This window comes from Sinorhizobium fredii (genome assembly GCF_002944405.1).
Classification (GTDB): domain Bacteria; phylum Pseudomonadota; class Alphaproteobacteria; order Rhizobiales; family Rhizobiaceae; genus Sinorhizobium; species Sinorhizobium fredii_C.
The window spans coordinates 196,698-306,745 of record NZ_CP024307.1 but is presented as its reverse complement, the minus strand read 5'-3'; the positions used below and the strand labels follow the sequence as shown (position 1 = coordinate 306,745).

Annotated in this window: 111 protein-coding genes, 3 tRNA genes, 1 other RNA gene and 2 pseudogenes (2 of these 117 cut by a window edge); 51 read left to right on the top strand and 66 right to left on the bottom strand. The window is 64.1% G+C overall.

What is annotated here, in order from left to right; translation table 11 throughout:
* The 4 genes from tatA to ybaK all read left to right on the top strand — a co-directional run.
* On the top strand, window positions 1-337 hold the 3' end of the coding sequence (gene tatA / locus NXT3_RS01480; RefSeq protein WP_097525659.1) for a tyrosine aminotransferase. 833 nt of this gene lie to the left of the window's left edge; only the last 337 of its 1,170 coding nucleotides appear in the window; its start codon lies off the left edge, out of view; its stop codon occupies window positions 335-337.
* Between the two features lie 13 nt (window positions 338-350).
* Window positions 351-980: a YitT family protein gene (locus tag NXT3_RS01475; RefSeq protein ID WP_097537699.1), complete on the top strand. Its 630-nt coding sequence runs from the start codon at window positions 351-353 to the stop codon at window positions 978-980.
* Window positions 981-1,059: 79 nt separating this feature from the next.
* Window positions 1,060-1,410: an ArsC family reductase gene (locus tag NXT3_RS01470; RefSeq protein WP_037421007.1), complete on the top strand. Its 351-nt coding sequence runs from the start codon at window positions 1,060-1,062 to the stop codon at window positions 1,408-1,410.
* A gap of 5 nt (window positions 1,411-1,415) precedes the next feature.
* Window positions 1,416-1,889 (top strand): Cys-tRNA(Pro) deacylase, encoded by a 474-nt coding sequence (ybaK, locus tag NXT3_RS01465; protein ID WP_097525484.1) that lies wholly within the window; start codon window positions 1,416-1,418, stop codon window positions 1,887-1,889.
* Between the two features lie 5 nt (window positions 1,890-1,894).
* Here the strand turns inward: ybaK and NXT3_RS01460 are convergent, their stop codons facing one another.
* Window positions 1,895-2,335: a MarR family winged helix-turn-helix transcriptional regulator gene (locus NXT3_RS01460; protein ID WP_179864732.1), complete on the bottom strand. Its 441-nt coding sequence runs from the start codon at window positions 2,333-2,335 to the stop codon at window positions 1,895-1,897.
* Between the two features lie 84 nt (window positions 2,336-2,419).
* Here NXT3_RS01460 and NXT3_RS01455 point away from each other — a divergent pair, with 84 nt between their 5' ends.
* Together NXT3_RS01455 and NXT3_RS01450 are read left to right on the top strand one after the other, a co-directional pair.
* A complete protein-coding gene (locus NXT3_RS01455) occupies window positions 2,420-3,106 on the top strand; it encodes a glutathione S-transferase family protein (RefSeq protein WP_097525483.1) in 687 nt (228 codons plus the stop codon).
* Between the two features lie 82 nt (window positions 3,107-3,188).
* Complete coding sequence (locus tag NXT3_RS01450) at window positions 3,189-4,445, top strand: aminopeptidase (RefSeq protein ID WP_097525482.1); 1,257 nt, start codon at window positions 3,189-3,191, stop codon at window positions 4,443-4,445.
* Between the two features lie 145 nt (window positions 4,446-4,590).
* Here the strand turns inward: NXT3_RS01450 and NXT3_RS01445 are convergent, their stop codons facing one another.
* Window positions 4,591-5,463 carry an EamA family transporter gene (locus NXT3_RS01445; RefSeq protein ID WP_097525481.1) on the bottom strand — a complete coding sequence of 291 codons (873 nt, stop codon included), beginning with the start codon at window positions 5,461-5,463 and terminating at the stop codon, window positions 4,591-4,593.
* 127 nt (window positions 5,464-5,590) lie between these two features.
* On the opposite strand from NXT3_RS01445, the gene NXT3_RS01440 reads away from it, so the two are divergent.
* A complete protein-coding gene (locus NXT3_RS01440; protein ID WP_097525658.1) occupies window positions 5,591-6,088 on the top strand; it encodes a MarR family winged helix-turn-helix transcriptional regulator in 498 nt (165 codons plus the stop codon).
* A gap of 5 nt (window positions 6,089-6,093) precedes the next feature.
* Here NXT3_RS01440 and NXT3_RS01435 read toward each other — a convergent pair whose 3' ends face one another.
* The 3 genes from NXT3_RS01435 to NXT3_RS01425 are packed head-to-tail and all read right to left on the bottom strand — an operon-like array spanning window position 6,094 to window position 9,125.
* On the bottom strand, window positions 6,094-6,684 hold the full coding sequence (locus NXT3_RS01435) for an NAD(P)H-dependent oxidoreductase (RefSeq protein ID WP_097525480.1): 591 nt from the start codon (window positions 6,682-6,684) through the stop codon (window positions 6,094-6,096).
* Window positions 6,685-6,694: 10 nt separating this feature from the next.
* On the bottom strand, window positions 6,695-8,278 hold the full coding sequence (xseA, locus tag NXT3_RS01430) for an exodeoxyribonuclease VII large subunit (RefSeq protein WP_097525479.1): 1,584 nt from the start codon (window positions 8,276-8,278) through the stop codon (window positions 6,695-6,697).
* A 52-nt stretch (window positions 8,279-8,330) separates the two neighbouring features.
* Window positions 8,331-9,125 carry a helix-turn-helix domain-containing protein gene (locus tag NXT3_RS01425; protein WP_037421031.1) on the bottom strand — a complete coding sequence of 265 codons (795 nt, stop codon included), beginning with the start codon at window positions 9,123-9,125 and terminating at the stop codon, window positions 8,331-8,333.
* 125 nt (window positions 9,126-9,250) lie between these two features.
* Here NXT3_RS01425 and NXT3_RS01420 point away from each other — a divergent pair, with 125 nt between their 5' ends.
* Window positions 9,251-9,661 carry a hypothetical protein gene (locus NXT3_RS01420; RefSeq protein ID WP_104838682.1) on the top strand — a complete coding sequence of 137 codons (411 nt, stop codon included), beginning with the start codon at window positions 9,251-9,253 and terminating at the stop codon, window positions 9,659-9,661.
* A gap of 56 nt (window positions 9,662-9,717) precedes the next feature.
* Here NXT3_RS01420 and NXT3_RS01415 read toward each other — a convergent pair whose 3' ends face one another.
* Window positions 9,718-10,704, bottom strand: coding sequence for a Gfo/Idh/MocA family protein (locus NXT3_RS01415; RefSeq protein ID WP_104838681.1), 987 nt, complete (start codon window positions 10,702-10,704; stop codon window positions 9,718-9,720).
* 309 nt (window positions 10,705-11,013) lie between these two features.
* Here NXT3_RS01415 and NXT3_RS01410 point away from each other — a divergent pair, with 309 nt between their 5' ends.
* A complete protein-coding gene (locus NXT3_RS01410; protein WP_104838680.1) occupies window positions 11,014-11,964 on the top strand; it encodes an aldo/keto reductase in 951 nt (316 codons plus the stop codon).
* Between the two features lie 60 nt (window positions 11,965-12,024).
* Here NXT3_RS01410 and NXT3_RS01405 read toward each other — a convergent pair whose 3' ends face one another.
* Complete coding sequence (locus NXT3_RS01405; protein ID WP_104838679.1) at window positions 12,025-12,648, bottom strand: hypothetical protein; 624 nt, start codon at window positions 12,646-12,648, stop codon at window positions 12,025-12,027.
* A 95-nt stretch (window positions 12,649-12,743) separates the two neighbouring features.
* Window positions 12,744-13,438, bottom strand: a pseudogene (locus tag NXT3_RS01400) (SDR family oxidoreductase); the annotation flags it as partial.
* 219 nt (window positions 13,439-13,657) lie between these two features.
* Between NXT3_RS01400 and NXT3_RS01395 the strand changes: the two are divergent.
* On the top strand, window positions 13,658-14,149 hold the full coding sequence (locus tag NXT3_RS01395) for a YciE/YciF ferroxidase family protein (protein WP_037377882.1): 492 nt from the start codon (window positions 13,658-13,660) through the stop codon (window positions 14,147-14,149).
* A 271-nt stretch (window positions 14,150-14,420) separates the two neighbouring features.
* A complete protein-coding gene (locus NXT3_RS01390; protein WP_097525475.1) occupies window positions 14,421-14,780 on the top strand; it encodes a nuclear transport factor 2 family protein in 360 nt (119 codons plus the stop codon).
* Between the two features lie 59 nt (window positions 14,781-14,839).
* On the opposite strand, the gene pheT is transcribed toward NXT3_RS01390, so the two are convergent.
* From pheT to infC, 9 genes are all read right to left on the bottom strand, one after another.
* Window positions 14,840-17,266 carry a phenylalanine--tRNA ligase subunit beta gene (gene pheT, locus NXT3_RS01385; protein WP_104838678.1) on the bottom strand — a complete coding sequence of 809 codons (2,427 nt, stop codon included), beginning with the start codon at window positions 17,264-17,266 and terminating at the stop codon, window positions 14,840-14,842.
* 33 nt (window positions 17,267-17,299) lie between these two features.
* Window positions 17,300-18,382: a phenylalanine--tRNA ligase subunit alpha gene (pheS, locus tag NXT3_RS01380; protein WP_037421051.1), complete on the bottom strand. Its 1,083-nt coding sequence runs from the start codon at window positions 18,380-18,382 to the stop codon at window positions 17,300-17,302.
* Between the two features lie 154 nt (window positions 18,383-18,536).
* Window positions 18,537-18,941 carry a 50S ribosomal protein L20 gene (gene rplT, locus NXT3_RS01375; RefSeq protein WP_012710091.1) on the bottom strand — a complete coding sequence of 135 codons (405 nt, stop codon included), beginning with the start codon at window positions 18,939-18,941 and terminating at the stop codon, window positions 18,537-18,539.
* 38 nt (window positions 18,942-18,979) lie between these two features.
* Complete coding sequence (rpmI, locus tag NXT3_RS01370; protein WP_012710090.1) at window positions 18,980-19,183, bottom strand: 50S ribosomal protein L35; 204 nt, start codon at window positions 19,181-19,183, stop codon at window positions 18,980-18,982.
* A gap of 160 nt (window positions 19,184-19,343) precedes the next feature.
* Complete coding sequence (locus NXT3_RS01365) at window positions 19,344-20,714, bottom strand: sensor histidine kinase (RefSeq protein WP_095678036.1); 1,371 nt, start codon at window positions 20,712-20,714, stop codon at window positions 19,344-19,346.
* Entirely contained in the window at window positions 20,711-21,376 is a 666-nt protein-coding gene (locus NXT3_RS01360; protein WP_037421100.1) for a response regulator transcription factor, read from the bottom strand. Before NXT3_RS01360 ends, NXT3_RS01365 begins: the two co-directional genes overlap by 4 nt.
* A 7-nt stretch (window positions 21,377-21,383) precedes the next feature.
* On the bottom strand, window positions 21,384-21,854 hold the full coding sequence (locus NXT3_RS01355) for a PepSY domain-containing protein (RefSeq protein ID WP_097525473.1): 471 nt from the start codon (window positions 21,852-21,854) through the stop codon (window positions 21,384-21,386).
* 186 nt (window positions 21,855-22,040) lie between these two features.
* Complete coding sequence (locus tag NXT3_RS01350) at window positions 22,041-22,586, bottom strand: hypothetical protein (protein WP_104838677.1); 546 nt, start codon at window positions 22,584-22,586, stop codon at window positions 22,041-22,043.
* A gap of 272 nt (window positions 22,587-22,858) precedes the next feature.
* Window positions 22,859-23,395 (bottom strand): translation initiation factor IF-3, encoded by a 537-nt coding sequence (gene infC, locus NXT3_RS01345; protein WP_083854172.1) that lies wholly within the window; start codon window positions 23,393-23,395, stop codon window positions 22,859-22,861.
* Between the two features lie 218 nt (window positions 23,396-23,613).
* On the opposite strand from infC, the gene NXT3_RS01340 reads away from it, so the two are divergent.
* On the top strand, window positions 23,614-24,420 hold the full coding sequence (locus NXT3_RS01340) for an alpha/beta hydrolase (protein WP_037422304.1): 807 nt from the start codon (window positions 23,614-23,616) through the stop codon (window positions 24,418-24,420).
* 253 nt (window positions 24,421-24,673) lie between these two features.
* Window positions 24,674-25,294: a transglutaminase-like cysteine peptidase gene (locus NXT3_RS01335; RefSeq protein WP_037422307.1), complete on the top strand. Its 621-nt coding sequence runs from the start codon at window positions 24,674-24,676 to the stop codon at window positions 25,292-25,294.
* Between the two features lie 87 nt (window positions 25,295-25,381).
* On the opposite strand, the gene mbfA is transcribed toward NXT3_RS01335, so the two are convergent.
* From mbfA to fabA, 4 genes are all read right to left on the bottom strand, one after another.
* Window positions 25,382-26,365: an iron exporter MbfA gene (gene mbfA, locus NXT3_RS01330; protein ID WP_097525471.1), complete on the bottom strand. Its 984-nt coding sequence runs from the start codon at window positions 26,363-26,365 to the stop codon at window positions 25,382-25,384.
* Window positions 26,366-26,523: 158 nt separating this feature from the next.
* Window positions 26,524-27,330, bottom strand: a complete 807-nt coding sequence (gene fabI, locus NXT3_RS01325) for an enoyl-ACP reductase FabI (protein ID WP_037422312.1) — start codon at window positions 27,328-27,330, stop codon at window positions 26,524-26,526.
* Window positions 27,331-27,334: 4 nt separating this feature from the next.
* Complete coding sequence (gene fabB / locus NXT3_RS01320; RefSeq protein ID WP_037422315.1) at window positions 27,335-28,555, bottom strand: beta-ketoacyl-ACP synthase I; 1,221 nt, start codon at window positions 28,553-28,555, stop codon at window positions 27,335-27,337.
* 50 nt (window positions 28,556-28,605) lie between these two features.
* Window positions 28,606-29,121, bottom strand: a complete 516-nt coding sequence (gene fabA / locus NXT3_RS01315; RefSeq protein ID WP_037422317.1) for a 3-hydroxyacyl-[acyl-carrier-protein] dehydratase FabA — start codon at window positions 29,119-29,121, stop codon at window positions 28,606-28,608.
* A gap of 376 nt (window positions 29,122-29,497) precedes the next feature.
* Between fabA and irrA the strand changes: the two genes are divergently transcribed.
* Window positions 29,498-29,920, top strand: coding sequence for an iron response transcriptional regulator IrrA (gene irrA, locus NXT3_RS01310; RefSeq protein ID WP_097537686.1), 423 nt, complete (start codon window positions 29,498-29,500; stop codon window positions 29,918-29,920).
* Between the two features lie 2 nt (window positions 29,921-29,922).
* On the opposite strand, the gene NXT3_RS01305 is transcribed toward irrA, so the two are convergent.
* Window positions 29,923-30,558, bottom strand: a complete 636-nt coding sequence (locus tag NXT3_RS01305) for a trimeric intracellular cation channel family protein (RefSeq protein ID WP_037422322.1) — start codon at window positions 30,556-30,558, stop codon at window positions 29,923-29,925.
* Between the two features lie 114 nt (window positions 30,559-30,672).
* The gene (locus NXT3_RS01300) at window positions 30,673-31,461 is read right to left on the bottom strand and encodes a YdcF family protein (protein WP_104838676.1); all 789 of its coding nucleotides are present in this window, start codon (window positions 31,459-31,461) and stop codon (window positions 30,673-30,675) included.
* A 163-nt stretch (window positions 31,462-31,624) separates the two neighbouring features.
* On the opposite strand from NXT3_RS01300, the gene NXT3_RS01295 reads away from it, so the two are divergent.
* A complete protein-coding gene (locus NXT3_RS01295) occupies window positions 31,625-32,746 on the top strand; it encodes a PAN domain-containing protein (protein ID WP_158665311.1) in 1,122 nt (373 codons plus the stop codon).
* 18 nt (window positions 32,747-32,764) lie between these two features.
* Here NXT3_RS01295 and NXT3_RS01290 read toward each other — a convergent pair.
* Window positions 32,765-32,840, bottom strand: a tRNA-Ala gene (locus tag NXT3_RS01290).
* Window positions 32,841-33,038: 198 nt separating this feature from the next.
* Complete coding sequence (locus tag NXT3_RS01285) at window positions 33,039-33,428, bottom strand: TIGR02300 family protein (RefSeq protein ID WP_037422328.1); 390 nt, start codon at window positions 33,426-33,428, stop codon at window positions 33,039-33,041.
* Window positions 33,429-33,711: 283 nt separating this feature from the next.
* Here NXT3_RS01285 and aroA point away from each other — a divergent pair, with 283 nt between their 5' ends.
* The 3 genes from aroA to rpsA all read left to right on the top strand — a co-directional run bounded on the left by aroA (window position 33,712) and on the right by rpsA (window position 38,356).
* A complete protein-coding gene (aroA, locus tag NXT3_RS01280; RefSeq protein WP_104838674.1) occupies window positions 33,712-35,058 on the top strand; it encodes a 3-phosphoshikimate 1-carboxyvinyltransferase in 1,347 nt (448 codons plus the stop codon).
* Window positions 35,059-35,847: 789 nt separating this feature from the next.
* Window positions 35,848-36,483, top strand: a complete 636-nt coding sequence (gene cmk, locus NXT3_RS01270) for a (d)CMP kinase (protein ID WP_104838673.1) — start codon at window positions 35,848-35,850, stop codon at window positions 36,481-36,483.
* A gap of 166 nt (window positions 36,484-36,649) precedes the next feature.
* Complete coding sequence (gene rpsA / locus NXT3_RS01265) at window positions 36,650-38,356, top strand: 30S ribosomal protein S1 (RefSeq protein WP_037422333.1); 1,707 nt, start codon at window positions 36,650-36,652, stop codon at window positions 38,354-38,356.
* An 84-nt stretch (window positions 38,357-38,440) separates the two neighbouring features.
* On the opposite strand, the gene NXT3_RS01260 is transcribed toward rpsA, so the two are convergent.
* Window positions 38,441-40,000, bottom strand: a complete 1,560-nt coding sequence (locus tag NXT3_RS01260; RefSeq protein WP_104838672.1) for a hypothetical protein — start codon at window positions 39,998-40,000, stop codon at window positions 38,441-38,443.
* Window positions 40,001-40,309: 309 nt separating this feature from the next.
* Here NXT3_RS01260 and NXT3_RS01255 point away from each other — a divergent pair, with 309 nt between their 5' ends.
* Window positions 40,310-40,639 carry a DUF6665 family protein gene (locus NXT3_RS01255; RefSeq protein WP_097525657.1) on the top strand — a complete coding sequence of 110 codons (330 nt, stop codon included), beginning with the start codon at window positions 40,310-40,312 and terminating at the stop codon, window positions 40,637-40,639.
* A gap of 105 nt (window positions 40,640-40,744) precedes the next feature.
* On the opposite strand, the gene NXT3_RS01250 is transcribed toward NXT3_RS01255, so the two are convergent.
* A complete protein-coding gene (locus NXT3_RS01250; protein WP_037422335.1) occupies window positions 40,745-41,173 on the bottom strand; it encodes a hypothetical protein in 429 nt (142 codons plus the stop codon).
* A gap of 334 nt (window positions 41,174-41,507) precedes the next feature.
* On the opposite strand from NXT3_RS01250, the gene NXT3_RS01245 reads away from it, so the two are divergent.
* Window positions 41,508-41,592, top strand: a tRNA-Leu gene (locus tag NXT3_RS01245).
* 85 nt (window positions 41,593-41,677) lie between these two features.
* Here the strand turns inward: NXT3_RS01245 and NXT3_RS01240 are convergent.
* The 3 genes from NXT3_RS01240 to NXT3_RS01230 all read right to left on the bottom strand — a co-directional run bounded on the left by NXT3_RS01240 (window position 41,678) and on the right by NXT3_RS01230 (window position 45,143).
* Window positions 41,678-43,636 (bottom strand): adenylate/guanylate cyclase domain-containing protein, encoded by a 1,959-nt coding sequence (locus NXT3_RS01240; RefSeq protein WP_104838671.1) that lies wholly within the window; start codon window positions 43,634-43,636, stop codon window positions 41,678-41,680.
* A 107-nt stretch (window positions 43,637-43,743) separates the two neighbouring features.
* Window positions 43,744-44,775: a hydroxyacid dehydrogenase gene (locus NXT3_RS01235; protein WP_104838670.1), complete on the bottom strand. Its 1,032-nt coding sequence runs from the start codon at window positions 44,773-44,775 to the stop codon at window positions 43,744-43,746.
* Between the two features lie 38 nt (window positions 44,776-44,813).
* Window positions 44,814-45,143, bottom strand: coding sequence for a hypothetical protein (locus NXT3_RS01230; RefSeq protein ID WP_037422339.1), 330 nt, complete (start codon window positions 45,141-45,143; stop codon window positions 44,814-44,816).
* Window positions 45,144-45,347: 204 nt separating this feature from the next.
* Here NXT3_RS01230 and NXT3_RS01225 point away from each other — a divergent pair, with 204 nt between their 5' ends.
* Window positions 45,348-45,974, top strand: coding sequence for a ribonuclease D (locus tag NXT3_RS01225; protein ID WP_097525656.1), 627 nt, complete (start codon window positions 45,348-45,350; stop codon window positions 45,972-45,974).
* A gap of 287 nt (window positions 45,975-46,261) precedes the next feature.
* Here NXT3_RS01225 and NXT3_RS01220 read toward each other — a convergent pair whose 3' ends face one another.
* Window positions 46,262-46,606 carry a YqaA family protein gene (locus NXT3_RS01220; RefSeq protein ID WP_104839910.1) on the bottom strand — a complete coding sequence of 115 codons (345 nt, stop codon included), beginning with the start codon at window positions 46,604-46,606 and terminating at the stop codon, window positions 46,262-46,264.
* Between the two features lie 85 nt (window positions 46,607-46,691).
* On the bottom strand, window positions 46,692-46,973 hold the full coding sequence (locus NXT3_RS01215) for an Rdx family protein (RefSeq protein ID WP_026622927.1): 282 nt from the start codon (window positions 46,971-46,973) through the stop codon (window positions 46,692-46,694).
* Between the two features lie 178 nt (window positions 46,974-47,151).
* Here NXT3_RS01215 and NXT3_RS01210 point away from each other — a divergent pair, with 178 nt between their 5' ends.
* The 4 genes from NXT3_RS01210 to NXT3_RS01195 all read left to right on the top strand — a co-directional run bounded on the left by NXT3_RS01210 (window position 47,152) and on the right by NXT3_RS01195 (window position 49,257).
* A complete protein-coding gene (locus NXT3_RS01210) occupies window positions 47,152-47,601 on the top strand; it encodes a DoxX family protein (protein WP_104838669.1) in 450 nt (149 codons plus the stop codon).
* Window positions 47,602-47,699: 98 nt separating this feature from the next.
* A complete protein-coding gene (locus NXT3_RS01205; protein WP_097537676.1) occupies window positions 47,700-48,191 on the top strand; it encodes a GFA family protein in 492 nt (163 codons plus the stop codon).
* A complete protein-coding gene (locus NXT3_RS01200) occupies window positions 48,188-48,739 on the top strand; it encodes a sugar O-acetyltransferase (RefSeq protein WP_097525463.1) in 552 nt (183 codons plus the stop codon). Before NXT3_RS01205 ends, NXT3_RS01200 begins: the two co-directional genes overlap by 4 nt.
* Before the next feature lie 20 nt (window positions 48,740-48,759).
* Window positions 48,760-49,257: a GNAT family N-acetyltransferase gene (locus tag NXT3_RS01195; RefSeq protein ID WP_037422355.1), complete on the top strand. Its 498-nt coding sequence runs from the start codon at window positions 48,760-48,762 to the stop codon at window positions 49,255-49,257.
* A 210-nt stretch (window positions 49,258-49,467) separates the two neighbouring features.
* Here the strand turns inward: NXT3_RS01195 and NXT3_RS01190 are convergent, their stop codons facing one another.
* The 3 genes from NXT3_RS01190 to NXT3_RS01180 all read right to left on the bottom strand — a co-directional run bounded on the left by NXT3_RS01190 (window position 49,468) and on the right by NXT3_RS01180 (window position 53,256).
* Window positions 49,468-49,752, bottom strand: coding sequence for a GIY-YIG nuclease family protein (locus tag NXT3_RS01190; RefSeq protein WP_097525461.1), 285 nt, complete (start codon window positions 49,750-49,752; stop codon window positions 49,468-49,470).
* A 354-nt stretch (window positions 49,753-50,106) separates the two neighbouring features.
* Window positions 50,107-51,942: a translation elongation factor 4 gene (gene lepA, locus NXT3_RS01185; RefSeq protein ID WP_037422371.1), complete on the bottom strand. Its 1,836-nt coding sequence runs from the start codon at window positions 51,940-51,942 to the stop codon at window positions 50,107-50,109.
* Window positions 51,943-52,014: 72 nt separating this feature from the next.
* Window positions 52,015-53,256, bottom strand: a complete 1,242-nt coding sequence (locus NXT3_RS01180) for an MFS transporter (RefSeq protein ID WP_097537673.1) — start codon at window positions 53,254-53,256, stop codon at window positions 52,015-52,017.
* A gap of 145 nt (window positions 53,257-53,401) precedes the next feature.
* Here NXT3_RS01180 and NXT3_RS01175 point away from each other — a divergent pair, with 145 nt between their 5' ends.
* The 3 genes from NXT3_RS01175 (at window position 53,402) to NXT3_RS01165 (ending at window position 55,620) form a co-directional block, all read left to right on the top strand.
* Window positions 53,402-53,980, top strand: a complete 579-nt coding sequence (locus NXT3_RS01175; RefSeq protein ID WP_172900182.1) for a helix-turn-helix domain-containing protein — start codon at window positions 53,402-53,404, stop codon at window positions 53,978-53,980.
* A gap of 2 nt (window positions 53,981-53,982) precedes the next feature.
* The gene (locus NXT3_RS01170) at window positions 53,983-54,510 is read left to right on the top strand and encodes a GNAT family N-acetyltransferase (protein WP_097525459.1); all 528 of its coding nucleotides are present in this window, start codon (window positions 53,983-53,985) and stop codon (window positions 54,508-54,510) included.
* Window positions 54,511-54,594: 84 nt separating this feature from the next.
* Window positions 54,595-55,620, top strand: coding sequence for a histone deacetylase family protein (locus NXT3_RS01165; RefSeq protein WP_104838668.1), 1,026 nt, complete (start codon window positions 54,595-54,597; stop codon window positions 55,618-55,620).
* A gap of 14 nt (window positions 55,621-55,634) precedes the next feature.
* On the opposite strand, the gene NXT3_RS01160 is transcribed toward NXT3_RS01165, so the two are convergent.
* Window positions 55,635-56,273: an exopolysaccharide biosynthesis protein gene (locus tag NXT3_RS01160; protein WP_037422385.1), complete on the bottom strand. Its 639-nt coding sequence runs from the start codon at window positions 56,271-56,273 to the stop codon at window positions 55,635-55,637.
* 228 nt (window positions 56,274-56,501) lie between these two features.
* Between NXT3_RS01160 and NXT3_RS01155 the strand changes: the two genes are divergently transcribed.
* On the top strand, window positions 56,502-57,167 hold the full coding sequence (locus tag NXT3_RS01155) for a YiaD family glycine zipper/OmpA-like lipoprotein (protein WP_037422450.1): 666 nt from the start codon (window positions 56,502-56,504) through the stop codon (window positions 57,165-57,167).
* A 220-nt stretch (window positions 57,168-57,387) separates the two neighbouring features.
* Here the strand turns inward: NXT3_RS01155 and NXT3_RS01150 are convergent, their stop codons facing one another.
* Window positions 57,388-58,440: a lysine-2,3-aminomutase-like protein gene (locus tag NXT3_RS01150; RefSeq protein ID WP_104838667.1), complete on the bottom strand. Its 1,053-nt coding sequence runs from the start codon at window positions 58,438-58,440 to the stop codon at window positions 57,388-57,390.
* The gene (epmA, locus tag NXT3_RS01145) at window positions 58,437-59,489 is read right to left on the bottom strand and encodes an EF-P lysine aminoacylase EpmA (protein WP_097525456.1); all 1,053 of its coding nucleotides are present in this window, start codon (window positions 59,487-59,489) and stop codon (window positions 58,437-58,439) included. The genes NXT3_RS01150 and epmA overlap by 4 nt, the downstream gene beginning before the upstream one ends.
* 158 nt (window positions 59,490-59,647) lie before the next feature.
* Here epmA and efp point away from each other — a divergent pair, with 158 nt between their 5' ends.
* Window positions 59,648-60,217, top strand: coding sequence for an elongation factor P (gene efp, locus NXT3_RS01140; protein ID WP_037377751.1), 570 nt, complete (start codon window positions 59,648-59,650; stop codon window positions 60,215-60,217).
* Between the two features lie 384 nt (window positions 60,218-60,601).
* Window positions 60,602-61,843, top strand: a complete 1,242-nt coding sequence (gene cfa1 / locus NXT3_RS01135) for a cyclopropane-fatty-acyl-phospholipid synthase (RefSeq protein WP_037422389.1) — start codon at window positions 60,602-60,604, stop codon at window positions 61,841-61,843.
* A 39-nt stretch (window positions 61,844-61,882) separates the two neighbouring features.
* On the opposite strand, the gene NXT3_RS01130 is transcribed toward cfa1, so the two are convergent.
* From NXT3_RS01130 to rimP, 10 genes are all read right to left on the bottom strand, one after another.
* A complete protein-coding gene (locus NXT3_RS01130) occupies window positions 61,883-62,899 on the bottom strand; it encodes a class I SAM-dependent methyltransferase (RefSeq protein WP_097525455.1) in 1,017 nt (338 codons plus the stop codon).
* 130 nt (window positions 62,900-63,029) lie between these two features.
* Window positions 63,030-65,192 (bottom strand): polyribonucleotide nucleotidyltransferase, encoded by a 2,163-nt coding sequence (gene pnp, locus NXT3_RS01125; protein WP_037422393.1) that lies wholly within the window; start codon window positions 65,190-65,192, stop codon window positions 63,030-63,032.
* A gap of 386 nt (window positions 65,193-65,578) precedes the next feature.
* The gene (rpsO, locus tag NXT3_RS01120; protein WP_104838666.1) at window positions 65,579-65,848 is read right to left on the bottom strand and encodes a 30S ribosomal protein S15; all 270 of its coding nucleotides are present in this window, start codon (window positions 65,846-65,848) and stop codon (window positions 65,579-65,581) included.
* Window positions 65,849-66,069: 221 nt separating this feature from the next.
* Window positions 66,070-67,782, bottom strand: a complete 1,713-nt coding sequence (locus tag NXT3_RS01115; protein ID WP_097537665.1) for a sensor histidine kinase — start codon at window positions 67,780-67,782, stop codon at window positions 66,070-66,072.
* Between the two features lie 94 nt (window positions 67,783-67,876).
* Window positions 67,877-68,812 carry a tRNA pseudouridine(55) synthase TruB gene (gene truB / locus NXT3_RS01110; protein WP_037422401.1) on the bottom strand — a complete coding sequence of 312 codons (936 nt, stop codon included), beginning with the start codon at window positions 68,810-68,812 and terminating at the stop codon, window positions 67,877-67,879.
* A gap of 7 nt (window positions 68,813-68,819) precedes the next feature.
* The gene (rbfA, locus tag NXT3_RS01105; RefSeq protein ID WP_037422404.1) at window positions 68,820-69,227 is read right to left on the bottom strand and encodes a 30S ribosome-binding factor RbfA; all 408 of its coding nucleotides are present in this window, start codon (window positions 69,225-69,227) and stop codon (window positions 68,820-68,822) included.
* Between the two features lie 175 nt (window positions 69,228-69,402).
* On the bottom strand, window positions 69,403-72,066 hold the full coding sequence (gene infB, locus NXT3_RS01100; protein ID WP_037422407.1) for a translation initiation factor IF-2: 2,664 nt from the start codon (window positions 72,064-72,066) through the stop codon (window positions 69,403-69,405).
* Between the two features lie 105 nt (window positions 72,067-72,171).
* On the bottom strand, window positions 72,172-72,873 hold the full coding sequence (locus tag NXT3_RS01095; protein WP_097525452.1) for an RNA-binding protein: 702 nt from the start codon (window positions 72,871-72,873) through the stop codon (window positions 72,172-72,174).
* 6 nt (window positions 72,874-72,879) lie between these two features.
* Window positions 72,880-74,490 carry a transcription termination factor NusA gene (gene nusA, locus NXT3_RS01090; RefSeq protein WP_037422421.1) on the bottom strand — a complete coding sequence of 537 codons (1,611 nt, stop codon included), beginning with the start codon at window positions 74,488-74,490 and terminating at the stop codon, window positions 72,880-72,882.
* A gap of 46 nt (window positions 74,491-74,536) precedes the next feature.
* Entirely contained in the window at window positions 74,537-75,154 is a 618-nt protein-coding gene (gene rimP / locus NXT3_RS01085; RefSeq protein WP_104838665.1) for a ribosome maturation factor RimP, read from the bottom strand.
* Window positions 75,155-75,402: 248 nt separating this feature from the next.
* On the opposite strand from rimP, the gene NXT3_RS01075 reads away from it, so the two are divergent.
* Window positions 75,403-77,031, top strand: coding sequence for an MFS transporter (locus tag NXT3_RS01075; RefSeq protein ID WP_037422427.1), 1,629 nt, complete (start codon window positions 75,403-75,405; stop codon window positions 77,029-77,031).
* 203 nt (window positions 77,032-77,234) lie between these two features.
* On the opposite strand, the gene NXT3_RS01070 is transcribed toward NXT3_RS01075, so the two are convergent.
* The 6 genes from NXT3_RS01070 to ffs form a co-directional block, all read right to left on the bottom strand.
* Complete coding sequence (locus NXT3_RS01070) at window positions 77,235-77,597, bottom strand: YybH family protein (protein ID WP_234828073.1); 363 nt, start codon at window positions 77,595-77,597, stop codon at window positions 77,235-77,237.
* A gap of 464 nt (window positions 77,598-78,061) precedes the next feature.
* On the bottom strand, window positions 78,062-79,330 hold the full coding sequence (locus tag NXT3_RS01065; RefSeq protein WP_234828072.1) for a lytic murein transglycosylase: 1,269 nt from the start codon (window positions 79,328-79,330) through the stop codon (window positions 78,062-78,064).
* Window positions 79,331-79,541: 211 nt separating this feature from the next.
* Window positions 79,542-80,147, bottom strand: coding sequence for a recombination mediator RecR (recR, locus tag NXT3_RS01060; protein WP_104838664.1), 606 nt, complete (start codon window positions 80,145-80,147; stop codon window positions 79,542-79,544).
* A 60-nt stretch (window positions 80,148-80,207) separates the two neighbouring features.
* Complete coding sequence (locus NXT3_RS01055) at window positions 80,208-80,531, bottom strand: YbaB/EbfC family nucleoid-associated protein (protein ID WP_037390630.1); 324 nt, start codon at window positions 80,529-80,531, stop codon at window positions 80,208-80,210.
* Between the two features lie 60 nt (window positions 80,532-80,591).
* Window positions 80,592-82,472, bottom strand: coding sequence for a DNA polymerase III subunit gamma/tau (locus NXT3_RS01050; protein WP_104838663.1), 1,881 nt, complete (start codon window positions 82,470-82,472; stop codon window positions 80,592-80,594).
* Window positions 82,473-82,517: 45 nt separating this feature from the next.
* Window positions 82,518-82,615, bottom strand: an RNA gene (gene ffs / locus NXT3_RS01045) — signal recognition particle sRNA small type.
* A 107-nt stretch (window positions 82,616-82,722) separates the two neighbouring features.
* Between ffs and NXT3_RS01040 the strand changes: the two genes are divergently transcribed.
* From NXT3_RS01040 to NXT3_RS01025, 4 genes and pseudogenes are all read left to right on the top strand, one after another.
* Window positions 82,723-83,127 carry an HIT domain-containing protein gene (locus NXT3_RS01040; RefSeq protein ID WP_037422456.1) on the top strand — a complete coding sequence of 135 codons (405 nt, stop codon included), beginning with the start codon at window positions 82,723-82,725 and terminating at the stop codon, window positions 83,125-83,127.
* Between the two features lies 1 nt (window position 83,128).
* Complete coding sequence (gene nudC, locus NXT3_RS01035; protein WP_097537661.1) at window positions 83,129-84,109, top strand: NAD(+) diphosphatase; 981 nt, start codon at window positions 83,129-83,131, stop codon at window positions 84,107-84,109.
* A gap of 20 nt (window positions 84,110-84,129) precedes the next feature.
* Window positions 84,130-84,822 (top strand): helix-turn-helix transcriptional regulator, encoded by a 693-nt coding sequence (locus NXT3_RS01030; protein WP_097537660.1) that lies wholly within the window; start codon window positions 84,130-84,132, stop codon window positions 84,820-84,822.
* Window positions 84,823-84,919: 97 nt separating this feature from the next.
* Window positions 84,920-85,288, top strand: a pseudogene (locus NXT3_RS01025) (VOC family protein).
* Between the two features lie 102 nt (window positions 85,289-85,390).
* Here the strand turns inward: NXT3_RS01025 and NXT3_RS01020 are convergent.
* From NXT3_RS01020 to NXT3_RS01010, 3 genes are all read right to left on the bottom strand, one after another.
* A complete protein-coding gene (locus NXT3_RS01020) occupies window positions 85,391-85,528 on the bottom strand; it encodes a DUF1127 domain-containing protein (RefSeq protein WP_012710021.1) in 138 nt (45 codons plus the stop codon).
* Window positions 85,529-86,040: 512 nt separating this feature from the next.
* Window positions 86,041-86,895, bottom strand: coding sequence for a prephenate dehydratase (locus NXT3_RS01015; RefSeq protein ID WP_037422463.1), 855 nt, complete (start codon window positions 86,893-86,895; stop codon window positions 86,041-86,043).
* Window positions 86,896-86,908: 13 nt separating this feature from the next.
* A complete protein-coding gene (locus tag NXT3_RS01010; RefSeq protein WP_104839908.1) occupies window positions 86,909-87,655 on the bottom strand; it encodes a 3-deoxy-manno-octulosonate cytidylyltransferase in 747 nt (248 codons plus the stop codon).
* 156 nt (window positions 87,656-87,811) lie between these two features.
* Here NXT3_RS01010 and NXT3_RS01005 point away from each other — a divergent pair, with 156 nt between their 5' ends.
* Together NXT3_RS01005 and NXT3_RS01000 are read left to right on the top strand one after the other, a co-directional pair.
* The gene (locus NXT3_RS01005) at window positions 87,812-88,492 is read left to right on the top strand and encodes a c-type cytochrome (protein ID WP_097537658.1); all 681 of its coding nucleotides are present in this window, start codon (window positions 87,812-87,814) and stop codon (window positions 88,490-88,492) included.
* Window positions 88,493-88,727: 235 nt separating this feature from the next.
* A complete protein-coding gene (locus NXT3_RS01000) occupies window positions 88,728-89,819 on the top strand; it encodes a branched-chain amino acid aminotransferase (RefSeq protein ID WP_037422467.1) in 1,092 nt (363 codons plus the stop codon).
* A 203-nt stretch (window positions 89,820-90,022) separates the two neighbouring features.
* On the opposite strand, the gene NXT3_RS00995 is transcribed toward NXT3_RS01000, so the two are convergent.
* Window positions 90,023-90,967, bottom strand: a complete 945-nt coding sequence (locus tag NXT3_RS00995) for an AEC family transporter (RefSeq protein WP_097537657.1) — start codon at window positions 90,965-90,967, stop codon at window positions 90,023-90,025.
* Window positions 90,968-91,361: 394 nt separating this feature from the next.
* Between NXT3_RS00995 and NXT3_RS00985 the strand changes: the two genes are divergently transcribed.
* The 3 genes from NXT3_RS00985 (at window position 91,362) to NXT3_RS00975 (ending at window position 92,896) form a co-directional block, all read left to right on the top strand.
* Window positions 91,362-91,637, top strand: coding sequence for a BON domain-containing protein (locus NXT3_RS00985; RefSeq protein ID WP_037422472.1), 276 nt, complete (start codon window positions 91,362-91,364; stop codon window positions 91,635-91,637).
* Window positions 91,638-91,665: 28 nt separating this feature from the next.
* Complete coding sequence (locus NXT3_RS00980; RefSeq protein WP_037422474.1) at window positions 91,666-92,109, top strand: SRPBCC family protein; 444 nt, start codon at window positions 91,666-91,668, stop codon at window positions 92,107-92,109.
* Window positions 92,110-92,179: 70 nt separating this feature from the next.
* Window positions 92,180-92,896, top strand: coding sequence for an SOS response-associated peptidase (locus tag NXT3_RS00975; RefSeq protein ID WP_104838661.1), 717 nt, complete (start codon window positions 92,180-92,182; stop codon window positions 92,894-92,896).
* Between the two features lie 37 nt (window positions 92,897-92,933).
* On the opposite strand, the gene abc-f is transcribed toward NXT3_RS00975, so the two are convergent.
* Both abc-f and NXT3_RS00965 read right to left on the bottom strand, forming a co-directional pair.
* Window positions 92,934-94,556, bottom strand: coding sequence for a ribosomal protection-like ABC-F family protein (gene abc-f, locus NXT3_RS00970; RefSeq protein WP_104838660.1), 1,623 nt, complete (start codon window positions 94,554-94,556; stop codon window positions 92,934-92,936).
* A gap of 106 nt (window positions 94,557-94,662) precedes the next feature.
* A tRNA-Ser gene (locus tag NXT3_RS00965) sits at window positions 94,663-94,752 on the bottom strand.
* A 279-nt stretch (window positions 94,753-95,031) separates the two neighbouring features.
* On the opposite strand from NXT3_RS00965, the gene NXT3_RS00960 reads away from it, so the two are divergent.
* From NXT3_RS00960 to NXT3_RS00950, 3 genes are all read left to right on the top strand, one after another.
* A complete protein-coding gene (locus tag NXT3_RS00960; RefSeq protein ID WP_097525442.1) occupies window positions 95,032-95,349 on the top strand; it encodes a hypothetical protein in 318 nt (105 codons plus the stop codon).
* 43 nt (window positions 95,350-95,392) lie between these two features.
* Window positions 95,393-96,043, top strand: coding sequence for a peptide-methionine (S)-S-oxide reductase MsrA (msrA, locus tag NXT3_RS00955; RefSeq protein ID WP_104838659.1), 651 nt, complete (start codon window positions 95,393-95,395; stop codon window positions 96,041-96,043).
* Window positions 96,044-96,255: 212 nt separating this feature from the next.
* On the top strand, window positions 96,256-97,248 hold the full coding sequence (locus tag NXT3_RS00950; protein WP_037422496.1) for a BMP family lipoprotein: 993 nt from the start codon (window positions 96,256-96,258) through the stop codon (window positions 97,246-97,248).
* A 60-nt stretch (window positions 97,249-97,308) separates the two neighbouring features.
* Here the strand turns inward: NXT3_RS00950 and NXT3_RS00945 are convergent, their stop codons facing one another.
* Both NXT3_RS00945 and NXT3_RS00940 read right to left on the bottom strand, forming a co-directional pair.
* Complete coding sequence (locus tag NXT3_RS00945) at window positions 97,309-97,518, bottom strand: SlyX family protein (RefSeq protein WP_037422499.1); 210 nt, start codon at window positions 97,516-97,518, stop codon at window positions 97,309-97,311.
* Window positions 97,519-97,586: 68 nt separating this feature from the next.
* On the bottom strand, window positions 97,587-98,330 hold the full coding sequence (locus tag NXT3_RS00940; protein WP_037422502.1) for a sulfate transporter family protein: 744 nt from the start codon (window positions 98,328-98,330) through the stop codon (window positions 97,587-97,589).
* A 196-nt stretch (window positions 98,331-98,526) separates the two neighbouring features.
* Here NXT3_RS00940 and NXT3_RS00935 point away from each other — a divergent pair, with 196 nt between their 5' ends.
* Genes NXT3_RS00935 through NXT3_RS00925 form a run of 3 tightly spaced genes read left to right on the top strand, consistent with a single transcriptional unit; the run spans window position 98,527 to window position 101,530 of the window.
* A complete protein-coding gene (locus NXT3_RS00935; RefSeq protein WP_104838658.1) occupies window positions 98,527-99,888 on the top strand; it encodes an amidase in 1,362 nt (453 codons plus the stop codon).
* Entirely contained in the window at window positions 99,885-100,796 is a 912-nt protein-coding gene (locus NXT3_RS00930) for an ROK family protein (protein WP_097537652.1), read from the top strand. Before NXT3_RS00935 ends, NXT3_RS00930 begins: the two co-directional genes overlap by 4 nt.
* Window positions 100,793-101,530 (top strand): copper homeostasis protein CutC, encoded by a 738-nt coding sequence (locus NXT3_RS00925; RefSeq protein ID WP_104838657.1) that lies wholly within the window; start codon window positions 100,793-100,795, stop codon window positions 101,528-101,530. Before NXT3_RS00930 ends, NXT3_RS00925 begins: the two co-directional genes overlap by 4 nt.
* Before the next feature lie 203 nt (window positions 101,531-101,733).
* Here NXT3_RS00925 and nagA read toward each other — a convergent pair whose 3' ends face one another.
* The 4 genes from nagA to NXT3_RS00905 form a co-directional block, all read right to left on the bottom strand.
* The gene (gene nagA, locus NXT3_RS00920) at window positions 101,734-102,894 is read right to left on the bottom strand and encodes an N-acetylglucosamine-6-phosphate deacetylase (protein ID WP_097525435.1); all 1,161 of its coding nucleotides are present in this window, start codon (window positions 102,892-102,894) and stop codon (window positions 101,734-101,736) included.
* The gene (locus NXT3_RS00915) at window positions 102,891-103,913 is read right to left on the bottom strand and encodes an SIS domain-containing protein (protein ID WP_097525650.1); all 1,023 of its coding nucleotides are present in this window, start codon (window positions 103,911-103,913) and stop codon (window positions 102,891-102,893) included. Before NXT3_RS00915 ends, nagA begins: the two co-directional genes overlap by 4 nt.
* 69 nt (window positions 103,914-103,982) lie before the next feature.
* Window positions 103,983-104,747, bottom strand: coding sequence for a GntR family transcriptional regulator (locus NXT3_RS00910; protein ID WP_104838656.1), 765 nt, complete (start codon window positions 104,745-104,747; stop codon window positions 103,983-103,985).
* Window positions 104,744-105,628: a glucosamine kinase nucleotide-binding domain-containing protein gene (locus NXT3_RS00905; protein WP_097537649.1), complete on the bottom strand. Its 885-nt coding sequence runs from the start codon at window positions 105,626-105,628 to the stop codon at window positions 104,744-104,746. Before NXT3_RS00905 ends, NXT3_RS00910 begins: the two co-directional genes overlap by 4 nt.
* Window positions 105,629-105,826: 198 nt before the next feature.
* Here NXT3_RS00905 and NXT3_RS00900 point away from each other — a divergent pair, with 198 nt between their 5' ends.
* From NXT3_RS00900 to NXT3_RS00885, 4 genes are all read left to right on the top strand, one after another.
* Window positions 105,827-106,723, top strand: coding sequence for an N-acetylmuramic acid 6-phosphate etherase (locus tag NXT3_RS00900; RefSeq protein ID WP_104838655.1), 897 nt, complete (start codon window positions 105,827-105,829; stop codon window positions 106,721-106,723).
* Between the two features lie 55 nt (window positions 106,724-106,778).
* Window positions 106,779-108,038 carry an ABC transporter substrate-binding protein gene (locus NXT3_RS00895; protein ID WP_097537647.1) on the top strand — a complete coding sequence of 420 codons (1,260 nt, stop codon included), beginning with the start codon at window positions 106,779-106,781 and terminating at the stop codon, window positions 108,036-108,038.
* A gap of 239 nt (window positions 108,039-108,277) precedes the next feature.
* Entirely contained in the window at window positions 108,278-109,225 is a 948-nt protein-coding gene (locus NXT3_RS00890) for a carbohydrate ABC transporter permease (RefSeq protein ID WP_097525432.1), read from the top strand.
* Window positions 109,226-109,237: 12 nt separating this feature from the next.
* Window positions 109,238-110,048 carry the 5' portion of a carbohydrate ABC transporter permease gene (locus NXT3_RS00885; protein WP_097537646.1) on the top strand. It continues 29 nt past the right edge of the window, so 811 of the gene's 840 nt are visible here — the first part of the coding sequence; its start codon is at window positions 109,238-109,240; its stop codon lies off the right edge, out of view.

Below are 110,048 nucleotides of genomic sequence, written 5' to 3'. Positions count from 1 at the left end.
CTATTCCATGCCGCCGGACCACGGCGCGGCGGTCGTCCGCACGATTCTTGCCGATCCCGAACTTGCCCGCGACTGGGCCGAGGAATTGGAAGGCATGCGGCTGCGCATGACCGGTATCCGCAGAATGCTCGCGGAAGGCCTCAGGAGCCGCTGGCAGAGCTTGGGCGCGATCGCCGGCCAGGAAGGGATGTTCTCGATGCTGCCGCTCACCGAAGCGGAGGTGATGCGGCTCAGGACCGAGCACGGCATCTACATGCCGGGCTCGGGGCGCATCAATATTGCCGGGCTGAAGACGGCGGAGGTCGCCGGTGTCATCCAGAAATTCACCAGCCTCTGATCGGATCGCCGGAATGACAGCCGACAGCGAAGCGGTCGACGCCCCGGTCGAACGCCACAAACTATACGAGGACGTGCTCGCCATCCTGACCGGCACGCTCATCGTCTCCCTTGGGGTGGTGATCTACAGCAAGGCGGTGCTCTTGACCGGCAGCACTGCCGGGCTGGCGCTGCTCCTGCAATATGCGACCGGCACCAGCTTTTGGCTGGTGTTCTCGCTCGTCAACCTGCCCTTCTACATCCTGGCGGTGAAACGTCTCGGCTGGTTTTTCATGCTGCGGACTTTCCTCGCGGTCAGCCTCGTCTCGCTCTTCTCCAGGCTTACGACGCAATGGGTCGAGTTCGCCCGGCTCGACCCGATCTATGCGGCGGTCGTCGGCGGCGGGCTGATGGGGATGGGGCTGCTGGTGCTCTTCCGCCATCGAACCGGCCTCGGCGGCATCAACATCCTGGCGATCTACCTGCAGGAAAAGAGCGGCATCCGGGCCGGCTACTTCCAGCTGGCGGTCGACCTCGCGATCCTGGCCGCCGCTTATTTCGTGCTGCCGCCCGCCAATCTGATGCTGTCGGTCCTCGGTGCAACCGTCGTCAATATGATGCTGGCGATCAATCACAGGCCCGGGCGCTATGTCGGCGTGACCTGAGATCGCCGCTTCCGGACTTTTCTCCGCCGCCGCGCGCGGCTATGTGTGATCCCGAATGCGGCGGAAGAAGGTTCGAGCAATGACGGTCACGATCTACGGCATCAAGAACTGCGACACGATGAAGAAGGCGCGCGGCTGGCTCGACGGCCGCGGCACGACCTACCGGTTCCACGACTACAAGGCCGAGGGCATCGACCGCGCTCACCTCGAGCGCTGGTGCGCGGAGCTCGGCTGGGAAACGGTTCTCAATCGCCAGGGCATGACCTTTCGCAATTTGCCTGAGGCGGAGAGGCAGGATCTCACCGCCGAAAAGGCGATCGCGCTGATGCTCAAGCAGCCGTCGATGATCAAGCGGCCGGTGCTGGAAGCCGACGGCAAGCTCGTCGTCGGCTTCAAGGCCGAGCTCTACGAAGCGGAATTCGGCGCATAAGAGCGATGTCCAAAACGACCCGCGCCACTCAGACGCTCACTATGGCCGGCGTCTCCTTCACGGTGCACAGCTACGAGTACGATCCGGGCGCCGAGCGCGTCGGGCTGCAGGCGGCGGAGGCGCTCGGCGAGGAGCCGTCGCGCGTGTTGAAGACGCTGATGGCGGAGGTGGACGGCAAGCCGGTCTGCTGCATCGTGCCCTCCGACCGGGAAGTCAGCATGAAAAAGCTCGCCGCCGCCTTCGGCGGCAAGTCGGCGAACATGATGAAACCGGCCGACGCCGAGCGGTTCACCGGCTACCATGTCGGCGGCATCAGCCCCTTCGGCCAGAAGAAGCTCGTGCCGACGGCGATCGAGGAAGCGGCATTCGGCGAGGCGCTGGTCTATATCAACGGCGGCCAGCGCGGGCTGCAGGTGCGGCTTGCGCCCAAGGACGCGCAGGCGGTGCTCAAGGCGATCGGCGCTCCGCTGATCGCCTGACGAGGTCAGGAGAGTCTTGAAAGCAGCGCGGCGAGCGCCTTGGCCTCCGGCTCACTGAGCTTCGTGCCGACATGCGTCTCGATCGACTGCGAATAGGTCTCCCACATGCGAGCCCGCATCGCCCTCCCCGCTTCGGTGACGGTGACCCAGCAACCGCGCGCATCCTCGTCATAGGATTCGCGGCGCACCAATCCTTCCTTTTCCAGCCGATCGATCAGACGGGAAAGATTATATTGGGCAAGCAGCGTCCGGGCCTCGATCTCGAATGGGCGTAGTCTGCCTGCTTCGACCTTCACCAGTTCCCAAAGCACGTCGTACCAGGAAAGCGGAGGGAGCCCTGCCGCCTTAAACTCCTTTTCGATGGCCGCAAGAACGCGCTGCTGCGCCCGCATGAGCCCTATCCATGCGTCGGTGGTCGCTGATGTCGGCCCGGCTATTCCTTTCATACATGCAATTACATCTATCTTGACGCAGTTGGCAAGTCGAGATATATGCAACTGCATATACTTCTCTCACCAGCGGAGGCTCCCATGACCGCGTCACTGACCCTGATCAGCCATCATCTCTGCCCCTATGTGCAGCGCGCCGCGATTGCGCTTGCCGAAAAAGGCGTGCCGTTCGAGCGCGTCTATATCGACCTCGCGAACAAGCCAGATTGGTTCCTGAAGATCTCGCCGCTCGGCAAAGTGCCTCTGCTGCGCATTCCGCAAGACAGGGGCGGGGCGGTCCTCTTCGAAAGCACGGTCATCTGCGAATATCTCGAAGAAACTCAGCCGGGCGCGAAACTCCACCTGGCAGATCCTCTGGCGAGGGCACGGCACCGCGGCTGGATGGAGTTCGGCTCCTCCATCCTTTCCGATCTCTGGGTCTACGAGACCACGCAGGACGCCGACACGCTCGGCGCAAAGGGCAATGCCCTCAAGGCCAAGTTCGAGACGGTCGAAGCGGAGCTCGGCCACGGCCCCTATTTCGCGGGCGCCGATTTCAGCCTTGTCGATGCCGTCTTCGCGCCGATTTTCCGCTATTTCGACCTGTTCGACTTGGTTGCGGAGCATGGCATCTTCGATGGTCTGCCGCGCGTCGGCGCCTGGCGCAAGGCACTGGCCGAGCGGCCGAGCGTCAGGGCGGCAGTGACCGCCGATTACGCCGAGCGGCTGATGGCGTTCCTCGAGAAGCACGACGCGGCATTGCTGAAAACGGCAAGGATCGCCGCCTGATTGGTGAAACACGGACCCTTCTGTTTTTGCGGGAAGCGGTCTAAAACGGGCGTATCCGCATAACATCCGAGAAGGAGCTGCCATGAACGCCCCCCTCCAGTCGGCCAGAAATCCCGTCGACCCTGCCAAGCTCGACAAGCTTGCCGAGGTCGCCATCAAGGTCGGCCTGCAATTGCAGCGCGGGCAGGACCTGGTGATGACCGCGCCGATCGCCGCGCTGCCGCTGGTGCGTCTCATCACCAGGCATGCCTATATGGCCGGCGCCGGGCTGGTAACGACCTTTTATGCCGACGAGGAGGCGACGCTCGCCCGCTACGCCCATGCGCCGGACGAGAGCTTCGACCGGGCCAGCGACTGGCTCTACGAGGGCATGGCGAAGGCCTTTGCCGGCGGCGCGGCGCGTCTGGCGATCGCCGGCGACAATCCGATGCTGCTTGCGTCCGAGGACCCGCAAAAGGTCGCCCGCGCCAACAGGGCGAACTCGATCGCCTACAAGCCGGCGCTCGAAAAGATTTCCAATTTCGACATCAACTGGAACATCGTCTCCTATCCGAATCCCTCCTGGGCGAAGCAGGTGTTTCCGGACGATCCGGAGGCGATCGCCGTCGAGAAGCTGGCAAGCGCCATCTTCGCCGCCTCCCGCGTCGACGCCGACGACCCGATCGCCGCCTGGGCGGAGCACAACGCCAATCTCCGCCGGCGTTCGGCCTGGCTGAACGAGGAGCGCTTCTCCGCGCTGCATTTCACCGGCCCAGGCACCGACCTGACGGTCGGCCTCGCCGACGGCCACGAATGGCACGGCGGCGCTTCCAGCGCGAAGAACGGCATCACCTGCAACCCGAACATTCCGACCGAGGAGGTCTTCACGACGCCGCATGCCTTGCGCGTCGAGGGGCATGTGTCGAGCACAAAGCCTCTGTCGCATCAGGGCACGCTGATCGACAACATCCAGGTCCGCTTCGAGGGCGGCCGCATCGTCGAGGCCAAGGCATCCCGGGGCGAGGAAGTGCTGAAGAAGGTGCTCGACACCGATGACGGCGCCCGCCGGCTCGGCGAAGTGGCGCTGGTGCCGCATTCCTCGCCGATCTCGGCTTCCGGCATCCTCTTCTACAACACGCTCTTCGACGAGAACGCCTCCTGCCACATCGCGCTCGGCCAGTGCTACTCGAAGTGCTTCCTCGGCGGCGCCAGCCTCAGCGAGGAACAGATCCGCGCCCAAGGCGGCAATTCGAGCCTGATCCATATCGACTGGATGATCGGCTCCGGCAAGGTCGACATCGAAGGCGTGCGCGCCGATGGCGGCCGCGTGCCCGTCATGCGCCAGGGCGAGTGGGCTTGAGTCTATGTAAGTCTTGCGCTGGCACCCGGCTACACCCCCCTCTGCCCTGCCGTGCAGAGGGGGGTGTAGCCGGGTGCCTCAGCTCACATGTCCAGCCATCGAAGGATGGATTTGAGCGCGGCGATGCCCCTGCATAATTCGATTGCTATGTCCTAAGGGACTCGGCACGCCGCGCCATCTGCGCCTGCTGACTCATCCATACACTGGCGAACACGACGGCGATCCCGATCGCTTGCACCGCCGTCACCTGCTGCCCAAGCACGCCCCAGCCAAGCAGGATCGCCACCACGGGGCTCAGGAAGCCGAGCGGCGAGACCTGGGACGGCTCCAGTCGTGACAATCCGCGGAACCATAGAAGATAGGTGAAGGCGGCGCCGATCAGGCCGAGATAGGCGAATCCCATCAAATGGGAGGCGGTGAGCGGTGGCAGCGAGGGTTCGAAGAACAATGCCACGGGCACGAGGAGAAGCCCGCCGGCCGCCAGTTGCCAGGCGGTGAAGGTCAGCGGCGAGACCGGCGGCGCCCAATGCCGGCTCAGCACCGTCCCGAAGGCCATGGAGACCGCGCCGGCAAGACCGGCCGCGACGCCCAGCGGATCGAGTGCAGCCCCGGGCGTCAGCACCAGCAGCGCCACCCCGGCAATGCCGGCGATGCCGGCAATGACGCTCAGCGCCTTGACCGGCGAACCAAGCACGACACGCGACAGCATGACGACGATCAGCGGCTGGATGGCACCGACGGTCGCGGCGACGCCGCCCGGAAGGCGGTAGGCCGAGACGAACAGCATCGCCCAGAAGAACGAGAAGTTCAGCGCGCCGAGCAGAAAGCTGCGCGGCCACCAGATGCCCTTCGGTATCTGCCGAACGACGAGCAGCAACAGCAGGCCGGCCGGCAGCGCTCTCAGCATAGCCACCGTCAGCGGGTAGCCGGCCGGCAGAAATTCGGTGGTAACCAGATAGGTGCTTCCCCAGATCGCCGGGGCTATGGCGGTAAAGGCAAGGTCGAGGTTCTGCTTCATTATCTTTGCCTAAAGTAACTTGACATCAAGATAACTGTAGCGGAGTTTATCTTGACGTCAAGACACCCACTTAGTAGTGCCATGGTGAAGGCGCGGAGCGGCTCCGCCTGTCATGCCGGGGGTGCATATGAAACACAGCGACAAGGACCACGTGGATCGGATCCTGGCCCAGTGGCGCCGGGAGCGGCCGGAACTGGACGTCGCCGCCATGGGTCTCCTCGGACGCTTGGGGAGGCTCAGGGCCCATATCGCCCGGGAGCAGGAGGCAGTCTTTGCCGAATACGATCTCACTTCGGCAAGCTTCGACGTGCTGGCGACGCTCCGCCGTTCCGGTCCGCCGTTTCAACTTTCGCCCGGCGAACTGCTTGCGGCAACAATGGTGACCTCCGGCACCATGACCAACCGCATCGACCAACTCGAAAGAGCAGGCCTCGTCGAGCGCCTGGACAATCCCGAAGACCGACGCGGCGTGATCATCGCGTTGACGCCGAACGGCTTGAAGCGCATCGATGCAGCGGCGGCGGCGCACGTCGCCAACCAGCAGCGCCTGATCGCGGGCCTTGAGCCCGAGGAACGGGAGGCGCTCGACGCGCTGCTCCGGAAATTCCTCGCGACCTTCGAATGAGCTGATCAGATCCGGCTCATCAGGGCGCGGACGCGCTCGATATGGCGCTTGCGCTTCGCCTCAGTCGCCCGATCCATATCGTGAAGGCTGACCATGCGGAACCTGACATCCTTGCTGCAGAAGGCGGCGATGCCGCGCTTCAGCAGGCGGCGAACCGGGTTGCCCATATAGAGATGGACGACCCACCAGGGCGAGCCGGTGGTCGTCAGAGCGCAAAAGAGCTTAATGTTGGTGAGCCGCGGGATGATGCATCCGCCCGCTAGATCATGGTCGAAGGCGACACCTGGAGCGAAGACCCGGTCGAAGAAGCCTTTCAGGATCGCCGGAAAATTGAACCACCATTGTGGAAAGACGAGCATCAGCCCGTCGGCCGCCTGCAGCCGCCCGATCCAGCCGGCAACTTCGGAGGCATCATATCGCTGGGAGAAATAGCTGGCGCGCTCGGCAGCGCTCAGGCACGGATCGAAACCTTCGCGATAGAGATCGAGCAGATCGACGGTGTTGCCGCGGCTTTCCAGGGTCTCCTTGGCGGCGCGCGCGACGCTCGCCGCAAAGCTGTCCTCGAGCGGGTGGGCGAGCACCATCAGAATTCGCATCGCCCCCCTCTCAGAACAGGCTGCCCTGCTTTGTCGGCTCGGCCGTCCGGGCCGATCGTTTCTTCGGCGCCGGCGCCGCCGGCGAGCCGCCCTCGCCCGCTACGGCCGAGACCCGGCCGTCGGCGAATTCGAGCGACAGCGTCATGCCCTCCGTCACTGCCGCCGCCTGCTTCACCGGTTCGCCCGCCGCATCACGCACCAATGCAAAACCGCGCTGCAGGACGTTGCGATAGGACAGCGATTGCAGCACCCGGTCCTGCGCCGCGAGCGCGCCCTTCAGCCGGCGCATTTCCGCGGCCATGGCTCCATCGGCGCGCGCGCTCAAGCCCGAGACACGGTCCGACGCGCGGTGGATCTGGCTGACGAGCCGCGACGGCAGCGCACGAAGCGACGCATCGGCGGCGGAAACGCGCGCCTGCCGACGGTCGAGCTGGCGCTCCACGCAGCGCTCGGCCTTGTTCATTGCCTCCAGAAGATGCCGGCGTTGCTCGCGGATCTTCGTCGTCAGGAGTTCGGGTCGCAAATGGGCCGCGATGCGCTCGAAGCTGCGGCGCTTGTTGGCGGTGTTCATCTGCAGACCGCGGCCAAGCCCGGCGGCCGCCTCGTCGAAGCGTCTCCTTGGCAGGGCGAGCAACTGATCGAGCGACGGCAGCGCCCGGGCGACCGCCCGCAGCGCGTGGCGGCGGTGATCCATCTGCCGTGTGGCGGCCGCCTGCAGGCGAGCCGAAAGATTGGCGGTCTGCGCCTCGAGATCTGCCTTCACCGGAACCGCCATCTCGGCCGCACCGGTCGGCGTCGGCGCCCGCTGGTCGGCCGCGTAGTCGATCAGCGTCCAATCGGTTTCGTGACCGACGGCTGAGATCAGCGGAATGGCGGAGGCCGCCGCCGCGCGCACCACCGCCTCGTCGTTGAAGCACCAGAGATCCTCGAGGCTGCCGCCGCCGCGCGCGACGATCAGCACGTCCGGTCGCGGAATGGCGCCGCCAATCTCGAGCGCGTTGAAGCCGCGGATCGCCGCCTCGATCTCGTCGCACGCCCCGTCACCCTGGACGCGCACCGGCCAGACGACGACATGGACCGGGAAGCGATCGGCAATCCGGTGCAGGATGTCGCGGATGACGGCGCCTGTCGGCGAGGTGACGACGCCGATCACCTTTGGCATGAAGGGCAGCGGCCGCTTCCTTGCCGCATCGAACAGTCCCTCTGCCGCGAGCTTGCGCTTGCGCTCCTCGATCATCGCCATGAGCGCGCCGGCACCGGCGGGTTCTAGCGAGTCGATGACGATCTGGTATTTCGACGAGCCGGGGAAGGTCGTGACCCGGCCGGTCGCGATCACTTCCATCCCCTCCTCCGGCCGGAATTTCAGCCGCGCGAAGGTGCCCTTCCAGATCACCGCCTCCATCCGGGCGCGATCGTCCTTCAGCGCGAAATAGGCGTGGCCGGAGGAATGCGGCCCGCGATAGCCGGAAATCTCCCCGCGCACCCGCACATGCTCGAAGGCCTGCTCGAGCGTGCGCTTGATCGAGCCGGACAGTTCCGACACCGAATATTCGGCGACGTTGGATGAAGAATCGGATTCGAAGAACGACGTCATGAGCCCTTTGTAGCCGACCGGGCGACGAAGATCAGCACTCCGTGGCGCCTTTCTACTGTTTTTCCGGCGAGGTGACCTTCTCGAAAAAGCGTCGCGTCGCGTCGTCCGCCGGGAAGAAGGATTCGATCAGCACGCCCTCCACCAGCGCATCCTGGGTCGAACCGAAGGTCGACAGCGTCGTGATGAAGCGCAGTTCCGTATCGCCGACACGCAGTTCGATCGGCAGCACGGGCAAACGATCCGTCGCGGGATAGCTGTCGAGCGCCTTGACGACCGCCGGATCGGCAGTGAGCCGGTCGAGCCGGCGCTGCAGCGGACTGCGAGGCCCCTGCAGCCAGGCCTCCGTCCGAACCCGCTGGACAAGGTCCGCGGCTGCCGCCTCCCAATTCACGACGAGGGTACGGACGCTCTCGGCGCCCAGGAAGGCGTCGAGGAAATTCTCCCCCGGCCCGAACGGCGCATCGGCGACCGCGGCAAGCGCTGCAAAGGCCGGATTGGCCATTAGTACGCTGTACTGATGATCGAGGACGAGGCCCGGATAAGGGTCGTGCCGGTCCAGCATCAAACGGATCGCGCCGGCGATGGCGGCCGGCATCGCGTCCAGGCCGGAGGCCGGACGCGTCGCCATGCGCGGCCGATAGCCGGCCGCGGAAAAGAGCGAGCCTTGGTCGCGCGCCGGAATATCGAGCACCGACGCAAGCCGGAGGATCATGCCCTCGGTCGGCCGCGAACGCCCGGTTTCGAGAAAGGAAAGATGCCGGGTGGAAATACCCGCCGCGGTCGCAAGATCCAGCTGGCTCATGCGGCGGTGACCACGCCATTCCTTCAACTGACTGCCGAATCCCATGGCGCCCTCCTCGTTGCGCGGCAAGAATGGGCCGAACACAGCGGGAAATCCATTACCTCAGAGGTAATTGGTTTGATGACCGCATCAGGCCAGCATTGCTCCATCGACAACCGAAGGAGACCGACATGCTCGCCCTTTCCCACCGCTCGCTTCTCAACAAGGCATTCCTTGCCGACGGCATCGTCTCGCTCGTCGCCGGCACGGTTTTGATCGTCGACGCCGCACCGCTGGCATCGCTCGTCAGCCCCGTCATTGCCCCGGGGGTCATCGGGCTTCTCGGTACCGGGCTGTTGCTCTGGGGCGCCTTCCATCTTGTCTCGGCAAGAAAAGGGGGCCCGAGCGCGCCGGCGGCCCGCATCAGCATCGCCGGCGACATCCTCTGGCAGGTTGCCAGTCTCGCCATTCTCGCGCTTGCCTATGCGTCGCTGACGGCAATCGGCATTGGATTGATCGTGGCGGCGATGGTCGGCGTCGCCGACTTTCTCTTCCTGAAACTCAAAGGTGCCGCCCAGGTGGGCATACGACCGGCCACTTAGCGTCCAGGCAACGAATGCGACGGCCCGCCATTTGGCGGACCGTCTTTCAATTTACCTCAGACCGTTTCCCAACCGTCTTTCTCGCTGGCGCGGTAGATCGCGTCGATGAACTTTTGATTGAGGCGCGAGCTCTCGAGCGTCACCACCTCTTCCGCCTCGCCCTTCGCCGCACGCGCGAAGGCTTCCGCCTCGAGCTTGTACTGGCGCGCATCCTGGAAGCGGAAAAGCTGCGATTGGGCGTGGTTCTGGTTGGTGAGTTCCACTTCCTCGCGGCCGTAGCGATCCGCATTGAAGGGGGATTTCACCTCGATGAACCCCTGGTCGCCGTGGAACACCATGACCTGGCGGGCGGCGAGCTGGGTGGAGATGTAGAAGCTCAGCTCGAAATCGCCGAAATCGGCACGCACGCTCGAATAGATGTCGGTGCCGAATTCAGGATCGCGGTCGGTATTGGCCTGGACGCGCAGCGGCTCCTTGCCGGTCGTGAAGCGCGTGGTGATCGCAGGATAGACGCCGATATCCGGCAGGCCGCCGCCGCCGAGCGCCGGGACATTGCGCATGTTGCCGGGATCGCGGTTGTAATAGGTGAAAGCACCCTGAACGTGCCGGAGCTTGCCGATCGCTCCCTCGGCGATGAGCGAGCGCACCTTCCGCCAGACGGGGCTGTAGGTGACCATATAGGCTTCCGAAACCAGCACCTTGTTGCGGTCACGCGCCGCGATCACCGCGTCAATCTCCTCGGCCTTGAGCGCCAGCGGCTTTTCGCAAAGCACATGCTTGCCGGCGTCGGCCGCCTTAATCGCCCACTCGACGTGCTGCGAGGTCGGGAGCGGAATGTAGACCGCGTCGATCACGTCGCAGGCAAGCATCTCCTCATAGGAGCCGAAGGCATGCGGCACCGAAAAGCGGTCGGCCATCGCCCGTGCTTTCGCCTGGTCGCGGCTGGCGATTGCCGTGACCACGCAATTCTCGGCATCCTGAATGGCGGGCACGACGAGTTCGCGGCCGATCCTGGCCGTCGACAGAATTCCGAAGCGCAACATGGGGCAGTCTCCTTTTTCGAGCGGAACATGAGTAAGGCTGTTGACGAGCCCGCATCCTGTTCGATTGCTGCAGGTCGGAGCGGGACGCGGGCGGAAAACGGCTCGCACCTGGCGAGGACCGATCGCGGTACGATTCCAAATCGCGCGATCAAGCGAACCGACACTATCGCCGAGGTACGTGCCTAGCAAGCCGTGCGCGGACCGGAAAATCGGCGGCAGCAGGTGTCCTTGGACCGGAAGCTGTCCTATGTTTCCCCAGCAATCCTCCCGATCGCAGCTCGTTTTCATCCAACCACATGGAGCGAAACCATGGTAATGCGCAGACTTGGCCGTACGGGTCTTTCCATTGCCCCGCTGGTCTTCGGCGGCAATGTGTTCGGCTGGACGGCGGACGAGAAAACCTCCTTCGCCCTCCTCGATACCTTTTTCGATTCGGGCTTCAATGCCGTCGATACGGCGGATGTCTATTCCTCCTGGGTGCCCGGAAACCGGGGCGGCGAGTCCGAGACGATCATCGGCAAGTGGCTGAAGCAATCCAGACGCCCGCGCGACCGGGCCGTCATCGTCACCAAGGTCGGCTCCGACCTCGGACCCGGACGCAAGGGACTCTCGCGCCGCTGGATCCTGCAGGCGGTCGAAGAGTCGCTGAAGCGCCTGCAGACCGACCATATCGACCTTTACTTGTCGCACTGGCCCGATCCGGAAGTGCCCAATGAGGAGACGCTCGCCGCCTATGACGCGCTCCTCACCCAGGGCAAGGTGCGGGCGATCGGCGCCTCGAACCTCGATGCAGGGCAACTCGGCGACGCTCTCGCCGTCGCGAAGGCGAAGGACCTGCCGCGCTATGACGTTTTGCAGCCGGAATACAATCTCTACGATCGGGCCGCCTATGACGGACCGCTGCGCGACCTCTGCATCGCCGAGGAGATCGGCGTAATCACCTATTTCAGCCTCGCCCGGGGCTTTCTTTCCGGCAAGTACCGCTCGCACAAGGATCTTGAAGGGACTGCGCGCGGTGGCGGGGTCGAAAAATATCTGGACGGGCGCGGCATGCGCATTCTCGGCGTGCTCGACGAGATCGCCGAGGAGACCGGCGCGAAACAGGCGGAGATCGCCCTTGCCTGGATCATCGCCCGCGACGGCGTCACCGCGCCGATCGCCAGCGCCACGAATCTCGATCAGCTGGTAAGCCTCGTGAGATCGGCGCATCTCAAGCTCTCGGAGGAGGCGATCCAGCGGCTGAACGATGTGAGCCAGTAATGTCCAACAACGCCCCTCCCCAACCCATCCAAGGTGGCACGGTTTGGGGAGGAGACATCGTTACGACGCCCTCACGAGCGTAGGAAACCCGGCGTAGAAATGCTGGTGGCTGCCCTCGTGGTTGGCCATGCCCGGCTTCGTCAAGAGGCCGCGCGGCTCGGCGAAGCTCCGGATTCGCCGCTGCGGCCGCTCATGCCATTGGATGTTGAAGGCCCAAAGCTTCGGGAAAAAGCAGAGCGAGGCATAGGGCAGGTGGTCATGGATCCACCAGGCCAGACTCTGCCAACCGCCCTCGCCGCGCTCCCGGTCCCATACCCAGGGAATGACGATGCAGGCGGTCGCCCCCATGCAACCGTCTGCGTCGCGCATATCCCAGATATGGTCGGCCGCCGTCGCCGCATTGGTCGAGCAGTTGAGCTTGTTCCTGTTGCCGAAGTCGTTGACAACGCCGTTGCGATAGGCGGAGCGAATGTGAAGCCGCCCGAACGTCGCCTGCAGAGGCTCGAGAAGTTCCTCGCAGAGCCTGCGACCCGCTGCGATGGCGAGCTCCGGGTCGTCCGGGATGTTCGGGAGGCGATAGAATTCGGCGATCTCAGAATGCAGGAAATCGCGCAGGAAGAAGTTTTTGGACAGGCGCACCCGGCCGAGATCCTCCAGCGACTTCATCGACCCAGGCTTCCTCATTCTTCCTTCCTTCCGCCCGTTCATGTCCTGCTGATCGAAACGCCGCCATCCACCAGCAACGCGGTACCGGTGACGAAGCTAGCACCGTCGGAGGCGAGGTAAAGCGCGGCCTCGGCAATTTCCGCCGGCTGCGCCATGCGCTTCAGCGCATGCAGACCTTCAACGAAGCCGCGCGTCTCGGGCGGAGCACCCGGCAGGTTCGCGGCATTGGACGACGTGTCGGTGCCGCCCGGCAGCAGCGCATTGACCCGCACCCCACGCGCTCCAAACTCGACCGCCAAGGACTGCACCAGGCCGATCAGCCCCGCCTTGCTGGCCGCGTAGGCGGCCATCCCCGGGAAACCTGCCGTGTGACCGACGAAGCTCGAGGTGAAGACGAGCGAACCGCCGCCACGCGCAATCATGCCGGAGCCTGGTGCTTGGCGGCGAGAAAGGCGCTGGTCAGGTTGGTGTCGAGCGTTTCGCGCCATCCCTCGATCGAGAGCGACACGGCCTCACCCACAGTGCCAAGTGCGCCGGCATTGTTGAAGGCGACGTCCAACCCGCCGAAGCGGGTCAGCGCCAGATCGACAAGCGCCTCGTTCAAACCTTCGTCGCGCAGGTCGCCGGAAAGCATTGCCGCTTCACCGCCCGCTTGCGCGATCTCGCAAACGAGCTGCTCGAGGGCCTCGGCGCGCCTTGCGGCGATCACGACCTTTGCGCCTTCCCGCGCAAAGAGAGAGGCGGCCGCACGGCCTATTCCCGAACTCGCACCCGTCACGATCGCCACCTTTCCTGCAAGTCTCAGCATTTGATCTTCCTCACCATTGTTATCGACGCATGGAAGATTCCAGCTGGCGGCGGTCGCGGCCACCCGATTTCAGCGCAGAGGAAGCGGACGCGCTCATTGGAGATCGACGGGAGACAAGGGCGTCCACGCATTTTCCCCGAAGAAAGGAACAAATGCCTCTGTCTGATGTTGATTGGGCGTCACAGCCAAGCACCCACCGGACAAGGAAGGAATTCGACAATGCCCAAGGAAAAGACAATGGACGATCTGTTCTACGACGCGCTCAAGGACATCTACTATGCCGAGCGCAAGATCCTGAAGGCTCTGCCGAAGATGGCGCGTGCCGCGCAAGCACAGGAGCTCAAGGCAGCCTTCGAAAAGCACCGCGAACAGACGGAAACCCATGTCGAGCGGCTGCAGCAGGTCTTTGAGTTGATCGGCAAGCGCGCGACAGGCAAAACCTGCGAAGCGATCGAAGGTATCATTGCAGAGGGCGAGGAAATCATGGACGAGTTCAAGGGCACGCAGGCACTTGATGCCGGCCTGATCTCCGCCGCGCAATCCGTCGAGCACTACGAGATCGCTCGCTACGGCACCCTGAAGACATGGGCACAGACCATCGGCCTCAAGGATGCGGTCCCGCTTCTCGACGCAACGCTGAAGGAAGAAGTCGTCACCGACCAGGACCTGACGAAGCTTGCGACGGCGAAAGCGAACAGGAAGGCCGCCTGACTTGCTACCGGCGACCGGCGAAGGGGCCGGTCGCCGGTCAATGAAGTCGATGAGCGCTTTGAGCGCCGGACGCACAATCCCCGCGCGGTTCACCTATTTCCATCTCCCACCCAACCGCTGAGGCCGCTCCCGGCCCCCGAGGTATCGCAATTCCGTTGCGATACCCTAACTATCAGGTGTTCGCCTCGAATGGTTGGAGCGGCATCGGAGGCGGGAGAAACCATGCGCAGAGCGTCGGGTCTTGGCCGCTTCGGGAATGGAGGAATCAGGCATGTCCGATGAGCAGGCCATCAGCGCGGTCATCCATCTCTATGTCGACGGCATGGCTTTCGCCAATGAGGCGGCGCTGCGTAAGGCATTTCACCCGAGCGCCTCGATCGTTGGCAATTACCAAGACTCGGTCGAATGGCTCACACGCGATGCCTTCATTGCCGCCGTTTCCAAGGAAGGCTCGGCACCGCCGGAAACGCAGCCCCTGATGGAGGTGGAGTTGATCCACATCACCGGCGACGCCGCGAGCGTGAAGGTCATCGATGAATTCGGCGGCGCGCGCTATACGGACTACCTGTCGCTGCTGAAGGTCGACGGCCGCTGGCTGATCGTCAACAAGGTCTGGCATCGCCACGCATAATCCGGCAATGCCTTCGGAGCGAAAAGGCCGCCGCGGTGAAACGGCGGCCTTCGAATTCCTCAGGCGCGCAGCACGCCGCCCGTGCTCTTGGCGACGTTGGCGACGATGCGCGAGGTCAGCGCCTCGAAATCCTCGTCGGTGAGCGTCCGCTCGACCGGCTGGATCGTCACCTCGATGGCGACCGACTTCTTGCCCTCGTCGAGCGAGGCCCCCTCGAAGACGTCGAAGACGTTGACCGCTGTCACCAGCTTTCGGTCGGCGCCGGATGCCGCCCGCGCGATTGCAGCGGCCTCCACCGCCTTGTCGACGACGAAGGCGAAGTCGCGCTTGACCGCCTGGAAGGGCGAGAGCTCGAGCGCCGGCTTGGTGCGCGTCGCCTTCTTCTTCGGCTCCGGCATGGCGTCGACATAGATCTCGAAGCCGGCGATCGGACCGGAAACGTCGAGCGTGTCGAGCGTCTTCGGGTGGAACTCGCCGAAGGCGCCGAGCACGATCTTCGGCCCAAGCTTGATCGTGCCGGAACGGCCCGGATGATACCAGGCCGGGCCGCCGGCCTCGAGCTGGACATTGGCCATCGGCACGCCGCAGGCTTCGAGCACGGCGATCGCATCGGCCTTGGCGTCGAAGACGTCGACCGGCTTGCCGCCGCCCTTGGCGGCATTCGACCATAGCCGGCCGGCGCCGTTGAGCGACGCGGTGCCACGACGGACGCCGCCGGCGACGCGGCGCTGCGCCTCGGGCGTGTCGCCCTCATAGATGCCCGAGACCTCGAAGATTGCCACGTCGCCATAGCCCTTGTCGGCATTGCGCTGCGCCGCGGTCAGAAGACCCGGCAGCAGCGACGGCCGCATGTCGGACATATCGGCGGCGATCGGATTGGCGAGCTTCAGCGCCGGCCGGCCGCCGCCGAAGAGCGTCGCCTGCTCTTCCGAGATGAACGACCAGGTGACGGCTTCGAGCATGCCGCGGCTTGCAAGCGCACGTCTCGCCTGGCGGGTGCGGATCTGCAGCGTCGTGAGGATCTTGCCGTTGACGGCGTTGTGGCTCGACAAGGCCGCGGCGACGATGTTGTCGACGCCATGGATGCGCATCACTTCCTCGACGAGGTCCGCCTTGCCGTCGACGTCCGGCCGCCAGGAGGGCACGGTGACGCGGAAGCGCTCGCCGGAGCCCTCGACGCCGAAGCCGAGTTTTTGCAGGATCGACACGCTCTCCTCGGGAGAGACCTCGAGGCCGGTGAGCCGCTTCACTTCCGAGACCGGGAATTCGACGACCTTAGGCGCGTGGCCCTCATAGCCGACGACATCCAGCCTGGCGGCCGTGCCGCCGCAGAGCTCCAGCACCAGTTCGGTCGCCCGTTCGATGCCCGGCACCATGTATTCCGGATCGACGCCGCGCTCGAAGCGGTAGCGCGCATCGGTGATGATGCCGAGGGTGCGGCCGCTCTTGGCGATGTTCATCGGATCCCAGAGCGCCGATTCGATCAGCACTTCGGTGGTCGCCTCATCGCAGCCGGAATGCTCGCCGCCCATGATGCCGCCGATCGATTCGATCCCGTCCTCGTCGGCGATCACCACGTTGGCCGGCGACAGCGTGTATTCGCGCGTATCGAGGGCCAGCACCTTCTCGCCTTCCGTGGCGCGGCGGACCGTCAGGCTGCCGGTGACCTTGGCCGCGTCGAAAACGTGCAGCGGCCGGCCCTGATCGAAGGTCAAGTAATTAGTGATGTCGACGAGCGCGTTGATCGGCCGAAGCCCGATCGCCGCCAGCCGCTGGCGCATCCAAGCCGGGCTCGGGCCGTTCTTGACGCCGCGCACAAGGCGCAGCGCGAAACCGGGGCAGAGATGCCTGTCTTCGCCAAGATCGAGTGTTACCTTGACCGGCGTTGAGCCTTCGACCGGGAAGGACGGCGCCGGCCGCGTCTTGAGAGTTCCAAGGCCGGAGGCGGCGAGATCGCGGGCAATGCCGTGAACGCTGGTGCAATCCGGCCGGTTCGGCGTCAGATTGATCTCGATGACCGGATCGTCGAGGCCCGCATAGGCCGCGTAGCTCGTGCCGACCGGCGCATCCTCGGGCAGGTCGATGATGCCGGTGTGGTCGTCGGAAATCTCCAGCTCCTTTTCCGAGCACATCATGCCGCGGCTTTCGACGCCGCGGATATTGCCGACGGAAAGCGGCGTGTCGATGCCGGGCACGTAGGTGCCGGGGGCGGCAAAGGCGCCGACGAGGCCGGTGCGCGCGTTCGGCGCGCCGCAGACGACCTGCACCGGCTCGCCGGAGCCGGTATCGACCTTCAATACCTTGAGCTTGTCGGCATTCGGGTGCTGCTCGGCGGAGACGACCTTGGCGATGACGAAGGGCTTGAAGGCCGCCTTGTCGTCGACGTCCTCGACCTCCAGCCCGATCATCGTCAGGCGGGCGCAGATGTCCTCGAGCGAGGCGTCGGTTTCGAGATGGTCCTTCAGCCAGGAAAGCGTGAACTTCATGATTTCACCTGTGTCCTAAGTATTCACGCCAAATTAAGCAGAGAGACCGCCGAACAGCGTCGGCATGTCGAGCGGCCGGAAGCCGTAATGGGTCATCCAGCGGACATCGGCGTTGAAGAAGTCGCGCAGGTCCGGCATGCCGTATTTCAGCATGGCGATACGATCGAGGCCCATACCCCAGGCAAAACCCTGGTACTCGTCCGGATCGAGGCCGCCGGCGCGCAGCACGTTCGGGTGCACCATGCCGCAGCCGAGGATCTCCATCCAGTCCTTGCCTTCGCCGAACTTGACGATCGGGCCGGAGCGATCGCACTGGATATCGACCTCGAAGGACGGCTCGGTGAAGGGGAAGAAGGACGGCCGGAAGCGCATCGTCACCTGATCGACCTCGAAGAACGCCTTGCAGAATTCCTCCAGCACCCAGCGCATGTTTGCGACGTTCGCCGCCTTGTCGATCACCAGGCCTTCGACCTGATGGAACATCGGCGAATGGGTGGCGTCGGAATCCTGGCGATAGGTCTTGCCCGGAATGATGATGCGGATCGGCGGCTTCTGAGCCTCCATCGTGCGAATTTGCACCGGCGATGTGTGCGTCCGCAGCACCTTGCGTTCTCCCTTCTCGTCCGGCTGGAAGAAGAACGTGTCGTGCATCTCGCGGGCCGGATGGCCCTCGGGGAAATTGAGCGCGGTGAAATTGTAATAGTCCGTCTCGATGTCGGGCCCCTCGGCGATCGAGAAGCCCATGTCGCCGAAAATCGCGGTGATCTCGTCGACGATCTGGCTGATCGGATGGATGCGGCCGCGCTCGGCCGGCGAGGAGCGAACCGGCAGGCTGATATCGACCGTCTCGCGCGCCAGCCGCTCGGCGATCGCCGCATCCTTCAGCGCTGACTTACGGGCCGAAATCGCCTCTGTGACGATGTTTTTCAGCGCGTTGATGCGGGCGCCGCGGGTCTGCCGCTCCTCCGGGCTCATCGTGCCGAGCGTCTTCAGAAGCTCCGAGATCGAACCCTTCTTGCCGAGGGCACCGACGCGCAACGCCTCGATCGCCCCCTCGTCGGCGGCGGCATCGATTTCCGCCAGCAATGTCCGTTCCAATGTTTCCAGTTCGCTCATTCTGTCTGCCTCGATGCGGAAATGGTTTGTTTTATCGGTTCAACACTGCAGCGATGTGATCGCCGGCGATCGAGCCGAACAAGAAAAACCCGCGCCAGCCCTGCCAGCGCGGGTTTCCCAACAATTTCAGAAACGGTCTTGGGAAAACGCTGGCTTAACGGACAGCGCTCTCAAACTCGTTTGCCGTGCCGGCTTCCTTGAGATAGGCGAGCGCCTTCTTGGAAGCCTCGACGAGCGCGCCGAATGCTGCCGGCTCATGAATCGCCATGTCGGACAGAACCTTGCGGTCTACTTCGATGCCAGCCTTGTTCAGGCCGTCGATGAAGCGGCCGTAGGTCAAACCGAATTCACGGACAGCAGCGTTGATGCGCTGGATCCAGAGGGCGCGGAAGTTGCGCTTGTTAACCTTGCGGTCGCGATAGGCGTACTGCTTGGAACGGTCGACCGCTGCCTTGGCGGCGCGGATCGTGTTCTTACGGCGGCCGTAGAAACCCTTGGCGGCCTTCAGCGTCTTCTTGTGCTTGGCGTGGGCGGTAACGCCGCGTTTTACACGTGCCATGTCATGATCTCCTTAACGTGTCCAATATGCCTGAAGTCTCAGAGACCGTTCGGCAGGTAGTTCTTGACGACCTTCTTGCCATCAGGCTCGGCGAGAACCATGGTCCCGCGCGCGTCGCGAATGAACTTGTTGGTACGCTTGATCATGCCGTGGCGCTTGCCGGCAGCGGCAGCGCGCACCTTGCCGGTCGCGGTTACCTTGAACCGCTTCTTGGCAGACGACTTCGTCTTCATCTTGGGCATTTTGCTACTCCATTGTTCTTGATATCTGAAACCGGCTGACGAGGCTGGTTTCCAGCGTTAAGAACGGCCACGGCATGCCCTGCCGGACCGTTCGGACCGGGGGCTTGTAGCCGAAGTCTTGCAAAAGCGCAAGCCGCGCGTCGATCCTGCGCCCACGACGTCAGACGGGATCGCGCCACGGACGCCGCACGACCCTGACAGGAAAGGTCAGCCGCGCTCTCAGCCCTCCTAGATCAGATTGATCGATGGTCAAGGAGGCGCCGTAGGCGTCGGCGATATCCGCACTGATCGCCAGACCCAGCCCGGTGCCTTCCGGCTCTCGTTCGTCGCTGCTGTCGATTCGCGCGCCGCGTTTGAGGATCGCCTCGCGGTCCTGCTCGGCAATGCCGGGCCCGTCGTCCTCAATCACGATGGTAATCGCGTCGTTCGCCCGGCGTGCCGAGAAGCGGATGAAGGAACGGGCCCATTTGGCGGCGTTATCGAGGAGATTGCCGAGGCACTCGGCGAGGTCGGCCGGATCGACGTCGAGAGAAAGCGAGCTGTCGATCGAGACCTCCCAGGCGACATTCCGCTCGGCGGTGACCGGACGAAGGACGCTGACGAGCTTGCCGCCAAGGCCCATGACCGACGTCGTCGCCATCCGCTCGACGCCCATGCGCGCGGCCTGCAGCTGCCGGTCGGCCCGCTGACGGGCGAGTTCCACCTGTCTGAGCGCAAGGGCGCGATCCTCGGGCGGAAGCCGGTCGGCAAGCTGCGCGAGCACCGTCAGCGGCGTCTTAAGGCCATGGGCGAGATCGCTGGCCCGGGCACGCGCGCGCTCGACCGCCACTTCGCGTTCCTTGAGGAGGAGATTGATCTCGCTGACCAGCGGCTGCACTTCGCTCGGGCCGGAGGTCCCGAAATCCCGTTCGCGGCCGGCGCGCACTGCGGCCGCCCGCTCGCTGAGGCGGCGGAGCGGTACGAGCCCTATGGCATTCTGGAAAAAGGCGGCGGCGGCAAGGACCCCGGCGGTGGCAAGCAGCATCAGCCGCAGCGGCGCCTGGAAATCCCCCAGCGCCTCGTCCAGTTCCCGCTGCGGAAACGCCGCCGACGCGACGAAGCGGACCGGCCGGGCATCCTCGCCGAGCGACAGCGTTTGGCTGTGCACCAGCATCAGACGACCGTCGGGACCCTCGCTGGTGGTAAACCCCTCATAGTGCGGGCTGGGCGGCGCGTCGGCATCGATCGATACGTCCCAAAGCGAGCGCGACCGCAAGATGTCGCTGCCGTCGATGGGCGAGATCTGCCAATAGCGGCCGCCGTTCGGCAGGTCGAAACGCGGATCGGCCGGCTCTCCGGTGAGCATCAGCTTGCCGTCCCGCACGGCGAGTTCGGCGGCGAGCGTGTCGACGGTCGTCATCATCTCGCTGCGGTAGCGCCCGACCACGTGGTCGGTGAACAGCCGCGTCAGGGAAAGCCATGCAACGAGCAGCACGAGGCCGATCGCGATCACCGCTCCGACCGCCAGTCGCAGCCGCAGCGAGCGCATCATGAGGGATCGTCACGCAGCAGATAGCCGAAGCCGCGACGCGTCTCGATGGCGCCGCTTTCGGTCTTGCGGCGCAGGCGGGCGATCATCGCCTCGACCGCGTTCTTGGCCGAATCGTCGTCGCGTCCCTGGACATGGCTTGCCAGTTCGAGCGAGGTCAGCACTTCGCCCTTGCGCTCGATGAAGTAGGCGACCATGCGGAATTCGAGCGGGCTGAGTTCGAGCGCCTCTCCGTCGAACGTCACCCGGCGGGTCGCCTCGTCGAGCGTAAACCGGCCCGCCGATTTGGTGATCTGGAATCGCGGGCCGGCGCGCCGCAGAAGCGCCCTCAGCCGCGCCAGCAATTCCTCGGCCCGAAACGGCTTGGGAATATAGTCGTCGGCGCCGGCCTCGAAGCCGTCGACGCGCTCCATCCAGGATCCGCGGGCGGTCAGGACCACGACGGGCGTTTCCACACCGTCGTGGCGCCACCGCTTGAGGATCGACAATCCGTCGAGACCGGGCAGACCGAGGTCGAGGATGATGGCGGCATAGCCGCCGTCTTCACCGCGCTCCCAGATGTCGGGACCGTGCGCCAGCGTATCGACCGCGTAGCCTTCGGCCTCGAGCTTGCCGCGGACATGGCCCGCGATATTGGGATCGTCTTCTGCCAGAAGTATGCGCATGTCTGCCTCAGAAATTCACGAATCTGCCGGTGCGCGCATCGATCCCGAGATCGCGGATGACGCCTGTGCCATCGCGCGTCCTCAGCCGGTAGACGTCGCTGCCCATGTATCGTACCAGCTCGACTGCGATGACCATGCCGTAAAGATCGCGATCGACCAGGGCGAGCAGCTTGCTGAGCGGCAGGATCTCTCCCCTGGCGACCGCGTCCCGCGCATCCTCCTGGCTTCTGGTTTCCCGGGTCCTGTCGTTCTCCGGGGCCGCCGTGCTGCGGTCGCCTCGGGTGCCGGTATCGCCGCTGCCGCCGGTATCCGAGGTGTCGCGGCTGTCCTTTCCGTCCTCGGCCAAAGCGGCACCGCTCGCGGACAACGGCAGGACACAGGAGGCGACCGACCAGCAAACGAATGCGGCCAGACTCCGGCGCATGAGCGAAGCGGGACGGGGCGGCGCAGCGCGCTCCAGGCAGATATGGTCTCTCATTATCCCCTCAACACAGGTCGCCGCAGCATCCGCCAGAAAAGTGACGGAAACAGGGGTGGAACTTCGATTTTCTTGCTGAAACGGGCGTGCCCCTCGCAGCAGGATGATGCAAGAGGCACGAATATGATAAGTCTGCGGCGATGGCGACAGCCACCGCCGCAGTTCAGGGCTCAGCCCGGAATCGGATCAGTTCGCCGTCGGCGTTCCGCCACCGTCTTGTCCACCGCCGGTACCAGTATCCTGTCCGCCACCGGAACCACCTTCGCCGCCGCTGCCGCCGCCTTCGCCGCCGCTGCCGCCGCCTTCGCCGCCGCTGCCGCCGCCTTCGCCGCCGCTGCCGCCACCTTCGCCGCCGCTGCCGCCGCCTTCGCCGCCGCTGCCGCCGCCTTCGCCGCCGCTGCCGCCGCCTTCGCCGCCGCTGCCGCCGCCTTCGCCGCCGGTGCCGCCGCCTTCGCCGCCGGTGCCGCCACCTTCGCCGCCAGTGCCGCCGCCAGTGTCTTGTCCACCGCCCGTACCGGTATCCTGTCCACCGCCTGTGCCGGTGTCCTGTCCGCCGCCGGATCCACCTTCGCCACCTGTAGTGGGGCTGCTCGTGTCGAAGCCGCCATTAGGTCCGGCTTCGAAGCTGCTGGCCGCGCCGGTATCCGCAAGAGCCATCGTCACGGGTCCTCCAACGACGCCGATCAAGCTCACTGTGGAAACGAGCAGCACTTTTTTGAATGCGCTGTGCATATCTATACCCTTCCTTGTTTTGGAACGGGCAGAGACTGGCATCCGGCAACTGACAGGCGGCTGAGCGCGGCTGTCAGCATTCTGTCAGGCCCGCCAACGATGCGCCACTGCATGTCTCCTTAAATCGACCTCGATTTAAGGAGACATGCAGCAATTCAAAGTGCTACAGCGACCTTTGCGCGTCTGATAAGACGCGCGGCGCTGTAGAACGCAAAAAGCCGCCTCACGGCGGCTTTCACTTGGGATTTCGCGTGCGGCCCACGCCTTCGTGCTTACTTCGGCGCGAGCACCATCATCATCTGGCGGCCCTCGAGCTTCGGCTCGGCTTCGACCTTGGCGATCGCCTGCGTATCGTCCTTGACCTGCAGCAGAAGCTTCATGCCGAGCTCCTGGTGGGCCATTTCGCGGCCGCGGAACTTCAGCGTCACCTTGACCTTGTCGCCCTCTTCGAAGAAGCGGTTCATCGCCTTCATCTTCACCTCGTAATCATGGGTGTCGATGTTCGGGCGCATCTTGATTTCCTTGATCTCGACGATCTTCTGCTTCTTGCGCGCCTCGGCCGCCTTCTTCTGGTTGGCGTATTTCAACTTGCCAAGATCGAGAATCTTGCACACCGGCGGTTCGGAATTCGGTGCGATCTCCACCAGATCAAGACCGGCCTCTTCCGCCATGCGGAGCGCCTGGTCGATCGGCACGTTGCCCATGTTCTGGCCTTCGGCGTCGATGAGCTGAACCCGGGGAACCCGGATTTCCTTGTTTGCGCGCGGGCCTTCCTTGACTGGGGCGTCCGCTTTGAACGGTCTGCGAATGGTCGTACTCTCCTCGAGCTGTTTTCGGTAATAGTGGTCGATCAAACGATCAGCGTCATCTCAAACTAGCGCTTGAAACAGTCACTGACGGCAATGTGTGAATTGCGGCTCCAGAGTCAATAGCATGGGTCGCAAGGAAAATCACCTCTTCCAGGCTCTGGCGAATCTGTTTTTAGCGGGATATCTGAACGAAACGGGTGCTTGCGAGGAATTAAGCGATGCCAGCCATGCCGGCCGAAACCGAAGTCACGCATGTAAAGGTGGGCGCGGAAGCCTCGGCGCGCAACATCGCCGTGCGGATTTTCCGCGCCGAACTCCCCTCAAACCGCCCGGCGCTCGTCTGGCTCGGCGGCTACCGGTCCGACATGACCGGCACGAAGGCGCTCGAAGTCGAACGCCATGCGCAAGCGATCGGAACGGACTGCGTCCGCTTCGACTATTCCGGCCACGGCGCTTCCGGCGGCGACTTCAAGGAAGGCACGATCTCGCGCTGGCTCGAGGAAAGCCTTGCCGTCGTCGATCACGCGGTCGCCGGGCGCATGATCCTGATCGGCTCCTCCATGGGCGCATGGGTGGCACTGCGCCTCATCGAAGAGCTGAGAGCACGCGGTGAGGGGAAGCGCATCGCCGGCCTGGTGCTGATCGCCCCTGCCCCCGACTTCACCGCTGAGCTGATCGAGCCCAACCTGTCGCCGGCCGAACGGGCTTCGCTCGCCGAACGCGGCTATTTCGAGGAGCCGTCGGAATATAGCCCGGAGCCGAATGTCTTCACCCGCGCCCTGATCGAGGACGGGCGGGAAAATCGGGTCCTTAAAGGGCCGATCGCGACCGGCTGCCCGGTGCATATTCTCCAGGGGATGCGCGATCCCGATGTGCCCTATACGCATGCGCTGAAGCTCATGGAGCACATGCCGGCGGACGATGTCGTCATGACCCTCATTCGCGACGGCGACCACCGGTTGTCGCGCGAGGAAGACGTCTTCAAACTGAAACAGGCGATCAGCGCCATGCTCGCCAAGGCCTAACTTCCGGGCCGGCACTCGTCAACAAACCGCCCCGTTTTCGGAACCATCCCGGACAGCCCGGGGTGCAAGGCTTCCGCTGACTTATAGTGGATGATCTTAACCATAAAGGTCAATCAGACGAATCGGTAGATTGACTCAAACCGCCCCGCCATATTAACACTTTATTAACGATTAGAGCAGCGCTAGGGGAAGCCTACAAAAGCTGTCATCAACTTGAGATTGCGCGTGCACGCACGCGCTGCAGGGGATTTGTATGGCATTTTGGACCGGGGTAAAGGCAGGCGTCGCGGGATTCTGCGCATTTTTCATTTCGGCAAGCATGGCGGTTCCCGCTCAGTCGGGATCCACTCCCTGGATGCAGACCGGCTCTGCAACCTCGCAGCCAATCGGGCATTTCGAATTCTGTCAGAAGAACAGAAGCGAATGCGGCGTCCGGTCTCGGGCGGGCGCGCCGCCGCGCGTCACGGCGAGCGGCTGGGCGGTCATCCGGCAGGTGAACGCAGCCGTCAACCGCGAGATCTCGCCGGTCACCGACCAGGAGCTTCTCGGCCGCGACGAGGTCTGGTCCTATCCGAAGGGCCGGGGCGACTGCGAGGATTTCGCGCTTGAAAAGCGCCGGCGCCTGATGCAGCGCGGCTTCGCGGCCGGCAATCTGCTGTTGACGGTAGTGCGCAAGCCCGACGGCGAGGGTCATGCCGTTCTGACGGTGCGCACCGCCCAGGGCGATTTTATCCTCGACAATCTCGACAACGGCGTGAAGCTCTGGACCAACACGCACTACCGCTTCCTGAAGCGCCAGGCTTCGAGCAATAGCGGCCGCTGGGTGACGATCGACAACAGCGCCGAGGTGCTGGTCGGTTCGGTCGGCAACTGAACCGCCGGACAATTCGATCAAGAAAGGGCCGGTCAGCGGCCCTTTCTTCATGGCGTCTCTTCCCAATTCCGCTGCGCCGTCGTCGCATCACGCATTGCCGATGACGATGCCCGCCGCGAGCACCAGGCCGCCGCCGAGCACGACCTGAAAGGCCGCCCTGAGGAACGGCGTTTCCATAAACCGGTTCTGGATGAAGGCAATGGCCCAGAGCTCGAAGAAGACGATCGCCACCGCGGTCACCGTCGCCGTCCAGAAATGCGGGATCAGATAGGGAAGCGCATGGCCAAGGCCGCCGAGCGCGGTCATCACGCCGGAGGCGAGACCGCGCTTGACCGGTGAGCCGCGGCCGGAAAGCTTACCGTCGTCGTGGGCGGCTTCGGTAAAACCCATGGAGATGCCGGCACCGACCGAGGCCGACAGCCCGACCAAGAAGGTCTGCCAGGTATCCTGGGTTGCAAAAGCGGCAGCGAAGATCGGCGCCAGGGTCGAGACCGAACCGTCCATCAAACCTGCGAGACCCGGCTGCACATAGGTAAGGATGAACTGTCGGTGCGACGTTCGGTCTTCCTCGGCCCGCACTTGCGCCGGCGCATGACTTTCGCCGAGCCGGCGGGCGAGAGACTCATGTGCCTTCTCGGCAATCGCCAGATCCCCCAACAGCTTGCGCGTCGCCGCGTCCCGCGTGCGTGCTGCCGCCTCGAGATAGAAGCGGTGGGCAGCCTCCTCCATGGCTTCCGCCTCTGCGCGCGCTTTCTCGATCGGCATCTCGGCAATGAGCCAATCGGGCTTCCGCTCCGGGAAATCGCGCACATGCTCGCGCCGGATGAGCGGAATCCGGCTGCCGAAGCGTGCCACGTGCAGGTCGATCAGCGCCTGTCGGTGGTGGCTCTCTTCCTCGGCCATGCCTTCGAACACGCGGGCGGAATGCGGGTATTTTTCGCGCAGCGCATCCGCATAGGCGAGGTAAATGCGTCCGTCGTCTTCTTCGGAAGAAATGGCGAGTGCCAGAATATCCTGTTCGCCCAGCGACAGAAACGGACGCTTCGAGCGGGAGAAGAGACGGGAAAACATCGATAGCAGCCTTCTTTAGAATTATTCTAAAGAAATAGGCGGCTCATCCTCAGGCGTCAAGGCCGTGGGCCGGTAGGCAGCCGACGCAGCGCCGCCGCCATTCTCCGACCCACCGGCAAGGTTTCTCCCAATTCAGGCTTGGCGCGGTGAGCCTCGCTTCATTCCGCGTCGGCGACGCGGAGCGTCTCGAGCGTCGGCATCGAGGTGATGTTATAGCCGGAATCCACGTAATGGATTTCACCGGTGACGCCCCGGGAAAGATCGGAAAGCAAGTAGAGCGCCGAACTGCCGACGTCCTCGATGGTGACCGTGCGGCGCAGCGGCGAATTCTTCTGCTGCCAGGAGAGCATGGCGCGGGCGTCGGAAATGCCGGCGCCGGCGAGCGTGCGGATCGGGCCGGCGGAGATGGCGTTGACGCGGATGCTGCGGGTTCCGTAGTCGGCCGCAAGGTAGCGCACCGAGGCTTCGAGCGCCGCCTTGGCGACCCCCATGACATTGTAGTTCGGCATCACCCGCACCGAGCCGCCATAGGTCAGCGTCAGCATCGTGCCGCCATCGCTCATGAGGTCGGCGGCGCGCCTGGCGATCTCGGTGAAGGAGAAGCAGGAGATCACCATGGTGCGGCTGAAATTCTCCCGCGACGTATCCGCGTAGAGACCTTTCAACTCGCTCTTGTCGGAGAAGCCGATGGCATGGACGACGAAGTCGAGCTTGCCCCAGCGCTCCTTGATCGCGTCTATGACGGCGTCGACCGAGGCGATATCCTCGACGTCGCAGGGGAGAAGGAAGTCGGAATTCAGCTCCGCGGCAAGCGGCTTGACGCGCTTGCCGAGCGCCTCGCCCTGATAGGTGAAGGCGAGTTCGGCGCCCTGGCTTGCGAGGGCCTTGGCAATTCCCCAGGCAATAGAATGGTTGTTGGCCACCCCCATGATGAGGCCGCGCTTTCCGTTCATCAGTCCGTTCATCTGGTTATCCGTTATAGCGCTGGAAGACGAGCGTGGCATTGGTGCCGCCGAAACCGAAGGAGTTCGAGAGAACCGTGTCGATCTTGGCGTTGTCGATGCGCTTGCGGACGATCGGCACGCCCTCGAATTCGGGATCGAGCGTGTCGATATGGGCGCTTTCGCCGATGAAGCCGGCCTGCATCATCAACAGGCCGTAGATCGATTCCTGCACGCCGGCAGCCCCGAGCGAATGGCCGGTCAACGATTTTGTCGACTGGATGTGCGGCATCTTCTCGCCGAACACCTCGCGGATGGCGCCGATCTCCTTCTGGTCGCCGACCGGCGTCGAGGTTCCGTGCGTGTTGATATAGTCGACCTCGCCCTTCACGGTCGCGAGCGCCTGGCGCATGCAGCGCACCGCGCCCTCGCCGGAGGGGGCCACCATGTCGTAGCCGTCCGAGGTCGCGCCATAGCCGACGATCTCGGCATAGATCTTGGCGCCGCGGGCCTTGGCGCGCTCCAGCTCCTCGAGCACGAGGACGCCGGCGCCGCCGGCGATCACGAAACCGTCGCGGTCGACGTCATAGGCGCGCGAGGCCGAGGCCGGCGTGTCGTTGTACTTGGAGGACATGGCGCCCATGGCGTCGAAGAGGTTCGACATGGTCCAGTCGAGATCTTCGTGGCCGCCGGCGAACATCACGTCCTGCTTGCCCCACTGGATCATTTCCGCGGCATTGCCGATGCAATGCGCCGAGGTCGAGCAGGCCGACGAGATCGAGTAGTTGACGCCGTGGATCTGGAACCAGGTGGCAAGCGTCGCGGAAGCGGTCGAGGACATCGCCTTCGGCACCGCGAAGGGGCCGATGCGCTTGGGGCTGACATTCTTGCGGGTGATCTCTGCGGCCTCGACGATGGTGCGCGTCGAGGCGCCCCCGGAACCCATGATGATGCCGGTGCGCTCATTGGTAATGTCGGCGGCATCGAGGCCCGCATCGGCAATCGCCTGCTTCATCGCCACATGGTTCCAGGCACCCGCCTGCGACAGGAATCGCATGGCACGCCGGTCGACGAGTTCGGCCGGGTCGAGCGTCGGCTGGCCCCAGACCTGGCACTTGAAGCCGTGCTCGGCGAAATCCGGGGAAAAGGTGATGCCCGACTTCGCTTCGCGCAGCGACGCGGTGACTTCGTCGGCATTGTTACCGATCGAGGAAACGATGCCGAGGCCCGTTACAACAACCCGTCTCATGGTAGATGACCTTTTCTTTATCTCGCTGGATGCGGGAGACGTCCCGCGGCTTAGTCGGCCTTGTCCTTGGACAGACCGACACGCAGATCGGTCGCCTGATAGATAGTCTCGCCATCGGCCTTCAGCCAACCGTCGGCGGTGCCGAGGACGAGGCGCCCGCGCATGACCCGCTTGAAGTCGATTCCGTATTGAAGCAGCTTGGTATGGGGACGAACCATGCCCTTGAACTTCACTTCGCCGGTCGACAGCGCCATGCCGCGGCCCGGTTCGCCGAGCCAGCCCAGGAAGAAGCCGGTCAATTGCCACATGCCGTCGAGGCCCAAGCAGCCGGGCATGATCGGGTTGCCCCGGAAATGGCATGGGAAATACCAGTCGTCCGGACTGACGTCGTATTCGGCGCGGATAAATCCCTTGTCGAAGTCGCCGCCCGTTTCGGAAATCTCCGTGATGCGATGGACCATCAGCATCGGCGGCAGCGGCAGCTGCGCATTGCCGGGGCCAAACAGTTCGCCTCGGCCGCAGGCAAGGATTTCCTCATAGCTGAAGCTGGATTGCCTGGTGGTCATGAATGGTTGCTTCCCCGAGTTCTCAAAAGTTCTCCGACCTGCTTTAGAGCAAGTTCGGCCTGAATTGAAGCGCGGCCCGTTATGGTCGCTGCCGGTTGCAGTCTGTCACCGTCGTCCAAGCAGAGCGACATGCGGGTGGAAAAACCCGTCTCGCATTGTCCTAAGCGCCGCTCCCTAGGCGATGGCGTTCCGCCGTCGCTTACAGTATGTATGTGGCCTCTGCCAGAGTTAAATGCCAGCCTTCCCCCCCTTTAGGCCGTTTTTCAGGCCTTTGCAGGTCCTTCCAGGGGCGGAATCTATTGAAAGCCTCGGCGGCAGAAGTTATATCGCAAGCTGATACTCCATAATCTTGGCAGGAATATCGGAACGGCTGCGCATGACGAAAGCAACGGAAATCTCTTCGCAGGAGAGGCTGCGCAATTCGGGCCTGCGCCCGACGCGCCAGCGCATCGCGCTCGCGGATCTGATTTTCGCCAAGGGCGACCGTCACCTGACCGTCGAGGAACTGCATGAGGAGGCGGTCGAGGCGGGCGTGCCCGTATCGCTCGCAACCGTCTACAACACCCTGCACCAGTTCACCGAAGCCGGCATGATCCGTGTTCTCGCCGTCGAGAGCGCCAAGACCTATTTCGACACGAATGTTTCGGATCACCACCATTTCTTTATCGAGGGCCAGAACGAGGTCCTCGACATTCCGGTGAGCAACATCCAGATCGGCAACCTCCCGGAGGCGCCGGAAGGCATGGAGATCTCCCATGTCGACGTGGTCGTCCGTCTGCGCCGCAAGACCCACCGCTGAGTCTACATGACCTCGTCTGGATCACGGCCTGGCCCGGCCTTGCCGGCCGGCAGCGTCCAGCCATAGCGAAGTGCCCCCCCGCGGACCGCAAAGGCAGCCGCAACGCCGAGCGCTGAACTCGCGGCAAGTGGCAGGCCGATCAGCGTCGCCACCACGAAGGCGCCGGCGCCGACGAGTGCGGCGGTGACATAGATTTCCGGCCTCAACAGCACTGACGGCTCACCGGCCAAGAGATCACGCAGGATGCCGCCGAAGGTCGCCGTCAGCATGCCGGTGACAATCGCAACCGTCGGCGAGCCGGTCGCCGCCAATCCCTTCGCCGCGCCCATGACGCAATAGGCGGAAAGCCCGACCGCATCGAGCCAGACGAGCAGCCGGTAACGCGACTCGAAACGGTGCGATGTCAGGAACACCAGGAACCCGACCGCGACGCAGACCAAGACATAGGCGGGGTTCATCACCCAGAAAACCGGCGTCGCGCCGAGGATCACGTCACGCATCGTGCCGCCGCCGATGCCGGTGACGGAGGCGAGGAACAGGTAACCGACGATGTCGAGTTGCTTGCGCGAGGCAGAAAGCGCGCCGGTCGCGGCGAACACGGCGATGCCGGCATAGTCGAGAATTTCGAGGATCGGCATGGATGCTCCGCTTGGACGACGCCCGAATTGGCAATTCAAGATCATTAACGCGGCGTCGCCGACAAGTCAGGAGGCACGCGCGCTCTCGCTGCCGTATTGCCGTCCACGCCTGTATCACTCTGGCAGCAGCGTCTGCGTGCGGCCGAGCAGATAATAGGCGAGAAGCCCCGTCCATTCCTTGGCGGCCGTCGTCGCCAGCTGCGCATTGAGCAAGGGCTGAGTGAAATCAAAGACGAGCCGCACCTTGCCGCTCGTCCGGTAGTCCGCCGGCCAGGGCACGACCTCGATGCCGTTGGCGCGGAAGAGGCCGATCGAGCGTGGCATATGATAGGCCGAAGTGACCAAAGCACAGCGTTCGAGCCCGTTCGTCGCGAGGAGATCCCTCGTATAGCGGGCGTTCTCGAAAGTCGTGCGCGAGGCTTCCTCGCGGATCACCCGATCGGCCGCGATCCCGAAGGCGCCGAAAAAGCCTTGCGAGGCCCGCGCATCGCCTTCATAGGCGCCTGTGATCGAGCCGTCGCCGCCCGAAACCAGAACGCGCGCCGCCGGATAGGCCTTGGCGAGCCGGACCGCCTCGATGAAGCGATCGGCCGCCTGGTTGAACTCGATACCGCCGCGGCTTGCGATCACCACATTCTCAAAGGCGCCGCCGAGCACGATGATGCAGGAGATTCCCGCCGGCGGGGCCAAGGGTCGGGGAAACCGGTCTTCGAGGATCTGCAGGAAATAGGGGCCGGCGGTGGTGAACAGGCTGAGGAACAGCACCAAGAGACCGAGCGAAGCGAAGATGCCGCCGCTCCGGCGGAAGCGGGAGAAGATCAGCAGCACGCCGAAGAGGATGCTGAAGAAAGCAACGGAGAGCGGCTGGGCAATGAGCCAGAAGATTTTGGAGGCGAGGAACATGATGATCGTTCTTGTTCCGGTCGGTTAAGATTTCGCAAAGTCCTTAGGCGGCTTCACCGTCCAGACATGCCACTCTCGACTAAGTCTCTCATCAATTTGTCCGTTTTGACTCCGGATGCAAAGCGGACTTCACTCAACCTTGGGATCGCGTTGAGGGGCGTTCGTGTTCAAACGCTTAGCTTTAGTACTTGGCTTCCTGTGGATGATGCCGCTCAATGCCGGCGCCGCACAGCTTCAAATGGAGAAGCTCTCGGAGAGCATTCATCTGATCCTTGTCGACGGCGAATTTATCGAAGGCGACGACACCCGTTTCAAGAATATGGCGATCACGGCCGAACGAGCCGTCGTTGCGTTCAACAGCCCCGGTGGCCTTGTACAAGTCGGTATTGAGATCGGCCGAACGATTGCGATCAAAGGCTTCTATACGGCCGTTGCGGATCAACATGTGTGTGCATCGTCATGTGGGTTGGCTTGGCTGGCTGGCCACAAACGGCTGCTTTCTCCAACATCCAAGATCGGATTTCATGCAGCCTTCGTCAACGAGGCGGGTCGGCAAGATGTAAGCAGTGCGGGCAATGCCCTGGTCGGCTCATACCTCCAGCAGCTCAACCTTAATCCGAATATCATCGTCTATGTCACCGCGACCGGCCCCTCCTCCATGCAGTGGCTGACGGCGGATGATGCGGAGCGGATCGGCCTGGATGTGAAGGTCTTGCATCTAGGTGACACCGCCGCAGGTGCACCAGTGCCCTTTGGCGGAGCCGCAGAAGAACAAGCCAATCTCTCCGTGCCGGAATCCACTGTCCCGCAGCGAAGCTGGCTCTATTTCGACTACACCGATCTTCCGGGCTACGACCTACCCGGCATGCCGCTGAAGCTCGAGACCGCCGCGCAGTGCCAGTCGGCCTGCCAAGCCACCGACCGCTGCTCTGCCTTCACCTTCAATCAAATTCACAGCGCTTGCTTCCTGAAAGGAATGGCCACCGAAGCGCTACAGTTTTCGGGCGCCGTTTCCGGCTACTATGGTCAGACGAGCGACATCAGCAGGGTCGGCCACGATTTTGGCCCTTCGGTCGCATTTCGGACGAGCAGAAACGTCGAGATCGTGGGCAAACCGTTCGCGAGGATCAAGAACTTCAGTCTGGCCGCCTGTCAGGATCAGTGCGTCCTCACTCCATCTTGCCAAGGCTTTTCGTTCTATCGAAACGGAATGTGCCTGATGTTCGAGGCGCGCAACCCCACGAAGGCAAATCTTACGTCAGTAGCCGGGGTTCGTGCGGACTGAGGGCTGCTTGGGAAATTTTGGTGGAGCTAAGCGGGATCGAACCGCTGACCTCTTGCATGCCATGCAAGCGCTCTCCCAGCTGAGCTATAGCCCCATCAAGGGTCCGGCAGTGCCGGTTCCGGGAAGTTCGTCGGGCGTCGTGCCCAGCGAGTGGCGGCTTATTACTTCTGCTTTTGGCAGATGGCAAGCCGAAAATTAAAGGCCGGAGAAATTTTATCTTCCTTTCCGGCCGGCCGCCCGGCCGCTGCATGATCGCGCGGCCGGAGCAGCTTTTATCCGACTTTTGAACGCCTTAGACGTCCTCGTCCTCGTCGGAGACGCCGATAAGGTCGCTCATGTCGTCGTCATCGTCTTCGTCGTCGGCCTCGAGGAAGGTGTCGTCGTCGTCGCCGTCGATCTCGACGTCGTCATCGCCGAGATCCGGCAGGTCGTCGCCGCCCGATGCCTCGTCGTCGGCATCCTCGAGCGAAACGAGTTCGACTTCGGTGTTCTCTGCATCGACTTCCGTGACGTCTTCCTCTTCCTCCTTCTCGAGCACCTTGGCGACGGAGGTTTCCTCGAAGAACGACAGCGGATAGGACTTGCCGGTATAGGGGGAGACGATCGGGTCACGGTTCAGATCGTAGAATTTGCGCCCCGTTTCCGGGTCGATGCGCTTTGTTCCAAGTTCCGGTTTTGCCACAGTCAAAGCCTCTTGAATGGCCGGCGAGCCGGCTCTTGCCGGTAAAGCCGGCGGTTAGAAAGGTATCAAGCTGATGATGATTAGCCGGTCCCCATAATCGTCTTGGTGTCGTCTGTCAAAGGCAAACTTCCGGGGCCGGCTGCGCCGGATTTTCTTCTTGGGGGAGGATGACCCCTATTGCTCTTTATGTTAGGGAGCGCGCAACACCGGCGGTTCCTCGTTCAACCCCAAGCAGCGCTTGTCCCTGGACCGCCGACGAGCCGGATTGTCAGAGGTAAATATCATGTCCCATGGCCTGAGCCCGCGGCCCGCCACCGCCAAGAAGTCTGCCGATCTCAAGGGCACCGTGCGCATTCCCGGCGACAAGTCGATCTCGCACCGCTCCTTCATGTTCGGCGGCCTTGCCTCGGGCGAGACGCGCATCACCGGACTGCTCGAGGGCGAGGACGTGATCAATACCGGCAAGGCCATGCAGGCGATGGGTGCGAAGATCCGCAAGGATGGCGACACCTGGATCATCAACGGCGTCGGCAACGGCGCCCTGCTGGCGCCGGAAGCGCCGCTCGATTTTGGCAACGCCGGCACCGGCTGCCGACTAACCATGGGTCTTGTCGGCGTCTATGATTTCGATTCCACCTTCGTCGGCGACGCTTCGCTGACCAAGCGGCCAATGGGCCGCGTGCTCGACCCGCTGCGTCAGATGGGCGTGCAGGTGAAGTCGGCCGAGGGCGACCGGCTGCCGGTGACGCTGCGCGGGCCGCAGACGCCGAACCCGATCACCTATCGCGTGCCGATGGCCTCCGCCCAGGTGAAATCCGCCGTTCTGCTCGCCGGCCTCAACACGCCGGGCATCACCACCGTCATCGAACCGGTGATGACCCGCGATCATACGGAAAAGATGCTGCAGGGCTTCGGCGCCAACCTGACGGTCGAGACCGGTTCAGACGGCGTGCGCACCATCCGCCTCGAGGGCCGCGGCAAGCTCACCGGCCAGGTCATCGACGTGCCGGGCGATCCCTCCTCCACCGCCTTCCCGCTGGTGGCGGCGCTGCTCGTCCCGGGCTCGGACGTCATCATCCTCAACGTGCTGATGAACCCGACCCGCACCGGGCTGATCCTGACGCTGCAGGAAATGGGCGCCAATATCGAGGTCATGAACCGGCGCCTTGCCGGCGGCGAGGACGTCGCCGATCTGCGCGTCCGCCATTCGGAGCTCACGGGCGTCACGGTGCCGGAAGAGCGCGCCCCGTCGATGATCGACGAATATCCGGTGCTCGCCGTCGCCGCCGCCTTTGCCGACGGCGCCACCGTGATGAACGGCCTCGACGAACTGCGCGTCAAGGAATCCGACCGCCTTTCGGCCGTCGCCGACGGCCTGAAGCTCAACGGCGTCGACTGCGACGAGGGCGAAGCCTCGCTCGTCGTGCGCGGCCGCCCGGACGGCAAGAGTCTCGGTAGTGCCGCCGGCGCTCAGGTGAAAACCCATCTCGACCACCGCATCGCCATGAGCTTCCTTGTCATGGGATTGGCCTCCGAGCATCCGGTGACCATCGACGACGCAACGATGATTGCCACCAGCTTCCCGGAATTCATGGATTTGATGACGGGGTTGGGTGCGAAGATCGAGTGATCGATATAACAGGACATCGGTCGGACTCGCGTGGAACCAAATCTCTGCAAAGCGAAGTCGCAACGAGGCTGACGCGGTGTCATGAGCACCCCTGTAGCCGACCTTCCCCGCAGCCTCGCTTATGAGCCGTCGCCCGAAAGCGACGGCTCATACGTTACTGCGTGCCACCCGATGGGGCTTGCTGAGTACCCTGTCCTCCTGTGGGAGCGGGTTGCGTGGTTTGCCCGCCTTCAGGCGCCTGTTGCGTTCCCTGCCCACCAGCCGGTGTTTCGATGGTCGGGGCGTTGACATTGACATCCGTGTCACCTCCGCCGCCGGCACCATCGAACAGGTCGCCGCCAAAGAGGAACAAGGCGCCGACGACAAGCAGAACCAACACTATAGCCACGGCCCAGCCGCCGCCACTACCAGTATTCACAACTGTTGGACCTCTATCAGCCATTTAACTTCTCCTTATTCTTCACGCTGTGGCAAAACTCACAGGAGTGATTTAGGTTCCACCAAGAACAAGGACGGCAAAGCGGTACGATATGAGCCCGTGGACGGGTTTGAAATCACGTTTAAATAGTTTGACGCGAAATAATCGTGGTTTTCTTCAGTCGGACGAAAGAATTCCCCTATTGTTTGCCCGGCATGCAGTTGGATGTCGCTCTGAATAGTACCACCGCTGATCAGCGCCCTACCCGGCCCATACGCAACAGGCCGGCAAACCGTAAATTATCGAATGATCGTGGATTCTCCGTCGATTTTGATCTAACAGGCCCCGCAGAAACGACCGCAGGACCAAATATGATCATCATCGCCATCGACGGACCCGCCGCCTCCGGCAAGGGCACGCTTTCGCGCCGCATCGCCGAGGAATACGGCTTCCACCATCTCGACACGGGGCTCACCTATCGTGCCACGGCCAAGGCGCTCCTCGATGCTGGGCTGTCGCTCGATGATGAGGCGGTGGCCGAGAGGATGGCGCGCGAGATCGAGCTTGCCGGACTCGATCGTTCGGTACTGTCCGCGCATCAGATCGGCGAGGCGGCCTCGAAGATCGCCGTCATGCCGGCGGTGCGGCGAGCGCTGGTCGAGGCGCAGCGTGGCTTTTCGCTGAGGGAGCCCGGGACCGTGCTCGACGGGCGCGACATCGGCACCGTCGTCTGCCCGGATGCGGCGGTAAAGCTCTATGTCACCGCCTCGCCGGAAGTGCGGGCCAAGCGGCGCTATGACGAGATCATTGCCGGCGGCGGCACGGCCGATTACGGGGCGATCTTCGAGGACGTCAAAAAGCGCGACGAGCGCGACATGGGCCGGGCCGACAGCCCGCTGAAGCCCGCCGAGGATGCGCACTTGCTCGACACGTCCGAAATGGGTATAGAGGCCGCATTCCAGGCGGCGAAGACGCTGATCGACGCTGCCCTGAAAGAGAAGATTTGAAGAAAGCCCTGTTTCCGGTTCCGGCCGAAACCGTCTTTCTCGAAAAGCCTGAAATTCCGTCCATGCGCCGGATTGCCCTTTAAGAAGGGCGGACTGGGTTCAGGCCCTTTTAACGCTAGCCCCCGGCGCACATGCGTCTCCGCCAGGAGATGCAGCAGGAGATTACATGTCTGCAACCACCCCCACCCGTGATGATTTCGCCGCACTTCTCGAAGAGTCCTTCGCCAAGACGGACCTCGCCGAAGGCTATGTCGCCAAGGGCGTCATCACGGCCATCGAAAAGGACGTCGCCATCGTCGATGTCGGTCTGAAGGTCGAAGGCCGCGTTCCGTTGAAGGAATTCGGCGCCAAGGCCAAGGACGGCTCGCTCAAGGTCGGTGACGAAGTCGAGGTCTATGTCGAGCGTATCGAAAACGCGCTCGGCGAAGCCGTTCTGTCGCGCGAGAAGGCTCGCCGCGAAGAGAGCTGGCAGCGCCTGGAAGTGAAGTTCGAAGCCGGCGAACGCGTCGAAGGCATCATCTTCAACCAGGTCAAGGGCGGCTTCACCGTCGATCTCGACGGCGCCGTAGCCTTCCTGCCGCGTTCGCAGGTCGACATCCGTCCGATCCGCGACGTCACGCCGCTGATGCACAATCCGCAGCCCTTCGAAATCCTCAAGATGGACAAGCGCCGCGGCAACATCGTCGTTTCGCGCCGCACGGTTCTCGAAGAGTCGCGCGCCGAGCAGCGTTCTGAAATCGTTCAGAACCTCGAGGAAGGCCAGGTTGTCGAGGGCGTCGTCAAGAACATCACCGATTACGGTGCGTTCGTCGACCTCGGCGGCATCGACGGCCTGCTGCACGTCACCGACATGGCATGGCGCCGCGTCAACCATCCGTCGGAGATCCTGAGCATCGGCCAGCAGGTCAAGGTTCAGATCATCCGCATCAACCAGGAAACCCACCGCATCTCGCTCGGCATGAAACAGCTCGAGTCCGATCCGTGGGATGGTATCGGTGCGAAGTACCCGGTCGGCAAGAAGATCACCGGTACGGTCACGAACATCACCGACTACGGTGCGTTCGTCGAGCTGGAGCCGGGCATCGAAGGCCTGATCCACATCTCCGAAATGTCCTGGACCAAGAAGAACGTTCACCCCGGCAAGATCCTGTCCACCAGCCAGGAAGTCGACGTGGTCGTTCTCGAAGTCGATCCGACCAAGCGCCGTATCTCGCTCGGCCTCAAGCAGACGCTCGAGAACCCGTGGCAGGCCTTCGCGCATAGCCATCCGGCTGGTACCGAAGTCGAAGGCGAAGTCAAGAACAAGACCGAATTCGGCCTGTTCATCGGCCTCGACGGCGACGTCGACGGCATGGTCCACCTTTCAGACCTCGACTGGAACCGTCCGGGCGAGCAGGTCATCGAGGAATACAACAAGGGCGATGTCGTCCGTGCTGTCGTTCTCGATGTCGACGTCGAGAAGGAGCGGATCTCGCTCGGCATCAAGCAGCTCGGCAAGGACGCCGTCGGTGAAGCGGCTGCTTCCGGCGAACTGCGCAAGAACGCCGTCGTTTCGGCCGAAGTCATCGGCGTCAACGATGGCGGCATTGAAGTGAAGCTCGTCAACCACGAAGACATCACCTCGTTCATCCGCCGCGCCGATCTGTCGCGTGACCGCGACGAACAGCGTCCGGAGCGCTTCTCGGTCGGTCAGGTTGTCGACGCCCGCGTCACCAACTTCTCCAAGAAGGACCGCAAGATCCAGCTGTCGATCAAGGCTCTGGAAATCGCGGAAGAGAAGGAAGCCGTCGCTCAGTTCGGTTCATCCGACTCGGGCGCCTCGCTCGGCGACATCCTGGGTGCTGCTCTGAAGAACCGTCAGAGCAACGAGTAATCGTTGTCAGGCTGGAAATGATAAGCCCGCGGAGAGCGATCTCCGCGGGCTTTTTTTGGGCTGCGATTGCTCTTGGTTCGGCGTTCAACCGAGATCGCCGAGTTTCCTGTAGAGGTCATAGGCGTCGCTTGCCTTGGCATCGACCGCATCGTCGCCGTCGCCTTCGGGATCTTGCCCTCGCCTCGCCTCTTCCCGGTCGTCTTTGCCGGTGCTGTCGTCCTCGCCCTTATCGGCTGGATGGCGGTCGGTCCGGTCGGCTTCGTCTTCCGCCTCCTCCTTTGCCGGCAGATAGGGCACCATTGCGAAGGGGATGATCTCCGGCAGACCGCTCTCGACGAGGAGAGCGACGGCCTGTTGCATGGCGACGTCTTCGCCCGCCGGCGCTTGCCCTTGAACGGCAGCCGAACCTCGCAGGGCGGCGTCCGGCTTTTCCGCAGCGACCGGTTCGGAGATGGGCTGCCCGTCCTCGGCGGCACTGCCGGGGGGCGGAGCCTCCGGCAGCCGCTCGGGCAAATCAGGCGCCGGCCGCGTCCGCACAGCTTCTCGTTCGCCTTCCCCCGATGCCGGCGCTCGCCGGTCCTCCGCCACGCCTTCCGGCAGATCGAGACTCACTTGCAGGAGCGCATCGACGGCATCGGCGAGTGCGGACTCCGGCACGATTTCCGGAGGCGCCGCGGCCTGGACCGGTGCCCGTGCGTCGCTTCCTTTGGCGCGCGTCGGCCCATAGGTTCCGTCCGCCTCGAATCCTTCCGACCCCCTGGTCGGCGCTTGCGCGCCGGCCGGTTCCGCTTCGCCAAAAATCTGCTCCGCCCCGCCGTCCGGCAACTCGGCGGCCCGATGCTGGGCGGCCACGTCATCGCCTTCAGAACGAGCCGGCAATACGTCGTCCGTCGAAGCCGCGGCATCTTCCGAAGCCTCAGCCAAAGCCGGCTCTATCGCCTCGGCCGGCTCGAGGCCGTCCTCCGTGGCCACGGCAGAAGGCGCAGGCGCAGCACTATCGCCATTGCTCGTCGATCGCGGCGTTGGGGCCGGGACCGGCGGTTCCTCTGCCCGGGCCGGTGCACCGGGCTCTCGCGGCATTTCTTCCAGAACCGGCTCGGCGGATGCACCGTCATCGGCACCATAGGTTTTCCGCAGCATCGCCTGCAGCAGCGCCAGGTCGTTGGGCGAGGGCATCGAGGCGACGGCAAGGTGCGGGGCGGCCGGCAGCGGCAGCGGCAAATTCCGTATTCCCGTGTGGCCGGCCGGCAACGGCGTCGTGGGGTTCGCGAATCCTGCCGATGGCCCGCTTCGCGTCAGGACAGCCAGGCGTCGCGCGAGGCCGCCGCCAAGCTGCCTCTCTATCGCCTGACGCTCCGGCAGCGGCAGGGATTCCATGAGTTCGACGAGACGCCGGACAAAGGCGCGGCCGCCTTCCTGCGGCAGCGGCGGAAACTTGAGGACGCGGGCAAGATCCTCTATGAGCCGCATCAGCGCCTCGCGAGGAAGGACCTCCTTGCCCGAGAGATGACGTCCGAGGATGTCGAGCAGCTTCTGGATCGCCTCGGCGCGCTGGCCGGCAGGCGGCAGGACCCGCCGGACGGCCTGGACGAGATCGTCGCCGAGCGTGGTTGCGTTCCTGATCGTGCCAATAGGTATCGGCATCCTCATCTCCAATTGCGTGCGGCGGCGCCATCGCGGAGCCGCGCTCGCCATCGAACGTCCTTGCTGCTAGAGGGCGCCTCATGCGCATATCGGCCGATGGGCCGGCCCCGCGGCGGCTAGCCGCTGGCATGGGACTTGGCATGATGACCGAATATAGAGCGAAGAAGTTTAGGAAGTGTTAACCATGGCTGCGGCAGGGGGCGCTTTTTCCGATGGCCTCGCCAACCGGATCATGCGTCCAAGGCTTCGCTCTTGCCGGAGGGCTCCCGCCGGTCCATCCTATGAGGGCCAGTCCCGATGGAGCTGCCGATGACATTCCGTCCGCCGCAAGCGCTCAGCCGTTTCGATGCCGGAAGCGGCGTGAACGTCCTCGAATACGAATTGATGGCCGAGCGCGCCGACGCCCTGGGGCGCCATGGCCTCAAGGTCGAGAAAGCGCTCGCCGCCCTTACCGGCTTCGACCGGGATCGGGGCCGGCCGGAGGAACGCCAGCGGCTGCTCGACGAGGCGGCTGACGCCGTCTGGGCCTTCCTGATCCAGCGGGAAATCTGCGGATTGCGCGACAGCCGCGACGCGGTGCGCCGCTACGGCATTCCGGGGGAAGTCATGGCGCGGCTCGGGATCGTCAGGAGAAGATAGGCCGCAGGTCCCAGGGGCGGGACGCGGCAGTCTGCTCGCGTCGCAGCTTCAGGCATCAGGCAGGCCCGGCGAAAAGCCGCCGCCGAGCCTCATTTGAGCGAGCCGTTACCAGCCGTATCTGTAGTACCGATGGCCGTAGTAACCGGGACGATAATAGCGGTACGGAGCGCCGTAATACCGGTATGGATAATAGCCGGGGTAGTAGCCTGGGCCGTAATAGCGGGTGCCGTAATAATAGCGGTTCCCATAGTAATGGTGACGCGGATAGTATCCACCCGTCCCGAAATAGAAGGTGATTCCGGCTCGCCGATAGCCGTGATGGTAGCCCGGCCAGCCGCCGTAATAGCCGCCGCGCCAGCGCGGGTAATAGCCCCGACCATAGTATCCGCGGTGGGTGACAGTTTGGACGCCTGCGGGCGCCTTGATCTCTATGTCGAGCGCCGGACGCGGCATGGCCTGGACGGGCGCTGCGGGGGGGATCATGGAGGCGGCCGCCAAAGCGCAGCTCATAACGAAATTCCGAAATCCCGTCATTTTCTCCTCACTTTCCGAAAGACGTGCTTTCTGGTTCCTGCCCCTTCTCCGAAGACATTTGTTTGGTTGGTTCTATTTCATGACTCTCGGCGCGCACACGCGTACTCAGGCCCGGATCTCCGCGCGGTCCAGTCGTCCGCAGAAGCATGCGCCTCTCCGGCGCTCATGTCACTGGAATTCTTGCCTGTCGTGGCGCGTTGGAACGCTCGTCGGGATCGGCGGAAAGCGGATTACGCCGAAGCGGCCGCTTGCCGGCGCTTTTTCGCATCCTGACGCGAAAACTTCAAAATGCCTGTTGACACTTCGCCCCCGGCCTTTTACATGCCGGTCCGTCGCCCAGATGGCGGAATTGGTAGACGCGCAGGTTTCAGGTACCTGTGCCGCGAGGCGTGGAGGTTCGAGTCCTCTTCTGGGCACCATTTCCCTTTAGAAATGCAGAAAAAGCCCGGATTCCCGGGCTTTTTGCATTTTTGCGATCAAGGCAAAAGCGGGCATGCTGACGCCCTACGCCGCCGTGCCCGCCTCTTCGCCGGGTGGCTGTCCGGCGTTCGCGGCGGTCGGCAGCACCTCGTAGATTTCCAGAGCAGTGGCTCGCCCCTTCGCCTGGGCAAGGCCGAGCGGGCGGAAGGCGATCACCTCGCTGCACTGCGCCACCACGGCGCCGCTCGCGAGAATCGTGGTGCCGTAGTCCTTGTTCATGCCCTCGAGCCGCGAGGCGACGTTCACCGTGTCGCCCATGGCGGTATATTGCAGGCGCTCCTTGGCGCCGACGCTGCCGACGACGGCCGGACCGGTATGGAGGCCGAAGCGGGTACGGAACTCCGGCAGCCCCCTCTCCCGCTGGCTGGCGTTGAAGGCGGCGAGCCGCTCTTCGACCGCCAACGCGCAGCGGCAGGCGTGTTCGGCATGGTGCGGATCGGCGACTGGCGCGTTCCACATGGCAAAGACCGAATCGCCGAGAAACTGGATGATTGTGCCTTCATGGGCGGCGACCACCTCGCTGAAGATGTCGAAATATTCCGACAGCATCGCCACCACCGCCTCCGGCGAGTGGTGTTCGCTGATCGTCGTGAAATCGTAGATGTCGGTGAACAGCGCCGTCACCTCCTGGCGCCAGCCGGCGCGACCGGCGAACCGCCCGGATTCGATGCCCTTGCGCACCAGTTCGCGCGGCACGTAAAGCGCAAAGGTGGAGATCGCATCGCGGGCCCTGTTCATCGCGCTGTTGAGGGTCGAGATTTCCGCCACGTGCGAGGAGACCTTGATCGGCGTTGCGAAATCGAGATCCTGCAGCCGATTGGCACTGGCGGTCAGCTGGTTGAGCGACTTGGTGATCAGATGCGCGAGGACTAGCGAGAAGAGGACGGCAAGCACCACCACCGAACCGGAGATGGCGAGGCCCTGGACGAGAGTCTCGTTGGCGGCGGCCATCAACTCGTCGAGCGGCGCCGCGACCACGATCCGGTGGCCCGCTAGAAGCTGCGCCGATTGGATCGGCGTCACCGCGACGAGATAGGTGCGATCGCCGACATCGACCAGGACCGCCTTGCCCGGGGCCGGCGGATTGCGCCGGATGCTTTCGACGAGCGGATCGGCCTCAGGCACCGCGACCGGAGTGGTGCTGTCCTTCGTAGCCAGAATGCGCTTCATCGCCATCGGATCCGAATGGATGATCGGCCTTCCGACAGCATCGAGAACCAGCGACACGGAGTCGACCGTCAGCCGTTCGCGAGACAGGAAATCGGTGATCGTGTCCACGACGACGTCGGCGCCGATGACGATCTGCGGATTGCCGCGATGAGCCTGCGAAATGGTCATGCCGAGCTTGCCCGTCGTTGCCATCTCGTAGGGGCCGACCGACATCGGCGCCTTGCCATTGACGGCCGCGCGGTACCAGGGGCGCGTCCGCGGATCGTAGGCGGTCGAGGGCACGCGGCGTTCGGCAAACTGCAGGCCGCTTTCGTCGAGGAAGAGGATCCGATAAAGCCCCCTTCCCTGGTCGTCGCGCTCCATCGAACGCACCGCGAGCGTCGCGCCGCGCGGCGCGTCGAGTGCCATCCGCCAGGCAGACGAGCGAAGATCGACTACGTGGAAGAAGGCGCCGCTCGGATAGCCGACATAGACGCCGTCGATATGCGGCGAGCGGATGATGCCTTCGCGCAGCAGCGCCACCTTGTCGTTCATGCGCTGCGGCGGCGGTACCAGAAAGGCGTTGGCGACAGATGCCACGAGGCTGACCAGCGCCGACGTGTCCCCGGAAAGCATACCGAGCCGATCCACGAGGCGATCGACGAAGGCGCCCATGTTGGCCTCGGCATCCTCGATTGCGGCGTTGCGGGCGCGGCGGTAGTCGAGCCCTACGAGGGTGGCGGACACGACGACGAGCACGGCGACCATGACGAGGCTCAGCAGCGACCGGAGCGTCCAGGTATCGAGACGCTTGTTCTCCTTAGAGCCGCGCATGTCCGTGCCCCTATGCGGATTGGCTAGGTCCTGAACCTAAAATTGATCTTGGCGCTATCGCGCGGGCTTGCATAGGGCCGTTTGTTGCCGTTGTCAGCAGGGCGGCGTCAATTGACGCTGACCGGCCGGGACCGCATCCGCACCACCGTCTCCCGTTCCGCCCGCTTGCAGCGCATCGGCGGCAGGTTGCGGTCCATCAAGTCCATGTCCTCGAGCACCATCTCGCCCATCTTCTTGAACGCCTGGTCGAGCGCGCCGGCGCGATGCGCCGAGCGCAGGAAGCCGGGAAGCCGGCGGACCGGATGGTCGAGCGGAAGCGGTTCTTCCGGGAAGACGTCGCTCGCCGCGACGATCCGGCCGCTTTCGACCGCGGCGATCAGCGCATCGAAGTCGACGACGCCGGCGCGGCTGAGCAGAATGAAGGCCGCTCCGGGCCGCATCTTGGCGAAGGCTTCGGCAGCGAGAAAACCTTCATTCTCGCTGGTGACGGCGGCGACGACGAAGACGAAATCGCTGATCGAGAGCACCGTCTCGAGCGAGGCCGGCTCAACCCCGGCGTCGGTGAGAATGGAGGCGGGCAGCCAGGGATCATGGACGCGGATCCTGGCGCGAAAACCGGAAAGCACCCGGTTCAACGCCCTTCCGAGATCGCCGAAGCCGACGATGCCGATCTCGGAGCCGGAGAGGAGCCGCGCCGAAGCGTTGCCTTCGCCGCCCCAGAGCTCGCGTCCCTCGCGGAAGGCGAGATCGGCATCGACGATGCCCCGGGCGAGATTGAGCGCCATGGCGAGCCCCAGTTCCGCCACCGGCTCGGCGAACACCTGCCCGCTCGTCACCACGTGAATGCCGCGCTGGAAAAGCACCTCATAGGGCATGTTGTTGAGGAGGTTGCTTTCGACATTGAGGATGGCGCGCAGCTGCGGCATGCGTTCGAGCGTCCGCTCGTCCAGCGGCGGCTGGCCGATGATGTAGCGAACCTCGCCAAGCGTTGCGTGATCGAGCCCGGCAATGTTTTCCGGATCGGCCTCGACGATGCGATAGCGTCGATCGAGTTCACCTCGCGTTTGCCGGCTGAAGATCAGCTCAAGCGTGCGCGGCGCCGGCGCGCTGATGACAAGCGGTCGCTTCGTCTCGGGCATTGTCTTTCCTCCCTCTCCAGCCGAGAAAGCCGCCGCATTCAATAGTTCAGGCCGCGCTTCTGCCGTTCGAGCGACGGCGGCAGTCGGCCGCTTTGAAAGACCGGCCCGTCGCCCTTGCGGCATCGGTAGATCGTATCGAAACGAGGGCGGCCATGAGAGGGTTCGAACGGCCCGTAGCGGTCGATGAAGACCTGCTCGCAGACGGTGCTCTCGCCGTCCTGCAACGGGTTCACTGGCCGCACGCCGGGAAGGTCATGAAAGCTCTGGGCGAAATTGAGACGCGTCCCGTCCGCCAGGGCGGCACTGGTGAAGAGGCTCAGCACCAGGGCGGCCAGGAAAAGCGATAGTGCGGAACGGAAGGAACTCATGCCGGCGGACTCTCGGAGCACGGCGGCGGAACGCCGACGCAGGGACACGGTATCGCGGCCGACAAACTTGCGCTATAGGCCAGCTACACTCTACAGCGCCGCCGCATCAGACGCGGCGAAGTGCTGCTACTTTGAATCACTGCATGGTTCCTTAAATCGAATCCGCTTTAAGGAACCATGCAGCTCACGATCTGGGGATTCTCGATGGCGAATACAATACGGTTCCACGAAGGTGATATTTCCGCAACCGACGCGGCCCGCTACACCGGCGCGATCGCCATCGACACGGAAACGCTCGGCCTCGTTCCCCGCCGCGACCGTCTCTGCGTCGTGCAGCTTTCGCCGGGCGACGGTACCGCCGACGTGATCCGCATCGCCGCCGGACAGAAAGAGGCGCCGAACCTCGTTGCCATGCTTGCCGATCCGGCCCGCCAGAAGATTTTCCACTTCGGCCGCTTCGACATCGCCGTGCTGTTCCACACTTTCGGCGTTACCGCCACTCCGGTCTTCTGCACCAAGATCGCCTCGCGTCTGACCCGCACCTATACGGACCGGCACGGCCTCAAGGACAATCTCAAGGAACTGCTCGACATCGATATCTCCAAGCAGCAGCAGTCCTCCGACTGGGCCGCCGAAATCCTCTCGCCGGCGCAGCTCGAATACGCCGCCTCGGATGTGCTCCACCTGCATGCGCTCAAGGACAAGCTGACGGCGCGCCTCATGCGCGACGGCCGCATCGACCACGCCGAAGCCTGCTTCGCCTTCCTGCCGACCCGCGCCAAGCTCGACCTGCTCGGCTGGGAAGAGACGGATATTTTCGCCCATAGCTAAGGGCAGGCTTGTCGGTTCTCGGGGTGAGTCTCGGGCACTGCGGTCCTTTGCCAAATCCCGATTTTCTCCACTCCAGCGTCATCCTCGGGCTTGACCGGAGGATCCATGCCCATGCCTCAAACAGTCGAAACTTGGTTACGCCAGTTCTGAAAAGCGCGTGCACCGGTGTTTGTGTTTAGATCCTCGGGTCAAGCCCGAGGATCTTGGTGGGGTGCGCCAGTGAGACGAGGCATACAGCCCGCGCACAATTCGGGGCGGCGACGTGGGGGCCGATCCCAGTCACCTCTTCAAGGCATCATCCACAGCAGCGCGGCATAGCGGGCCGCCTTGCCGATCGTCACATAAGCGAGGAAGGCGGCGAGCGGCGTGCGGAGCAAGCCCGCCGCGAGCGTCAGCGGATCGCCGACGATCGGTAGCCAGGAGAAAAGCAGCACCGGCTGGCCGTATCGCGCGAAGAGCGTTTCGGCCTTTTGCCGCGCCCGCGGCGAGACCGGAAACCAGCGCCGGCCCTCGAAGCGGATCGCGAAGCGGCCGAGGGCGTAATTCACCAGCGCGCCGAGCACATTGCCCGCCGTCGCTGCGAGAAACAGCGCGGCCCGGGTCGCCTCGGCTGAAAGAGCCGCAGCAACCACCGCCGCTTCCGACAGGCCGAACAGCAAGGTCGCGGAGAGAAAGGCTGCGCCGAAGACGCCGGCAAGCGTGGCGAGATCCAGGAGTTCAGCTCCTGTCGACGTGGCCGAGATCGCGCTCCGGCTCGATGACGTCGCGGATTCGCTGCTTCAATTCCTTTGGCCCCGGAAAGCCGCCGTCGCGCTTGCGCTCCCAGACGAGCTCGCCATCGACGCGGATCTCGAAATTGCCGCCGGTGCCGGGGATCAGCGCCACCTCGCCGAGCGTGTCGGCAAAGGTCGACAGCAGCTCCTGCGCCATCCAGCCGGCGCGCAGTAGCCAGTTGCACTGGGTGCAATAAAGGATCGTGACGCGCGGCTTCTCACTCATCTGACAATATCCTGTTTCGGCCACCATAGCTTTGTGGCTGGCGCGGAACAACCGGCGCCTCACTGGCTCTTCACACAATTGTCAACTCGAGCAATCATGTTTTTATCGCGCGGTCCTTGTTTTTGAAGACATGTGCGGCAAGAGACTTCGCATTGCAACACTTTGCGAGAGGGATAGCATGACCACTGCAACCAAAAGCCGCCCGCGGACGATCCTGCCGGCGCTCGAAAAGATCTACCTGCCGCTCGATACTTTCGCCGAGACGCTGCTGCGCGTTCTCGCCGGCGCGCTGCTCGTCACCCATGGCTACAGCAAGATCCTCGATCCGTTCGGCGCCGCCGGCATGGTCGAAGGGCTCGGCTTCTATCCGGGCGTCTTCTGGTCGCCGCTGCTTTCGGCCACCGAATTCTTCGGCGGCATCTTCCTCGCCATCGGCTTCCTAACCCGGCCCGCCGCCTTTGCGGCCACCATCGTGCTGCTCGTCACCGTCTATTTCCACGGCATCGTCCAGGGTGAGGGCCTCGGCGGCGCCGAGAAGTCGATCCTTTGGGCCGCGATCACCTTCTTCTTCGCCATCCGCGGCGCCAACGGCCAGTCGGTCGACGCCAAGCTCGGCAAGCAATTCTGAACCTTGTACCGAGACGCGGCCGAAGTGTTCCGGCCGCATCTCAGCCTACTTGAACGGCAGCTTCGCCCGTGGTCATCTGACGGCGGGAGGAGCGAAGCATGAGTGAAGCGATCGAAGGCGGCTGCTTTTGCGGCCGCATCCGCTACCGTCTGAAACGTCGGCCGATGTTCGTCCATTGCTGCCATTGCCGCGATTGCCAGCGCCAGCTCGGCAGCGCCTTCGTCATCAACGGCCTCGTCGAGGCGGAAAACCTCGAGCTTCTTCAAGGCGAGCCGGTCATGGTTTCGCTATCGACCGACAGCGGCCGGCCGCATGACGTCTATCGCTGCACCGATTGCCAGTCGGCGCTCTGGAGCGACTACGGCCGGCGCAAGTGGCTCTCCTTCCTGCGTCTCGCGACGCTCGACCGGCCGTCCGAATTTCCGCCGGACGTGCACATCTACACGCGCTCGAAACTCGATTGGGTGCCGCTGCCGGCGGGCGCCAGGGTCTTCGAAGCCTATTACGATACGCAGGCGGAATGGCCGCAAGAGAGCCTCGATCGCCTCAATGAGGCACGCACCAAGGCAAAAGGGCAGGCGAGGCCATGACGAAAAGCGAGCGCAAGAAGATGGCGGCGGGCGAGTGGTACACCTGCCTCGACCCGGAACTCGACGCACTGCGCGCCTCCGCCCGCCGAGCGGTTCACGAGCACAACACGATGGCACCGGACGAGCGCGGCCGCATGGCGTCGGCGCTCGAGGCGATCTTCGCAGCCGTCGCGGCGGACGTCTTCATCGAGGCGCCGTTCCATTGCTCCTACGGCATCAACATCACGCTTGGCGCCGGCGCCTACCTCAATGCCGGCTGCACCATTCTCGACAGCGCCCCGGTCGCGATCGGCGATGGCTCGATGCTGGGTCCCGGCGTCCATATCTACTGCGCCGAGCATCACAAGGACGTGGCGCTGCGCCGCGCCGGCCTGGAAATCGCCCAGCCGGTGACGATCGGCAAGGACGTCTGGATCGGCGGCGGTGCGATTGTCCTGGCCGGCGTGACGATCGGCGACGGCGCGATCGTCGGGGCGGGGGCGGTGGTGACGCGGGACGTGGCGGCGGGCGCGAGGGTTGTGGGGAATCCGGCGCGGGTTTTGCGCTGACAAAGGAAGGACGAGTCACAATGGCCGAAATAGCGATCAAAGTTCGCCCGGCGCGCTTCGCGGATGTGCCGGCGCTTTGCGCCTTCCTGAACGAGATCATCAGGATCGGCGGCACCACGGCGCATAAAGCGCCATTCACGCATGAGAGCTTCGTCGACCATTTTCTGGCAGGCCCGGGCTTCGTCAGTTGCTTCGTCGCCGAGGATGGTTCAGGCCAGCCCTGCGCCTTTCAGGCCCTAGAGCGCTTTGACAGCCTCCCCGAAGGCTGGGCAGACATCGGCACCTTCGCCCGGCCGCACGCGAAGCTTCCCGGCGCCGGCACGGCGCTATTCGCCGCGACGAAAGCGCATGCCCGCGATTCCGGGCTTACCGCAATCAATGCCACGATCCGCGCCGACAATGTCGGCGGCCTCGCCTACTACAGCAAGATGGGCTTCGTCGACTACAAGATCGACAAGGCGGTGCCGCTGAAGGACGGACGGGCGGTCGATCGGATTTCGAAGCGATATTTGTTTTGAGGCGTGTGCATGGATCCTCGGATCAAGCCCGCGGATGGCGAAGGACGAGGGACCGCAATTGACCCCGCCACGCTTAGTCATGCGGGGGCTGCTTTTTGGTTGGCACCAACTCAGGCGGTCGGCGGCTTGGGCAGTCGCTACGCAGCTTCAGTGCGCCGACCTCCCCACCCGTCATCCTCGGGCTTGACCCGAGGATCCACGCACAAGCTCTCACCAAAGCTCAAAATAGAGGTCGCGCCAGCCCGGATTCATCTTCTCGATCAATTCGACCTTCCATTGTCGGTACCAGCGCTTGAGAGATTTCTCGCGCTGGATAGCGGTGCCGATCTGCAGATGTTCTTCGTACCAGACGAGTCGGTTGCAGCCGTATTTCGATGCGAAGCCCGGTGTTAGCCCTTCTCGATGCTCGAAGATGCGGCGCTCAAGATCTGACGTGACGCCGATACAGAGCGTTCCGCGCATTTGATTCGTAACGATGTAGACGTATCCGGCCATGCCGACGATGGTGCTTGTGCATGGATCCTCGGGTCAAGCCCGAGGATGACGCGGGAGTGGGTGTGGCCGACAATTCCGCTACGTCTGGACGCGGTAGCCGTCAATGCTCTCGTCGCAAATTCACTCGATCGACTATGGGCGAAATTCACCCCGCCGTGCTGAGAGTCGGAAGTCGCTCCTTTTCCTCTCGGTCATACTCGGGCTTGACCCGAGTATCCATGCGCGAGCCCTCGACTTTCGAACCCCCGAAACGCGAAATCCGTGGCGGCAATAATCTTCCCGCGGTGGTTTGAAGGATCGCTCGCCAAGTCGCCGAGTTCGGTGAACGAAAATCGCAGCAAACTCATGGAACAATCACTCATCGCCCATCTTCAACGCCGCGATGAACGCCTCCTGCGGGATCTCCACCTTGCCGAACTGGCGCATGCGCTTCTTGCCTTCCTTCTGCTTTTCCAGAAGCTTGCGCTTGCGGGTGGCGTCGCCGCCGTAGCACTTGGCGGTCACGTCCTTGCGCAGCGCCCTGACCGTCTCGCGGGCGATGATGCGGCCGCCGATCGCCGCCTGGATCGGGATCTGGAACATGTGCTGCGGGATCAGGTCCTTTAACTTCTCGCACATGACGCGGCCGCGCTTTTCCGCCGCCGAGCGGTGGACCAGCATCGACAGCGCGTCGACCGGCTCGGCGTTGACGAGGATCGACATCTTGACGAGGTCGCTCTCGCGGTAGTCCGAGAGGTGATAGTCGAAGGAGGCATAGCCCTTGGAGATCGATTTCAGCCGGTCGTAGAAGTCGAAGACGACTTCGTTGAGCGGCAGGTCGTAGGTCAGCATCGCCCGGCTGCCGACATAGGTGAGTTCGATCTGGATGCCGCGCCGATCCTGGCAGAGTTTTAGGATGCCGCCGAGATATTCGTCGGGCGTCATGATCGTCGCGCGGATCCACGGCTCGCGGAATTCGGTGATCTTGACGACGTCCGGCATGTCGGCCGGGTTGTGCAGTTCCTTCTCGGTGCCGTCGGTCATGGTGAGCTGATAGACGACCGACGGGGCAGTGGCGATCAGGTCGAGGTCGAACTCGCGCGACAGGCGCTCCTGGATGATTTCTAGATGCAGCAGCCCGAGGAAGCCGCAGCGGAAGCCGAATCCCAGAGCCGCGGAGGATTCCATCTCGAAGGAGAACGACGCGTCGTTGAGGCGGAGCTTGCCCATGGCGCTGCGCAATTCCTCGAAGTCGGCCGCGTCGACTGGGAAGAGGCCGCAGAAGACCACCGGCTGCGCCGGCTTGAAGCCGGGCAGCGCCGTCTCCGTCGGGCGCCTGTCGTCGGTGATCGTATCGCCGACGCGGGTGTCAGCCACTTCCTTGATCGAGGCGGTGATGAAGCCGATCTCGCCGGGGCCGAGCGAATCCATCGCCACCATCTTCGGCGTCAGCACGCCGACGCGCTCGATCGTGTATTTGGCGCCGGTCCCCATCATCCGGATCGTCTGGCCCTTCACCAGCACGCCGTCGATGATGCGCACCAGAACCATGACGCCGAGATAGGTGTCGTACCAGCTGTCGACGAGCAAGGCCTTGAGCGGCGCCTTCTCCCCGCCCGTGCTCTTCGGCGCCGGCAGCTTGTGGACGATCGCTTCGAGCACATCCGGAATGCCGAGACCGGTCTTGGCCGAGATCAGCACCGCGTCGGAAGCGTCGATGCCGATCACCTCCTCGATCTGCTCCTTGATGCGGTCGGGCTCGGCGGCCGGCAGGTCGATCTTGTTGAGCACGGTGACGAGCTCGTGATTGTTGTCGATCGCCTGGTAGACATTGGCGAGCGTCTGGGCCTCAACGCCCTGGCTGGCGTCGACGACGAGCAGCGAGCCCTCGCAGGCCGAAAGCGAGCGTGAGACTTCGTAGGCAAAGTCGACATGGCCGGGCGTGTCGATCAGGTTCAGCACATAGGTGTCGCCGTCATTCGCCTTGTAGTGCAGGCGCACCGTCTGGGCCTTGATGGTGATGCCGCGCTCGCGCTCGATATCCATGCTGTCCAGCACCTGCTCGGACATCTCGCGCTCGGCAAGCCCGCCGGTCAGCTGGATCAGCCGGTCGGCCAGCGTCGATTTGCCGTGGTCGATATGGGCCACGATCGAGAAGTTGCGGATATGCGACAGGGGCGTCTTGGAAGATGGTGTGCTCATGGGGCGCATATAGCAGCGCGATCAGGCGGCGCAAAGCGGGAAATGAAGGCTTCGTTCACTATAAATCCGGGCGTGGCGCGGCTATTTCGCCCTCGCCTCCGCCTCGGCAAGCGCGCCCGCATTCGGCACCTGCGCGCTCTTCAGTTCGAAGCTCTCGCAGAGCTGCGGCGGCACGCGCTCGCGCAGCCGCAGGCGGATGAGCACGAAGGCCGCATAGAGGACGGCGACGGCGATCGTCGCATGGATGAACAGCTGTGCGCCGAAGACCGGCGTTAGCAGCGTCACGAGCATCGGCACCAGCGTCGCCGCCGCCGACCAGGCGACCAGCATGGTGCTGGCGAGCGGCACGTAATCGGCGGGATCGGTGCGGTCGTTGGCATGGGCATTGGCGATCGAATAGACCGTCTCGACGGCGCCGGCGAAGAGCGCGAAGACGAGCATCAGCAGCGGAAGGCTTTCAAAGGAGACGACGAGCGCTGCGAGCCCCGCCGCCACGATCAGGCCGCAGGTGGCGATGAGAACGATGCGGCGGTCGATTCGGTCGGAAAGCGAGCCCATCGGATACTGGATGAGGAGCAGGCCGAACTGCATGACGAACATCAGCGTCGCCACGTCCTCTTGGCTCATCGCATTGGCGGCGGCATAGATCGGCGTGAAGCCCTGCACCAGCATCGAGAGGCCGCCGGAGGCGAGCACGCCGATGAGGGCGACGGGGGAGCTGCGCCAAGCCATGGCGATGTCGATGCTGACCTTGGCGGGCGCGGGCGGCGTCGGCAGGCGTGTGAGGCCGATCGGCAATATGGCGAGCGCCGTGAAGAAGATCGTGACGATCGGTGCGATGTTGCCGTCGACCGGGATGCGGCCGAAAAGCCAGGCGCCGGCCCCAAGCCCGATCACATAGGCCATGTAGAAAAGCGCCATGGCCTTGCCGCGCCAGTGGTTGTCGCTCGCGTGGTTCAGCCAGCTCTGGGTGATGATGAAGTTGGTGTTGGCGGCTGCGCCGTAGAGCGCGCGAGCGAAGATCCAGAGAAGGGGATGGACGCCGAGGCTGATCAGCACGGCTGCTAGGATGACGAGCGCCATCGAACAGGAAAAGGCCCGCGCATGGCCGACGCGGCGGATCAGCGGACCAGCCATCACGCAGCCGATCAGGCCGCCGAAGGCGATTGCGGTGACCGCCGCGCCCGGTACCCACTCCGGTGCTGCGGAGCGCGTCAGCACGAAGGGAACATAGGCAAGCATCATGCCATTGCCGATGGCGACGGCGGTCATCGAGGTGACGATGCTGGCAATCGACAGGAGAGACGAACGATCGCTGCCCATGTGCTTGTCCTCTCGCAGCCGCTTCTCCGACGCAAACTAACGCGGCGCGGCCTGTCGCATTGTCGCCGGAGCGGCATGGAAGAAATTTATTTTGGGCCAACGCGGACCGCTTGACTCCACTATATGAGAAATGCAATCTCAAATAATGGAACAGGCAATCAACTCCCTCGAACGGACGATCGGCGAGCGCGTGCGTGAGATGCGGACGCTCCAGACCCTGACGCTCGACGAATTGGCGATCCGCTCCGGCGTCAGCCGGGCGATGATCTCCCGGGTCGAACGCGGCGAGGCGAGCCCGACGGCACAGCTACTGGCAAAACTGTGCAGCGCCCTCGGCACGACGCTCTCGGCGCTTTTCGCCTCTGCCGCGGACAACCCCTCGCCGATCGCGCGGCGGGCGGAGCAGCGGCTCTGGCGCGATCCGGAAAGCGGCTATCTGCGCCGCTCGGTGTCGCCGGAGGGCCTCGGCTCGCCGGTCGATATCGTCGAGGTCGAGTTCCCGCCCGGAGCCCGCGTCGTCTTCGAACGCCAGCCGGCCGACCGCGGCATCACCCAGCACCTCTGGCTTTTCTCCGGGCGACTGGAACTGACGATGGAGAGCGGACCGCAGGTGCTGGAGGCCGGCGACTGCCTGTTCATGGGCCTCGAAGAGGCGCACATCTTCCACAATCCCTACGACGAGCCGGCGCACTACGCCGTGATCCTCTGCCGCACCAAGGTGTAATCATGCCCGACGTAACGATCCGCGTGCTTACCGAAGCAGAAACCCGCGCCGCGCTGCCGACGCTCGCCGAAATCCTCTCCGACTGCGTCGAGGGCGGCGCCTCGGTGGGCTTCATGCAGCCCTTTGGACCGGAAGACGCGGTGCCCTATTGGCAGGGGGTCGCCGCCGCCGTCGGCCGGCAAGAGACGGTGCTCCTTGTTGCCGAGCTCGACGGACGCGCTGTCGGCACCGTGCAGCTTGGGGTCGCGACGATGCCGAACCAGCCGCACCGCGCCGACATCAAGAAACTGCTGGTGCATCAGGACGCGCGCGGCCTGGGTCTTGCTCGGCGGCTGATGGACAAAGCCGAGGCCGAGGCGCAAAAGCGTGGCCGGCGCGTGCTGGTGCTCGATACCGCGACCGGCGAGCCGGCGGAGGCGATCTACGAGCGCTTCGGCTGGCTGCGGGCCGGCGTCGTTCCCGACTATGCGCTGATGCCGGACGGGCGCTACTGCGCGACGACGTTTTTCTACAAGCATCTGGCGGCTTAAGTGGAACTCGGAATTGCCCCGCATCCCCGACCGAACCTATCAAGGTAAATTCCAATAGCATTGCCTAAAATCAGGACACCCAGAATGCGCGTTTACTTCTCCGAAGATCACAAGCTCCGAGACGCGAAGACAGAGCTGCATGGCGGCGAGCTCGTACCGCCCTTCGAGGCGCCATTTCGGGCCGAATGGATTCTCGCCGCCGTCAAGGAAGCGGGTTTCTCCGACGTGGTCGCACCCGAACAGCATGGCATGGAGACTGCGCTGAAGCTGCATTCGGCGGATTACCTCGAGTTCCTCGAAACCGCCTGGCCGCGCTGGGTCGCCGACGGCTACCGCGGCGAGGCTATCCCCGCCTGCTTTCCGGCGCGGCGCATGCGCCAGCATCCGCCGAAGGATATCGACGGCGCCCTCGGCTACTATTCCTTTGCCGCCGAGACGGCGATCACCGAAGGCACTTTCGCCGCCGCGCGCGCCGCGATGGATTGCGCGATTTCGGCGGCGGACCACGTCGCTGCCAGCAACCCTGCCGCTTTCGCGCTCTGCCGTCCGCCCGGCCATCATGCGGCGATCGATCTCTTCGGCGGCTACTCCTTCATCAACAATGCCGCCTGCGCCGCCCAGCGGCTGCGCGACCGCGGCGCGGCAAAAGTTGCCGTCCTGGATGTCGATTTCCACCACGGCAACGGTACCCAGGATATCTTCTACGAGCGCGGCGACGTCTTCTTCGCCTCGCTGCACGGCGATCCGGTCGATGCCTTCCCGCATTTCCTCGGCTTCGCCGACGAGGAAGGGGCCGGAGCGGGACTCGGCACGACAAGGAACTATCCCATGCTGCGCGGCACCACCTTCGAGACCTGGGTAGCGGCGATGGATGACGCGCTCGCGCGCATTGCCGGTTTCGGGACCGAGGCGCTCGTGCTCTCGCTCGGCGTCGATTCGTTCGAGCGCGACCCGATCAGCTTCTTCAAGCTGAAATCGGAAGATTTTCTTAGCATGGGCGCGCGCTTGCGGAAGGCCGGCCTGCCGGTCGTCGTCTGCATGGAGGGCGGCTACGGCGTGCCGGAGATCGGCCTCAACGTCGCCAATGTCCTGAAGGGCATCGCCGGCTGATCGGCCTCAGCCGTCTAGGACACGAAGAACTGCGACAGCCCTTGGCCGGCGGCGAAGGCGAGATAGGCGAGCACGGCGAAATAGATGGTAGTGGCGACGAGGAAGAGGTAGCCGCCGGCCACCATCAGCCCGTCGCGCTGGATGATGCCGAGCGACAGAAGCAGGATGGCAATGCCCGGCAGCGTGTTCGACAGCGGGATCAGCCCGAGCGGGAACATCAGCAACACGCCGCCCGCCATTATCATCAGGCCGTTGAAGCGGTTCATGACGGCGCCATGGGTGAGGAAGTGCAGCCTCGGGCGCACATAGCGGTCGAGTTTCGAAACCAGCGCCGCGCCCTTCTGCAGGGTCGGTACGAGTTTTTCGGTCTCGATCTGCCGGTCGAGAATGCGCCGCGGCAGCCAGGGCAGACGATTGAGGGTGATCGCCAGCGAAATGAGAATGATCGCCGCGCCGAAGACGGTGCTGACCCCGGGGATAGAAACCGGAATCAGGAAAGGCAGCGTCAACAGTGCGCAGAGAAGCAGGAAACCGTGCTCGCCGATCTCGATCATCAGTTCGCGCAGCGTGACCGTATTGCCTCGGATCGAAGCGATCATCCCGGTCAGCGTATCGCTGAGGCTGCGCTCTGTATCATCGAACTCGATCGCCATTCATATCCCTCTCGTCTGCGTCTCGGCCCGGCATTGGCACCGTAGCGCGGGCCTGTGAAGCTTCGGTTATCGTCCCCTCTGGACGGCAATGTGGCGAAGCAAGGTGAAATGCTGCAGTGCCGAAACATTACAGCTGCCGGTCTGTGTGGAAAGCGCCGCGCCCCTTCATCTTCCTGCCGCAATCGATAGTATGAAGCAGCTTTAGCACCAATGGGGACAATTGATTCGATGATCAAGAAATGCGCCATCCTGGCTGTCGCGGCCATCTATCTTTCCGGATGCACGACCACCGATCCCTATACGGGAGAACAGAAGATGTCGAACACGGCCGGCGGCGCATTGCTCGGTGCGGGTCTCGGCGCCGCAACCGGCCTCCTGGTCGGCGGCAGTGCGGCGGGACGGCGTGACGCCGCACTCGTCGGCGCCGGCATCGGTGCGCTCGGCGGCGGCCTGATCGGCAACTACATGGATCAGCAGGAATCGGAGTTGCGCGCCCAGTTGCAGGGCACCGGCGTCTCCGTCACGCGCCAGGGCGACCGGATCATCCTCAACATGCCGTCGAACATAACCTTTGCGACCGACCGCGACCAGGTGATCCCGCCCTTCTACCCGACGCTCGATTCGGTCGCGGTCGTCTTGCGCAAGTTCAACAAGACGCTGATCGACGTCGACGGCCACACCGATTCGACCGGCAGCGCCTCCCACAACCAGGGCCTTTCCGAACGCCGCGCCGCCTCGGTCGCCAATTATCTCGGCAGCCGCGGCATCGACCAGCGTCGCATTTCGACGATGGGCTACGGCATGGAACGGCCGATCGCGTCGAACGCCAGCGAGGCAGGCCGCGCCCAGAACCGCCGCGTCGAAATCTCGATCGCGCCGATCAAGCAGGGCTGAGAGCTTTTCGATATTTCGCGAGGGCCGCGCGGGTTCTCCGGCGACGCACACCTCCCCTACGGTCGTCATCCTCGGGCTTGACCCGAGGATCCATTTGCCAATCACTCAAGCTGAGATTTTCGGAACGCCTTGCGTGTGGATCCTCGGGTCAAGCCCGAGGATGACGGCTTGAGGGAGGCGCGGTCCCGGTTATCGAAAGTGCAGCGCCGCCCGCGGCTCCTCAGCCTTGCGGCGGATAGATGTGCTCATTCCCGCGGAAATCGGTGACGGTGTAGCAGCCGCCGCCTTCCGCCTCTATCGCGCTGGCGCTGATGACGGCCTTGCCGTAACCGCCGGGGATATCAAGGATATAGGTCGGCTGGCAGAGGCCCGAGACGCGGCCGCGCAGCGAGGCGACGAGCGCCTGGCCCTCTTCGATCGTCAGTCGGAAATGGCCGGTGCCGGGCGCGAGGTCCGGATGGTGCAGGTAATAGGGCTTGATCCGCGTCTCGACGAAGGCGCGCATCAGTTCGGCAAGCACGTCCGGATCGTCGTTGACGCCCTTCAGCAGCACCGATTGGCTGAGCATGACGATCCCAGCATCGATCAGCCGGGCCGCGGCGCCGCGCGCTTCGCCCGTCAGTTCGCGCGGATGATTGGCATGAAGCGCCACATAGGTCGCCTTGCCGCTGCACTTGAGGGCCGCGATGAGATCCGCATCGACGCGGTGCGGCTCGACGACCGGTACGCGCGTGTGGAAGCGGACGACCTTGACGTGCTCGATCGCGCCGAGACGCTCGAGGATCTCCTGAAGCCGCCGCGGCGACAGCACCAGCGGGTCGCCACCGGTCAGGATCACCTCCCAGATCTCCGGATGCTCGGCGATATAGGCGATCGCCGCGTCGAGTTCGGCGGGCGTCAGCGTGCCGAGCCCCTGCGGGCCGACCATTTCGCGGCGGAAGCAGAAGCGGCAATAGACCGGGCAGACGTGGACGGCCTTGAGCAGCACCCGGTCCGGATAGCGGTGGACGATGCCCGCGACGGGGCTGTGGGCGCCGTCGCCTATCGGGTCGGTGCGTTCCTCCCGCGTCGAAGTCAGCTCCGCCGTGTCGGGTACGAACTGCCTGGCGATCGGGTCATGCGGATCGGCGCGGTCGATAAGGTCTGCAACGGCGGGGCTGATGGCGATCGCGTAGCGGGAGGCGACGCGGGAAATCGCCTCCTCGGCCGAGGCGTCGACAAGGCCGGCTTCGACGAGATGGCCCGCCGTCCTGAGGGAACGATGTACTGTCATGCCCCGGCCTCCGCCACCGGCGCCCAGAGCACCTGATCGATGCGCGCGGCGCCGGTCGCCAGCATCACCAGACGGTCGAAGCCGAGCGCGATGCCGCTCGCCTCGGGCATAATGGCAAGCGCCGCCAGGAAGTCCTCGTCGAGCGGATAGGTTTCGCCATAGACCCGCGCCTTTTCCGCCATTTCGAGCCGGAAGCGGCGGCGCTGTTCCTTGGCGTCCGTCAGTTCGCCGAAAGCGTTCGCCAGCTCGACGCCGCAGGCATAGAGCTCGAAGCGCTCGGCAACGCGAGGGTCGCGTGGCGTCGGGCGGGCGAGCGCGGCCTCGGCGACGGGGTATTCGTCCAGGATCGTGGCCCGCCCGAAGCCGAGGTTCGGCTCGATCTTTTCGACGAGCACACGGCTGAAGAGGTCGGCCCAGGTGTCGTCATCGGCGACCCGCAGGCCGGCCTTCCGCATGGCCGCCGCCAGCCCCTCGCGATCGGTCGTCCCGTCCTCGGCGATCGAGGCGAGAAGCTCGATTCCGGCGAAACGCGCGAAGGCCTCGGCGACCGAAAGCCGCTCCGGTTCGAGAAACGGGTCACAAATGCGGCCCTGATAGGCGAAGGACCGCGTGCCCGTCGTCTCGGCGGCAAGCGCGAGGACTTCGGCGCAATCGCGCATCAGCGTCTCGTAGCTCTCCTCGGCGCGGTACCATTCGAGCATGGTGAATTCCGGATGGTGCAACGGGCCGCGCTCGCGGTTGCGATAGACATGGGCGAAGCAGGCGATGCGGCGTTCGCCCGCGGCCAGCAGCTTCTTGCAGGCGAACTCCGGCGAGGTGTGCAGATAGAGCGGCTGCACCGATCCATCCGGCCCGAGCGCCTCAGTTGCGAAGGCGTGGAGATGCGCCTCGTTGCCCGGCGACAGCTGCAGCGTTGCCGTATCGACGTCCATGAAGTCACGCTCGCCAAAGAAGCGGCGGAGTGCCGACTGGATGCGGTTGCGGCCGATCAGAAAGGGACGCCGGTCGGCGTGGACATCCGGTGTCCACCAGGGAGAAGCATGCGGCATGATCGGTTCGGTCCAAGCTTTCTTCCGCGCGAATGCCGCTCAGGCTGGCTATTTGCGTGGAATTAGGGTAGTGGCGGCGCGAAATCTAAAATTTTCGCTCCTTCCGGGCCGATTTCGGCCCGCGCGTGTCGCTGATACCTCTGTTACAAGGAAGACTAATGGTCAAGGTCATCGCTTCTTCGGTCCGCAAGGGCAACGTTCTCGACGTCGACGGCAAGCTCTATGTCGTGCTCACCGCCCAGAACTTCCATCCGGGCAAGGGCACGCCGGTCACCCAGGTCGACATGCGCCGCATCTCCGACGGTGTGAAGGTCTCGGAGCGCTACCGCACCACCGAACAGGTCGAGCGCGCTTTCGTTGAGGACCGCGAGCACACCTTCCTCTATGAAGATGCCGAAGGCTTCCATTTCATGAATCCGGAGAGCTATGACCAGCTCGTCATGTCGGCCGAGGACATCGGCGACCTGAAGGCTTACCTCCAGGAAGGCATGGCGGTAATGCTGTCGATCCACGAGGGCATTGCGATCGCCATCGACCTGCCGCGCCACGTCATCCTCGAGATCACCGAGACCGAACCGGTGGTCAAGGGCCAGACGGCGTCTTCCTCCTATAAGCCGGCCCTGCTTTCTAACGGCGTCCGCACCTCGGTGCCGCCGCATATCCAGGCCGGCACCCGCGTCGTCATCGCGACGGAAGACGGCTCCTACGTCGAGCGCGCCAAGGACTGAGGCACGTCCTGAGAGCGCTGTATAACAGGGGCGGCGGGTTACCTGCCGCCTTTTTTGTCGCGACTCACAACTCAGGATGCGAGTGAGCAAGACCTGCAAAATTGAGCGTGCATTTTGGAGGCGCGCTGTTTAGGGTCAACTGCCGCCCGCCTACTGCATGTCTCCTTAAATCGACCTCGATTTAAGGACAAAGACATGCAGCAATTCAAAGTGCTACAGCGACCTTTGCGCGTCTGATAAGACGCGCGGCGCTGTAGTGCATCGGCGCGAAAATCGGGATCGATTTTCGGAAAGCACGATGCATAGGTTCAAAGCGGTACAGCGTCCTTTTGCGCGTCTGAAAGGACGCGCGGCGCTGTAGGCGGGACGAGATCGAGGGATTGCATGTTTCCACTGTCGCATATGATGAAAGCCTTCATCCGCAAGGGCACGCTGACCGTGATCGATGCCGACGGCAAAAGGCACGTCTTTTCGGGCGAGCCGGGGCCGAGCGTCACGATGCGACTCACCGACAAGCGGCTCTACCGCAGCCTCGTCCTCAATGCCGAACTCGCCGCCGGCGAGGCCTATATGGACGGGACGATGCGCTTCGAGGAGGGATCGACGCTTCGAGACTTCCTCACCCTCTTCTCGATAAACCGGCTGTCGCTCGGCTCCTACCCGATCCAGAAGCTGCTGCGGGCGATCAAGATGCGGTTTCGCAAGCGCCAGCAGGCAAACCCAAAGGGCAAGGCGCAGCAGAACGTCGCCCATCACTACGATCTCGGCAACGCGTTCTACAAGCTCTTCCTCGACGAGAACATGCTCTATTCCTGCGCCTATTTCCGCGCGCCGGACGAGACGCTGGAGGCGGCACAGCGCAACAAGCTCAGGCTGCTCGCCGCGAAACTCTGCCTGAAGCCCGGCATGAAAGTGCTCGACATCGGCTGCGGCTGGGGCGACCTAGCGCTCTATCTCGCTGCGCTCGAGAATGTCGAGGTCCTCGGCGTCACACTGTCAAAGGAGCAGCAGGCGCTCGCCTCCGAGCGGGCTCGCGCCGCCGGCCTTGCCGACCGGGTGCGTTTCGAGCTGAAGGACTATCGCGATGTCGAAGGTCCCTTCGACCGCATCGTTTCGGTCGGCATGTTCGAGCATGTCGGCGTTCATCACTACGACGAATTCTTCAAGAAGCTGAACGCGCTGATGCGAGACGACGGTCTCGCGGTGCTGCATTCGATCGGCCATATGAGCCCGCCCGGCATGGCGAGCCCGTGGCTCAGGAAGTACATCTTCCCGGGCGCCTATTCGCCCGCTTTGTCGGAAGTCTTCGAGGTGGTCGAGCGCAACAGCCTGTGGGTGAGCGACCTCGAATTCCTGCGCGTTCACTACGCGACGACGCTTGCCCATTGGGGCGCGCGCTTCGAAGAAAATCGCGACAAGGTGATCGCCATGTATGACGAGCGCTTCGCAAGGATGTGGGAGTTCTACCTGATCAGCGCAGAGATGATGTTCCGCACCGGCAGCCAGCTCGTCTTCCACATGCAGCTGTCGCGCTCGCGCGACGCGGCGCCGATCGTGCGCGATTACATCACCGACCAGCAGCGCGCCTATATCGAAAAGGAAAAGGCGCTCGAGCTGTCGATTTGAAGCCCGCCTGCCGATGCGGTGACGCGGGCAAATGCGCCGTCAGCGCTTCGCCCAAAGCACCTTGAAGCGCGCATTCCGGCAGGTTTCGCCGCTTTCCTTGAAGGCTTCCGCCAGGACCTGTTCATAAGGCAGGCCGCGATTGGCGACCAGCATCAGCCGGCCACCCTGCTTCAGGGCCTTGGCGGCTGCCTTGATCATCGCCGCGCCGAGAGCGGGCTCCGCCGCGTGGCCCTCGTGGAAGGGCGGGTTCATGACGATCAGGTCGTATTTGTCGCGTGTTTCTTCGCTCGTCAGATCGTGCCAGTAGAAGCGCGCCGGCGTCGACGAAGCGTTCGCCGCCATGTTGGCCCGCGCCGCCTCCAGGGAATTGTGATCCGCCTCGAACAGGTCGATGCCCTTGAGGCCCGGCGAGGCCTCGGCAAGCTTTACCGAGAGATAACCCCAGCCGGCGCCGAAATCCGCAGCATGGCCGCTGAACTCGCGCGGCAGGCGGGAGGCGAGCAGTTCCGAGCCGGCATCGACGCGGTCGTGCGAGAACATGCCCGGCGCCGCCTCGAACAGGCCGTCGACGCGCACGGGGACCTTGGCGAGCTTCGACACGGCCTCGGAGGCGTCCTCCGGCCGCGTGAACCAGAAGGCGACGCCGTGATATTTCGGCATCGAATCGCCTTCCCAGCCGAACTTGTCGATCTTCTTGCGCAGCGGCTGGATACCGTCCTCCTTGCCGCCGGCGACGACGATGAGGGCGCCGTCCCGGGTGCGTTTCAGCGCCTCGGCAATGCGGTCCTCGTTCTCGCCCTTGTGCTTGCCGCAGAGCACCAGTGCTGCGTCGTAGTCCTCGCCCGAGGCGACCGGCGCCGCTTCGGCCCGTGCAGCTTCCAGAGCGCGATACAGGGATTTGAGCGGCTGGACGGCCAGCATCGATGCGGCAAAGCCTTCCGGCAGCCTGTAGCCCGCTTCCGCACCGAGAAACAGGACGCGCTCGCCCTCCCCCGGCGGATCGATGACGCCGGTCTCGAAGGGATAGAACAGGGTTTTCAGCGCGTCGCGGCTCATGGATGTTTCCGTTAGCAAATCTGTCGGTCGAGTGCGGGCCGCCTCACAGGGAGAGTCTTGTCCCGCGCTTACGAGAAAGGGCGCGAAGCGATCTGCTCCGCGCCCCGAGTTGGATTGAACTGAAGCCGGCTTATTCGGCCGCTTCGCCGCCGTCCTTCTTGTCGGACTTGTCGCCCTTTTCGGCGACGATCTCCTTGCCGGTCGCCTGGTCGACGACCTTCATGGAGAGGCGGACCTTGCCGCGCTCGTCAAAGCCCATCAGCTTGACCCAGACCTTGTCGCCTTCCTTGACGACATCGGTCGTCTTGGCGACGCGCTCGGAGGCGAGCTGCGAAATGTGGACGAGGCCGTCACGGGCGCCGAAGAAGTTGACGAAGGCGCCGAAATCGGCGGTCTTGACGACCGTGCCCTCATAGATCTGGCCGACCTCCGGCTCGGCGACGATCGAGTGGATCCACTTGCGCGCCGCCTCGATCTCCTTGCCCGACGACGAAGCGATCTTGACGGTGCCGTCGTCCTCGATGTTGATCTTGGCGCCGGTTTTCTCGACGATTTCGCGGATGACCTTGCCGCCCGAGCCGATGACTTCGCGGATCTTGTCGACCGGAATGTTCATCACCTCGATGCGCGGCGCGAATTCCCCGAGCTGGCCGCGGCTCTCGGAAATGGCCTTGGCCATTTCGCCGAGAATGTGCAGGCGGCCACCCTTGGCCTGGTTGAGCGCAACGCCCATGATCTCTTCGGTGATGCCCTCGATCTTGATGTCCATCTGCAGCGAGGTGATACCGGCTTCGGTACCGGCCACCTTGAAGTCCATGTCGCCGAGATGGTCCTCGTCACCGAGAATGTCGGAGAGAACGGCGAAGCGGTCATCTTCCTTGATCAGGCCCATGGCGATGCCGGCGACCGGCTTGGCGAGCGGCACGCCCGCATCCATCAGTGCCAGCGAGGTGCCGCAGACGGTTGCCATCGAGGAGGAGCCGTTCGACTCGGTGATTTCGGAAACGACGCGCAGCGTATAGGGGAACTGCTCCGCCGTCGGCAGCATCGGGTGGATGGCGCGCCAGGCGAGCTTGCCGTGGCCGATTTCGCGGCGGCCCGGAGAACCCATGCGGCCCGTCTCGCCGACCGAGAAGGGCGGGAAGTTGTAGTGCAGCATGAAATTTTCCTTGTACATGCCGGTCAAGGAATCGACATACTGCTCGTCTTCGCCGGTGCCGAGCGTGGCGACGACGATCGCCTGCGTTTCACCGCGGGTGAAGATCGCCGAGCCGTGGGTACGCGGCAGGAGGCCGACTTCGGCGACGATCGGGCGAACCGTGACGAGGTCGCGGCCATCGATGCGGCTCTGGGTGTCGAGGATGTTCCAGCGGACGATCTTGGCCTGCAGGTGCTTGAAGACAGAGGCGATTTCCTCGGCCGAGTGGGCCGGGTTCTCGATGCCTTCCGGCAGGAAGTGCTCCTTCACCTTGGCCTTGACGGCGTCGACGGCGGCATAGCGTGCGGCCTTCTCGGTGATCTTGTAGGCGTTGCGCAGCTCGTCCTCGGCGATTGAAAGCATGGCGTTTTCAAGCGCGGAATGGTCTTCCGGCTCGAACTCGCGCGGCTCCTTGGCGGCCACTTCGGCGAGCTTGATGATCGCGTCGATGACCGGCTGGAAGCCCTTCTGGCCGAAAACCACGGCGCCGAGCATGACGTCTTCCGGCAGCTCCTTGGCTTCGGACTCGACCATCAGCACGGCTTCCTGGGTGCCGGCGACGACGAGATCGAGCGTCGATTCCTCCATCTCGTCGAGGTGGGGATTGAGCACGTACTGGCCGTTGATGTAGCCGACGCGGGCGCCGCCGATCGGGCCCATGAAGGGAATGCCGGAGAGTGTCAGCGCCGCAGAGGCGGCCACCATCGAGACAACGTCCGGGTTGTTTTCAAGGTCATGCTGCATGACCGTGACGATCACCTGGGTGTCGTTCTTGTAGCCTTCCGGGAAGAGCGGGCGGATCGGACGGTCGATCAGGCGCGAGACGAGCGTCTCGTTTTCGCTCGGACGGCCTTCACGCTTAAAGTAACCGCCGGGGATTTTGCCGGCGGCATAGGTCTTTTCCTGGTAGTTGACGGTCAGCGGGAAGAAGTCCTGACCGGGCTTCGGCGCCTTGGCGGAAACAACCGTGGCCAAGACGACGGTTTCGCCGTAGATGGCGAGAACGGCGCCGTCCGCCTGGCGGGCGATCTTGCCGGTTTCGAGCTTGAGCGGACGCCCAGCCCATTCGATTTCTACCTTGTGGGTCTCGAACATGTTCTGTCCTTCGTGTGCGGGAGACCGTCCGCGGCTGTTGCAGCGCAGACGATCTTGTTGCCGCTTGGTGTGGCGCATCACGGGCAAGACAACGGGAGGCTTCAAACAGTACCGGCCGCTCACCGCTTTGCCGCGCTCACCCGTATGGAAGCGCTTCGGCAAGCAGGCGCCGAAGCATCCTGCAATCCTGCCCCATGACGGGCCATCGGTTGATCCGCGATACCGGCCCATCCGGCTCGCTGGACATCTCCAGACTGCGCCTACGGCGCCCGTGGAGAGAGAATTCTACAGCGCCGTGCATCCCTTTCGACGCACAAAGGCCGCAGTGGGCGGTTCAGCGCCCAAAAAAATCCGGCGGATCGCCGAGCGACCCGCCGGACAGTCGATTAGCGACGGATGCCCAGGGCACCGATCAGCTTGCTGTAGCGCGCTTCGTCTTTCTTCTTCAGATAGTCGAGGAGCGAACGACGGCTGGAAACCATCGCGAGAAGACCACGGCGGGAATGGTTGTCCTTCTTGTGGTCCTTGAAGTGTTCGGTCAGGTTGTTGATCCGTTCCGTCAGGAGCGCAACCTGGACTTCCGGAGAACCGGTATCGCCTTCGGCGGTTGCGAATTCCTTGATGAGCTGAGCCTTGCGCTCTGCAGTGATCGACATCGGCTGATCCTTTCGTTTCGAGGATTTGAGGTCGCCGGCAGCCGGGATGTCGTCCAGCCGCGGCCGTTCACACGAAGAGGCGGCGCCTTTTCGCTGGCGTGGCTATAACCGAAACGGACACAAAAGGAAAGGGTGATCGAGCCGGCTGCGGGTACCCCGCTGCGCCACATTTTTCTTCCGCATCAAGCCGCCGCGAGCATTGACGCCGGCAGGCACCGGCATCAACTGTCCGCCCCGCCTCGGGGCTCGCCGCCGCGGGGGATGCGGATGTGCCATTCGATGCCGTCGGCATGCATCTTTCTGTCGAGTTCGGCGCGCAGTGCGATGCCGAGCATGCGCTCGATCACCACCGAGCCGAACCCCCGGCGGGGCGCCTGGCCCGGCTCGGCAAGATCCGCGCCGCTCTCGCGCCAGCGAATGGTGATCGTTCCGGGCGACACCGACCACTCGAGCTTGACCGCGCCCGTCGCATTGGCAAGCGCCCCATGCTTGATCGCATTGGTCGCCAGTTCGTGAAGGACCATGCCGAGCGTCTGCGCCATTTGGGTGTCCAGCCGCAAACTTGGCCCGGCAAGCACGATGCGGTCCGGATCGTCCGGCGCAAAGGGCTGAAGCTGGTCCTCGGCAAGCTCGCGGAAATCGACACCCATTGCCGCATTGGCGATCATCAGGTCGGTCGAGCGGGCAAGCCCAGCAAGCCGCTTGCGGAACGCGTCGACGAACTCCGCGGTATCCTCGCTCGACGCCGCGGATTGGGCAAGCATCGACTGGATGACAGTCAGCTGGTTCTTCGAGCGATGCGCGACCTCGCGCATGAGGAGGCGGATTTCCACCTCGGCCTTGGTACGGGCCGCCGCCGCGCGGGCAAGCGCTGTCGAGACGGCCTCGACTTCGGTAATGACGTAGCGGCGCGGCTCGATCACTTCGCCGGCGCCGAGACGCCGTGCGTCGAGCGCCAAGAGCTTGACCCCCTGTGTCAACAGCCGCGCGATGGTCAGGGATCCGGCAACGGCGATGCTGGCGAAAATGATGCCGCCGAGCGACAGCCAGAGAAACGACCACAGGATCGGCGCATCGACTACCTCCCGCGGAGCCCAGGCGACGATGCGCCAGCCGGTGATGACCGAGAATTCCGAGACGACGCGGTAATCCACCCCATGCTCGTTGATGTCGCTGACGCCGATGCTGATCTGAGGGAGCTTGTCCAGAAAGAACGCTTCCCCGGGACGGGCCGCGGGATCGGAGGAGGCGATCACCTTGCCTTTGCCGTCGACGAGCGCGGCATTCCACCCCGGTGAAAGCGTGTCCCGATTGACCGCCTTGGCCATCCGAGCCGCATCCTGGGTCAGGCCCAACAGATACCGTTCGCCGTCCGGCCCGTTTATCGGCAGATAGACGTTGAAGACCCAGCTCCTGGAGGTGTTCGCGAAGAAGGCGCCGGAAACGAGCGGTCCGCTGCTTTTCAGGGCCAGGTCGAGGTCCGGATCGGATCCCCGCCCCAACAGCGTCCCGAAGGGAACGCCGGTGCTCATCCGCAAATTGTGATCGCTATCGACGACGATCAGATTGGAATGGGTGCCCGCCAAAGCACTCGAAGCGCGGTGGTAGAAACCGCGCAGATCGCGAAGATCGACCGCCCCAGAGGTCGACAGGACCCGAAGCGTGGTCATCATGCCCTCGACCTCGCGCTCGACGATCCGGGTAACGGAGCCGGTCGAGGCCCTCAGCAGCGAGGTGACGACCTGCTCCTGCGCATCGACGCTGCGCTTCACGATCACGAAGGAGAAGATGAAGGAAGGGATGATGGCGATTAGCAGCAGCGAAAGCAGATAGAAGCTGAAGGGCCTGCGAAGATAGGTGCGAACAAAGGCCGCGACCGCTTGCAGTCCGCCGGATGAGACCTCGCTCTCGCTTTTCTCTGGCGCCTTGAGCATCCGTACCGCCTTTCGCCCGGGCTTCTCAACCCCGTTGCGCGCCTATACGCCGCACGCAAAGCGGCGCAATTGTTGGCCGGGCACCGGCTGCCGGTCAATGGCTGGCGAACACACGCTTCGGTCGAAATTCACCTTCGGCGACTTCACCGATCGCAACGAGCTTGCCGCGTGCTGTTGCGTAGGCCTCCGGAGCCGGCAACGGCGCGTCCCGACCACGCAGGATGATCGGGTTGCCCATTCTCAACCGGTGCGCCTGATCCTCGCTTACCGCCACATGCGGCAGATCGGAAAGCGCCTCGCCGGTGTCGATCAGATAATCGTCGAGCGCGGCAAGTCGTTCCGCATCGTCCTCGATCTTTTCCAGCGCCACGAGATCGGCGAGCGAGACCATGTCCTCCTCGCCGAAGGGCGCGACGAAGGTGCGGCGCAAGGAGGCGATGTGGCCGAAGCAGCCGAGATCGCGGCCCATGTCGCGGGCGAGCGAGCGGACATAGGTGCCCTTGCCGCACTCGATCTCGAAATGGGCGAGATGCGGCGTCGAGCCGATCAGCGAGAGGCGGAAAACCTCCACCTCGCGGGGTGGGATTTCTACGGTTTCGCCGTCCCGCGCAAGGTCGTAGGCGCGCTCGCCGTCGATCTTGATCGCCGAAAACTGCGGCGGTACCTGGCTGATCACGCCGGTATATTTCGGCAGCAGGGCACGGATTGACTCTTCGCTCGGACGCTCGGAAGACGAGCTGACGACATCCCCTTCGAGGTCGTCGGTCGAGCGTTCCTCGCCCCAGGCGACGGTGAACTCGTAGATCTTGCGGCCGTCCATGACATAGGGAACGGTCTTCGTGGCATCGCCGAGCGCGATCGGCAGCATGCCGGAGGCCAGCGGATCGAGCGTGCCGGCATGGCCGGCCTTCTGCGCCTTGAACAGCCACTTGATCTTGGACACAGCCTCGGTGGAGCCGAAATCGAGCGGCTTGTCGAGGATCAGCCAGCCCGAAATCGGGCGGCCCTTGGGTTTGCGCGGCTTGGACATGGATCTTCTATTCTTCGTCGTCGGTGTCGGGATCGAGGTCGCGGCTGACTTCCGGCGAGCGCAGCAGCGCGTCGATCTTCTGGTAGTTGTCGAAGCTGGTGTCGTCCCTGAAGCGGACGTCCGGCATGTATTTCATCTGCCTGAGCTGCGGCCCGAGCCGGCCTCGGATGAATTTCGCATGCTTGTTGAGCGCCTCGATGACCGCCGCATGATCGGCGACACCGAGCGGCGTAACATAGGCCGTCGCTATCTTGAGATCGGGCGACATACGCACTTCGGAAATCGAAATCACCGTCTTCTCGATCAGCGGGTCGCGGACTTCGCCGCGCTGCAGGACCTGGGTGATCGCGGCGCGCACCTGTTCGCCGACGCGCAGCATGCGCTGGGACGGAGCAGAGGATGTGGATCTGGTCATTGTGCTTATCCTGGATCACGGCGATTGCGGTCACATCGACCGGACTCGAGCCGCGATCGGTTCAATAGAGACGAGACGGCCATGATCGGCATCTCGCCAGCATCTCGTCTCGTTCCGCAAAAAACAGGAGCGCCGGAGATGATCCGGCGCCCCTACAATCTGTTGCCGGATCGACTTAGAGCGTCCGCGTGATGTGCTCGACGCGGAAGCACTCGATCGTGTCGCCGGCGCGGATGTCTTCGTAGTTCTCGAAGGCCATGCCGCATTCCTGGCCGGACTGGACCTCGGAGACCTCGTCCTTGAAGCGCTTGAGCGTCTTGAGCTTGCCTTCGTGGATGACGACGTTGTCGCGCACCAGACGGACACCGACGCCACGCTCGACCTTGCCCTCGGTGACGCGGCAGCCCGCGACCTTGCCGACCTTGGTGATGTTGAACACCTCCAGGATCTCCGCATTGCCGAGGAAGGTCTCGCGCCGCTCGGGCGAGAGCAGGCCGGACATCGCCGCCTTCACGTCATCCACCAGATCGTAGATGATGTTGTAGTAGCGGATCTCGATACCGGACCGCTCGGCCGCATCGCGCGCCTGCTTGTTGGCGCGGACGTTGAAGCCGATGATCGCGGCATTCGATGCCTCGGCGAGCGAGATATCCGACTCGGTGATGCCGCCGGCGCCGGAATGCACGATGCGCGCCCGTACTTCGTCGGTTCCGAGCTTGTCGAGAGCACCGGCGATCGCCTCGATCGAGCCCTGCACGTCGCCCTTGATGACCAGCGGGAACTCCTTTAGGCCGGAAGCCTGGAGCTGGCTCATCATCTGCTCGAGCGAGCCGCGCGAGCCGGACTGGCGGGCAACCATCTTCTCGCGGGCAAGCCGCTGGCGATATTCGGAGATCTCGCGCGCACGGCTCTCGTTCTCGACGACGGCAAACTTATCCCCGGCCGCCGGCGTGCCGGAAAGGCCGAGGACCTCGACCGGCATCGAAGGACCTGCTTCCTTGACGTGTTCGCCCTTGTCGTTGACGAGCGCACGTACACGGCCCCACTGATCGCCGGCGACGATGATCTGGCCAGGCGTCAGCGTGCCCTTCTGTACGAGGACGGTGGCAACCGCACCGCGGCCGCGGTCGAGCTCGGCTTCCACCACCGTACCCTCAGCCGTCCGGTTCGGATTGGCCTTGAGGTCGAGGATTTCCGCCTGCAGCAGGATCGCTTCGAGCAGCTTGTCGAGATTGGTCTGGTTCTTCGCCGAGACCTCGACATCGAGCACCTCACCGCCCATCGATTCAACGAAGACCTCGTGCTGCAGGAGCTCGGTGCGAACCTTCTGCGGGTTCGCCGTCGGCTTGTCGATCTTGTTGATCGCAACGATGATCGGCACGCCCGCCGCCTTGGCGTGGTTGATCGATTCGATCGTCTGCGGCATCACGCTGTCATCGGCCGCGACGACGAGGACGGCAATGTCCGTCGCCTGGGCGCCGCGGGCACGCATCGCCGTGAAGGCAGCGTGGCCGGGGGTGTCGATGAAGGTGATCTTCTGACCGTTCTGTTCGACCTGGTAGGCGCCGATATGCTGGGTGATGCCGCCCGCTTCACCGGCGACCACATTGGCGTGCCGGATCGCGTCGAGCAGCGACGTCTTGCCGTGGTCGACGTGGCCCATGATCGTCACGATCGGCGGGCGGGAGATCATGGTCTCATCCAGGTCGGCAACGTTGAAGATGCCTTCCTCGACGTCCGACTCGGAAACCCGCTTCACCGTGTGGCCGAATTCGCCGGCGATGAGTTCGGCGAGATCCGCATCGATCAGGTCGCCAGGCTTCATCATCTGGCCTTCCTTCATCAGGAACTTGATGACATCGACGGCGCGCTCCGACATGCGCTGCGACAGCTCCTGAATCGTGATGGTCTCCGGCAGGACGACCTCGCGCGAAATCTTCTCGCGGGTTTCCTGCATCTGGCTGCGCCGGAACTTTTCCTGGCGGCGGCGCATCGCCGAAAGCGAACGGCCGCGCTGGCCGCCGTCCTCGTCGACGGCAGCGGTCAGCGTCAGCTTGCCCTGGCGACGGCCCTCGTCGCCCTTGGCGCGCGGAGCGGGCTTTGCCGGCTCGGGACGTACGACCTTGCCGCGGGCCGGTCCGGCACCGCTGCGCGGGCGTTCATCCTCGTCGTCACTGCTTGGCCGGCGACCGCGAAGAGCTGCCCCGGGGGCACCGGGCGCCTGAGGCGCGGCAGGCGCCGGGCGGACGGGCTGAGGAGGTGCCTCGGCGCGACGCTCGGCGACCGGGCGCTCCTCCGCGACCTCATCGGTCTTTTCGGCGACGACCGCCGGGCGAGCAGCTTCCTCGGCGGCGCGTCGGGCGGCCTCTTCCTTTTCGCGGGCGAGGCGCGCTTCTTCTTCTGCGCGACGACGCACTTCCTCTTCGGCGCGACGCTTGGCTTCCTCGGCATCACGCACCTGGGCTTCAGCCAGCGCACGACGACGGGCTTCCATCTCGCCGGCCGAGAGGTCGTTCAACACGACGCCGACCCGGGGACGGTTCTGCTCCGCGCGCGGCTGATGGGGCTGCGGCTGCGGGGCCGGGCGGCCAGCCGGGTGCGGCTGAACGGGGCGCGGCTCGGCCGGCCGCGCAACGGGCGTCGCGCTCACCGGCGTGATCGGACGCTCGTCCTTGTGGCGCGTCAGGCCGAACTTCTTCTTGGTTTCGACCACGACCGCCTTCGAGCGACCGCGGCCCATGTCCTGGCGCACAGTCCCCTGCGTCACCCCGGCGGGCTTCAGGGTCAGCGTCTTCTTGCCCGCTACGCTGAGTGTCTTGTCGTCTTTGTTGTCGGTCATTCCGTTCCGTTCCTAGCGATCAGGGCCGGATGCGTAACACCTGACCCCGTCTTCCAATTTGTCTCAAGCAGCGTTCGCGATGCCGGCCTCTGCCGGTGACGCGTGTCATTGCTGTGGCTTATCAGCGCCGCCTTCGGCCCGGACCGGGACGGATCCTCGGTACTTTTCGAGCATGATTGCGCGCTTCACTACACCCTCACCCGCCTGCCCTGCAAGCGCTGCGGCATGGATAAAAGCATTACTTCCCAAAAGCTCCTCCATTTCCGCCGCCGCAAAGGGGCGGAACGCAGGTATTTCCGTTTCATCCTCGGCGACGAAGCTCATCGCCTTGCGGGCCTGATCGATCTTGCGGACACCGTCGGCGGCCGCTTCGGTCGCATGGAACACTGCAAGCGCCGCGAGTCCGCGCACCGCCTGCTCGGTCTTGGTGGCGCCGGAGACGAACTGGCCGGCCTTGCGCGCCATGTTCATCATTCCGGCAAGCTGCTCGGCGAGCAGCCTGTCGACCTCGTCGGCCAATGCCGGCTCGGCCTTCACCTCGGCACGCAGAGCGCGGGCGAAGAGCTTCTTCGCCACCGCCTTCTCGACGAGGCGCCGCTCCGCCCTTACCCAGCAACCGCGCCCCGGAAGCTGCCGCTTCAGGTCGGGCACGACGCGGCCGTCCGGCCCGGCCACGAAGCGGATCAGTTCATCCGGCAATCCGCTCTCGCGCGTGACGATGCAGGTCCGGCTGCTGCCGCTCCGGTCCTTCGGGCCCTTGTCTGAAGGCAGAATCTCCGAGAGCAGGATTTCGGTGGCGGCTGTCATCCTGGATCAGGCGTCCTGCTCCGAACCCTCGGCAACTTCGATCGGCTCGTCCTGATCGCTCGCGAGGTCTTCCTCGGTGATCCAGCCAGCCGCCAGACGCGCCTGGACGATCATCGCCTCGGCCTCTTCGCGGCTGACGTCGAGCTTGGAGAAGGTGCCCTCGAAGCGCTTGGTCTCGCCGTCCTTGCGCTCCGTCCAGCCGACGAGGTCGTCGGCGGCGCAGCCGGCGAAGTCCTCGATCGTCTTGATGCCTTCCTCGCCGAGCGCGACCAGCATCTGGCTGGTCAGGCCCTCGATCTGACGCAGGTCGTCCGAGACGCCGAGCTCCTTGCGCCGGGCGTCCATTTCGGCCTCGATCTTGTCCAGATATTCGCGGGCGCGCGTCTGGATTTCCGTCGCGGTTTCGTCGTCGAAACCATCGATCGAGGAAATCTCGTCGAGCTCGACATAGGCAAGCTCCTCGACCTGGGCGAAGCCCTCGGAGGCAAGCACCTGGCCGACCATCTCGTCGACGTCCAGCGCTTCCATGAACAGCTGGGTGCGCTCGTTGAATTCCTTCTGGCGGCGCTCGCTCTCCTCCTGTTCGGTGAGGATGTCGATATCCCAGCCGGTCAGCTGCGAGGCAAGGCGAACGTTCTGGCCGCGGCGGCCGATCGCCAGCGACAGCTGCTCGTCCGGCACGACGACCTCGATGCGCTCCGCGTCCTCGTCGAGCACGACCTTGGTCACTTCGGCCGGCTGCAGGGCGTTGACGATGAAGGAGGCGGGATCGGGCGACCACGGGATGATGTCGATCTTCTCGCCCTGGAGTTCGCCGACGACCGCCTGGACGCGCGAGCCGCGCATACCGACACAGGCGCCGACCGGGTCGATCGACGAATCGTTGGAGACGACGGCGATCTTGGCGCGCGAGCCCGGGTCGCGGGCGACGGACTTGATCTGGATGATGCCGTCGTAGATTTCCGGCACTTCCATGGTGAAGAGCTTGACCATGAACTGCGGATGGGTGCGCGACAGGAAGATCTGCGGACCGCGCTGCTCGCGGCGCACGTCGTAGACGAAGGAACGGACGCGATCGCCGTAGCGCATGTTCTCGCGCGGGATCATCTCGTCGCGGCGAATGATGCCCTCGCCGCGGCCGAGATCGACGATGACGTTGCCGTATTCGACGCGCTTGACGGTGCCGTTGACGATCTCGCCGACACGGTCCTTGAACTCCTCGAACTGGCGGTCGCGCTCGGCCTCGCGAACCTTCTGCACGATCACCTGCTTGGCGGACTGCGCGGCGATGCGGCCGAAATCCATCGGCGGCAGCGGATCGGCGATGAAGTCGCCGAGCTTGGCGTCCGGGTTGCGGTCTCGGGCGAGCTCGAGCGGGATCTGCGTCGAGTAGTCCTCGGCCTTCTCGACGACTTCGAGAAGACGCTGGAGACGGATTTCACCGGTCTTCGAATTGATGTCCGCCCGGATGTTCGTTTCCGAACCATAGCGCGAGCGGGCCGCCTTCTGGATCGCGTCTGCCATCGCGGCCAGAACGATCTCGCGGTCGATCACCTTTTCGCGTGCCACAGCGTCCGCGATCTGCAGAAGCTCGAGCCGGTTAGCACTGACTGCCATGTCTTGTCTCCGTCTGGTTACAGGGGCCTCACAAGCGCGCCCTGGCTCATTCGATATCTCTGTCTTCGTCTTCGAAATTCTCATTGGCGGCACGCGCCGCCTTCGCCTTCTTGTCGGCCGCTAGCGCGTCGCGGATCAGATCGTCGGTCAGGATCAGCCGTGCTTCCGAAAGGGCGGTGAACGGGATGGCGACGACGGCCTCTTCGCCATAGGCGGGCTGGTCGCGCTCGAGGCGGAAACCGTCGTCGTCCACCGACACGATCTTGCCGCGGAAGCGCTTGCGCCCGTCGACCATGATCGAAGTCTCGCACTTCATCAGATGGGCCTGCCAGCGGAAGAAATCGGACTTGCGAACCATCGGGCGATCGATGCCCGGCGACGACACTTCGAGATGATACGCCTTGTCGATCGGATCTTCCACATCGAGGACCGGCGAAATGGCCTTGGAGACGTCCTCGCAATCCTCGACGGTCATGGTGCCATCGTTGCGCTCGGTCATGATCTGCAGCGTCAGGCCGTTCTGACCGGACATGCGCACGCGCACAAGGCGGAAACCCATCTGCACCAGCACGGGCTCGATGATGTCGGCAATGCGCCGGTCGAGGCCGGTCTCGGTGATCAGCCGCGGTTCATTTTCAGTTCCAGCCGTTGTCGGTTCGGACAAACGATCATCTCCTCGTCGGACCGGCTAATAAAAAAGAGCGGGTCCTGACGGGCCCACTCTTCATCTACCGATCAAGAATTTGACGCTCATATACGCTGCATCGCCGGAAATTGCAAGGCTTGCGGCAGACCCGGCCGGCAGAGGAGGCAAATCCCGTCTAATGGCAAGTTTAAGCGGCTGGCGTGCCGCATTTCGAGGTTTATAACGAGACCACACCCCGCATCATCGCCAAATGAGAGAGACACGAGGTGACGAACCGCATATCGCCGCTGGCGCCCTTCCGGCACGACACGTTCAGGATCATCTGGATCGCCAGCCTCGCTTCCAATTTCGGCGGCCTCATTCAGGCGGTAGGTGCCGCCTGGCTGATGACGTCCATCTCCCAATCGGTCAACATGGTGGCGCTGGTGCAGGCCTCGACCTCGCTGCCGATCATGCTCTTCTCGCTGGTCTCCGGCGCGCTCGCCGACAATTTCGACCGGCGGCGGATCATGTTGGTCGCCCAGGCCTTCATGCTTGCCGTTTCGGCGCTCTTGACCGTCTTTGCCTATTACGGGCTGATCACCCCGTGGCTGCTCTTGCTCTTCACCTTTCTGATCGGCTGCGGCACGGCGCTCAACAACCCGTCCTGGCAGGCTTCGGTCGGCGACATGGTGCCGCGCGACGACCTGCCGGCGGCCGTCGCGCTGAACAGCATGGGCTTCAACATCACCCGCAGCGTCGGCCCGGCGATCGGCGGCGCCGTCGTCGCCGCCGCCGGAGCGGCCGCGGCCTTCGCCGTCAACGCGCTGAGCTATTTCGCCATCCTGTTCGCGATTTCCCGCTGGCGGCCGAGCATCCCACAAAGCGCCTTGCCGCGCGAGCGGCTGGGCCGAGCGGTTTCGGCCGGGCTGCGCTATGTGGCGATGTCGCCCAATATCGGCAAGGTGCTCCTGCGCGGCTTCGCCTTCGGCCTTTCGGCAAGCGCGATCCTGGCGCTGCTGCCGCTTGTCGCCCGCGACCTCGTCAAGGGTGGACCGCTCACCTACGGCATCATGCTTGGCGCCTTCGGCCTCGGGGCGATCGGCGGCGCGTTGCTCAGCGCGCGCCTCCGGGAGCGCCTGTCGAGCGAAGCGATCGTGCGGCTGGCCTTCGCAGGCTTCGCCGCAAGCGCGATCGTCACTGCGCTCAGCCCGCAGGCATGGCTGACCTCGCTCGCCCTCACCGTCTCAGGCGCCTGCTGGGTGCTGGCGCTGTCGCTGTTCAACACCACGGTGCAGCTCTCGACGCCGCGCTGGGTGGTAGGACGGGCTCTCTCGCTCTACCAGACGACGACCTTCGGCGGTATTGCCGCCGGCAGCTGGCTCTGGGGCGTCGCCGCCGAAGAATACGGCGCCGCGAATGCGCTGATCGGCTCCTGTCTTCTGATGCTTACCGGCATCGCCATCGGCCTGCGCTTCGCGCTGCCGGAGTTCACGTCGCTGAACCTCGACCCGCTCAACCGCTTCAACGAACCGCTGCTCGCTCTCGACCTGAAACCCCGCAGCGGACCGATCGTCGTGATGATCGACTATGAGATCGACGAGCCGGACATCCCCGAATTCCTGACGACCATGGCGGAGCGGCGGCGCATCCGCATCCGCGACGGCGCTGGCCATTGGGCGCTGATGCGCGACCTCGAAAACCCGATCATCTGGACCGAGACCTATCACGTGCCGACCTGGGTCGAATATGTCCGCCACAACCAGCGGCGCACGCAGGCGGACGCGGCCGTCGGCGACAAGCTGACGGCGCTCCACCGCGGCGACCAGCCGCCGCGCGTCCACCGGCTGATCGAGCGCCAGACGATCGTTCCCGGGCATTACGAGCGCTACAAGCAGCCGGCGGAGATGCATTGAGGGGGCAGATGCGAAAATCTGACGCCGAGCACCGGAGCCGAAACGGCAAAAATTGGCTCCGTGAGTCCGTTGGCGATGAGCACGCTTGGCGACTGGAAAGGTCGCCGGGCCGATCACGATCGCCGTCGAGAGTAGGCAGGTGGTCAATACGGCCCAGGTGCGATCATGCTCAATTCTGCGAACACTCATCGGCAGAACTGAAGTCAATTGAACGTATGGAGCTTGATTTTCAAACTGCCATCGGCTTGGCGCTCAAAGACATGCGTGGCAATCCCACCCCAAGGCTGGTCTTTGCCCTGGGCATCCTTGCCCTTGGCAGACCATTTAGCTGCGCCGTAAATCAACTTTCCGTCGCCATCCACCCTGATCACCTCAAGTCTGTGATCGGTGGCGCCCATGCCGAATATGCCGCTGAAGAACTTTTCAACGCCAGCAGGTCCCTCGATCAAATCATGGCTAGGAGGAAGAAGAAGCGCGTCCTCCGCATAGAAGGTGGCAACCGCCTTGGCATCCCGCTTTCCAAAGGCCTCGTCCCAAGCTGTATATGCGGCCTTCACATCTTCCATAGGACCGGCCCGAGCTTCCATTGGCGCCATGGAGATGAAGTATGCTACAAGCATGGCGATACAATCATAGCGTAACCTGACATTCCTCCTTTGATTGTTGGCATGCTCCTGCAATTGCTAATGCATGTCTCCTTAAATCGACCTCGATTTAAGGACCCAAGACATGCAGCAATTCAAAATGCTACAGCGACCTTTGCGCATCCGATAAGACGCGCGGCGCTGTAGTGTATCAGATCTGGCTAAAAAGCGGCACGGAACGGCGACACGTCCACTGTAGTCCATTCAGGATAGAGGCCAGACCGATGATCGCTAGCGACGTGGCCGGCGGCCACGACGTCGGGGTTCGCGGACGTTTCAAGGACCGTATCAAACACCAGACCCTGTGCGCGATGAGCTGCGCTTCCTGGCGGAACGGCTCTTTGGCCTTTCCCGAGGAATTCAGCCTTTTGCGGCCAGACCCAAAGTCAGCGCAGCTTCGCCTTCAGCGACGGATCGGGAAAGCAAGTCGGCGCCAGGCCGTTCTTCGCCTGCCAGTCGCCGAGCGAGCGGCGGGTCTTGTAGCCCGGCAAGCCGTCGACCTTGCCGACATCGTAGCCGATTGCGACCAGCGCCTTCTGCATGCCGAGCACGTCGGAGCGCAGCATCTTGCCGACATCGCCCCATTCGCCTCGGAAGGCGCCGCCGCCCGAGGCGATGCGGTCGGCAAGGTTGCCGATGAAGAGGGCGTAGAGGTCGGAATTGTTGTATTCCTTGATGACGTAGAAATTCGGCGTGACGACAAAGCCCGGCCCGTGGGTGCCGGCCGGCACCAGCATCATGCCGGAAGCCGACCGCTCAGCGGACGGAAAGGCCTTGCCGGAAACGCGGGCGATCCCCATGCCGGCCCAATCGGCAATCGGCCGCGCCAGGTCGGGGCCTTCCTGGGCGCAGGAGACGCCGTTAGGGATCGATACTTCGAAGCCCCAGTCGCGGCCGCTCTGCCAACCCATTTCAGACAGATAATTGGCGATCGAGGCGAGGCTGTCCGGCACGGAATTCCAGATGTCGCGGCGGCCGTCACCATCGAAGTCCACCGCATATTTCAGGAAGCTCGACGGCAGGAACTGCGGTTGGCCCATGGCGCCAGCCCAGGAACCGCGCATTTCACTTTCCTTGACGTCGCCGCTCTCAAGGATGGTGAGCGCCGCGATCAATTCGCGCCGAAAAAGCTCCGGCCGCGTCGACATGAAGGCTTTGGTGGCCAGCACGTCCATGATCGGATGCGGGATCTTCGCCCGGCCGAAGCCGGATTCGCGCCCCCAGATGGCCAGCACGACCTGTCCCGGAACGCCGTAGCTCCGCTCGATCCGCTTCAAGGTCGAGGCATGCGCTGAGGCGAGGCTGCGGCCGGTCGCCGCGAGGCCCTGCAGCCTCTTCTCGGAAAAATAGGAACCGGGCGACGAGAACTCCGCCTGGCTCTGCTTGCGCTCCTTCGCCTTCGGAAAGCCCGGCGGCGCCAGATCGGGCAGGTCCCAATTGAGCTTCACATCGGCGAAGGCGGCCTTGAAAGCAGAAGCGGAAATCCCGGCCTGTCTCGCCTCCGGCCAGAGATCCTTCGCAAGCCACTGACGGAACTTTGCTTCGACATCGGCCTTGGTGGCGGCGTGGGCGGGAAGGTTGAGGGCGAGGAGTGCGGCGATGGTCGCGAGGATTATGCGTGCGCGAGGCTTACCCCCCTCTGCCCTGCCGGGCATCTCCCCCACAAGGGTGGAGATTGGCGGGCGGCAAGGGCTTCCCCCTGCGGAAAGAGACGCGTGTGCGGCGGCGGTATTGTGAATTTGTGCGCTCGTTCCAAACTGATCTCCCCCCTTGTGGGGGAGATGCCCGGCAGGGCAGAGGGGGGTGGACCCTGCAGGACCGGCAAACCACGAGCGAATACGAGACTTCAAACGCATCGGCATTCCTTCAGATCGTCGTGCGCGCCCGAAGCGCGGCGGTCAGCGTGCCTTCGTCGAGATAGTCGAGCTCGCCGCCGACGGGGACGCCATGGGCGAGGCGGGTGATCTTCACCTCCATGCCCTCGAGCTGGTCGGTGATGTAGTGAGCCGTCGTCTGGCCTTCGACGGTCGCATTGACGGCGATGACCAGCTCGCGCACGCCGCCCTTGGCGACGCGATCGACGAGCCCCTTGATGTTCAAATCATCCGGGCCGATGCCGTCGAGCGGCGACAGCGTGCCGCCGAGCACATGATAGGCGGCGTTCAGCGCCCCGGCGCGCTCCAGCGCCCAGAGATCGGCAACGTCCTCGACGATGATGATCACCGCCTGGTCGCGCCGCTCGTCGGTGCAGACGGTGCAGGGATCGATTGTATCGACATTGCCGCAGCAGGAGCAGATCTTCACCTTGCGATGCGCCTCGCCCATCGCCTCGGCCAGCGGACCGAGCAATTGCTCCTTCTTCTTGACGAGATGCAGCGCGGCGCGGCGCGCAGAACGGGGGCCGAGCCCCGGCACCTTTGCCAGGAGCTGAATGAGCTTTTCGATTTCGGGACCGGTGACTCGCTTTGCCATGGCCGGCTTTTAGCGCATCTCCCCGATAAACGGAATCGCTTTGACGGCGATCTCCGCCAATCAGAAGGGCAGCTTCATGCCGGGCGGGATCGGCAGGCCGGCAGTGAGTTCGCGGGTCTTTTCCGCCTGCACCGCGTCCGCCTTTTCCTTGGCGTCCTTGTGGGCGGCGACGATCAGGTCCTCGAGGATTTCGACATCGTCCTCCTTGAAGAGCGAAGGGTCGATCTTCAGGCTCTTCATATGGCCCTTGCCGTCGAGCCGGACAGTGACGAGGCCGCCGCCGGCGGTGCCGTCGACTTCGAGCGCGGCGATCTCCGCCTGCAGCTTCTCCATCTTGGCCTGCATTTCCTTGACCTTGCCCATCATGCCGATGATGTCGCGCATCGTCGTCTCCTGTCGGTTGCTATGTCTGCCTGAATTCGAAGGCGCCCCGTGTCTCGGCGCCTACTCGATGTCGTCGCCGGGTACGATATCGCCGTCCGCGGATTCGGCGGCCGCCGGGGCGAGCATTTCGGCCTCTTCCTCCGCGGCGCGGATGCGTACGTCGGTAATCCGCGCGCCCGGAAAGCGCGCCAAGATCGCGGCGACGTCCGGATCCTGGCGGGCGTCGTTGACGCGCTGTTCCTGGGCACGCTGCTCGGCCTCGACCAGCGTCGGCTCGCCCGGCTCGCGGCTGTAGCTGACGACCCAGTGGATGCCGGTCCACTCCTTGAGCTTGACGGCCAGCTCATTGAGCAGCGTCTTCGGCGCATCGTCGGGGAGGTTGACGTCGAGCCGGCCGGGCTCGATATGGACGAGCCGCAGGAAGCCGCGCACCAGCGTCTTCAGCTTGATGTCGCGGTTCTTCGCGCAGAGGTCGGCGATGTCGCTTACCGAATTGACCGGGACCTTCGGCTCCGGCCTGGCGGCGGCTGCCGGCGCCGGTTTCTCCTCGATGCGGCCGACGGCGATCGGCTGGGGAGCGGCATCCGGCACGGCGCGCAGCATGGTCGCGCCGTTGCCGGACGGCCGCTGCACGGGCGCCGCCTCGACGGAACGGGCCTGAACGGGGGGCTGGGCGGCCTGAGCTTGGGTACCGCTGCCATTGCGGGCCGGCGCAGGGCGCCCCTCGCCTGCCTCGCCGCCCGAAAGCTCGAGCAAACGCCGCGCAGCCTCTTCCGGCGAGGGAAGGTGAGCTGCATGGGCGAGCCGGATCAGCACCATCTCGGCGGCGCCGGCGGGACGCGCCGAGCTTTCCGCCTCGGGAATGCCCTTCAGGAGCATCTGCCAGATGCGCGACAGGGTGGTGACCGCGACGCTGCCGGCGAATTCGGCACCGCGACGGCGCTCGACCTCGCTCAAGGACTGATCGTTCGCCGCCTCGGGCACATATTTCATGCGCGTCACGAGATGGGTGAAGTCGGCAAGATCGGTAAGCACGATCGTCGGATTGGCGCCGGCCTCGTATTGCGCCGCGAATTCGGCGAGTGCCGCCGCGGCGTCGCCCTTGATGATGTGCTCGAAGAGATCGACGATCCGTGCCCGGTCGGCGAGACCGAGCATCGAGCGCACCGTTTCCATCTCGACCGAGCCGCCGCCATGGGCGATCGCCTGGTCGAGCAGCGACAGGCCGTCGCGCGCCGAACCTTCCGCCGCACGCGCTACCATGGCGAGCGCCTCCGGCTCGAAGGGCACGGCCTCCTTGCCGAGGATGGTGGAGAAGAGCCCGACCAGGTCCGAGGCGCTGATGCGCCTCAGGTCGAAGCGCTGGCAGCGCGACAGGACGGTGATCGGAACCTTGCGGATCTCGGTCGTCGCGAAGATGAACTTCACATGCTCCGGCGGCTCCTCGAGCGTCTTCAGCAGGCCGTTGAAGGCCTGGGTCGAGAGCATGTGCACTTCGTCGATGATGTAGACCTTGTAGCGCGCCGAGACAGGCCTGTAGCGCACCTGCTCGATGATCTCGCGGATGTCGTCGATGCCTGTATGGGAGGCGGCGTCCATCTCGATGACGTCGACATGGCGGCCGTCCATGATCGCCTGGCAGTGCTCGCCCGGAACGCGCAGGTCGATCGTCGGCTTGTCGATCTCGGCGGTCTTGTAGTTCAGCGCCCGCGCCAGAATGCGCGCCGTCGTCGTCTTGCCGACGCCGCGCACGCCCGTCAGCATATAGGCCTGGGCGATGCGGCCGGTCTCGAAGGCGTTGGTGAGCGTGCGCACCATCGGCTCCTGGCCGACCATCAGGTCGGAGAAATCCTTGGGGCGGTATTTGCGCGCCAGAACGCGGTAGGCGGCCGGTTTTTCGACGGATGAAACTGGGGATGAAATGGGCGCTTCGTCGCTCATCGACCCTGCCGCTGTTCGAACTCTTGTCCCGACAGGACGGAGAAGGTGGGAGGCTGGCACGATGACCCGTGCCGGGGCTCGTTAGGGCTGCTTCCTTCCGGACCTGACCCGGTTGGCGAGTGGCTCGTCCACCACCAACCTCCCGGCTTCCATATCGGCAATATCTGAAGCAAATGCAAGCCAAGCCGCCAAAAAACTGCTATCGATATAGAATACAAGGCGAATCCGCTTGATCCCGAGGGAGTTTTTCTTGACCGAATTCACGCTCGACGAGCGCCTCGAGCGCGACGGCATACCGATCGCCCCGTTCGGCCTCTGCCAGCTTCGCCTGATGAACGACCGCCGCTGGCCGTGGCTGATCCTCATCCCCCAGCGCGCCGACGTCTCGGAGGTCTTCGAGCTCACGCCGCTCGACCAGGCGATGCTAACCTTCGAGACGAATATGGCGGCAACGGCGCTCAAGAAAGTCACCGGAGCAGAGAAGATCAACATCGGCGCGCTCGGCAACATCGTCCGGCAGCTTCATGTGCATGTCATCGCCCGCCGCAAGGGCGATCCGAACTGGCCCGGTCCGGTCTGGGGCTTCGGCAAGGCCGAGCCGTGGCCCGAAGGCGAGCATCAGGTATTCGCAGCGCGTATATTGGAAAATCTTTGAAATGACGAAAACGATCTTCGATCTTCACAGCCCCCATCCGGAGCCGAGCACCTTCGTCGCCTTCGCGGAAAATCACCTCGACCGGCAATCCGAGCATCGCGCCGACGATTGCGTCGAGAAGGCGCTCAAACATCCGGGCGCGCATTTCCTCGCCTTTTCCGGGGCGAAGCTGATCGTCAAGCACGACGAGAAGATCATCGATCCGCTTTTCGCTCCCTATGAGCTCGCCGGTCTCGAACCGACGATCGACGAGGCGGTCCTGCTCGGCTTCCTGCCGAACGGCGAGCCGCGGCTCGCCGTTCCTTCCGGCCTGACCGAGGAGACCGTGCCAGGACCTTTCAAGATCGCCGATGCGCGCATGCTTTACCGGCAGCAGATGCTGCCGGAGGAGCTGCTCGGGCAGTTCGCCCAAGGGTCGAGCCTGATCACCTGGAACGCCAACAACCGCTTCTGCGGCCGATGCGGCGGGCCGATGGACGGTGCCGCCGGCGGCTACCGGCGAATCTGCACCGCCTGCGGCCACATGGTCTTTCCGCGCACCGACCCGGTCGTCATCATGCTGACGGTCGACATCGAGCGCGACCTCTGCCTGCTCGGCCGCAGCCCGCATTTCGCGCCGGGCATGTATTCCTGCCTTGCCGGTTTCGTCGAGCCGGGTGAGACCATCGAAAACGCCGTGCGCCGGGAAACGCACGAAGAATCGGGCATCCGCATCGGCCGGGTGCGCTATCACGCCTCGCAGCCCTGGCCGCTGCCGCACTCGCTGATGATCGGCTGCTATGCTGAGGCGCGATCGACCGCCATCAAGCGCGACGAGCAGGAACTCGAGGACGTGCGCTGGTTCACCCGTGCGGAGACCGAAGCGATGCTGGAGCGTTCGACGGGGGTCGCGACGACGCCGGACGAGCACATCCCGCCGCCGAAGGGGGCGATCGCCCACCAGTTGATGCGCGACTGGCTGTCCTGGCCGGAGCGCAGCTGAGCGGGTAGGGACAGGAATCGGTGTCGCGCTCGGAACGGCTCATCGATCTCATTCAGGTGCTGAGACGCCACCGCCGGCCGGTGAGTGGCCGGACACTCGCCGAGGAGACCGGCGTCAGCCTCCGCACCCTTTATCGCGATATTGCCAGCCTGCAGGCCCAGGGCGCCGGGATCGAAGGCGAGGCGGGCGTCGGCTATGTCCTCAGGCCGGGCTTTTTGCTGCCGCCGATGATGTTCTCCGAGGAGGAGATCGAGGCGCTGGTGCTCGGTTCACGCTGGGTTGCGAAACGCGGCGACAAGAGGCTTGCGACAGCGGCGGGCGACGCTCTGGCGAAGATCGGCTCGGTGCTGCCGGCCGAGCTCAAGGAGAAGCTCGACGGTTCCACACTGCTCGTGGGCCCACGTCAACCGGTCGCCGACCGGGTCGATCTCGGCCTGTTGCGCAAGGCGATCCGCTCCGAGCACAAGCTCGAGCTCAGCTATCTCGACAATGACGGCCGCGACAGCCGCCGCACGGTCTGGCCTTTTGCGCTTGGCTTTTTCGAGGAGACACGGGTGCTCGCTGCCTGGTGCGAGCTCCGTCAGGGCTTCCGCCATTTCCGGACTGACCGGATCGCAGAGGCGGCACTGCTCGACAGCCGCTACCCGCGCCGGCGCCAGGCGCTGCTCAAGGACTGGCGCGCCACGCATGGCGTCGACCCTGTCGGGGTCTGAATGACTGAGAAGTTCGCCTTTCCGTCACGCTCAGACTGCTGACAAAAACTGACAGCAGGCACCGCTAGCTTGAAGGTCCCGAAAGAAGGAGACCATCATGGCAAATCCCAATCTCATCGTCCTCTATGTTGCCGATCCGCTGGCAAGCGTCGAATTCTATCGCAAGCTGCTCGGCAAGGAACCGACGGCCGCCTTTCCGACCTTCTGCTCCTTCGAGTTCAAGGAAGGCTTCACCTTGGGTCTCTGGGCACTGGAGAAGGTGCAGCCCCAGCCTGTCGGCGAAGGCAGCCGGGCCGAAGTCGCATTCATGGTGGAGGGAGAAGAGGCCGTCCGCGCTCACTATGAGGAATGGTAGGCGATGGGGCTGTTGATTGCGCAGGAACTGACGAGGATGGATTTCGGACCGACCTTCGTCGCCCTCGATCCGGACGGGCATCGCCTGCGTGTCTGCCTCTACGACGAATGATGCAAAGGCAAGTGCAGGCTTCGCTCACACCCCGCGGGAACGCCGGCGGGGTGTGGAAGACTTTCGCGCCGCGGGTAGAATGCACGCGCGGGCAATCGTATATTAGCGGCCGTAGACGGCAGCCTGGATCTGGGATCGGGAAAGACCGATGTCGCTCAGTGCGTGGTCGTCCAGAGCGTTCAGCTCGCGTACCGCACGGCGCAATTTTGCATATTCCATGATCTTCTGACGGATCTTCATTTTTGACACTCCATTTTCTTTTTCTTGACGAAGGTCAAATAGGCATTTGCCTAAGATTTCAGTAGTTCCATGATTGCAAATTAGGCATGCGCTGGACGCGTAGCCGGTTAACGATAATTCGCCGTTTTTCGAAGGTCCGGGACGTCCATCCGGCACACGCTGCCAGCAGAATTGCGGGCATCGGAGACCGCCGTACAAGGTGCTGCGGCAACCGCCTGACCGGACTGTCGACGCCGCAATGGGTCGTGACATCCCCTCAAAGCGTCATCCTCGGGCTTGACCCGAGGATCCAATCGCAAGCACCGGTTCTGGCGGTGATTTGGCCAGCGTAACATGGATCCTCGGGTCAAGCCCGAGGATGACGACGGGGATGGAGGCCCGGGCAAAAGCGCTCCTGAAGCACACCGCATTCGGCGAACTCAGGCGACCTGCCTGGGACGCTGCATATTTCTCAAATGCACGCCTCTGGCAAGCGGTCGAAAGTCCGCCCACGCATCGTTCCCGACTGGCCCTCAGAGCACCCCACGCATCGGATGCGCCTTGTACGTCCCGAGTATCCGCACGTTTTCCGAGAAGAAGCGCAGCTCGTCCATGGCGTGGCGCACGCCCTCGTCGTCCGGATGGCCCTCGATATCGGCATAGAACTGCGTCGCCACGAACTTGCCGCCGAGCTGGTAGCTTTCGAGCTTCGTCATGTTGATGCCGTTGGTGGCAAAGCCCCCCATTGCCTTGTAGAGAGCGGCCGGAATGTTACGCACGTTGAAGACGAAGGTGGTGATGATCAACTCGTCGTCCGACTTGCGCGTCGTCCGCTGCTCCTCGCGCGACAGCACAACGAAGCGGGTGACGTTGCTGTCGGTGTCTTCGACGTTTTCGGCGATGATCTCCAGCCCGTAGAGGTCGGCGGCAAGCCGCGGGGCGAGCGCTGCCATCGAGCGGTCACCGGTCTCGGCGACGAGCTTGGCGGCACCGGCCGTATCGCCGGCGACGATCGGTTTCCAGCGATTGGCGCGGACGATCTTGCGGCATTGGCCGAGCGCATGGATATGGCTGTGCACGGTGCGGATTTCGTCGTGCTTGACGCCCGGAAGCACCATCAGCTGGAAGCGGATCGGCATGAAATATTCGCCGACGATATGCAGGCGCGATTCGGGCAGCAGGTGATGGATGTCAGCGACGCGGCCGGCGATCGTGTTCTCGATCGGGATCATGCCGAGATCCGCCTCGCCGTTCTCGACCGCCAGAAAGGCATCCTCGAAGGTCTGGCAGGGCAACGGGTCCATCGACGGGAACATGTCGCGGCAAGCCATGTCGGAATTGGCGCCGAAGTCGCCCTGGAAGGCAATCCTGTTGGTCTTGACGGTCACTTTGGCTGTCCTTTCAAGCCGAGAGCATGCGGCGGGCTTTTTCGAGGTCGGCCGGCGTGTCGACGCCGAGCGGCACGGAATTGACGATCTCGACGTCGATGCGCATGCCCGCCTCGAGGGCCCGCAGCTGCTCGAGCGATTCGCGCTTCTCGAGCGTCGAAGGCTTCAGCGACACGAACGTCTTAAGTGCGCTCCGCCGGTAGGCGTAAAGGCCGATATGGTGATAGAGCGGCCCGGCGCCATGGGGTGCGGTCGCGCGGGTGAAATAGAGCGCGCGCAGCCGGCTCTCCGACAGCGGCGACCCGACCACCTTGACGACGTTCGGATTGGTTTTCTCGCGCTCGTCGGTGATTTCCACCGTCAGCGTGGCGATATCGGTCGCAGCGTTTTCGAGCGGCTTCAAGGCCGCGCGGATCGGGCCGGGCTCGATTGTCGGCAGGTCGCCCTGGACATTGATGACGATTTCCGCCTCTCCGTTAGGGTCGGCCTTCTGCAGCGCCTCGTAGATCCGGTCGGAGCCGGACTGGTGATCGATGCGCGTCATGACCGCTTCGAAGCCGGCGTCGCGCACCGCCTCGTAGACCTCGTCATGATCGACGGCGACGACGATCCGGCCGACGTCTGCTTCCGCCGCGCGCCTGGCGACCTGGACGATCATCGGCAGGCCGCAGATGTCGGCGAGCGGCTTGCCCGGCAGGCGCGTCGAGGCCATGCGCGCGGGGATGAGCACGAGGGCTTTGCCCGAATTTTCACGATTCATCGTCATGCCTTCAAAAACCCCTGAGAAAGTGTCAAAAGGTCTCACTTCGGGGGCGATAATCTCTGTTGCAACGCAGAGCCAAAAGACATAGGTTCCGCGCGATTTCAAGATGGGCCGGGTTTTTGTTTGCGCCGGTGGCAAAGGGAGCGTTTGCAGATGAATCCATATGTGAACATGGGTGTGGGTGCCTTGCTGGGTACGGTCTTCGTGCTGATGACCGTGTCCATTGCTTCTGAAGGCATTTTCCATTCCGAAGCTCCCGAGAAGGAAGGTTTCGCGATCGTCGCCGAGGAGCCGACCGCCGAGGCCGGTGCGGGCGGCGGCGAAGAAGCAAAGTCGGAGCCGATCGGCCCGTTGCTCGCCAAGGCCGACGCTTCCGCCGGTGAAGCCGTGTTCAAGAAATGCGCAAGCTGTCACACCATCGAGAAGGGCGGACCGAACAAGGTCGGCCCGAATCTCTGGGGCCTCGTCAACCGTCCGGTCGCCTCGCATGAGGGCTTCGCCTACTCCGCCGGCATGAAGACCTTTGCCGAAGGCGGCAAGGTCGTCTGGGACTACGACCACCTGAGCTACTTCCTCGAGGCGCCGAAGAAACACGTGCCGGGCACGGCCATGGGCTTTGCCGGCCTGAAGAAGCCGGACGAGCGGGCGAATCTGATCGCCTGGCTGCGCGAGAAGGCCGACAGCCCGGCACCGCTGCCGGCGGCGGATGCGACCGGCGCGACGGACGCGGCACCGGCTGCCGCCCCTGCCGAAGGTGGTCAGACGGCGGCTCCTGCCCCGGCTCCGGCGGAAGCCGGTCAGGCGGCGGCTCCGGCACCGGCCCCGGCACATTAAGCGATCGATATTTCTTTTCGAAGAGCCCGGTCATCGACCGGGCTTTTTCTATCCGATCAGTCGCCGCCGGGTGAGCGCCGGAAAGCTTCGCGCCGATGCCGCGCCTATCGGATTTTTCTTTGGCGATGCTAATATCTGTGCAACTGACAATGTAACCAAATGCAATCCGATCGGAGCCTGGTCCCTCTGCGTGTGAGCGGGACGGTTGCATTCGGAGCGAAGGAGCGGACGATAGATGACCAGCGGCGGAACTTTCCTCATCGAGACACATCCGAACCCCATGGCAGCGGGCGAGCGTGAGGCCCTGCTCAAGAACCCGGGCTTCGGCCGCGTGCTGTCCGATCACATGGCGACGATCCGCTATTCCGAGGGACGCGGCTGGCATGACGCCCGGATCGAGCCGCGGAAGGCTTTCGATCTCAGCCCGTCGACGGTGGTGCTGCACTATGCCCAGGAGATCTTCGAAGGCATGAAGGCCTACCGCCTGCCGGACGGCGGCGCCACATTGTTCCGCCCGGGCGCCAATGCGCGCCGTTTCACCAACTCCGCCAATCGCCTGGCTATGGCGCCCTTGCCGGAAGAGCTGTTCGTCGAATCCGTGCGCGCCCTGGTGCGGGCGGATCGCGACTGGATTCCGGCGGCTGAAGGCGCCTCGCTCTATCTCCGGCCGTTCATGATCGCCACGGAGGCGATCCTCGGCGTGAAGCCCTCGTCCGACTACCTCTATTGCGTCATCGCCTCGCCGGTGGGCTCCTACTTCAAGGGAGGCGCTCCGGCGGTGACGCTCTGGGCCTCCGAAAACTACACGCGGGCGGCCCCCGGCGGCACCGGTGAGGCGAAATGCGGCGGCAACTATGCGGCAAGCCTCGCCGCGCAGGCAGAAGCGACCCGCGAGGGCTGCGACCAGGTCGTCTTCCTCGACGCCGTCGAAAAGCGCTGGATCGAGGAGCTCGGCGGCATGAACGTCTTCTTCGTCTTCGAGGACGGCTCGCTGCAGACGCCGCCGCTCACCGGCACGATCCTGCCGGGCATCACCCGCGATTCGCTGATCACGCTCGCCCGCGACCTCGGCCTCACGGTGCGCGAAGAGCCCTATTCGATCGATCAGTGGCAGGCGGATGCCGAGAGCGGCCGGCTGGCCGAGGCCTTCGCCTGCGGTACCGCCGCTGTGGTGACGCCGATCGGCAAGGTGAAGGGCCGCACCCGCAACTTCACGATCGGCGACGGCGGCGCCGGTCCGGTGGCCGGCCAGCTGAAGGCCGCGCTGCTCGACATCCAGAACGGCCGCGCCCCGGACCGCCACGGCTGGCTCGACCGGCTGTTCTAGCGAAACGGTGGCTCCGAGCCCTCACCCCGCTGCCGCGACCTTCTCTCGTTTGTACGGGGAGAAGGGACGATGCCGCGCCGGCTTGAACCCTCTCGCCGCATGCAGGAGTAGGCTCGTCCGGTGCGGCATACCCCTTCTCCCAGCCTGCGGGGAGAAGGTCGCGGCAGCGGGATGAGCGGCAAGCGCGAGCGCGAAAACCTACATTACATCAACAGATAGGCCCAGGCCGAAACGCTCACGACGCCAAGCGCCGTGGTCAGCGTGATGGTCGAGGAGGCGAGGCCGTGGCCGACATTGAAGTGGTTGGCGATCAGCCAGGCATTGACGCCGGTCGGCACGGAAGACGTCAGGACCAGGGCGGCGGTCCAACTGTCGCTCAGGCCCAGGAGATGGCAGGCGGCGAAGACGGCGCCCGGCAGCACGACGAGCTTCAGCGTGCTGGTGACGGCGGCGAGGCCGGTATTGCCGGCGAGCCCGTATTTGTCGAGCGCCATGCCGATCGAGACGAGTGCTGCTGGGGCGGCGACGCCTGCAAGCTGATCGACCACGATCTTGGCCGGACCGCCGAGCGGCTGGCCGAGAAGATGGAAGAGCGCTCCTAAGGCAAGCCCGATCACCAGAGGATTGCGGGCGAGATTGCGGCCCACCCCGGCTAAAAGCTTGAATAGGCTCTGCCGCGGCCGGCCGCTCACCTTCTGGTCGGCGCGGTCCATCATCACGGTCCCGGCGATCATCATCACCGGCAGATGCACCGAAAGCAGGATGGAAAGTGCGACGATCCCCTCCTCCCCCACCACCCGGGACACCAAGGGCAGGCCGATGAAGACCGTGTTGGCAAACGCCGAGGAGACGCCGGCCAGCACGCCCATGCGCTGGTCGCGGCCGAAGCCGAGCGTCGCGGCCAGATGGCCGATGGTCCAGGTGACGGCGACGCCGGAGAAATAGGCGACCCAGAGCGGCCAGGGCGACCCCTCCTTGAAATCCGCCTCGGCGATGGTGCGGAACAGAAGGACCGGCACGGCAACCCGGAAGACGAAGTCGCCCAGCGCCTCGCCAACGGCCGGCTTCAGATAGCCGAATTTCACGATCAGCCAGCCGGTGAGGATCAGCACGAAGATCGGGAGCACATTCAAAAAGACTTCGGACATGCGCGAGCCTTATCACGACAGTTCGGCTTGAACCGATTGATTGCGATCGGTTCCCGAGAGCGGGTCGGAGGGGAGCGCGCCCGGAGCCGCGCATTTGTGATTCATGCAGACAGACCGACGCATAGACCCGTTTTGACGGTGGAGGCAAGGCAGCGGCCTACTGCATGTCTCCTTAAATCGACCTCGATTTAAGGACAAAGCCATGCAGCAATTCAAAGTGCTACAGCGACCTTTGCGCGTCTGATAAGACGCGCGGCGCTGTAGTGCATGCTCCCTTCAACCGTACCGGATTAGGGCGCGCGACACCGTTAAGAAAAGGCCGCCGGCTGCGACCATTTACACCCGGAACATTCAGCCGTCACAAAGCGTTGCGCTTGGGGACGGGGTCAAAAGAATGTCGAGCGAGCATCCGATCTATTCGCACAAGGACGACGACCCGCATCTGACCGATGACGATCTGGCGCAGAAGGTCTTGCGCTTCCTCCGCTACGCGACTTTCATAGACACGAGCGACATGGACGTGATCGCCCTCGGCAATATGGTTGTCCTGTCCGGAACGGTGGCGCGCGAAGCGGACATTGCCTGCGCCGGCGAGGCGGCGGCCTCGGTGATCGGCGTCCAGAGCGTCGAGAACCGGCTGACGGCGCGACCCGGCGAAGCGGCGGGCTGAGCAGCACAAGGGGAGCGGAGGGCAGAGCATGAAGGACAGCATCGAAAAGCGCATCGAACTGGCGGCTCCGGTCGAGAGGGTGTGGCGTGCGCTCACCGATCACGAGGCCTTCGGCGAATGGTTTCGCGTCAAGCTCGACGGGCCCTTCGTGGTCGGTCAGGTCACCACCGGCGAAATCACCTATCCCGGCCACGAGGGCATCAAATGGACCTCGGTGACAGAGCGAATGGAGCCGTCGCAGCTCTTCGCCTTTCGCTGGCCGCATTCAGAGGATCCGAATGCCGACGTTTCGAATGCACCTTCGACGCGCGTCGAATTCCACCTCAAACCGACGACAAAGGGTACGCATCTGACGATCACCGAATCGGGCTTCGGCTCCCTGCCGCAGGAGCGGCGCGAGGAAGTGATCTGCAGCAACGAGAAGGGATGGGAAATCCAGGCCCAGAACATCAAGGCCTTCGTCGAACCCTGAACGGCGTGCGGCCATCGTCATTGACCTCGCAGACCGGCGCGATACCTTTGCTTTGAGAGAGGGCGAGGCGATGTGCGGGCGGGTCTATATCAAGAGCAATCTCGACGGTCTGTTGCGCGAATTCTCCTTTGCCGAGCGGGAAGCGGTCGAGGGGATGGCCAACCAGTTCCCGCGTTATAACGGCGCGCCGTCGCTTTACTATCCGATCATCGTCACCGAGGTGATACGCGACCCCGACGTGTTCGGCCCGAGCTTCGCGAGCGCCCGCTGGGGGCTGATCCCGCGCTTTGCGAAAACGCAGCCGGGCCGGCCGCCGCCGATCAATGCGCGCTCGGAAGGGATTTCGACCGTCGGCCTGTTCAAAGACGCCTATCGCCGGCGCCGCTGCCTGATCCCGGTCGACGGCTTCTTCGAGTGGAAGGACATTTACGGCACCGGCAAGAACAAGCAGCCCTACGCGATCGCCATGAAATCCGGCGAGCCCTTCGCGCTTGCCGGCCTCTGGGATACCTGGCGCGACCCGGAAACCGACGAGGACATCCGCACCTTCTGCGTCATCACCTGTCCGGCAAACGAGATGATCGCCGAGATCCACGACCGCATGCCGGTGATCCTGCACGGACAAGACTATGAACGCTGGCTTTCGCCGGAAGCGGATCCGGCGGAGCTGATGAGGCCGTTTCCGGCGGAGCTGATGACCATGTGGCCGATCGACCGCAAGGTCGGTTCGCCGAAATATGACGCGGCGGATATTCTGGATCCGGTCGAGCCGCCGCAACAGGAGTGAGCTGCCCTGCAGCGATCCCGTCGACGCCAGCAGAACCTCACCCGCGCAGGCCCGGCGCCTCCTGGCCGGTGCGCTCGACATATTCCCGATAGCCGCCGCCATATTTATGAATGCCGTCCGGCGTCAGTTCCAGGACGCGGTTGGACAGTGCCGACAGGAAGCGGCGGTCGTGCGAGACGAACAGCATGGTGCCCTCATAGGCCGAGAGCGCCTTGATCAGCATCTCCTTGGTATCGAGGTCGAGGTGGTTGGTCGGCTCGTCGAGGACGAGGAAGTTCGGCGGGTCGAACAGCATTGCCGCCATCACCAGCCGCGCCTTCTCGCCGCCGGAGAGCACCCGGCAGCGCTTCTCCACGTCGTCGCCGGAAAAGCCGAAACAGCCGGCCAGCGCCCGGAGCGGCGCCTGACCGGCCTTGGGAAAGCGTTCCTCCAGCCATTGGAGGATGGTGCTGTCGCCGTCGAGCACATCCATCGCATGCTGGGCGAAATAGCCGAGCTTGACACTGGCGCCGAGCGACACACTGCCCTGGTCTGGCTGGGCGAAGCCGGTGACGAGCTTCAGCAGCGTCGATTTTCCGGCGCCGTTGATGCCCATGATGCACCAGCGTTCGCGCCGGCGCACCATGAAGTCGAGTCCGCCATAGATCGTCCGGCTCCCATAGGCCTTGTGGACGTTCCTGAGATTGACGACGTCTTCGCCGGAACGCGGCGCCGGCAGGAAATCGAAGGCGACCGTCTGGCGACGCCGCGGCGGCTCGACGCGATCGATCTTCTCGAGCTTCTTCACCCGGCTCTGCACCTGCGCGGCATGCGAGGCGCGGGCCTTGAAGCGTTCGATGAACTTGATTTCCTTTGCGAGCATGGCCTGCTGGCGCTCGAACTGGGCCTGCTGCTGCTTCTCGTTCAGCGCCCGCTGCTCCTCGTAGAAGCCATAGTCGCCGGAATAGCTCGTCAAAGCGCCGCCGTCGATCTCGATGATCCTGGTGACGATCCGGTTCATGAACTCGCGGTCGTGCGAGGTCATCAGCAGGGCGCCGTCATAGCTTTTCAGAAAATCTTCCAGCCAGATCAGGCTTTCGAGATCGAGGTGGTTGCTCGGCTCGTCGAGCAGCATGACGTCCGGGCGCATCAAGAGGATGCGGGCGAGTGCCACGCGCATCTTCCAGCCGCCCGACAGCTTGGAAACGTCGCCGTCCATCATCTCCTGGCTGAAGCTCAAGCCGGCAAGGACCTCGCGGGCACGCCCCTCCAACGCATAGCCGTCGAGCTCCTCGTAGCGCGCCTGCACTTCCCCGTAGCGCTCGATGATCGCGTCCATTTCGTCCATCCGCTCCGGATCCGACATGGCCGCCTCGAGCGCGCGGAGTTCCGCCGCGACGGCGCTGACAGGCCCTGCCCCTTCCATCACCTCGGCAACCGCGGACCGCCCGGCCATCTCGCCGACATCCTGGTCGAAATAGCCGATCGTTACACCCTTCTCGACCGAGACCTGCCCCTCGTCGGGCTGTTCCTCGCCGGTAATCATCCGGAAAAGCGTCGTCTTCCCCGCCCCGTTCGGACCCACAAGGCCGATCCTTTCGCCGCGGTTCAAGGCGGCGGAGGCTTCGATATAAAGAATGCGGTGACTGTTGGACTTGCTGATATTCTCGATACGGATCATGTGGGGGACGGCTCGGTGGGGTTGCGGGCACCCCTATGCCACGGGTCGGTGCCGCTGTCACGCGAACATCCGGCGGGGCGGGCGCTGAGGATCACAAAGGAAAATATGGCGGACAGAGAGGGATTCGAACCCTCGATACGCTTTCACGTATACACGCGTTCCAGGCGTGCGCCTTCAACCACTCGGCCACCTGTCCATCCGTCTGCAGCCGTTGGTCACTCCGGCTGGATGGGGGAGTGAACTCCACCGTGCCGCCGGCAAAACCGGCGGACGGGCGCGATATATACTGATGATTGGCGGCGGATCAACTGGTTTCTGACAGATTGTTGACATTGCGTGAGATGTTGTGGCGCGCTCCGCCATTGCGCTCGTCCGGCGGCGAGCCTATCTCTTTCCATAAGACACGCCGAGCGGGAATGGGGCGGCTGGAAACGATCGACAGGCTTTAAGGGGCGAACCCGGCCAAGGAGGGTGAATGCGGCTCTTGCTGCGCTTTGCAAGCTTCGTCGCGCTGATGGCCGCGGTGCTTGCGGGCACCATCGATTCGATCCAGTCGGTGGCCGCCTCCGAGCCAGTGCTGACGCCGCTTGCGGAAGGGATCGGGCTGCTCGGGCCGGATGCGCTCAACTGGGTGCAATCGCTGCAGCGGACCGATGCGGGGCCGGCCATCTGGCTGACCGCCCTGCACTGGATCTTCATGCAGCCGGCCTTCGCCGTCATGGTCGTCGTCGCGCTGGTCCTGTGGATGGCGGGATACAAGAAGAAGCCGGCCGCCGGGCGCTTTGCGGCCTGAATCCGCGCCGCTCAACGCTTTCGGTCATCGGAAGGAGCCGCAGATGTTTCTGATCGACATGTTCAACAAGAAGAACATCCTGCCCGACGCCGAGACCGCGCTTGCCGGCCGCGCCGAGGAAATTCCGACGGCTGCGACGCACTTCGTCTCCGGCCGGTCGCTGAAGGGCCCCTACCCGGAGGGCATGAAGAAGGTGCTTTTCGGCATGGGTTGCTTCTGGGGCGCCGAGCGGCTCTTCTGGCAGATCCACGGAGTCCACGTGACGGCCGTCGGCTATTCCGGCGGACTGACGCCGAACCCCACCTATCAGGAGACGACGACGGGGCTGACCGGCCATGCCGAAGTCGTGCTGGTCGTCTACGATCCGCAAAAACTGTCGCTCCGCCGCCTGCTCAAGACCTTTTTCGAGGAGCACGACCCGACACAGGGGATGCGGCAGGGCAACGACATCGGCACCACCTACCGCTCGGCCATCTATGTCTTCGACGAGGAGCAGCTTGCCGAAGCGAATGCAGCGCGCAATACATTCAAGCGGGCGCTCAGGGCCTTCAATAACGACCGCGAGATCACCACGGAAATCGCAATTGCCGGCCCGTTCTATTTCGCCGAGGGCTACCACCAGCAATATCTCGCCAAGAATCCGGACGGCTATTGCGGCCTGCGCGGCACCGGCGTCAGCTGTCCGATCGGCTGAAGCGAAGTCCGTCCGCTTGCGCCAGCCGCCAGCGCTCCAAAGCGGGCCGGCGGCTTTTTACCATCTGAAAAATTTTGGATGTTTTTTTGAAGAAGCCGTGCAAGGATGCGGCCACCCAAGCCTTAAACAGAAGAGGGGCGGGCTCCGCAGGCAAGGCTCACGCCGCCCGCGGAAAACCCGAAAAGATCCAATTGCGACAACAGGGCTGCAAGATGAAAAAAACCATTCTCGGTCTCTTTGCTTTCTCGATGATGTCTGCGACGGCACTGGCCGCCGACGTCAAGCCGGCGCTCATCTACGATCTCGGCGGCAAGTTCGACAAATCCTTCAACGAAGCGGCCTTCAACGGCGCAGAAAAGTTCAAGGCCGAATCGGGCATCGAATACCGCGAATTCGAGATCGCCAATGATGCCCAGCGCGAACAGGCGCTGCGCCGCTTCGCCAGCGACGGCAATAGCCCGATCGTCATGGCCGGCTTCAACTGGGCCGCATCGCTCGAAAAGATCGCTGCGGAATATCCGGATACGAAGTTCGCCATCATCGACATGGTGGTCGAGAAGCCGAACGTCAAATCGATCGTCTTCAAGGAACAGGAAGGCTCCTATCTCGTCGGCGTGCTCGCCGGGCTCGCCTCCAAGTCGAAGACTGTCGGATTCGTCGGCGGCATGGATATCCCGCTGATCCACAAATTCGCCTGCGGCTATGTCGGCGGCGCCAAGTCTGTCGGCGGAGACGTCAAGGTGCTCGAAGCCTATACGGGCACGACGCCGGACGCCTGGAACGATCCGGTCAAGGGCGGTGAAATCGCCAAGTCGCAGATCGACCAGGGCGCGGACGTCGTCTATCACGCCGCCGGCGGCACCGGCGTCGGCGTGCTTCAGGCGGCGGCGGATGCGGGCAAGCTCGGCATCGGCGTCGACTCCAACCAGAACATGCTGCAGCCGGGCAAGGTGCTGACCTCGATGCTGAAGCGAGTCGACGTCGCCGTCTATGACGCCTTCACGGCGGCTAAGGACGACAAGTTCGAGTTCGGCATCTCCAATCTCGGCCTCAAGGAGGACGGCGTCGGCTACGCGCTCGACGAGCACAACAAGCCGCTGATCACGCCGGAAATGCTCGATGCGGTGGAAAAGGTGAAGGCCGATATCATCTCCGGCAAGGTACAGGTGCACGACTACATGACGGACGAGACCTGCCCGTACTGATCGGCAAGACATTCGCAAGGCCGCCGGTTCGCAAGAGCCGGCGGCTTTTTGCTGCCCGTCTCAATAGTGCGGCGGCCGTGTCACCGGGATCGCCTCGCGCGCCTGTTCCTCGAGGGTCAGGAAACGCTCAGTCAGCCGGTCGAGCTTGGCACGCATCTGCTCGGCCACCTTCCATTGCTCGGCAAGCTGGTCGGAAAGCTCCTCGATGGTTTTTGCCTGATGCGCCACCGTTTCTTCCAAATGAACGATCCGGCTCTCCATGTCGCTCATGCGCTTCTCCATCTCTTTATTATCGACGGGCAAATTGACCAACCTGGCTGCGCGGTCAAGCATGGCAGTCAGCCCCGTGCCCCGGCTGCGACGGCGTTCACCGCGGAAAAGCCGGGATCGCGTGCCGACAGCCTCTTGTGCAGGTGCACCATCATGCCCGCGGCAAACAGCGGCGTCAGCAGGTTGATGAACGGCACGGCCAGGAAGGCCGCGATCACGAGGCCGGCAAGGAACACCGTCGCCCGGTGCTTGGCGCGGAAGAGCCGCGCCTCGGCCGGCGAGCGGTGGCGCATGGCGGCAAATTCGAAGAATTCGCGGCCGAGCAGATAGCCGTTAACCAGGAAGAAGGCGATGAGATTGATGCCCGGCACCAGCAGCAGGAAGAGCGCGACGATGTTGCCGAGAATGACGACTCCGAGGAACTTCACCGAGCTTATCATCGCCTCGGCAAGCGGCAGCGGGGTGCCCGGCGGCTCGGCCGGATAATCGCGCTTCTCGACCACCTCGGCGACATCGTCGAGAAAGAAGCCGGCGATCAGCGCTGTCACCGGAGCAAGCAGCAGCGCCAAGGCGAGAGCGAGGCCGAGGCTGGCGAAAATGCCGACGACGAACGTGATCCAGCCCGCCCATTCGGGCGTGCCGGGCATCAGCACGTCGATCCAGGGCAGCGCCAGCCAGACGAACAGCTCGCGCATAGCAAACCAGAGGGCGACGAGCGCCAGCAGCGTGAGCGCGATGACCTTCCAGAAAACCGCGCGCGTCTCGGCGGCAAAGAGATTGGCGGAGGCGAGCCGCGCCGAGTCGACGATCATGATCGATCTCCATAAAGGACAAGTGGGTTCGATGTAGGCAGCCGCGTCGCCCGCGGCAAGGCACTTGCGCCGCACTCCTTCGCGGTGCACTACGATTCAATAGGCCGGCGCTGGCAAACACCATGGACGGCGATATTCTAAAGCGGAAGCAAGTCAGGTCCGTTGCGGCGGACTGTGAATCGACCAGGGGGAAGCCATGACCCAGCACAAGACGCTCGCCAGCCTCGCTGTTCTCGTACAGTCGGGACAATTGGATTCCCTCGCGCTCACAGAGGATACGCTGACGCGGATCGAAGGACATGCGGACCAGTCGATCTTCGTCGGGCTGACGCGAGACCGCGCGGCGCGCGAGGCGAACGCGGCCTCCGAGCGGATCAAGGCCGGCCGTTCCCGCGGCCTCTTGGACGGCTTGCCGGTCGCCTGGAAGGATCTCTTCGATGTTGCCGGCAGCATCACGGCCGCAGGCTCGGTCGTGCTCAAGGACAATGCGCCGGCTTCTTCAGACGCGGCGGTCGTCGCCGCGGTCGGCAGCGCCGGCATGGTGAGCGTCGGCCGCACCAATATGAGCGAGTTCGCCTTTTCAGGGCTCGGCATCAATCCGCATTACGGCACGCCCCGCAATCCAGCCTCGACGGACGTGCGCCGCATTCCCGGGGGCTCGTCGTCCGGCGCGGCCGCGGCGGTCGCCGCCGGGCTCGTGCCGCTGGCGATCGGCACCGACACCGGCGGTTCGGTGCGTATTCCGGCGGCAATGACCGGCATTGTCGGCTACAAGGCGACGCGCGGACGCTATGTGATGAAGGGCGTCTTTCCGCTCGCCCAGAGTCTCGATTCGCTGGGACCCCTCTGCCACAGCGTGCAGGACGCCGTCTGGGCGGATGCGGCCATGCACGGCATGACGGCGCCGGTTATCCGCCGCGCCGAGCTTGCCGATCTTTCGCTCGTCATCCCGGAGACGATCGTCTTCGACGAGGCGGAGGCCGAGGTGGTCGCTGCCTTCGAGGCGGCGATCAAGAGACTCGAGGCAGCCGGCGTCCGGGTGCGGCGCCAGGCCTTCCCGAGCTTTGCCGCGATCTTCGAGCTGACTGCCCGCCACGGCGCCCTGGTGAACGCCGAAGCCTACGCGCTGCACCGCGAGCGGCTTGCCGGGCCGGATGCCGCCCGCATGGACCCGCGCGTCGTCGTCCGTACGCGCCTCGGTGAAAAAATCGCCGTCAGCGACTATATCGCCCTCCTCAACGCCCGCGACCGGTTGATCCACGCGACCCTCGAGAGCCTTAAGCCCGGCGAACTGATCGCCCATCCGACGCTGCCGCATGTGGCACCGCCGATCGACCCGCTGCTTGCCGACGACGATCTGTTCTTCAAGGTGAACGCGAAGACGCTGCGCAACACGTCGATCGGCAATTTCCTCGACTTCTGTGGCATCTCCATTCCCTGCGGCACCGGCGCCGCCGGCATGCCGGTCGGCTTCCTCATCTCTGCACCGCACCACCAGGACGACCGGCTGCTTGCCGCCGCGCTGGCGCTCGAGGCGCTGATCCGGAGCGAGGCATGATCGTCTCTTTCGATATCGGCGGGTCTGCGATCAAGGGCGCGATCACCCACTCGTCGGAGCGCATCTTCCCGCTGCCCCGCCGAACGACGCCGCTCAACGATTTCCGCCGCTTCGTCGAAACGATGGAATCGGTGCTCGACGAGGCGGGCGGCCTTCCCGATCGGGTCGCGATCTCGATCACCGGCGTCATCGACCCTGAAACGCGGCGGATCAAATGCGCCAACATACCCTGCATCGACGGCCGCGAACTGGCGGCCGAGCTCGAGGCAGCGCTGCATCTGCCTGTGGTGATCGCCAATGACGCCGACTGCTTCGCGCTCGCGGAAGCGGGGATCGGCGCCGGCCGTGGCCACCGCATCGTCTTCGGCGCGATCCTCGGCACCGGCGTCGGCGGCGGCCTGGTGGTCGACGGCAGGCTGATCAATGCCGATGGCGGCTTTGCCGGTGAATGGGGCCATGGACCGGTCGCCGCGACCCATGCGGGGCACCCGCCCATGGCCATTCCCACCTTCGACTGCGGCTGCGGCCAACGCGGCTGCGTCGACACGATCGGGGGCGCGCGCGGGCTCGAGCGCCTGCACGCGACGATCCATGGCAGGACGCTTTCCAGCCACGAAATCATTGGCGCCTGGCAGAGCGGAGAGGCCGAGGCGGCGCGGACGATCACCATTTTCGTCGACCTCGTCAGTTCGCCTCTGGCGCTCGTTGTCAACATCACCGGCGCGACGGTCGTGCCCGTCGGCGGCGGCCTCTCCAATTCCGAGGCGCTTCTTGCCGAGATCGACCAGGCGGTACGTCAACGCATCCTCCGTCGCTTCGACCGGCCGCTGGTGGTGCGCGGCGAATGCCGGGTGGAGCCGGGCCTGATCGGCGCCGCGCTGCTCGGCTTCGGAGGGCTGGGCCGATGAGCGGCATCCTGCTCGAGGTTTGCGTCGACGATGCCAGGGGCTTGGCGGCAGCGGTCGAGGGCGGCGCCGACCGCATCGAACTCTGCTCGGCACTCGCCGTGGGCGGGCTGACCCCGAGCGCCGGACTGATGGCGCTCGCGGCCCGCACACCGTTGCCGGCCTACGCGATGATCCGGCCGCGTCCCGGCGACTTCGTCTTCGACGCCGCCGAACTCGACATCATGCGGCGCGACGTCGATGCGGCGCGCAATGCGGGCCTCGCCGGCGTCGTGCTCGGTGCATCGCTGCCGGGCGGGCGGCTCGACGTGCCAACACTCGCCGACCTGACGCGCCATGCCTCCGGTCTCGGGCTGACGCTGCACCGGGCCTTCGATCTGGTGCCGGATTTCGCCGAGGCGATCTCGATCGCCGTCGCGCTCGGCTTCGAGCGCATCCTGACCTCGGGTGGCGCCAGGACCGCGCCGGAGGCGGTCGACACGCTGGCAGAGCTCGTGGACCTGTCAGACGGCCGGCTCTCGATCATGCCAGGATCCGGCGTCACCATCGATACGATCGATCGGCTCCTGCCGAGGCTTGGCGTCGCCGAGGTTCACTCGTCCTGCTCTATTCGTGAGCCAGCTACTGACAAGGGGTTAGTGGAGCTGGGCTTCGCGCCGCCGGAACGTCGCCACACGGATGCGACGACAGTCAGCGCGATGAAGGCGCGGCTGGACGCCATCCTGGCGAGACGCTGAAACGCATTGAATGTAAGGGTCAAGAGAGGCCGTTCTCTAGCGTCCGCCCCTCATCCGCCTGCCGGCACCTTCTCCCCGTTCTAACGGGGAGAAGGGACATGCCGCGCCTCCGGTCCCCTCTCCCCGCGCGGGGAGAGGGCTAGGGTGAGGGGCACTCTGCCACTGGTGGATTGACGCAACCCGCTGCATCCCGACGACACGCGTTAAGCAGTAAAGACTACCTCTCCCCCAATCCAGGTCGACTTCATGCCGAGCTCCGGCGTCAGCAGCACGAAGTCGGCGTCGGTGCCGGGCAGGAGACGGCCCTTGTGTGAGGCGATGCCCATGACGTCGGCAGGGTAGGCAGAGGCCATGCGGATCGCTTCCTCGATCGGCAGGCCGAGCTTTTCGTGCACGAAGCGGACGGAGGAGAGCATGTCGATATCGGCGCCGGCAAGGGTGCCGTCGGCGAGCGTCAGGCGCCCATCCTTGCGCAGGATCTCGCGGCCGTTCAATTGGAAGCTCGTCATGGCGGTGCCGATCGGCGACATGGCGTCGGTCACCAGGAAGATCTGCCCCGGTCCCCGTTTGCCGCGCAGCGCGATGCCCATCGATGCCGGGTCGACATGGAAGCCGTCGGCGATCATCCCGGCATGCAGCGTGCCGGTCGCAAGCGCGGCGCCGACGACGCCGGGCTCGCGGTGGCCGAGACCGCTCATGGCGTTGAAGAGATGCGTGACGGTTCGGGCACCCGCCTTCGCATAGGCGCAGGCTGTATCGAAGCCGACATCGGTGTGGCCGAGGCTGACGACGATGCCGGCTCCGGCAAGGGCGCGCACCTGTTCCTTCGTGGTGTTCTCCGGGGCTACGGTGACCATCAATGAGCCGAGCGCGTTGACGCAGGCAAGCATCTCGGCGAGATCGGCATCCTCCATCGGGCGGATCAGCGCCGGATCGTGCGCGCCCTTGCGGGCAACAGAGAGATGCGGGCCCTCCAGATGCAGGCCGAGGAAGCCGGGCATCGCCGCGGCCCTGGCCGCGACGCCGGCCTCGATCGCCTTGGTGCGCATCTCGCGCGTGTCGGTGATCAGCGTCGGCAGCAGCGCCGTCGTGCCGAATTTCGCATGCGCCGCACAGATTTGCCGGATGCCGTCGAGGGTCGGCACTTCGTTGAGCAGCGCGCCGCCGCCGCCGTTCACCTGCAGGTCGATGAAGCCCGGCACCAGCAGCAGGCCGCGGGCGTCGATCGTCTCGGCATCGCCGGGAGCGGCGCCGCTCGCGACGATACCCTTGACGTGCCCGGCCTCGATGAGAAGCGCGCATCCGTCGTGCCAGTCGATGCCGTCGAAAATCCGCGCTCCGGTGATCTTCCTTTTGCCAGTCATCGTGTCTCTGTTACCTTCTTCAGGCTCGCCGGTGCATCCGGGTTCAAGCCGCGAGAGCGCGACCACGCTTCGACGAAGCCGTAGAACGGCAGGATCAGCGCCAGTGCGTCGGTGAGCGGGTGGCCGGTCTCGGCGAAGGGCAGGCGCTTTGCCTTTTTGGCCCGGGCCGAGGTGACATGCACCACCGCTCCCTTGGCGCTCATGCCGTCGGCGATCTCGGCGACCGAGCCCTCGGCGGCGTCGCGGGCGGCAAGCACCAGAACCGGGAAGCGGGCGCCGACGAGCGCCACCGGACCGTGCAGCACTTCCGCCGCGGAATAGGCTTCGGCATGCATGCCGGACGTCTCCTTGAACTTCAGCGCCGCTTCGCTGGCGATCGCCAATGCCGGGCCGCGGCCGAGCACATAGAGCGATTCGGCCTCGCCGAGATCGCCGGCAAAATCCTGCCAGTCGAGCTTCACCGCCTTGGCGAACTGGTTCGGCAGGTCGGCGACGGCGCGTTTCAGGCCTGCATCCCCGCTCCATTCGCCGAGAACGGCGAGGCCCGCGACAATAGAGTTAACATAGGATTTGGTCGCTGCCACGGCGAGTTCGGGGCCGGCGAGAATATCGAGCGGATGGCTGCAGGCGTCGGCGATCGGCGAAGGCAGCGTGTTCGTCAGCGCGATCGAGACGGCACCGGCCTGCGTTGCGGCCTCGGCCATTGCGACGATATCCGGACTTTTGCCGGACTGCGAGATGGCGATCGCCGCCGCACCGCCGAGCTTCAGTTCGGCGCCGTAGATCGAGGCAAGCGAGGGCCCGAGCGAGGCAACCGGGCGTCCGGCCGTGAGCTCGATCGCATATTTCAGGAACAGGGCCGCGTGATCGGATGAGCCGCGGGCGATCGTCACCAGAAAGGCCGGATCCTTGGCGCGCAGTGCGGTACCGGCGGCGGCGACGGCGGCGGCCGAGCGGTCGAGCAATCGTGCGACGGCCTCAGGAATCTCGTCGATTTCTCGCCGCATGTTGGTCTGCATCATCAGGTCCTTTCCTGAATAGGTTCAGAGCGAAGAGCGAGCCGCTTACACTTTCGCCGATAAGTCGGCTCAGCTTTCAGGGATCGTCAGCTCCGCGACAAAGTCATAAGTGTCGCCCCGGTAGAGCGAGCGGGTGAATTCCACGACGCGTCCCGAAGCAAGATAGGAGACGCGCTCGATCGACAGACCGGCCGCCCCGAAGGCGACGCCGAGCATAGTCGCATCGGGGTTCTTGATGTTGCAGGCCGAGATGCGCTGCACCGCCCGCACCGGCCGGGCATGCGATTTTTCTAGCGCGGCGTACAGCGACGAGGTCACCGCCAGCGGATCGGGGACGAACTCGGCCGAAACGCAGGCGCGCTCGATGGCAAGCGGCATATCGTCGGCAAGGCGCAGCCGCCCGAGGCGGGCAACCAGCGCATCGGCGGGAAGGCCGAGCGTCATCATCTCGTCGGGTGACGGATGGAAAAGCCCCCGCTCCAGCCATTCCGCGCGGGTGTTGAGGCCACGCCGCGCCATGTCCTCGGTAAAGGAGGTGAGCCGCGACAGCGACTGCTCGACGCGGGAGACCGGCCGGACGACGAAGGTGCCGGAGCCGTGGCGACGCACGAGCAGCCCGTCGCGCACCAGGTCGTCGACGGCCTTGCGGACGGTTACGCGGCTGACATTGGCGTAGTCGGCAAGGTCGCGCTCGGCGGGCAGCGCATCGCCATGATTGAGCTTGCCCGACAGGATCGCCTCTTCCAGCGATTGCCGGAGCTTGAGGTAAAGCGGGCCGGCACCGCCCGACTGGAGGCTTTCGAGCGGCAGGATGGCGGCAAGCTGCTGGTTCATAGAACCGCCTCCGGCCCAGTTCCAAAGCGGGCGGCGGCAAGGGCAACAGCTCCGGTCAGCGCGTCGGCTTCCGCCTCGGCGAAGAGCGGCTGATGCCGTTCGGCCAGCCAGGGCCGGTAAAGCGGCGCCAATCCGCCGAGCAGGCAGATCGTCCGGCTGCCCCTGGAGACAACGGCGTCGAGCGCCTCGTCCACGGTCGTCGCGGCCGCCATCAACAGGCGTGTCGCCACGGGATCGCCGCGCCCGGCATGGTCGAAGACACGCGGGGCGAAGCGGCCGAACTCGCCGGGCTTCGCCAGCCGCGCAAAATCGACGACGTCGCGCGGATCGTTGTTGAATTCGGAGAGGACGGAATCGGTCACCGGTGAGGCTTCGTGGATCCGGTCATAGGCAAGCAGGCTCTCCTGCAGCAGGGCATGGCCGATGCGGGCACCACTGCCGTGATCGCCGATGGTAAAGCCCCAGCCGCCGATATAGCTGACCACTTCACCCTGGCGGGCGATATAGATCGTCCCGGTTCCGAGAATGGCGACGGCCCCGTCCTTGTCGCCGAGCGCGCCCTGAAGCGCGATCAGTCCATCCGATTCGATATCGGCCGCGGCGAAGGGCAAGCGCCGCTTCACATAGTGGACGGCATCGCCGACATTATGCCCCGCGACGCCGACAATCGCACGCGCCGAGATAATGCCGCCGGGGTCCAGGCGCGCATCCTCGAATGCCGCGCGGGCGGCATCGGCAATATTCTGCAGCGCCGTTTCCGGATCGCTCAGAATATTGGCGGCACCGGATTTGCCGCGGCCCAGGATACGACCGTCCGAACCGGCGACGGCCGCCCGGCAGCTCGTCCCGCCGCCATCGATTCCGATCAGATAGGATGTCATTGGCACCTCCGCCGTCTAACATACCAAAAAAATACCATTAACCAAGCGCGATTCCATGAGGTCGCCGCCATTTATGTTATATGTTTGATTTTATGGATATATTTTTGGCGAGGCGTTTTTTATTTAGGCAGACGTTAAATTTCTTCTAGACAATTGGTATTTTTTTGGCATTAATTTGGAAAAGAGGAGAACGACGCGATGCCGGCAATGAAGACCGAGGAGCGCCACGACGAAGCAAAAGGCCTGGACCTGATGGACCCGGCGCTTGCGCTGCGCGTGCTCGCCTCCGGTCAGCAGGCCGCAGCCAAGGCCGTCGATGCGGCGATCGAACCGATCGCATGCGCGGCGGCACTTGCCGCAAGCATCCTTTCCGCGGGCGGCAAGCTTGCCTATGCCGGCGCCGGCAGCTCGGGCCTGATGGCCATGGCAGACGCACTCGAACTGCCGGGCACCTATGGCATTTCGCAGCAGCAGATCGTCATTCTTCTGGCGGGCGGCGCCGCGAGCCTCGGCGATCTCGCCGGCGGCTACGAGGACGACACGGAACTCGCCCGCAACGATGTCCGCGAGGCGGGGATTGCAGCCGGCGACTGCCTGATCTCGGTTTCCGCCAGCGGCTCGACGCCCTATGCGCTCGCTGCCGCCGAAGAAGCGAGGAAGCGCGGCGCCAAGGTCATTGCGGTCGCCAACAATCCCGACGCGCCGCTTTTCGAACGCGCCGATTTCGCCATCCTGCTCAAGACGCCGCCAGAGGTCATCTCCGGCTCGACGCGCATGGGCGCCGGCACGGCGCAGAAGATCGCCTTCAACATGTTCTCGACGCTGATCGGCATCCATCTCGGCCACGTGCTCGACGGCCACATGGTCAATCTCAGGGCCGACAATATCAAGCTGCGCGGCCGTGCGATCCGGATCGTCTCCGACATCACCGGCGTTCCTGCCGGCGAAGCCGAAAGGCTGATCCGTGCCGCCTCCGGATCGGTCAAGCTGGCGATCCTGCTCGCTTTTGGCGCTGAGGATCTGCCGGCGGCCGAAGCAGCGCTTGCCAATGCCAATCAGAATTTGCGCCGGGCGATCGCCATCGTCTCGACCTGAAGAAAACTGGGATCCAAACCGCGCCGTGGCGGCGCCTATAAGAGGGAGAACCTGAATGACCCGCACGACAATCAAAGGCTTGCTGCTCGCATCGAGCATTCTCGGCTCGGCCGGGCTTGCGCATGCCCAGGATAAGACGCTGACGATCGAGAGCTGGCGCAATGACGACCTGGCGATCTGGCAGGAGAAGCTGATCCCGGCCTTCGAAGCCAAGAACCCGGGCATCAAGGTGGTCTTCTCGCCGTCGGCGCCGACAGAATACAACGCTGCTCTCAATGCCAAGCTCGATGCCGGATCGGCGGGCGACCTCATCACCTGCCGCCCGTTCGACGCATCGCTGGAGCTCTACAACAAGAAGCACCTCGCCGACCTCACCGGCCTGGCGGGCATGGAGAACTTCTCCGACGTCGCCAAGTCGGCCTGGACGACCGATGACGGCAAGGCGACCTTCTGCGTGCCAATGGCTTCGGTCATCCACGGCTTCATCTACAACAAGGATGCCTTTGAACAGCTCAAGCTCGCCGTGCCGACCACCGAAGAGGAGTTCTTTGCCGCCCTCGACAAGATCAAGGCGGACGGCAACTACATCCCGATGGCGATGGGCACCAAGGACCTTTGGGAAGCCGCAACCATGGGCTACCAGAACATCGGGCCGAACTACTGGAAGGGCGAGGAAGGCCGTCTGGCCTTGATCAAGGGCGAGCAGAAGCTGACCGACGAGGCCTGGGTCGAACCCTACCGCGTGCTCGCCAAGTGGAAGGACTATCTCGGCGACGGTTTCGAGGCCCAGACCTATCCTGACAGCCAGAACCTCTTCACGCTCGGCCGCGCCGCGATCTATCCGGCCGGTTCCTGGGAAATCTCCGGCTTCAACACCCAGGCGCAGTTCAAGATGGGCGCCTTTCCGCCGCCGGTGAAGAAAGCCGGCGATACCTGCTACATCTCCGACCACAACGACATCGGCATCGGCCTCAATGCCAAGAGCCCGAATGCGGATGCCGCCAAGACCTTCCTGACCTGGGTCGCCTCGCCGGAATTCGCGGAAATCTACGCCAATGCGCTTCCCGGCTTCTTCAGCCTGAACTCGACGGCGGTGAAGATGACCGATCCGCTGGCGCAGGAATTCGTCTCCTGGCGCGAGAAGTGCAAGCCGACGATCCGCTCGACCTATCAGATCCTGTCGCGCGGCACTCCGAACCTCGAAAACGAGACCTGGGTGGCATCGGCCAACGTCATCAACGGCACCAGCACGCCGGAAGACGCTGCCAAGAAGCTGCAGGAAGGTCTCGACAGCTGGTATAAGCCGGCCAAGTAAGATCGAAAAGGAGCGCGCGGCCCTGCCGGCCCGTGCGCTCCCTATGCCCCGCGCGAACCGCGCGGCAGACGACGCCGCAGTTTTGTTGATACCGGCGCCAGGCCGGGACGTGACCGACAGCCGGCTTGCCGGAGACCACAAGAGCTTTTGATGAAGCCCGTGGCGGTATGGAATGCGGCATTTCGAGCGAAATGGGGCTGCGCTCATGGAGCCAGCCATTGAGAACGGGCCAGAGGCCGATGAAACCACGCGAAACCCCAATGGAAGTCGGCGAGCTCAAGCGTCCGCGGCGCTGGCACATCCTCGTCTTTCTGCTGCCGGCGCTCATCGTCTACACGGCGGTGATGATCCTGCCGCTGATCGAGACGCTGCGGCAATCCTTCTATAACACCGTCGACGGCCAATATACCTTCGTCGGCCTGCGCAATTTCAAGGTGCTGTTCGGCGACCCGCGCTGGGCGGCGGATTTCTGGAACGCGCTCCGCAACAATTTCGTCTTCTTCCTGATCCACATGGCGGTGCAGAATCCGATCGGCATTGCGCTCGCCGCCATGCTGTCGATCCCGAAGCTGCGCTTCAGCGCCTTCTACCGCACGGCGATCTTCCTGCCGACGCTGCTCTCCTTCGTCATCGTCGGCTTCATCTGGAAGCTGATCCTTTCGCCGATCTGGGGCGTGGCGCCCTTTCTCATGGATCTCGTCGGCCTCAAATGGCTGTTCGCGCCCTGGCTCGGCCGGCCGGACTCGGCGCTCATCGCCGTGTCGCTGATCTCGGTCTGGCAATATGTCGGCATCCCGATGATGCTGATCTATGCGGCCCTCCTCAACATTCCCGACGAGGTGATCGAGGCGGCGGAGCTCGACGGCGTCACCGGCTGGAGCCAGTTTTGGAAGATCAAGCTGCCCTTGATCCTGCCGGCAATCGGTATCGTCTCGATCCTAACCTTTGTCGGCAACTTCAATGCCTTCGACCTGATCTACACGGTTCAGGGCGCGCTTGCAGGCCCGGACGGCTCGACGGACATCCTCGGCACGCTGCTCTACCGCACCTTCTTCGGCTTCCAGCTCCAGCTTGGCGACCGCTCGATGGGCGCGACGATCGCGGCGATCATGTTCCTGATCATCCTGGCCGGCGTCTCGCTCTACCTCTTCGTCATCCAGCGCCGCATGCGCCGCTATCAGTTCTGAGGGAGATCAACGATGTCGAAAGCACGTAGCTCCATAGCCCGGACCGGCGCCGTCCATGTAGCGCTGATCGCCTATACGCTGGTGGCGCTGTTCCCGGTGTTCCTGACGATCGCCAACTCGTTCAAGAGCCGAAATGCGATCTTCCGCGAACCGCTGGCGGTGCCGACACCGGAGACCTTCAGCCTGATCGGCTACGAGACGGTGCTGAAGCAGGGCGATTTCATCGGCTACTTCCAGAACAGCGTCGTCGTCACCGTCGTGTCGATCGCGCTGGTGCTGCTGTTCGGCGCCATGGCCGCCTTCGCGCTGTCCGAATACCGCTTCCGCGGCAATACGCTGATGGGCCTCTATCTGGCGCTCGGCATCATGATTCCGATCCGGCTCGGCACGGTGGCGATCCTGCAGGGCATGGTGGCGGCGAACCTTGTCAACACGCTGACGGCGCTGATTCTCGTCTATACGGCCCAGGGCCTGCCGCTCGCCGTCTTCATCCTGTCGGAATTCATGCGCACCGTCTCGGACGACCTGAAGAATGCCGGACGCATAGACGGGCTCTCCGAATATGCGATCTTCTTCCGGCTGGTGCTGCCGCTCATAAGGCCAGCCATGGCGACGGTCGCCGTCTTCACCATGATCCCGATCTGGAACGACCTGTGGTTCCCGCTGATCCTGGCACCGGCCGAAACCACCAAAACCGTCACGCTCGGTTCGCAGATCTTCATCGGCCAGTTCGTCACCAACTGGAACGCTGTCCTCTCGGCGCTGTCGCTGGCGATCTTCCCTGTCCTCGTCCTCTACGTCATCTTCTCGCGGCAGTTGATCC

Bases quoted from the DNA above. Each gene is read 5' to 3' on its own strand.
- NXT3_RS01475 (WP_097537699.1), top strand. From the start codon at position 351: ATGACAGCCGACAGCGAAGCGGTCGACGCCCCGGTCGAACGCCACAAA.
- NXT3_RS01470 (WP_037421007.1), top strand. From the start codon at position 1,060: ATGACGGTCACGATCTACGGCATCAAGAACTGCGACACGATGAAGAAG.
- ybaK (WP_097525484.1), top strand. From the start codon at position 1,416: ATGTCCAAAACGACCCGCGCCACTCAGACGCTCACTATGGCCGGCGTC.
- NXT3_RS01460 (WP_179864732.1), bottom strand. From the start codon at position 2,335: ATGAAAGGAATAGCCGGGCCGACATCAGCGACCACCGACGCATGGATA.
- NXT3_RS01455 (WP_097525483.1), top strand. From the start codon at position 2,420: ATGACCGCGTCACTGACCCTGATCAGCCATCATCTCTGCCCCTATGTG.
- NXT3_RS01450 (WP_097525482.1), top strand. From the start codon at position 3,189: ATGAACGCCCCCCTCCAGTCGGCCAGAAATCCCGTCGACCCTGCCAAG.
- NXT3_RS01445 (WP_097525481.1), bottom strand. From the start codon at position 5,463: ATGAAGCAGAACCTCGACCTTGCCTTTACCGCCATAGCCCCGGCGATC.
- NXT3_RS01440 (WP_097525658.1), top strand. From the start codon at position 5,591: ATGAAACACAGCGACAAGGACCACGTGGATCGGATCCTGGCCCAGTGG.
- NXT3_RS01435 (WP_097525480.1), bottom strand. From the start codon at position 6,684: ATGCGAATTCTGATGGTGCTCGCCCACCCGCTCGAGGACAGCTTTGCG.
- xseA (WP_097525479.1), bottom strand. From the start codon at position 8,278: ATGACGTCGTTCTTCGAATCCGATTCTTCATCCAACGTCGCCGAATAT.
- NXT3_RS01425 (WP_037421031.1), bottom strand. From the start codon at position 9,125: ATGGGATTCGGCAGTCAGTTGAAGGAATGGCGTGGTCACCGCCGCATG.
- NXT3_RS01420 (WP_104838682.1), top strand. From the start codon at position 9,251: ATGCTCGCCCTTTCCCACCGCTCGCTTCTCAACAAGGCATTCCTTGCC.
- NXT3_RS01415 (WP_104838681.1), bottom strand. From the start codon at position 10,704: ATGTTGCGCTTCGGAATTCTGTCGACGGCCAGGATCGGCCGCGAACTC.
- NXT3_RS01410 (WP_104838680.1), top strand. From the start codon at position 11,014: ATGGTAATGCGCAGACTTGGCCGTACGGGTCTTTCCATTGCCCCGCTG.
- NXT3_RS01405 (WP_104838679.1), bottom strand. From the start codon at position 12,648: ATGAGGAAGCCTGGGTCGATGAAGTCGCTGGAGGATCTCGGCCGGGTG.
- NXT3_RS01395 (WP_037377882.1), top strand. From the start codon at position 13,658: ATGCCCAAGGAAAAGACAATGGACGATCTGTTCTACGACGCGCTCAAG.
- NXT3_RS01390 (WP_097525475.1), top strand. From the start codon at position 14,421: ATGTCCGATGAGCAGGCCATCAGCGCGGTCATCCATCTCTATGTCGAC.
- pheT (WP_104838678.1), bottom strand. From the start codon at position 17,266: ATGAAGTTCACGCTTTCCTGGCTGAAGGACCATCTCGAAACCGACGCC.
- pheS (WP_037421051.1), bottom strand. From the start codon at position 18,382: ATGAGCGAACTGGAAACATTGGAACGGACATTGCTGGCGGAAATCGAT.
- rplT (WP_012710091.1), bottom strand. From the start codon at position 18,941: ATGGCACGTGTAAAACGCGGCGTTACCGCCCACGCCAAGCACAAGAAG.
- rpmI (WP_012710090.1), bottom strand. From the start codon at position 19,183: ATGCCCAAGATGAAGACGAAGTCGTCTGCCAAGAAGCGGTTCAAGGTA.
- NXT3_RS01365 (WP_095678036.1), bottom strand. From the start codon at position 20,714: ATGATGCGCTCGCTGCGGCTGCGACTGGCGGTCGGAGCGGTGATCGCG.
- NXT3_RS01360 (WP_037421100.1), bottom strand. From the start codon at position 21,376: ATGCGCATACTTCTGGCAGAAGACGATCCCAATATCGCGGGCCATGTC.
- NXT3_RS01355 (WP_097525473.1), bottom strand. From the start codon at position 21,854: ATGAGAGACCATATCTGCCTGGAGCGCGCTGCGCCGCCCCGTCCCGCT.
- NXT3_RS01350 (WP_104838677.1), bottom strand. From the start codon at position 22,586: ATGCACAGCGCATTCAAAAAAGTGCTGCTCGTTTCCACAGTGAGCTTG.
- NXT3_RS01340 (WP_037422304.1), top strand. From the start codon at position 23,614: ATGCCAGCCATGCCGGCCGAAACCGAAGTCACGCATGTAAAGGTGGGC.
- NXT3_RS01335 (WP_037422307.1), top strand. From the start codon at position 24,674: ATGGCATTTTGGACCGGGGTAAAGGCAGGCGTCGCGGGATTCTGCGCA.
- mbfA (WP_097525471.1), bottom strand. From the start codon at position 26,365: ATGTTTTCCCGTCTCTTCTCCCGCTCGAAGCGTCCGTTTCTGTCGCTG.
- fabI (WP_037422312.1), bottom strand. From the start codon at position 27,330: ATGAACGGACTGATGAACGGAAAGCGCGGCCTCATCATGGGGGTGGCC.
- fabB (WP_037422315.1), bottom strand. From the start codon at position 28,555: ATGAGACGGGTTGTTGTAACGGGCCTCGGCATCGTTTCCTCGATCGGT.
- fabA (WP_037422317.1), bottom strand. From the start codon at position 29,121: ATGACCACCAGGCAATCCAGCTTCAGCTATGAGGAAATCCTTGCCTGC.
- irrA (WP_097537686.1), top strand. From the start codon at position 29,498: ATGACGAAAGCAACGGAAATCTCTTCGCAGGAGAGGCTGCGCAATTCG.
- NXT3_RS01305 (WP_037422322.1), bottom strand. From the start codon at position 30,558: ATGCCGATCCTCGAAATTCTCGACTATGCCGGCATCGCCGTGTTCGCC.
- NXT3_RS01300 (WP_104838676.1), bottom strand. From the start codon at position 31,461: ATGTTCCTCGCCTCCAAAATCTTCTGGCTCATTGCCCAGCCGCTCTCC.
- aroA (WP_104838674.1), top strand. From the start codon at position 33,712: ATGTCCCATGGCCTGAGCCCGCGGCCCGCCACCGCCAAGAAGTCTGCC.
- cmk (WP_104838673.1), top strand. From the start codon at position 35,848: ATGATCATCATCGCCATCGACGGACCCGCCGCCTCCGGCAAGGGCACG.
- rpsA (WP_037422333.1), top strand. From the start codon at position 36,650: ATGTCTGCAACCACCCCCACCCGTGATGATTTCGCCGCACTTCTCGAA.
- NXT3_RS01260 (WP_104838672.1), bottom strand. From the start codon at position 40,000: ATGCCGATACCTATTGGCACGATCAGGAACGCAACCACGCTCGGCGAC.
- NXT3_RS01255 (WP_097525657.1), top strand. From the start codon at position 40,310: ATGACATTCCGTCCGCCGCAAGCGCTCAGCCGTTTCGATGCCGGAAGC.
- NXT3_RS01250 (WP_037422335.1), bottom strand. From the start codon at position 41,173: ATGACGGGATTTCGGAATTTCGTTATGAGCTGCGCTTTGGCGGCCGCC.
- NXT3_RS01240 (WP_104838671.1), bottom strand. From the start codon at position 43,636: ATGCGCGGCTCTAAGGAGAACAAGCGTCTCGATACCTGGACGCTCCGG.
- NXT3_RS01235 (WP_104838670.1), bottom strand. From the start codon at position 44,775: ATGCCCGAGACGAAGCGACCGCTTGTCATCAGCGCGCCGGCGCCGCGC.
- NXT3_RS01230 (WP_037422339.1), bottom strand. From the start codon at position 45,143: ATGAGTTCCTTCCGTTCCGCACTATCGCTTTTCCTGGCCGCCCTGGTG.
- NXT3_RS01225 (WP_097525656.1), top strand. From the start codon at position 45,348: ATGGCGAATACAATACGGTTCCACGAAGGTGATATTTCCGCAACCGAC.
- NXT3_RS01215 (WP_026622927.1), bottom strand. From the start codon at position 46,973: ATGAGTGAGAAGCCGCGCGTCACGATCCTTTATTGCACCCAGTGCAAC.
- NXT3_RS01210 (WP_104838669.1), top strand. From the start codon at position 47,152: ATGACCACTGCAACCAAAAGCCGCCCGCGGACGATCCTGCCGGCGCTC.
- NXT3_RS01205 (WP_097537676.1), top strand. From the start codon at position 47,700: ATGAGTGAAGCGATCGAAGGCGGCTGCTTTTGCGGCCGCATCCGCTAC.
- NXT3_RS01200 (WP_097525463.1), top strand. From the start codon at position 48,188: ATGACGAAAAGCGAGCGCAAGAAGATGGCGGCGGGCGAGTGGTACACC.
- NXT3_RS01195 (WP_037422355.1), top strand. From the start codon at position 48,760: ATGGCCGAAATAGCGATCAAAGTTCGCCCGGCGCGCTTCGCGGATGTG.
- NXT3_RS01190 (WP_097525461.1), bottom strand. From the start codon at position 49,752: ATGGCCGGATACGTCTACATCGTTACGAATCAAATGCGCGGAACGCTC.
- lepA (WP_037422371.1), bottom strand. From the start codon at position 51,942: ATGCGCCCCATGAGCACACCATCTTCCAAGACGCCCCTGTCGCATATC.
- NXT3_RS01180 (WP_097537673.1), bottom strand. From the start codon at position 53,256: ATGGGCAGCGATCGTTCGTCTCTCCTGTCGATTGCCAGCATCGTCACC.
- NXT3_RS01175 (WP_172900182.1), top strand. From the start codon at position 53,402: ATGGAACAGGCAATCAACTCCCTCGAACGGACGATCGGCGAGCGCGTG.
- NXT3_RS01170 (WP_097525459.1), top strand. From the start codon at position 53,983: ATGCCCGACGTAACGATCCGCGTGCTTACCGAAGCAGAAACCCGCGCC.
- NXT3_RS01165 (WP_104838668.1), top strand. From the start codon at position 54,595: ATGCGCGTTTACTTCTCCGAAGATCACAAGCTCCGAGACGCGAAGACA.
- NXT3_RS01160 (WP_037422385.1), bottom strand. From the start codon at position 56,273: ATGGCGATCGAGTTCGATGATACAGAGCGCAGCCTCAGCGATACGCTG.
- NXT3_RS01155 (WP_037422450.1), top strand. From the start codon at position 56,502: ATGATCAAGAAATGCGCCATCCTGGCTGTCGCGGCCATCTATCTTTCC.
- NXT3_RS01150 (WP_104838667.1), bottom strand. From the start codon at position 58,440: ATGACAGTACATCGTTCCCTCAGGACGGCGGGCCATCTCGTCGAAGCC.
- epmA (WP_097525456.1), bottom strand. From the start codon at position 59,489: ATGCCGCATGCTTCTCCCTGGTGGACACCGGATGTCCACGCCGACCGG.
- efp (WP_037377751.1), top strand. From the start codon at position 59,648: ATGGTCAAGGTCATCGCTTCTTCGGTCCGCAAGGGCAACGTTCTCGAC.
- cfa1 (WP_037422389.1), top strand. From the start codon at position 60,602: ATGTTTCCACTGTCGCATATGATGAAAGCCTTCATCCGCAAGGGCACG.
- NXT3_RS01130 (WP_097525455.1), bottom strand. From the start codon at position 62,899: ATGAGCCGCGACGCGCTGAAAACCCTGTTCTATCCCTTCGAGACCGGC.
- pnp (WP_037422393.1), bottom strand. From the start codon at position 65,192: ATGTTCGAGACCCACAAGGTAGAAATCGAATGGGCTGGGCGTCCGCTC.
- rpsO (WP_104838666.1), bottom strand. From the start codon at position 65,848: ATGTCGATCACTGCAGAGCGCAAGGCTCAGCTCATCAAGGAATTCGCA.
- NXT3_RS01115 (WP_097537665.1), bottom strand. From the start codon at position 67,782: ATGCTCAAGGCGCCAGAGAAAAGCGAGAGCGAGGTCTCATCCGGCGGA.
- truB (WP_037422401.1), bottom strand. From the start codon at position 68,812: ATGTCCAAGCCGCGCAAACCCAAGGGCCGCCCGATTTCGGGCTGGCTG.
- rbfA (WP_037422404.1), bottom strand. From the start codon at position 69,227: ATGACCAGATCCACATCCTCTGCTCCGTCCCAGCGCATGCTGCGCGTC.
- infB (WP_037422407.1), bottom strand. From the start codon at position 72,066: ATGACCGACAACAAAGACGACAAGACACTCAGCGTAGCGGGCAAGAAG.
- NXT3_RS01095 (WP_097525452.1), bottom strand. From the start codon at position 72,873: ATGACAGCCGCCACCGAAATCCTGCTCTCGGAGATTCTGCCTTCAGAC.
- nusA (WP_037422421.1), bottom strand. From the start codon at position 74,490: ATGGCAGTCAGTGCTAACCGGCTCGAGCTTCTGCAGATCGCGGACGCT.
- NXT3_RS01070 (WP_234828073.1), bottom strand. From the start codon at position 77,597: ATGGAAGATGTGAAGGCCGCATATACAGCTTGGGACGAGGCCTTTGGA.
- NXT3_RS01065 (WP_234828072.1), bottom strand. From the start codon at position 79,330: ATGCCCGGCAGGGCAGAGGGGGGTAAGCCTCGCGCACGCATAATCCTC.
- recR (WP_104838664.1), bottom strand. From the start codon at position 80,147: ATGGCAAAGCGAGTCACCGGTCCCGAAATCGAAAAGCTCATTCAGCTC.
- NXT3_RS01055 (WP_037390630.1), bottom strand. From the start codon at position 80,531: ATGCGCGACATCATCGGCATGATGGGCAAGGTCAAGGAAATGCAGGCC.
- NXT3_RS01050 (WP_104838663.1), bottom strand. From the start codon at position 82,472: ATGAGCGACGAAGCGCCCATTTCATCCCCAGTTTCATCCGTCGAAAAA.
- nudC (WP_097537661.1), top strand. From the start codon at position 83,129: ATGACGAAAACGATCTTCGATCTTCACAGCCCCCATCCGGAGCCGAGC.
- NXT3_RS01020 (WP_012710021.1), bottom strand. From the start codon at position 85,528: ATGAAGATCCGTCAGAAGATCATGGAATATGCAAAATTGCGCCGTGCG.
- NXT3_RS01010 (WP_104839908.1), bottom strand. From the start codon at position 87,655: ATGAATCGTGAAAATTCGGGCAAAGCCCTCGTGCTCATCCCCGCGCGC.
- NXT3_RS01005 (WP_097537658.1), top strand. From the start codon at position 87,812: ATGAATCCATATGTGAACATGGGTGTGGGTGCCTTGCTGGGTACGGTC.
- NXT3_RS01000 (WP_037422467.1), top strand. From the start codon at position 88,728: ATGACCAGCGGCGGAACTTTCCTCATCGAGACACATCCGAACCCCATG.
- NXT3_RS00995 (WP_097537657.1), bottom strand. From the start codon at position 90,967: ATGTCCGAAGTCTTTTTGAATGTGCTCCCGATCTTCGTGCTGATCCTC.
- NXT3_RS00985 (WP_037422472.1), top strand. From the start codon at position 91,362: ATGTCGAGCGAGCATCCGATCTATTCGCACAAGGACGACGACCCGCAT.
- NXT3_RS00980 (WP_037422474.1), top strand. From the start codon at position 91,666: ATGAAGGACAGCATCGAAAAGCGCATCGAACTGGCGGCTCCGGTCGAG.
- NXT3_RS00975 (WP_104838661.1), top strand. From the start codon at position 92,180: ATGTGCGGGCGGGTCTATATCAAGAGCAATCTCGACGGTCTGTTGCGC.
- abc-f (WP_104838660.1), bottom strand. From the start codon at position 94,556: ATGATCCGTATCGAGAATATCAGCAAGTCCAACAGTCACCGCATTCTT.
- NXT3_RS00960 (WP_097525442.1), top strand. From the start codon at position 95,032: ATGCGGCTCTTGCTGCGCTTTGCAAGCTTCGTCGCGCTGATGGCCGCG.
- msrA (WP_104838659.1), top strand. From the start codon at position 95,393: ATGTTTCTGATCGACATGTTCAACAAGAAGAACATCCTGCCCGACGCC.
- NXT3_RS00950 (WP_037422496.1), top strand. From the start codon at position 96,256: ATGAAAAAAACCATTCTCGGTCTCTTTGCTTTCTCGATGATGTCTGCG.
- NXT3_RS00945 (WP_037422499.1), bottom strand. From the start codon at position 97,518: ATGAGCGACATGGAGAGCCGGATCGTTCATTTGGAAGAAACGGTGGCG.
- NXT3_RS00940 (WP_037422502.1), bottom strand. From the start codon at position 98,330: ATGATCGTCGACTCGGCGCGGCTCGCCTCCGCCAATCTCTTTGCCGCC.
- NXT3_RS00935 (WP_104838658.1), top strand. From the start codon at position 98,527: ATGACCCAGCACAAGACGCTCGCCAGCCTCGCTGTTCTCGTACAGTCG.
- NXT3_RS00930 (WP_097537652.1), top strand. From the start codon at position 99,885: ATGATCGTCTCTTTCGATATCGGCGGGTCTGCGATCAAGGGCGCGATC.
- NXT3_RS00925 (WP_104838657.1), top strand. From the start codon at position 100,793: ATGAGCGGCATCCTGCTCGAGGTTTGCGTCGACGATGCCAGGGGCTTG.
- nagA (WP_097525435.1), bottom strand. From the start codon at position 102,894: ATGACTGGCAAAAGGAAGATCACCGGAGCGCGGATTTTCGACGGCATC.
- NXT3_RS00915 (WP_097525650.1), bottom strand. From the start codon at position 103,913: ATGCAGACCAACATGCGGCGAGAAATCGACGAGATTCCTGAGGCCGTC.
- NXT3_RS00910 (WP_104838656.1), bottom strand. From the start codon at position 104,747: ATGAACCAGCAGCTTGCCGCCATCCTGCCGCTCGAAAGCCTCCAGTCG.
- NXT3_RS00905 (WP_097537649.1), bottom strand. From the start codon at position 105,628: ATGACATCCTATCTGATCGGAATCGATGGCGGCGGGACGAGCTGCCGG.
- NXT3_RS00900 (WP_104838655.1), top strand. From the start codon at position 105,827: ATGCCGGCAATGAAGACCGAGGAGCGCCACGACGAAGCAAAAGGCCTG.
- NXT3_RS00895 (WP_097537647.1), top strand. From the start codon at position 106,779: ATGACCCGCACGACAATCAAAGGCTTGCTGCTCGCATCGAGCATTCTC.
- NXT3_RS00890 (WP_097525432.1), top strand. From the start codon at position 108,278: ATGAAACCACGCGAAACCCCAATGGAAGTCGGCGAGCTCAAGCGTCCG.